84 protein-coding genes, 1 tRNA gene, 1 rRNA gene and 2 pseudogenes (1 of these 88 running past the window's edge) are annotated in these 115,343 nt (G+C 67.2%); 41 read left to right on the forward strand and 47 right to left on the reverse strand.

Annotated features, from left to right (window positions below; translation table 11 throughout):
- Window positions 1–77: transfer RNA gene (locus HWX62_RS00005), tRNA-Ile, on the reverse strand.
- Window positions 78–140: 63 nt separating this feature from the next.
- A 16S ribosomal RNA gene (locus HWX62_RS00010) occupies window positions 141–1,672 on the reverse strand.
- Window positions 1,673–2,814: 1,142 nt separating this feature from the next.
- On the opposite strand from HWX62_RS00010, the gene HWX62_RS00015 reads away from it, so the two are divergent.
- Window positions 2,815–3,252 (forward strand): ATPase, encoded by a 438-nt coding sequence (locus HWX62_RS00015; RefSeq protein WP_244135950.1) that lies wholly within the window; start codon window positions 2,815–2,817, stop codon window positions 3,250–3,252.
- 150 nt (window positions 3,253–3,402) lie between these two features.
- On the opposite strand, the gene HWX62_RS00020 is transcribed toward HWX62_RS00015, so the two are convergent.
- The 7 genes from HWX62_RS00020 to HWX62_RS00050 all read right to left on the reverse strand — a co-directional run bounded on the left by HWX62_RS00020 (window position 3,403) and on the right by HWX62_RS00050 (window position 14,221).
- On the reverse strand, window positions 3,403–4,083 hold the full coding sequence (locus HWX62_RS00020; protein WP_175931229.1) for a DUF429 domain-containing protein: 681 nt from the start codon (window positions 4,081–4,083) through the stop codon (window positions 3,403–3,405).
- A gap of 9 nt (window positions 4,084–4,092) precedes the next feature.
- Window positions 4,093–4,617 (reverse strand): HD domain-containing protein, encoded by a 525-nt coding sequence (locus HWX62_RS00025; protein ID WP_175931230.1) that lies wholly within the window; start codon window positions 4,615–4,617, stop codon window positions 4,093–4,095.
- 120 nt (window positions 4,618–4,737) lie between these two features.
- On the reverse strand, window positions 4,738–8,208 hold the full coding sequence (locus HWX62_RS00030; RefSeq protein WP_175931231.1) for a YhaN family protein: 3,471 nt from the start codon (window positions 8,206–8,208) through the stop codon (window positions 4,738–4,740).
- 3 nt (window positions 8,209–8,211) lie between these two features.
- Window positions 8,212–9,462, reverse strand: a complete 1,251-nt coding sequence (locus HWX62_RS00035; RefSeq protein WP_175931232.1) for a DNA repair exonuclease — start codon at window positions 9,460–9,462, stop codon at window positions 8,212–8,214.
- 603 nt (window positions 9,463–10,065) lie between these two features.
- Window positions 10,066–10,608 (reverse strand): hypothetical protein, encoded by a 543-nt coding sequence (locus HWX62_RS00040; RefSeq protein WP_175931233.1) that lies wholly within the window; start codon window positions 10,606–10,608, stop codon window positions 10,066–10,068.
- A 436-nt stretch (window positions 10,609–11,044) separates the two neighbouring features.
- Complete coding sequence (locus HWX62_RS00045; RefSeq protein WP_175931234.1) at window positions 11,045–13,030, reverse strand: gamma-glutamyltransferase family protein; 1,986 nt, start codon at window positions 13,028–13,030, stop codon at window positions 11,045–11,047.
- A gap of 234 nt (window positions 13,031–13,264) precedes the next feature.
- Window positions 13,265–14,221: a LysR family transcriptional regulator gene (locus tag HWX62_RS00050; protein WP_175931235.1), complete on the reverse strand. Its 957-nt coding sequence runs from the start codon at window positions 14,219–14,221 to the stop codon at window positions 13,265–13,267.
- A 102-nt stretch (window positions 14,222–14,323) separates the two neighbouring features.
- Here HWX62_RS00050 and HWX62_RS00055 point away from each other — a divergent pair, with 102 nt between their 5' ends.
- The 4 genes from HWX62_RS00055 to HWX62_RS00070 all read left to right on the forward strand — a co-directional run bounded on the left by HWX62_RS00055 (window position 14,324) and on the right by HWX62_RS00070 (window position 18,664).
- Window positions 14,324–15,448, forward strand: coding sequence for an aryl-sulfate sulfotransferase (locus tag HWX62_RS00055; protein WP_175931236.1), 1,125 nt, complete (start codon window positions 14,324–14,326; stop codon window positions 15,446–15,448).
- 59 nt (window positions 15,449–15,507) lie between these two features.
- A complete protein-coding gene (locus HWX62_RS00060) occupies window positions 15,508–16,863 on the forward strand; it encodes a uracil-xanthine permease family protein (RefSeq protein ID WP_175931237.1) in 1,356 nt (451 codons plus the stop codon).
- 277 nt (window positions 16,864–17,140) lie between these two features.
- Window positions 17,141–17,653, forward strand: coding sequence for a DUF2165 domain-containing protein (locus HWX62_RS00065; RefSeq protein ID WP_175931238.1), 513 nt, complete (start codon window positions 17,141–17,143; stop codon window positions 17,651–17,653).
- A gap of 75 nt (window positions 17,654–17,728) precedes the next feature.
- A complete protein-coding gene (locus tag HWX62_RS00070) occupies window positions 17,729–18,664 on the forward strand; it encodes a tyrosine-type recombinase/integrase (protein WP_175931239.1) in 936 nt (311 codons plus the stop codon).
- A 37-nt stretch (window positions 18,665–18,701) separates the two neighbouring features.
- Here HWX62_RS00070 and HWX62_RS00075 read toward each other — a convergent pair whose 3' ends face one another.
- Window positions 18,702–19,181 carry an RES family NAD+ phosphorylase gene (locus HWX62_RS00075; protein ID WP_175931240.1) on the reverse strand — a complete coding sequence of 160 codons (480 nt, stop codon included), beginning with the start codon at window positions 19,179–19,181 and terminating at the stop codon, window positions 18,702–18,704.
- The gene (locus tag HWX62_RS00080; protein ID WP_006480981.1) at window positions 19,178–19,633 is read right to left on the reverse strand and encodes an antitoxin Xre/MbcA/ParS toxin-binding domain-containing protein; all 456 of its coding nucleotides are present in this window, start codon (window positions 19,631–19,633) and stop codon (window positions 19,178–19,180) included. The genes HWX62_RS00075 and HWX62_RS00080 overlap by 4 nt, the downstream gene beginning before the upstream one ends.
- Before the next feature lie 792 nt (window positions 19,634–20,425).
- Here HWX62_RS00080 and HWX62_RS00085 point away from each other — a divergent pair.
- Window positions 20,426–34,102: an LWXIA domain-containing protein gene (locus HWX62_RS00085; RefSeq protein ID WP_175931241.1), complete on the forward strand. Its 13,677-nt coding sequence runs from the start codon at window positions 20,426–20,428 to the stop codon at window positions 34,100–34,102.
- Between the two features lie 21 nt (window positions 34,103–34,123).
- On the opposite strand, the gene HWX62_RS00090 is transcribed toward HWX62_RS00085, so the two are convergent.
- Window positions 34,124–34,765, reverse strand: coding sequence for an HD domain-containing protein (locus HWX62_RS00090; RefSeq protein ID WP_175931242.1), 642 nt, complete (start codon window positions 34,763–34,765; stop codon window positions 34,124–34,126).
- Between the two features lie 173 nt (window positions 34,766–34,938).
- On the opposite strand from HWX62_RS00090, the gene HWX62_RS00095 reads away from it, so the two are divergent.
- The 3 genes from HWX62_RS00095 (at window position 34,939) to HWX62_RS00105 (ending at window position 37,505) form a co-directional block, all read left to right on the forward strand.
- Window positions 34,939–35,904, forward strand: a complete 966-nt coding sequence (locus tag HWX62_RS00095) for a GlxA family transcriptional regulator (RefSeq protein WP_175931243.1) — start codon at window positions 34,939–34,941, stop codon at window positions 35,902–35,904.
- 289 nt (window positions 35,905–36,193) lie between these two features.
- Window positions 36,194–36,505 (forward strand): DUF4148 domain-containing protein, encoded by a 312-nt coding sequence (locus HWX62_RS00100; RefSeq protein ID WP_175931244.1) that lies wholly within the window; start codon window positions 36,194–36,196, stop codon window positions 36,503–36,505.
- 286 nt (window positions 36,506–36,791) lie between these two features.
- Window positions 36,792–37,505 (forward strand): dienelactone hydrolase family protein, encoded by a 714-nt coding sequence (locus HWX62_RS00105; RefSeq protein ID WP_175931245.1) that lies wholly within the window; start codon window positions 36,792–36,794, stop codon window positions 37,503–37,505.
- Between the two features lie 133 nt (window positions 37,506–37,638).
- Here HWX62_RS00105 and HWX62_RS00110 read toward each other — a convergent pair whose 3' ends face one another.
- From HWX62_RS00110 to HWX62_RS00125, 4 genes are all read right to left on the reverse strand, one after another.
- A complete protein-coding gene (locus HWX62_RS00110; protein ID WP_175931246.1) occupies window positions 37,639–39,141 on the reverse strand; it encodes an efflux transporter outer membrane subunit in 1,503 nt (500 codons plus the stop codon).
- 2 nt (window positions 39,142–39,143) lie between these two features.
- On the reverse strand, window positions 39,144–42,335 hold the full coding sequence (locus HWX62_RS00115; protein ID WP_175931247.1) for an efflux RND transporter permease subunit: 3,192 nt from the start codon (window positions 42,333–42,335) through the stop codon (window positions 39,144–39,146).
- 15 nt (window positions 42,336–42,350) lie between these two features.
- A complete protein-coding gene (locus tag HWX62_RS00120) occupies window positions 42,351–43,589 on the reverse strand; it encodes an efflux RND transporter periplasmic adaptor subunit (RefSeq protein ID WP_175931248.1) in 1,239 nt (412 codons plus the stop codon).
- 209 nt (window positions 43,590–43,798) lie between these two features.
- Window positions 43,799–44,680 carry a LysR family transcriptional regulator gene (locus tag HWX62_RS00125; protein ID WP_175931249.1) on the reverse strand — a complete coding sequence of 294 codons (882 nt, stop codon included), beginning with the start codon at window positions 44,678–44,680 and terminating at the stop codon, window positions 43,799–43,801.
- A 596-nt stretch (window positions 44,681–45,276) separates the two neighbouring features.
- Here HWX62_RS00125 and HWX62_RS00130 point away from each other — a divergent pair.
- Complete coding sequence (locus HWX62_RS00130; RefSeq protein ID WP_175931250.1) at window positions 45,277–46,245, forward strand: AraC family transcriptional regulator; 969 nt, start codon at window positions 45,277–45,279, stop codon at window positions 46,243–46,245.
- 297 nt (window positions 46,246–46,542) lie between these two features.
- On the opposite strand, the gene HWX62_RS00135 is transcribed toward HWX62_RS00130, so the two are convergent.
- Entirely contained in the window at window positions 46,543–47,493 is a 951-nt protein-coding gene (locus HWX62_RS00135) for a LysR family transcriptional regulator (protein WP_175931251.1), read from the reverse strand.
- Window positions 47,494–47,786: 293 nt separating this feature from the next.
- The gene (locus tag HWX62_RS00140) at window positions 47,787–49,085 is read right to left on the reverse strand and encodes an adenylosuccinate synthase (RefSeq protein ID WP_175931252.1); all 1,299 of its coding nucleotides are present in this window, start codon (window positions 49,083–49,085) and stop codon (window positions 47,787–47,789) included.
- Between the two features lie 140 nt (window positions 49,086–49,225).
- Between HWX62_RS00140 and gcvA the strand changes: the two genes are divergently transcribed.
- Complete coding sequence (gcvA, locus tag HWX62_RS00145; protein WP_175931253.1) at window positions 49,226–50,131, forward strand: transcriptional regulator GcvA; 906 nt, start codon at window positions 49,226–49,228, stop codon at window positions 50,129–50,131.
- Window positions 50,132–50,284: 153 nt separating this feature from the next.
- On the opposite strand, the gene HWX62_RS00150 is transcribed toward gcvA, so the two are convergent.
- On the reverse strand, window positions 50,285–50,599 hold the full coding sequence (locus HWX62_RS00150) for a DUF4148 domain-containing protein (RefSeq protein ID WP_175931402.1): 315 nt from the start codon (window positions 50,597–50,599) through the stop codon (window positions 50,285–50,287).
- Between the two features lie 2,380 nt (window positions 50,600–52,979).
- Here HWX62_RS00150 and HWX62_RS00155 point away from each other — a divergent pair.
- Window positions 52,980–54,296: a replication initiation protein gene (locus HWX62_RS00155; RefSeq protein WP_175931254.1), complete on the forward strand. Its 1,317-nt coding sequence runs from the start codon at window positions 52,980–52,982 to the stop codon at window positions 54,294–54,296.
- A 96-nt stretch (window positions 54,297–54,392) separates the two neighbouring features.
- Here the strand turns inward: HWX62_RS00155 and HWX62_RS00160 are convergent, their stop codons facing one another.
- The 4 genes from HWX62_RS00160 to HWX62_RS00175 form a co-directional block, all read right to left on the reverse strand.
- Window positions 54,393–55,424, reverse strand: a complete 1,032-nt coding sequence (locus HWX62_RS00160) for a ParB/RepB/Spo0J family partition protein (protein ID WP_175931255.1) — start codon at window positions 55,422–55,424, stop codon at window positions 54,393–54,395.
- Window positions 55,417–56,112 (reverse strand): ParA family protein, encoded by a 696-nt coding sequence (locus tag HWX62_RS00165; RefSeq protein ID WP_006497839.1) that lies wholly within the window; start codon window positions 56,110–56,112, stop codon window positions 55,417–55,419. The genes HWX62_RS00160 and HWX62_RS00165 overlap by 8 nt, the downstream gene beginning before the upstream one ends.
- A 1,793-nt stretch (window positions 56,113–57,905) precedes the next feature.
- Entirely contained in the window at window positions 57,906–58,919 is a 1,014-nt protein-coding gene (locus tag HWX62_RS00170) for an AraC family transcriptional regulator (RefSeq protein WP_175931256.1), read from the reverse strand.
- 128 nt (window positions 58,920–59,047) lie between these two features.
- Window positions 59,048–60,172, reverse strand: a complete 1,125-nt coding sequence (locus tag HWX62_RS00175; RefSeq protein ID WP_175931257.1) for an MBL fold metallo-hydrolase — start codon at window positions 60,170–60,172, stop codon at window positions 59,048–59,050.
- Between the two features lie 83 nt (window positions 60,173–60,255).
- On the opposite strand from HWX62_RS00175, the gene HWX62_RS00180 reads away from it, so the two are divergent.
- The gene (locus HWX62_RS00180) at window positions 60,256–60,909 is read left to right on the forward strand and encodes a TetR/AcrR family transcriptional regulator (protein ID WP_175931258.1); all 654 of its coding nucleotides are present in this window, start codon (window positions 60,256–60,258) and stop codon (window positions 60,907–60,909) included.
- 192 nt (window positions 60,910–61,101) lie between these two features.
- Complete coding sequence (locus HWX62_RS00185) at window positions 61,102–61,593, forward strand: NAD(P)H-dependent oxidoreductase (RefSeq protein ID WP_175931259.1); 492 nt, start codon at window positions 61,102–61,104, stop codon at window positions 61,591–61,593.
- Window positions 61,594–61,694: 101 nt separating this feature from the next.
- On the opposite strand, the gene HWX62_RS00190 is transcribed toward HWX62_RS00185, so the two are convergent.
- A complete protein-coding gene (locus tag HWX62_RS00190; protein WP_175931403.1) occupies window positions 61,695–62,279 on the reverse strand; it encodes a DUF2889 domain-containing protein in 585 nt (194 codons plus the stop codon).
- Between the two features lie 639 nt (window positions 62,280–62,918).
- On the opposite strand from HWX62_RS00190, the gene HWX62_RS00195 reads away from it, so the two are divergent.
- Complete coding sequence (locus HWX62_RS00195; RefSeq protein WP_175931404.1) at window positions 62,919–63,596, forward strand: ProQ/FinO family protein; 678 nt, start codon at window positions 62,919–62,921, stop codon at window positions 63,594–63,596.
- A 474-nt stretch (window positions 63,597–64,070) separates the two neighbouring features.
- Window positions 64,071–65,132, forward strand: coding sequence for a DMT family transporter (locus HWX62_RS00200; protein ID WP_175931260.1), 1,062 nt, complete (start codon window positions 64,071–64,073; stop codon window positions 65,130–65,132).
- 224 nt (window positions 65,133–65,356) lie between these two features.
- Here the strand turns inward: HWX62_RS00200 and HWX62_RS00205 are convergent, their stop codons facing one another.
- From HWX62_RS00205 to HWX62_RS00230, 6 genes are all read right to left on the reverse strand, one after another.
- Window positions 65,357–65,782: a TOBE domain-containing protein gene (locus HWX62_RS00205; RefSeq protein WP_175931261.1), complete on the reverse strand. Its 426-nt coding sequence runs from the start codon at window positions 65,780–65,782 to the stop codon at window positions 65,357–65,359.
- Window positions 65,783–65,965: 183 nt separating this feature from the next.
- Window positions 65,966–67,462, reverse strand: coding sequence for an efflux transporter outer membrane subunit (locus tag HWX62_RS00210; RefSeq protein ID WP_175931262.1), 1,497 nt, complete (start codon window positions 67,460–67,462; stop codon window positions 65,966–65,968).
- Window positions 67,459–68,427 (reverse strand): HlyD family secretion protein, encoded by a 969-nt coding sequence (locus HWX62_RS00215; protein ID WP_175931263.1) that lies wholly within the window; start codon window positions 68,425–68,427, stop codon window positions 67,459–67,461. Before HWX62_RS00215 ends, HWX62_RS00210 begins: the two co-directional genes overlap by 4 nt.
- Window position 68,428: 1 nt before the next feature.
- Complete coding sequence (locus HWX62_RS00220; protein ID WP_006481008.1) at window positions 68,429–68,641, reverse strand: DUF1656 domain-containing protein; 213 nt, start codon at window positions 68,639–68,641, stop codon at window positions 68,429–68,431.
- A gap of 34 nt (window positions 68,642–68,675) precedes the next feature.
- Window positions 68,676–70,787: an FUSC family protein gene (locus HWX62_RS00225; RefSeq protein ID WP_175931264.1), complete on the reverse strand. Its 2,112-nt coding sequence runs from the start codon at window positions 70,785–70,787 to the stop codon at window positions 68,676–68,678.
- Window positions 70,784–71,263: a MarR family transcriptional regulator gene (locus tag HWX62_RS00230; RefSeq protein ID WP_175931265.1), complete on the reverse strand. Its 480-nt coding sequence runs from the start codon at window positions 71,261–71,263 to the stop codon at window positions 70,784–70,786. The genes HWX62_RS00225 and HWX62_RS00230 overlap by 4 nt, the downstream gene beginning before the upstream one ends.
- A gap of 449 nt (window positions 71,264–71,712) precedes the next feature.
- Here HWX62_RS00230 and HWX62_RS00235 point away from each other — a divergent pair, with 449 nt between their 5' ends.
- The 8 genes from HWX62_RS00235 to HWX62_RS00270 all read left to right on the forward strand — a co-directional run bounded on the left by HWX62_RS00235 (window position 71,713) and on the right by HWX62_RS00270 (window position 80,958).
- Complete coding sequence (locus HWX62_RS00235; protein ID WP_175931266.1) at window positions 71,713–73,125, forward strand: PLP-dependent aminotransferase family protein; 1,413 nt, start codon at window positions 71,713–71,715, stop codon at window positions 73,123–73,125.
- Window positions 73,126–73,232: 107 nt separating this feature from the next.
- Window positions 73,233–74,204, forward strand: coding sequence for a hydroxyectoine utilization dehydratase EutB (gene eutB, locus HWX62_RS00240; protein ID WP_175931267.1), 972 nt, complete (start codon window positions 73,233–73,235; stop codon window positions 74,202–74,204).
- 1 nt (window position 74,205) lies between these two features.
- Window positions 74,206–75,210, forward strand: a complete 1,005-nt coding sequence (locus HWX62_RS00245) for a cyclodeaminase (RefSeq protein ID WP_175931268.1) — start codon at window positions 74,206–74,208, stop codon at window positions 75,208–75,210.
- A gap of 10 nt (window positions 75,211–75,220) precedes the next feature.
- Window positions 75,221–76,429 (forward strand): ectoine hydrolase DoeA, encoded by a 1,209-nt coding sequence (gene doeA, locus HWX62_RS00250; RefSeq protein WP_175931269.1) that lies wholly within the window; start codon window positions 75,221–75,223, stop codon window positions 76,427–76,429.
- Between the two features lie 4 nt (window positions 76,430–76,433).
- Window positions 76,434–77,459, forward strand: a complete 1,026-nt coding sequence (doeB, locus tag HWX62_RS00255) for a N(2)-acetyl-L-2,4-diaminobutanoate deacetylase DoeB (protein ID WP_175931270.1) — start codon at window positions 76,434–76,436, stop codon at window positions 77,457–77,459.
- A 13-nt stretch (window positions 77,460–77,472) separates the two neighbouring features.
- Window positions 77,473–77,943 carry an Lrp/AsnC family transcriptional regulator gene (locus tag HWX62_RS00260; RefSeq protein ID WP_175931271.1) on the forward strand — a complete coding sequence of 157 codons (471 nt, stop codon included), beginning with the start codon at window positions 77,473–77,475 and terminating at the stop codon, window positions 77,941–77,943.
- 121 nt (window positions 77,944–78,064) lie between these two features.
- Window positions 78,065–79,543 carry an NAD-dependent succinate-semialdehyde dehydrogenase gene (locus HWX62_RS00265; RefSeq protein WP_175931272.1) on the forward strand — a complete coding sequence of 493 codons (1,479 nt, stop codon included), beginning with the start codon at window positions 78,065–78,067 and terminating at the stop codon, window positions 79,541–79,543.
- Between the two features lie 20 nt (window positions 79,544–79,563).
- The gene (locus HWX62_RS00270) at window positions 79,564–80,958 is read left to right on the forward strand and encodes an aspartate aminotransferase family protein (protein WP_175931273.1); all 1,395 of its coding nucleotides are present in this window, start codon (window positions 79,564–79,566) and stop codon (window positions 80,956–80,958) included.
- A gap of 252 nt (window positions 80,959–81,210) precedes the next feature.
- Here HWX62_RS00270 and HWX62_RS00275 read toward each other — a convergent pair whose 3' ends face one another.
- Both HWX62_RS00275 and HWX62_RS00280 read right to left on the reverse strand, forming a co-directional pair.
- A complete protein-coding gene (locus tag HWX62_RS00275) occupies window positions 81,211–81,483 on the reverse strand; it encodes a hypothetical protein (protein ID WP_244135905.1) in 273 nt (90 codons plus the stop codon).
- Window positions 81,484–81,735: 252 nt separating this feature from the next.
- On the reverse strand, window positions 81,736–82,635 hold the full coding sequence (locus tag HWX62_RS00280) for a LysR substrate-binding domain-containing protein (protein ID WP_175931274.1): 900 nt from the start codon (window positions 82,633–82,635) through the stop codon (window positions 81,736–81,738).
- A 217-nt stretch (window positions 82,636–82,852) separates the two neighbouring features.
- Between HWX62_RS00280 and HWX62_RS00285 the strand changes: the two genes are divergently transcribed.
- The gene (locus HWX62_RS00285) at window positions 82,853–83,314 is read left to right on the forward strand and encodes a Rid family hydrolase (protein WP_034175317.1); all 462 of its coding nucleotides are present in this window, start codon (window positions 82,853–82,855) and stop codon (window positions 83,312–83,314) included.
- Between the two features lie 361 nt (window positions 83,315–83,675).
- Here HWX62_RS00285 and HWX62_RS00290 read toward each other — a convergent pair whose 3' ends face one another.
- Window positions 83,676–85,061, reverse strand: a complete 1,386-nt coding sequence (locus HWX62_RS00290; protein ID WP_175931275.1) for an MFS transporter — start codon at window positions 85,059–85,061, stop codon at window positions 83,676–83,678.
- 226 nt (window positions 85,062–85,287) lie between these two features.
- Between HWX62_RS00290 and HWX62_RS00295 the strand changes: the two genes are divergently transcribed.
- On the forward strand, window positions 85,288–85,575 hold the full coding sequence (locus HWX62_RS00295; RefSeq protein ID WP_175931276.1) for a DUF1330 domain-containing protein: 288 nt from the start codon (window positions 85,288–85,290) through the stop codon (window positions 85,573–85,575).
- A 19-nt stretch (window positions 85,576–85,594) separates the two neighbouring features.
- Here HWX62_RS00295 and dhaL read toward each other — a convergent pair whose 3' ends face one another.
- Both dhaL and HWX62_RS00305 read right to left on the reverse strand, forming a co-directional pair.
- Window positions 85,595–87,295, reverse strand: a complete 1,701-nt coding sequence (gene dhaL / locus HWX62_RS00300; protein WP_175931277.1) for a dihydroxyacetone kinase subunit DhaL — start codon at window positions 87,293–87,295, stop codon at window positions 85,595–85,597.
- A 260-nt stretch (window positions 87,296–87,555) separates the two neighbouring features.
- The gene (locus HWX62_RS00305; protein ID WP_175931278.1) at window positions 87,556–88,683 is read right to left on the reverse strand and encodes a sigma 54-interacting transcriptional regulator; all 1,128 of its coding nucleotides are present in this window, start codon (window positions 88,681–88,683) and stop codon (window positions 87,556–87,558) included.
- Between the two features lie 472 nt (window positions 88,684–89,155).
- Between HWX62_RS00305 and msuE the strand changes: the two genes are divergently transcribed.
- Both msuE and sfnG read left to right on the forward strand, forming a co-directional pair.
- A complete protein-coding gene (gene msuE / locus HWX62_RS00310) occupies window positions 89,156–89,716 on the forward strand; it encodes an FMN reductase (protein WP_175931279.1) in 561 nt (186 codons plus the stop codon).
- A gap of 37 nt (window positions 89,717–89,753) precedes the next feature.
- Window positions 89,754–90,857, forward strand: a complete 1,104-nt coding sequence (gene sfnG, locus HWX62_RS00315; protein ID WP_175931280.1) for a dimethylsulfone monooxygenase SfnG — start codon at window positions 89,754–89,756, stop codon at window positions 90,855–90,857.
- A gap of 49 nt (window positions 90,858–90,906) precedes the next feature.
- Here the strand turns inward: sfnG and HWX62_RS00320 are convergent, their stop codons facing one another.
- On the reverse strand, window positions 90,907–91,554 hold the full coding sequence (locus tag HWX62_RS00320; RefSeq protein ID WP_175931281.1) for a LysE family translocator: 648 nt from the start codon (window positions 91,552–91,554) through the stop codon (window positions 90,907–90,909).
- 111 nt (window positions 91,555–91,665) lie between these two features.
- On the opposite strand from HWX62_RS00320, the gene HWX62_RS00325 reads away from it, so the two are divergent.
- On the forward strand, window positions 91,666–92,514 hold the full coding sequence (locus HWX62_RS00325; RefSeq protein WP_175931282.1) for a LysR substrate-binding domain-containing protein: 849 nt from the start codon (window positions 91,666–91,668) through the stop codon (window positions 92,512–92,514).
- A gap of 20 nt (window positions 92,515–92,534) precedes the next feature.
- Here the strand turns inward: HWX62_RS00325 and HWX62_RS00330 are convergent, their stop codons facing one another.
- Window positions 92,535–93,425 (reverse strand): LysR substrate-binding domain-containing protein, encoded by an 891-nt coding sequence (locus tag HWX62_RS00330; protein WP_175931283.1) that lies wholly within the window; start codon window positions 93,423–93,425, stop codon window positions 92,535–92,537.
- A 152-nt stretch (window positions 93,426–93,577) separates the two neighbouring features.
- Here HWX62_RS00330 and HWX62_RS00335 point away from each other — a divergent pair, with 152 nt between their 5' ends.
- Window positions 93,578–96,625: an FAD-binding and (Fe-S)-binding domain-containing protein gene (locus HWX62_RS00335; protein WP_175931284.1), complete on the forward strand. Its 3,048-nt coding sequence runs from the start codon at window positions 93,578–93,580 to the stop codon at window positions 96,623–96,625.
- A 95-nt stretch (window positions 96,626–96,720) separates the two neighbouring features.
- Here the strand turns inward: HWX62_RS00335 and HWX62_RS00340 are convergent, their stop codons facing one another.
- The 3 genes from HWX62_RS00340 to HWX62_RS00350 form a co-directional block, all read right to left on the reverse strand.
- Entirely contained in the window at window positions 96,721–97,023 is a 303-nt protein-coding gene (locus HWX62_RS00340) for a hypothetical protein (RefSeq protein ID WP_011549323.1), read from the reverse strand.
- Between the two features lie 87 nt (window positions 97,024–97,110).
- Window positions 97,111–98,265 carry a branched-chain amino acid ABC transporter substrate-binding protein gene (locus HWX62_RS00345; RefSeq protein ID WP_175931285.1) on the reverse strand — a complete coding sequence of 385 codons (1,155 nt, stop codon included), beginning with the start codon at window positions 98,263–98,265 and terminating at the stop codon, window positions 97,111–97,113.
- Window positions 98,266–98,917: 652 nt separating this feature from the next.
- Entirely contained in the window at window positions 98,918–99,817 is a 900-nt protein-coding gene (locus HWX62_RS00350) for a DMT family transporter (RefSeq protein ID WP_175931286.1), read from the reverse strand.
- Window positions 99,818–99,874: 57 nt separating this feature from the next.
- Between HWX62_RS00350 and HWX62_RS00355 the strand changes: the two genes are divergently transcribed.
- The 4 genes from HWX62_RS00355 to HWX62_RS00370 all read left to right on the forward strand — a co-directional run bounded on the left by HWX62_RS00355 (window position 99,875) and on the right by HWX62_RS00370 (window position 102,956).
- On the forward strand, window positions 99,875–100,837 hold the full coding sequence (locus HWX62_RS00355; protein ID WP_175931287.1) for a LysR substrate-binding domain-containing protein: 963 nt from the start codon (window positions 99,875–99,877) through the stop codon (window positions 100,835–100,837).
- A 234-nt stretch (window positions 100,838–101,071) separates the two neighbouring features.
- Entirely contained in the window at window positions 101,072–101,740 is a 669-nt protein-coding gene (locus HWX62_RS00360; RefSeq protein ID WP_175931288.1) for a nitroreductase, read from the forward strand.
- Window positions 101,741–101,797: 57 nt separating this feature from the next.
- On the forward strand, window positions 101,798–102,265 hold the full coding sequence (locus HWX62_RS00365) for a sodium:proline symporter (protein WP_175931289.1): 468 nt from the start codon (window positions 101,798–101,800) through the stop codon (window positions 102,263–102,265).
- A 226-nt stretch (window positions 102,266–102,491) separates the two neighbouring features.
- The gene (locus HWX62_RS00370; RefSeq protein WP_175931290.1) at window positions 102,492–102,956 is read left to right on the forward strand and encodes a hypothetical protein; all 465 of its coding nucleotides are present in this window, start codon (window positions 102,492–102,494) and stop codon (window positions 102,954–102,956) included.
- A gap of 46 nt (window positions 102,957–103,002) precedes the next feature.
- On the opposite strand, the pseudogene HWX62_RS00375 reads toward HWX62_RS00370, so the two are convergent.
- The 4 genes and pseudogenes from HWX62_RS00375 to HWX62_RS00390 form a co-directional block, all read right to left on the reverse strand.
- Window positions 103,003–103,647, reverse strand: a pseudogene (locus tag HWX62_RS00375) (glutathione S-transferase).
- Between the two features lie 102 nt (window positions 103,648–103,749).
- Complete coding sequence (locus HWX62_RS00380) at window positions 103,750–104,922, reverse strand: porin (protein WP_175931291.1); 1,173 nt, start codon at window positions 104,920–104,922, stop codon at window positions 103,750–103,752.
- A gap of 172 nt (window positions 104,923–105,094) precedes the next feature.
- Window positions 105,095–105,994: pseudogene (locus tag HWX62_RS00385) on the reverse strand (ATP-binding cassette domain-containing protein); the annotation flags it as partial.
- A gap of 18 nt (window positions 105,995–106,012) precedes the next feature.
- Window positions 106,013–107,065 (reverse strand): RNA-guided endonuclease TnpB family protein, encoded by a 1,053-nt coding sequence (locus tag HWX62_RS00390; protein ID WP_175931292.1) that lies wholly within the window; start codon window positions 107,063–107,065, stop codon window positions 106,013–106,015.
- A gap of 268 nt (window positions 107,066–107,333) precedes the next feature.
- Here HWX62_RS00390 and HWX62_RS00395 point away from each other — a divergent pair, with 268 nt between their 5' ends.
- The 3 genes from HWX62_RS00395 (at window position 107,334) to HWX62_RS00405 (ending at window position 108,969) form a co-directional block, all read left to right on the forward strand.
- On the forward strand, window positions 107,334–107,705 hold the full coding sequence (locus HWX62_RS00395; protein ID WP_175931293.1) for a CidA/LrgA family protein: 372 nt from the start codon (window positions 107,334–107,336) through the stop codon (window positions 107,703–107,705).
- Complete coding sequence (locus HWX62_RS00400; RefSeq protein ID WP_175931294.1) at window positions 107,702–108,436, forward strand: LrgB family protein; 735 nt, start codon at window positions 107,702–107,704, stop codon at window positions 108,434–108,436. Before HWX62_RS00395 ends, HWX62_RS00400 begins: the two co-directional genes overlap by 4 nt.
- A gap of 230 nt (window positions 108,437–108,666) precedes the next feature.
- Window positions 108,667–108,969, forward strand: a complete 303-nt coding sequence (locus tag HWX62_RS00405; protein WP_175931295.1) for a hypothetical protein — start codon at window positions 108,667–108,669, stop codon at window positions 108,967–108,969.
- 112 nt (window positions 108,970–109,081) lie between these two features.
- Here HWX62_RS00405 and wrbA read toward each other — a convergent pair whose 3' ends face one another.
- Both wrbA and HWX62_RS00415 read right to left on the reverse strand, forming a co-directional pair.
- Entirely contained in the window at window positions 109,082–109,684 is a 603-nt protein-coding gene (gene wrbA / locus HWX62_RS00410; RefSeq protein WP_175931296.1) for an NAD(P)H:quinone oxidoreductase, read from the reverse strand.
- 61 nt (window positions 109,685–109,745) lie between these two features.
- A complete protein-coding gene (locus HWX62_RS00415; RefSeq protein WP_175931297.1) occupies window positions 109,746–110,471 on the reverse strand; it encodes a pirin family protein in 726 nt (241 codons plus the stop codon).
- Between the two features lie 126 nt (window positions 110,472–110,597).
- Between HWX62_RS00415 and HWX62_RS00420 the strand changes: the two genes are divergently transcribed.
- Together HWX62_RS00420 and HWX62_RS00425 are read left to right on the forward strand one after the other, a co-directional pair.
- Window positions 110,598–111,515: a LysR family transcriptional regulator gene (locus HWX62_RS00420; RefSeq protein ID WP_175931298.1), complete on the forward strand. Its 918-nt coding sequence runs from the start codon at window positions 110,598–110,600 to the stop codon at window positions 111,513–111,515.
- A gap of 90 nt (window positions 111,516–111,605) precedes the next feature.
- Window positions 111,606–112,736 carry a Fic family protein gene (locus HWX62_RS00425; RefSeq protein WP_175931299.1) on the forward strand — a complete coding sequence of 377 codons (1,131 nt, stop codon included), beginning with the start codon at window positions 111,606–111,608 and terminating at the stop codon, window positions 112,734–112,736.
- Between the two features lie 15 nt (window positions 112,737–112,751).
- On the opposite strand, the gene HWX62_RS00430 is transcribed toward HWX62_RS00425, so the two are convergent.
- Entirely contained in the window at window positions 112,752–113,822 is a 1,071-nt protein-coding gene (locus HWX62_RS00430) for a LacI family DNA-binding transcriptional regulator (RefSeq protein WP_175931300.1), read from the reverse strand.
- 250 nt (window positions 113,823–114,072) lie between these two features.
- On the opposite strand from HWX62_RS00430, the gene rbsK reads away from it, so the two are divergent.
- Both rbsK and HWX62_RS00440 read left to right on the forward strand, forming a co-directional pair.
- Window positions 114,073–114,999 (forward strand): ribokinase, encoded by a 927-nt coding sequence (rbsK, locus tag HWX62_RS00435; RefSeq protein ID WP_175931301.1) that lies wholly within the window; start codon window positions 114,073–114,075, stop codon window positions 114,997–114,999.
- A 60-nt stretch (window positions 115,000–115,059) separates the two neighbouring features.
- Window positions 115,060–115,343, forward strand: partial view of an MFS transporter gene (locus HWX62_RS00440; protein ID WP_175931302.1) — the 5' end (the start) only. The gene runs 1,036 nt beyond the window's last position; 284 of the gene's 1,320 nt are visible here — the first part of the coding sequence; the start codon lies at window positions 115,060–115,062; the stop codon falls past the right edge of the window.

Below are 115,343 nucleotides of genomic sequence, written 5' to 3' on the forward strand. Positions count from 1 at the left end.
TGGTGGGTCTGGTTGGATTCGAACCAACGACCCCCGCCTTATCAAGACGGTGCTCTAACCGACTGAGCTACAGACCCCTGAGTCTGTCTTTAATTTACAGCCGATAAGCGTGAGCGCTCAACTTCGCGAGATAGCTCTGGAAAGGAGGTGATCCAGCCGCACCTTCCGATACGGCTACCTTGTTACGACTTCACCCCAGTCATGAATCCTACCGTGGTGACCGTCCTCCTTGCGGTTAGACTAGCCACTTCTGGTAAAACCCACTCCCATGGTGTGACGGGCGGTGTGTACAAGACCCGGGAACGTATTCACCGCGGCATGCTGATCCGCGATTACTAGCGATTCCAGCTTCATGCACTCGAGTTGCAGAGTGCAATCCGGACTACGATCGGTTTTCTGGGATTAGCTCCCCCTCGCGGGTTGGCAACCCTCTGTTCCGACCATTGTATGACGTGTGAAGCCCTACCCATAAGGGCCATGAGGACTTGACGTCATCCCCACCTTCCTCCGGTTTGTCACCGGCAGTCTCCTTAGAGTGCTCTTGCGTAGCAACTAAGGACAAGGGTTGCGCTCGTTGCGGGACTTAACCCAACATCTCACGACACGAGCTGACGACAGCCATGCAGCACCTGTGCGCCGGTTCTCTTTCGAGCACTCCCACCTCTCAGCAGGATTCCGACCATGTCAAGGGTAGGTAAGGTTTTTCGCGTTGCATCGAATTAATCCACATCATCCACCGCTTGTGCGGGTCCCCGTCAATTCCTTTGAGTTTTAATCTTGCGACCGTACTCCCCAGGCGGTCAACTTCACGCGTTAGCTACGTTACTAAGGAAATGAATCCCCAACAACTAGTTGACATCGTTTAGGGCGTGGACTACCAGGGTATCTAATCCTGTTTGCTCCCCACGCTTTCGTGCATGAGCGTCAGTATTGGCCCAGGGGGCTGCCTTCGCCATCGGTATTCCTCCACATCTCTACGCATTTCACTGCTACACGTGGAATTCTACCCCCCTCTGCCATACTCTAGCCTGCCAGTCACCAATGCAGTTCCCAGGTTGAGCCCGGGGATTTCACATCGGTCTTAGCAAACCGCCTGCGCACGCTTTACGCCCAGTAATTCCGATTAACGCTTGCACCCTACGTATTACCGCGGCTGCTGGCACGTAGTTAGCCGGTGCTTATTCTTCCGGTACCGTCATCCCCCGACTGTATTAGAGCCAAGGATTTCTTTCCGGACAAAAGTGCTTTACAACCCGAAGGCCTTCTTCACACACGCGGCATTGCTGGATCAGGCTTTCGCCCATTGTCCAAAATTCCCCACTGCTGCCTCCCGTAGGAGTCTGGGCCGTGTCTCAGTCCCAGTGTGGCTGGTCGTCCTCTCAGACCAGCTACTGATCGTCGCCTTGGTAGGCCTTTACCCCACCAACTAGCTAATCAGCCATCGGCCAACCCTATAGCGCGAGGCCCGAAGGTCCCCCGCTTTCATCCTGGATCGTATGCGGTATTAATCCGGCTTTCGCCGGGCTATCCCCCACTACAGGACATGTTCCGATGTATTACTCACCCGTTCGCCACTCGCCACCAGGTGCAAGCACCCGTGCTGCCGTTCGACTTGCATGTGTAAGGCATGCCGCCAGCGTTCAATCTGAGCCAGGATCAAACTCTTCAGTTCAAACCTGTTACTGTTTTCGGTTCGGTTAAGAACCGGTCGCTCACTCAAAGCTGACAGGAATATGAATCACTTCATAAACCTGACTTACTTTAGTGTGAGACTCTTGATACTTTTGCTATCTGATCCGAGGATCAGCTCGCTGTCATCAAGCGCCCACACTTATCGGCTGTTAATTTTTAAAGAGCAATTCTGCGAGAAACTCCGTGTTTCTCAGCAGTGCTGCGTTTTCAGCAGCAGAGAAACGAGATTATGAACCGTGTTTCGCAGCGCGTCAACAACTTTCTGAACGACTTCGTTGCGACTGCGGGGCTCAACTTCCGNGATCGTATGCGGTATTAATCCGGCTTTCGCCGGGCTATCCCCCACTACAGGACATGTTCCGATGTATTACTCACCCGTTCGCCACTCGCCACCAGGTGCAAGCACCCGTGCTGCCGTTCGACTTGCATGTGTAAGGCATGCCGCCAGCGTTCAATCTGAGCCAGGATCAAACTCTTCAGTTCAAACCTGTTACTGTTTTCGGTTCGGTTAAGAACCGGTCGCTCACTCAAAGCTGACAGGAATATGAATCACTTCATAAACCTGACTTACTTTAGTGTGAGACTCTTGATACTTTTGCTATCTGATCCGAGGATCAGCTCGCTGTCATCAAGCGCCCACACTTATCGGCTGTTAATTTTTAAAGAGCATGTCTGCGAGGGATCTGAACCCCTCGGCAGCGCTGCGTTTTCAGCAGCAGAGAAGCGAGATTATGAACCGTGTTTCGCAGCTCGTCAACAACTTTCTGAACGACTTCGTTGCGACTGCGGGGCTCAACTTCCGCACCGCAGAGGCTCGCTACCCCCGAACCCGACAGCACCACTTCCCTTCCCCCCGCGCTGCGTTTCCGTTAGCGCGAAAGAGGCGTGATTCTAAGCACCTGCCCCCATCCGTGCAAGCGCTTTGTGAAGAAAGTTTGAAAAAGCCTCCGTGCGTGCGCACGGAGGCTTTGGGCGCGACGAGCCGTGAAGCGCAACGCGCGCCGCCGTCGAGGAATATGACGAACACGTCCCCTTCTTCCTGTATGGAGGGACGCGGAACGGGCAAGGACCCAGGCGCGGTCGAGTATCATGCCGCGACCGAACCTCGCACTCATATCGATGATGGACAGCACGACTCAACCCGGCGACACCGACCTTCGCGACGAATATGCCGCACTGCGCGAACGCGCGATCCTGCTGGAAGAACAGGTCCCGCCGCTTCTGCAACGCATCTCGGATATGCTGCCACGCATCAGCGGTGAATCCGAACTCGCGGACGCGCATCGCGAGCGGCTCGTCGGCGCACGCAATGCGGCGCTGGTCTCGATCGAAAACTATCAGCAGGCGATTCCATTCCTGCAGACGGCCGACTCGATCATCGAGCAACTGGACAAGACGCCCGAGCGCGACGAAGACATCGAGTGGCGGGAATCGCTGCTGCAACGGCTGGACGAACTGATCGACGTCGCAGTCGTAATGATCGACGATGCGGACAGCTACTTCGAGCAGGCACAAGCCTGCGACCTGTCCAGCGTGCCGAAATCCATCCTCGAGGATTGAACAGCCTCAACCCGGCATCGGGCGGTGCACCGGCCTCACGCCGAGCCCGCCAACCGCCATTAGCTGCCCTCTGCGTCGCCGAGCCGGCCACCGCCTCCTTGCACGCAGCGGTCACCCTGGGACCACCATCCCGCGCGGAACCGCACCTGGCTACGACGGCAAATCCAGCACGATCGTCTCGCTCATCATCGGCACGCGGATATATCCGCCCGCCGCATCGCCGTACGCATGCGCGCACCCGTCGATCACGTATTGCGCCGTCAATGCGCACAGGGTTGCGTCCCGCGCATCGACGGAGCGCAGCGTCGATACGTCGATTCCCAGCCGCTCCAGCAGTTGCCGGCGCTGGCGGCGCTTCTGCTTCGCCGACGCCACGGCCTTGCCCAGCATCGCGCAGGTAATCGCATAAGGATAGGTTTCGAAGCTCGCACGCCCGCCCGCATAGCGCGCGTCGGTCAGCAACGGATAAGCGTCCGCGAGCGCGCGGTAGACGCGCTCTCCCATGAACATCCAGTCGAAGAAGCCCGACGTGCTCGCGACGGCCTGCTCCCGCGACGGCGTGGGAAAGCACGAGATCCGTTCGCGCGCGAGCGCCTGCTCGGCCGCGCGGCGGCCGCTCCCCGTCCACCACAGGCTCGGCGCGTCGACGCCGACGGCGACGACATCATGGGCGAGACACAGTGAAGGCAGCGACTCGGGCGCGATTCGCGCTTCCCGGCAGACGACCGTCGAGCCGCGCAGGATCACGAGATCGCACAGCTTCCTGTCGCCGCCGACGTCGACACCCGCGACGGCTGCCGGTTGGCGTGCGGCGGATGGGGCGGAGCGCATGCGCGTGCCTCAGTCCGCCGGTCGCGCGGCGTACGCGGCATCGAAAATCGCCTCGAGACCGGGATGGACGCCGCGCATCGGGTCGACGACCGACTTCGCCCAGTCGAAGTACGCCTGCTTGCGTTCGAGCGGCCAGTCCGCGGGCGGATGACGGGCAATGTCGCGCAGATTGCAGATCTTGTCGGCCAGCTTCACGAGCTTCGCGCGCCGGCTGATGGTGGCCGCGTGCTCGACCTGCAGACGCTTGCGTTCGTCCTTCGGCAGCGACTTGTCGTCGGTGACTTCCATCACGATGTCCGCCACGTCCTTGCCGAACAGCCGGAGCAACTCCTGCTCGGTCGTCTCCGTATCCTCGACCGTGTCGTGCAGCACGGCCGCGACGATCACGCGTTCGTCCTCGACGCCGGCCTCGTTGGCCAGCACGTCGGCGAGCGCGATCGGATGATTGATGTAGGGCGACGCCTCTTCGTCCTTGCGCCGCTGATTGCGATGCTTGTCCGCCGCGAACGCAATCGCGGCTACCAGCTTCTTCATATTTACCCCTCGTGTGGCCAGACCCGCGGCCATTGAACCGGCCGCATGCGTTTCGGAACCGCTCATACTACCTGCATGCGATGACCCTTCCCGTGCGCCGGTATCCCGGCGTACCCCGCATCACGCGCCGGCCGGCGCGCGCTGCAACTCGACCACGTTGACCCGTGCGCCGAATACGTCCCGCACGAGCGGCAGCAGGTGGTCGTGGTGCGTCAGGAACAGCACCTGGGTACGCGTCGACAGATCGCGCAGCGCGTCGAGCCCCGCCTTCGCACGCGCATCGTCGAAATTGATGAACAGGTCGTCCGCGACGAACGGCAGCGCCGTGCGACTGCCGAGCTGCAACTCCAGCGCCGCGATCCGCAGCGCGAGGAACAGCTGATCGCGCGTCCCTTCGCTCAGCCCGGCGACCTCGACCGACGCGCCCCTCGTGCGCCGCGCATACAGCGCGGGCGGCGTCCGTTCGGTATCGACGGTCAGCTTCGCGAATTCGCCCAGCGTGAGCCCGGCGAAGATCTCGCCCGCGCGCCGGAGCATCGGCCCCTGCTTCTGGTCGCGATAGCGATCCGTCGCCCACTTCAGCAAGCGGCTCGCCGTGGCCGCCTCCAGATATTGTTCGGCCGCGTCGCCCATCGCCGCCAGCGCCTCCTGCCGCTTCGACTCGGCGACGGCCGCGTTCGCCTGGCCGTCGATCGCGCCGAATGCCTGGTCCGCCACGACCTGCTGCTGCGACAGCTCGTTCAGCCGCTTGCCGATATCGCCCAGCGACTGCTTCACCGCTTCCAGATGCGCCGGCACGTCGGCAATGTCCTGCTCCGCCACCTCGGCCTCGACGGCCGACCGGGACAGCCCGTCGCCGTCGCGCACCAGCGCTTCGTGCGCGGCGTCGACCGCCTGCCGAAGCTGGCGATGGCGATCCGAACGCTCGGCCAGCGGCAGCGCCGCGTCGATCGACGCGACGCCGGCCAGTTGCAACAGCGGCTGAATGCGCGCATCGGCGCCGGCCACCGCGGCAGCCGCGTCCGCCACCTTGGCGTCGGCCTGCCGCACGGCCTCGTCGGCACGCTCGATCGCACGCGCGATTTCCCTCGCGGCCGCGAGGCGCATCGTCAGCCGGCGCGCCACGTCCGGCCAGTCGCCGCTCGCCAGCCATTCCGGCGCGAGCGCTTCGGCGAGCCGCCGCGCGCCGGCCTCGAGCGCGGCCAGCTCGGCGCGGATCGCGGCGATCCGGTTGCGCGGCGCGTCGGCATCGGCCAGCTCGGCCGTCACCGTATTCGCAAGCCCGAGCGCACCTTCGGCCGCGGCCAGCGTCGTCGCGCACGCGGACAGTTTCGCGTCGGCCAGCGCGTCGCGCCATTGCGCTTGCCACGCGTCGTAAGCCGTCTGCGCGTGGTCGACCCGCGACTGTGCGCTCGCGCATCCGCGTTCGGCTTCCCGCGCACGATCGTCGAGGCTGTCCTTCCGCGCGGCCGCTTTCTCGGCCGACTGGACGAACGTCTCGGCAGCGGCGACGAGCGCGGCCAGCCCGTCCGACTCGCCGCCTCGCGATACGGTCAGCAGCGCCGCGCGCAGCGCGGCTTCGGCACCGGCCCGGGCAGCCCGGATCGCGTCGAATTCGCGGCGCTGACGATCGAGATCGGCCTGCGCGGCGAACACCATGTCGCGCTTCGCGAGCCAGTCGCCCATCGCCGCCAGCGGCATGCCGGGCACCCCGGCGGCCGTCGCGAGCGCGGCCCAGGCGTCGCGATGCGCGGCGAGCTCGCGCTCGCGTTCGTTCAGCACGGCCTGCCGGCGCGCCACGCCCGCACGCGCGATTTCGACCTGTTGACGCAGCGATTGCAGCGTCGCCGCGGCCTGGGTCGCGCCGAGTTGCGCATCGACGAGTTCGTCGGCGAGGCGAATCGCGTCGTCGAGCGCCGGTGCGCCCGTGGCGAGATCGACGGCGCCGCTGCGGATATCGCCCCACGCGCCGTCGCGACGCGCACGCGCCGCCAGCACGTCGGCGGTCGTGACGACCTTGTGGTTCTCCGCGAAATGCTTCTCCTGCAGTTCGAGCCGTTCGAACTCTTCGAGTGCGCCATCCCGCGCGTCGCGCGCGGCAGCCGCCGCGCTCGCGTGTTCGCCGTCTTCCTTGAGCAGCGCGCCGAGCCGCGCCGCCGACGGCACGTCGAGCGCGCGCAGCGCGTCGACCGGCATGCGCCACTGGCCGAGCGCATCGAGCGCGCCGGACAGCGTGCGTTCGGCAGCCGCGATTTCTTGCGCGAGCGCCTGCTCACGCGGGCCGCTGTTGCGAAAGCCCTGTGCATCGGCCAGCGCCGCGCGCAATGCTTCGGGCACGTCGACGGTCGACAGGCGCGCCTGTTGTTCGCGGACCTGCGCCCGTTCGCGCGTGCGTTCGTCGAGCGATTCGCGCGCGCCGGCGAGCGCCTGGTGCAGCGCGCCGTGCTCGCGCAACAGGTTCGCGACGGTCTTCAGCGACAGCGCCGTCGGCAACGCGGCGCGCAGCGACGCTTCGTCCGTCGGCCAGCCGAGCTGGGCTGCTGCCGCCGACGCGGCGGACAGGTGCCGCTCGACGTCCGCGCCGAGCAACAGCAGATCCTGCGCGTGATTCATGCATGCGCCGCGCAGCCGATCGAGCGCTTCGATATCGGCTTCGAGCGCCAGCGTGTCGGCGTCCGCGGCGATCGCATCGCGCGCCTGCCGCTTCGCGAGCAGGTCGGCGCGCCGCTCTTCGAGCACCTTCTGCTCGGCCGCGAGATCGCCCTGCGCCTTCAGCAGATCCGCATAGGCAGTCGGCGGCAATTCGACGACCGCGCCCAGCTCGGCCAGCGCCGCTTCCTTGACCGTCAGCTCCTTCAGGTACGGCGCGAGCCGCCGCACGCGTTCGAGCTTCGAGCGCAGCGCGTCGAGCCTGCGCTGTTCCGCGCGTGCCTGCTCGATCTGCTGCTCGATCGCTTCGCGCGCCTCCTTGCGATCGACCCAGTCGCGCGTGCGCACCTGGACCGCCTTCAGTTCGGCCACGGCTTCGTTGAACGCCGTTTCGGCCAGCGCAAACGCGCTGCCGCTGCGACGCGGCGCCCACAATTCGAGCGCGCGCGCGTCGAGCTCCTCGCGCACCGGCCCGAGGCTGCCGACGCCGGCGGCCGATTCGAACAGCACCTGGCCGAGTTTGTCCGACGCGTCGAGGATGCTGCGGCCGCCATCGACCAGCCGCCCGTGATCGAGCCCGAACATCTGCTCGAAGAACTCGCGCGTCGCGCCGTCGAGGATCGCCGCCAGATAGTCGTCGGGCAGCTTGTCGTCGGCGGGCGTGCGCAACGAGCTGCGCCCGCGCGCGCGGTGGAACACGAGCTCGCCCGTGCCGCTCTCCAGCACGCCGCCTATCCGCAACTCGGGCGTGCTGTGCAGGAAATCGAGCGGCGTCTGCAACTTCATCCCGAACAGCAACTCGGACACGGCCGTGCGGACGGTCGACTTGCCGGCCTCGTTCGGCCCGACGATCACATGGAAATCCTCGCCGGCCGACGGGAACCGCAGCGTCTCGTCGGTAAACTTGCCGTACTTGATCAGTTCGAGCTGGCGGATGCGCATCGCTTACTCCCCCCTCGCCAGCCGCGCGAGCAACGCGGGCCCGACCTGCTCGACCAGCGCCGTCAGCTCGCCGGCGCGCGCCATCGTCAGCAGCGGCACGTCCTCCTTCACGTCGCTGCGGACCTTGCCGACGAACGGCTTCAGGTCGCGCTCGAGCAGCGCGAGGAAATCCGGATCGTGCGCGGCATCGGCCAGGATCTGCTTCAGGTCCTCCAGCGCTTCAAGTTGCTCGCTCTCGCCCGGCTGATGATCGGCAGCGGACGTCGCGAGCCGGACCTTCTCGAGCCACAGCCGCTCGTTGCCGATGATGCCGATCTGGTTCAGCACCTCCGCACGCAACTGCGGCGCGCGGCCGAAAAAGAGGCCGTGCGCGGGTGTGCGCCCGGTGACCGTGACGCGCACCGCGCGCGGCACGTGACCGTCGACGGTCAACAGCGCCTCCAGCGACTGGCCGATCTTTCTCGACAGGTCGGCCACCGACACGCAATCGGACGCATCGACCGACACGGCTTCCCAGCGCAGCACGTCGAGATACAGGCGTTCGACCTGCGTCCTGCCTTGTTCGACCGTCACGAGCACCGCGCCGCGCCTGCCCGTCTCGCGGATATGGCGCCCCTGCAGGTTGCCCGGAAACACGACGGTGGACGGGCCGGTCCATTGCTGGAATTCGTGCACGTGGCCAAGCGCCCAGTAGTCGTAGCCTTTCGCGTGCAGTTCGGCCAGCGTGCACGGCGCATAGTTCGCATGCGCCGCATACCCTTCGAGCGCCGTGTGCAGCACGCCGATGTTGTAGTACCCGGGCACCGGGTCCGGATAGCCGATCGCGAGATTGTCGACGACGGCCTTGTCCTTGAAGCTCTGCCCGTGCAGCGCGACGGCGAATTCCGGCAGCGTGAAGGTTTCCGGCTTGCGGTGGCCGAACACGGTGACGTTGTCGGGCAGCGTCAGCTTTTTCGTCATCTCGCTTTCGGCATCGTGATTGCCGCCGAGGACGAACGCGCGGATGCCGGCCTTGCGCAGGCGGCCCATCTGCTGGCCGAAGAAGATGCCGGTGTTGTGATCCTTCCAGTCGCCGTCGTACAGGTCGCCCGCGATCACGAGGAACGCGACTTCCTCTTCGATCGCACGATCCACGAGTTGCCGCAGCGCCTCGCGCGACGCGTTGCGCAACTGCGCGGCCGGCGCGTCGGGATACGCGCTCAGGCCGTGCAACGGACTGTCAAGGTGAATGTCTGCCGCATGGATGAACTTCACGAAGGTTCCTCTGTTTCATGGCGAAGGACGACGCCGCTCGCACGGGCCCCGTGCGGTCAAGCATCGTCCCGGTAGCCACAGGGCTTGCCGCGGCACACGCGACATGCGCCGAGTCGGACGCGCTGCCCGTTGCGAGCGGGTCGGGATGGTACCTGAAAACGGGTAACGACATGCGTTCTCCGTCGGCCCGGATGGCGGGGGAGCCCGCGATACCGATGCGAACCGACATTGTGCCGCAGCACGCGCGTGTGACGGCGAAACCGCGCCCGAAGAACGGGGCGCCCACGAAACGATGGCTGGGCAATCGCGTGACAGGGCTGAATACGGCTGCTTTCCGATCCGGTTTGGAGTGAAACGGCGCCAGGAACGCGTTGACCGGGCAGCGCGGAAACAAACGGGATCGCCTCGCACGCGTCGCGACGCACGCGAGGCGCCGATCACGCCCACGTTCGCAACATCGCCGTACTTCGCGTTCGCGACATAGCTGTCGGGAACCCTGCCGTTCAAGCATGACGCGCCGGCAACGGGCAGGACCGCGCGCCAATAAAAAAGGCCCGGCCCGCATCGAAGCGGGCCGGGCCGTGGCGGAATGCGTGCTGCTTGTTACAGCGCGCCGCCTTGCGCCGACGCCGAACCCTTCACGCCGACCGATGCGCCGCCCTGCACCGCGTTCGTCGCGCCTTCGAGCGCTTCGCCGGCCTTCGCCTTCGCGCCGCCCGCGACGTCGCCCGCGGTCGACACCGCGCCCTGTGCATGGCTCTTCGTCGAGCTCGCGACGTGCTTCACGTGCGACTTCGTCGAGTGGACGGCCGATGCCGCCGCATCCTTCGCCGTGCCCGCTGCCGAACCGACTGCCTGCGTCGCGCCGCCGACCGCATTGCCGGCTGCCGAGCCGACGCCGCCGACCGTCTTGCCGACGCCGTTCAGCGCGCCGCCGACGACATTGCCTGCGCCCGCACCCGAGCCTGCCGCATTCGCTCCGGCGCCAGCCTGCAGGCCCACGCCGCCGCCGAGCAGCGGCGTCTGGACCTGGGCGCCGACACCTGCGGAACCCTGCGCACCGGTCTGGGCCGTCTGCGCAAATGCAGCCGACGTCGCCATCGCCGTCAGAGCGGCACCCAGCAGAATCGTACGAATCTTGTTCATGGTCATTCTCCCCAAAGACGTTGTTGCTGCGGGCCGCGTTCGTGCGGCTGGTCGCATGCCTCACCGCGACATGCGGCAGGTGGAGCTAATGTAGCGGCGCCGGCGCGCAAAACGGTCGAATTGCAGGGACTGTTACTTCCGTTGCAAATGCTGACGATTGACTCACACTGTTTGACAATCGGGGGCTTGCGACGGAAGAAGCGCTGTATTTGACAACGGACAGGCGTGAGCCGGGGTGGCCGGCTGCTTCGTGCCGGCGATGCGCTCGATCGTCATGCAGCGGGGAAAGCCGACAAACGAGACGGCCGGCTGACAGGCCGGCTGATTTTATCGGCATCCCGAAGGATGGGGTATTGCCCGGCCGTCGATGCAGCGTCGTCACGAAGCACGGCCCCGGTCGCCAACAAGCGAACCGGGGCCGTGTGCGCGCTGCCCGTTACGGCCGGAACGTATCGCCGAGCACGACGCCTTCGCGACGCGGATCGGTGCCGCCCTGCAACGCCGGCGACTGGCCGACCGTCACGCGCATCACCGTGTTGACGCCGCTCGCCTGCGCGGACGTCGACACCTTGTGCCCGAGCGCGAGGAGCCCCGTGATCAGCGGATCGTTCGCGCCGTTGTTCGCCGTGTTGACGTTCGGATGCTCGCCGCCGATCGTGGTGGTCGGGCTGTTGCTCGCGCCGAAATCGACGAGCCCGGCCGACTGCTGCGCGTCGAGCCCCCAGTCGAGCGCACCGACCAGCGTCTTGACCACGTATTGCGGAATCGTGCCGCCGCCCGGCGAACCGGTCGCCATCACGAAGTCGCCGCGCGAGCCGTCGGCGGCCCGCGCGAACACGATCGTCGGCGCCATCGAGCTGCGCGGCCGCTTGCCCGGCTGCAGGCGGTTGGCCACCGGATTGCCCGACGTATCGAGCGGGTTCGCGGAGAAGTCGGTCAGCTGGTTGTTCAGCAGGAAGCCGTTGGTCATGTGGAACGAGCCCATGCTCGACTCGACCGTCGTCGTCGCGCTCAGCACGTTGCCGTCGCCGTCCACGATCGTGAACTGGTTCGTGCCGTGCTCGATCAGCGTCGTGTCGACGCCGAGCGGCACCGCGCCGAGATTGCCGGGCTGCGCGGTGCCCATGCTTTTGGTCGTGTCGATCAGCGCCGCACGCGATTTGAGGTACGGCTTGTTCAGCAGCGTGTCCCACGTGCCGCCCGGCAGCGGCACGAAATCGGTATCGGCCACGTACTTGTCGCGGTCGGCATACGCGAGCCGTTCGGCCTCGGTAATGAGGTGGACGCCTGCGACGGTCGGCTTGCCGCCTTCGAGATCGATCGCCGTCGGCTTCAGCGACTTCAGGTCGAAGTTCTCGAGCATGCCGAGCGCCGAGGCGACCGCGATGCCGCCCGACGACGGCGGCGGCATCCCGCAGACCCAGTAGCTGCGATAGGTCGTGCACACCGGTTCGCGGCGCTTCGCCTGATACGCGGCGAGATCGGCGACGGTCGTCTTGCCCGGCGTGAGCGTCGAGCCGTCCGCGCCCTTCGTCGCCGCGATCTTCGCGACGATGTCCTGCGCGATCTGCCCCGTGTACAGCGCATTCGCACCCGACTGCGCCATCAGCGACAGCGTGCGCGCGTAGGCCGGATTCTTCAGGACGGTGCCGAGCGTCTTCGGCGAACCGTCGGCGTTCAGGAAATACGCGGCGGCTTCGGGGTCGCGCTTCAGGTTCGCGGCGTTCGCCGCGATCGCGTCGGCCAGCCGGCCGCCGATCGGGAAACCGTTGGTCGCGAGCGTGATCGCGTCGCCGAACAGGCTCTGCCACGGCAAGCGGCCATGATCCTGTTGCAGCGCCTCGATGAGCCGCGGCACGCCGATCGTGCCGATCGAGCGGCCGCTCGCGCGCGCGTTCGGCAGCGGCGCCGAATGATCGGTGGCGTCATCGACATAACGCAGATAGTTCTCGGTTGCGGCGGCCGGCGCGGTTTCGCGGCCGTCGTACGCCTGCAGCGTCTTGCCGCGCGCATCGTAGTAGAGCAGCACGCCGCCCGACCCGAGGCCGGTCGCCTCCGGCACCGTCAGGCCCAGCACGGCCTGCACGGCGACCGCCGCGTCGGCCGCCGTGCCGCCCTTCTTCAGCGCCGCGCAACCGGCCGCGCTCGCGTACGCGTTCGATGTGGCCACCAGGTACGTTTTCGCATAGACGGGCTTCATCCCGGTGCGATAGCCCGACGACGCCTCCGGCAGCGACGGGTCGCCCGGCTGGTTCGAGCCCACCACGACGGTCGCGCCGCTGTTGTCGACGGCGAGACAGCTCGTATCGGCGGAAGGTGCGGTCGTGCGGCCCGCTTCGTTCTCGACGTCGCCGCCGCAGGCGGTCAACAGGGCAGCCGCGAGCAACGCGGACGCATACGGAAAAATCGCTGTTCTGTTCATTGTCTGCCGATGTTCTTGTCGATCGTTGCGATCGTTGCGATGGACATCCGCCCGCAACCCCCTCGGTGTACGGACAACGCGCTCGATAGTCCCATGAACAAAATTTTTTCCGCAACAAGGAAATGACGTCATGCAGCCGGACGTCCACTGCGACGTCGCCGACCCGGCATGCGGGTTTGTCTGCTGCATTGCAGCGCATTCCGATGCGCCCATGCGGCGCGCGTCGCGACGTCGTTACCTGTGCGCCCGGCGACGCGTGCCGGTCGCCCGGCCGCCGCGAGCGAAACCGTGCTCCATCGCGTCGATCGCGTCGGAAAAGAACGCGAGAAACATCGTCATCGCGACCGTCGCGCTCATGTCCGAGCGCTGGTAGATGCAACTGAACGAGCGCGCCCCCGCATCGGCGAGCGGCGTCCAGGCGAGCCGGCCGGCGGCCACGTCGTCCGCGACGTTTTCCGCGATCAGGAAGCCGACGCCGGCGCCTTCGGCCACAAGACGCCGCACCATCGACACCGAACCGGTTTCGACCAGGGGCCGCACGCTGCGCGGCTGCCGCGCGTCGATCTGGTCGAACATCGCGCGCAGCTCCGTGTCGGGCGTCATCAGGATCAGCGGATGCGCGAAGCAGTCGCGCATCCGCACCTTGCCGCCCGTCGATGCCAGCGGATGGCCGGGCGCCGTGACGACACCGAGCGGCTGCGCGAACGCGCGTACCTCGACGACGCTCGCCGCGGTGCGCCGACGCAGCGCATAACCGATGTCGACCTCGCCCGTCTCGACCCAGCGCACGATGCTCTCGCCGTTGCCCGAACGCACGCTGTACGTGACGCCCGGATAGCGCTGCATCGCGGCGAGGATCGCGTCGGGCACGAGCTTTTCCGCCGTCGACGCGGGCACCGCGAGATTCACGTGCCCGCGCCGCAACGCGCGCAGGTCCTCGACCTGCGTCAGCGCATTGTCGAAATCGCGCTGGCCGCGCCGCACGGCCGCGATCACGATCTCGCCGGCGAGCGTCAGCTGCATGCCGCGCGGCAGCCGGTCGAACAGCGGCACGCCGACCTGCTCCTCCGGATTGCGGATCTGCTGGTGTACCGCCGCGGCGGTCAGGTGCAGCGCCTCGGCTGCCTTGCGAATCGAGCCGCGCCGCGCGACTTCGTCGAAACAGCGGAATGTCTGCGATATCGAACGCATGAAGAGTCCGTTAGATTTTTCCGAACAGGCCGTCAAGAATAATCCGATTTCGTTGACCGGACGAATCGTCTAGATTGCGCTGCATCCCCGCATCCGATCCGCATGGAGACCGCAGTGACGACCGTCGACCAGATTACCCAGCGCCGCCGCGGCGTCGGCCTCATCGCGCACGATCCCGCGTTGTCCGCGGGCGGCTATACGCTCATCGCGCCGCAGACGGCCGACGGCAACGTCTATCTCGTCGGCATCGACGGCAAGGTCGTCCACCAGTGGAAAATGCCCGTGCGCCCCGGCCGTCATGCGGTCATCCTCGCGAACGGCAACCTCGGCTACAACGGCAATCATCCGCACTCCGAATCGCGCTACGCACCGTGGTCGATGTGGCACGGCGGCGACTTCTACGAGGTCACCCCGCAAGGCGAAACGGTGTGGCGCTACGAGGACCCCGCGCATCACCACGACGCGCAGTGGCTGCCGAACGGCAACCTGCTGTACGCCGCGTGCGAGCCGGTCGACGCGGCGTTCGCGCGGCGCGTGCCGGGCGGCACCGCGCACGGCGACGACGAAGTGATGTTTGCGGACGTGATCCGCGAAGTCGATCGTGCCGGCCGGATCGTCTGGGAATGGCACGCACGCGACCATCTGCGGCCGGAGGACTTTCCGATCGCGGCAGGCTTCGGCCGCTATCACTGGCCGCTCGTCAACGGTCTCGCGGTCGATGCGAACGGCCGCGTGCTGATGAGCCTGCGCACGACATCGGGGATCATCGGCGTGAACCGCACATCCGGCCGTGTCGACCTGCACATCGGGCCCGACGTCGTATCGCACCAGCATGCGCCGGTGCCGCTGCCGAACGGCAACATCCTCGCATTCGACAACGGCAATTTCCGCCATGGCGCGCACGTCGCGTTCTCGCGCGTCGTGGAAATCGATCCGGCGACGCAGCGCATCGTGTGGTCGTATGCGGACGACGTCGTGAACCTGTTCTACACGCCGTTCATGGGCAACGCACAGCGCTTGCCGAACGGCAACACGCACATCACGGAATCGTCGACGGGCCGGCTGTTCGAAGTGACGCCGGCCGGCGAGGTCGTCTGGGAATACGTGATCCCGTGGTTCGCCGAATACCCGGACGAAGCGGCGCGCAAGACCGGCCCCGGTCAGTTGAACAGCGTGTTTCAGACGTTCCGCTACAGCGCCGCGCAATTGCCCTGGCTACGGACCTGAGCGTCCGTTCACCGCCGGTTTCCGGCCATCGTCGACGTTCGTTTCCGAGGGGCCCTGCCGTGTCGCACGATCCGATTTCCCCGCCCGTCGATGCCCGGCTGCCCGCGTGGCAGCTCGCGCTGTTCGGGCTGCAGCACGTGCTGTCGATGGCCGCGTCGCCGATCACGGCCGTCTTCCTGATCGCGAAGGTGCTCGCGCTGCCGGCCGACCTGACGGTCCAGCTCATCGGCGCGACGTTCTTCGCATGCGGCGTCGGCACGCTGTTGCAATCGCTCGGCGCCGGCCCGATCGGCGCGCGCATGCCGTTCGTGATGGTGCCCGGCGGCGCACCGACGATGCTGTTCGCGGGTATCGCCGCGCAATCGGGCCTGCCGACCGCGGCCGGCGCGGCGCTGCTCGCCAGCGCGTTCTACTGGGTGTTGCTGCCTGTTTTCACGCGCTGCCTGCGGCTCTTTCCGCGCATCGTCGTCGGCGCGATGCTGTTGCTCGTGTCGATCAACCTGATCCGGATCTACGCGACGATCGTCGTCGGCCAGCCCGGCTCGGCCGACTTCGCGCAGCCGCGCGCGCTCGGTCTCGCGCTCGCGACGATCGTCGCCACCGTCGTGGTCGCGGGTGCGTTCCGCGGCACGGCCGGGCGCCTCGCGGTACTGATCGGGCTGATGGCCGGCGCGGCGCTCGGCTGGGCGCTCGGCGCGATGCCCGCGCTCGCCGACGTGTGGCGTGGGCCGCTCTTCACGCACCCGGTGTGGCTGCCGTTCGGGATGCCGCGTTTCGACCTGCTGGCTGCGCTGCCGCTGCTGATTTTCACCGCGATCTCGATGGCCGAGGCCACCGCGCAGACGGTCGCCGTCGGCGAAACGTGCGGCAAGGCGATTTCGCTGCCGCGCGACGTGCCGAAGACGATACGCGGGGATGCGCTCGCGTCGCTGGCGGGTGCGCTGTTCGGCACGCCACTGATCGTGACGAGCGCCGAGAACATCGGCGTCGTGCAGACGACCGGCGTGCGCTCGCGCTACGTGACGGCCGCCGCCGGCGCGATCCTGATCGTCATCGCGCTGTTCGCGCCGCTCGCGCGGCTCGCCTATGCGATTCCGGCCGCCGTGGTCGGCGGCACCGCGCTGGTCGTATTCGCGATGATCGGCGTGATGGGCATCCGGCTGCTCGCGAGCGTCGACCTGCACGCGCGCGCGAACCAGTACACGCTCGCGGCCGCACTCGTGATCGGCCTCGCGCCGATCCTGGTGCCGAACCTGTATCGCCATTTCGGCGCGCCCGTGCAGATCGTGCTCGGCAACGGCATGGCGGCCGGCACGCTCGCGGCCATCGCGACGCAACTGGCGTTCGCCGCGCTCCCGCGGCTGCGCGGCCACGCGCATGCGGGCACGACCGCAGCACCTTCACGCGACGCATAAACGCGGCGGCACGCGCGCGCCGCGCCGCTTGACGACGCCTGCGCTTCGACCGACAATCGCCGCTCCCTCCTGGCGCGGGCACTCGATCCAGCCGGCGCGTGCGTCTCCTCGACGCCGCCCCGGCTTCAGGTTTTCCAGTCCCGATCTCCGCGCCGCCGTGCACGCGCACGCCATTCGACCGGCCTCGCCGGACACGTTTACGCAGGACCTGCCTCCGAACGCCGGCTCGTCGCCGCGCGCTCGCGCCCGTGCCTGCCCGCTCATTTCGGAGTCCATGATGATCATTCGTCTTTCCAAGGCAGCCATGGTGCTGGCCATGGCCTTTTTCGCGTCGCTCGTCGCATTCGGCAACATCACCGACTACGCGACGAATTTCGCGTTCGTGCACCACGTGTTCCTGATGGACACGACCTTCCCGGGCAACGGGATCATGTATCGCGCGATCGGCACGACGTGGGTGCATCACGCCGGCTATATCGGCATCATTTCGATGGAAACGCTGACGGCCGTGCTGTGCTGGAGCGGCGGAGCCCGGCTGCTGCGCGCGCGGCGCGCCGGCGATGCGGAATTCCGCGCGGCCAAGGGCCATGCGGTCGCCGGCCTGACGCTCGGCTTCCTCACGTGGCAGGTCGCATTCATGTCGGTTGGCGGCGAATGGTTCGGGATGTGGATGTCGAAGCAATGGAACGGCGTGCCCGACGCGTTCCGGTTCTTCATCACGCTGCTGCTCGTGCTCGTGTACCTGACGATGAACAACGACGGCGTCGACGACGCGCGGGCCGCGCACTGATGCGCCGGCTTGGTCACGTACGAACCGGGCATCCGGACGATTGCTTGCGTCACCGCGTCCGGCTATAAAGCGGGGATGGACACGAATCGCTGGATTCACGATCCCGTCGGCGCGTTTCGCGCGTGGCAGGAAACCGCTGCGACCGGTGCCGGCCGCCGGCCGTTCGCGCCGCGTTCGGTCGTGCAGCACGTCGCGATGTTCGAGCGGTTCCTGCGCCACCTGAGCGCGCAGCGCGTGTCGCTCGCCACGTTCGGGCCCGACCATGTCGCGGCCTTCCTCGCGAAGCTGGACCGTACCTGCGCGCCCGGCACGTCGACGCGCGTGCGTTATGCGAAGCTGATCGACCGGCTCGGCCGGCATCTGGTCGACGCCGGTGTGCGCACGGTCCATCCGGGCGGCCGGTCGACGCGCGATTTCGCGTGGCCGGACAGCGAGCCCGAGCCGTGCTACCTGCCGCCCGATGCCGACGCGGCGCTGCAGCGCCATGTGCAGCCTCGAGCGGACGACACGCCGGCCGACTGCCGGAATCGCGCGATCGTCGCGCTGCTGCTCGCGAGCGGCATCACGTCGGCCGAGATTCGCGCGGCGACAGGCGACGCGCCCGATCTCGACGCGCGGCCGCCGGTGTTGTCGGTGCCGCGCGATCGCGCGCGGCCGGCACGCCGGATCGCGCTCGCCACGTTCGCGGTGGCACCGCTCGCCGCATGGCGCGCGCGCTCGACCGACGCCCCGCCGTCGGCGCTGCTGTTTCCCGCGCCGCGCGGCGGCGCCATGAACGACATGTTCCTGCTGCTCGTCGTGCGCGACGCGCTGAACGCGATCGGCTTTCACGCTGCGGACATGAGCCCGCGCGTGCTGCGCAATACCTATGCGCGGCGCCAGTTGCTCGCCGGCCACGCGCATGCCGACGTCACGGCGATGCTCGGCCTCGCCAGCATGCGAACGGTCACGCGCATCCGGCAGACGCTGCCGCCCGATGCGGCCGCGGATCGCGCCGCCCACGAGCGCTGATCGCGCGCCGCCGGCGCGAACCGGGTTTCCCGGCTTGCTATTCGCCCGGCTTCGACTGGATCAGCCGCAAAATCCGCGTGTCGTACGGCGATTGCATCACTTCCGCGATGCGGATCTCGGACGCGGCCGGATGCAGCGGATTCAGCAGGAAATTGTGGGCGTGCGGTACGACGACGCTCGGCACGCGCAGCAGCGCGCTCGGCTGCGTGTGCAGCCACTCGGTGCCGGCGCTGCGGGTCCAGTCGACGTTCGTTCGCCAGTCGGCCGGCGCGTCGGCTTCGGCGATTTCGGCGACATCCACCGAATCGGGCACCTCGATACGCAGCAACTGGTATCCGCTCGGCAATTGCGCGACGGTGGCGATTTCGAAATGAACGAGCGTCTCGAGCAACGCGAGCGCCGGATGCTCGGCGAGATACACGACGGGCTGCCCGGCGAAATGCCAGCGCCCGCCGGCCCGCAATCCGCCGACGCCTCTCAGATCGGCGTAATTGCTGATCCGCCACAGCGTCGTCAAGCGAAGTACCCCTCGTCGATCTGCGTGAGGGCCTCTTCGACGAGCCGCGCGCCATGCTCGGTGCTCGCCATGTCGAGCGACGTGCGGCCGCCGAAGCGCTGAAGCCCGTTGCGCAGCCACGCCATCGCCTTGTCCTGGTCGCCGAACGTGGCCGTCGCCTGCGCGACGATGCGGGCGAGGCGGATCGCCTTGTCCGACTCCTCCGGCGACAGGCGTTCGTGCGCCTGGCGGCGATGACTCAGCGTGCGGCGCGGAATGATGAAGGCCAGCTCATCCGATTTCAGCCCGCGCTCCGACAGCCGGTCGATCACCGACACGTCGACGCGCGCGCTCGCCAGCTCGGCCAGATCGGCGCCCGAGCGGACGCGAATCGCCAGCAACTGCTCGAGAATCGTGAATTCGGCCTGACGCGGATGAGCGACGCCCGAAGGATGAAAAGCGATGGTGCTCATGACTGTCTCCGGCAATTTGCCCAACCATTATAGGCGTTTTGCCGGATGCTTGCGGATCGTCGAATGGCGGGTGGGCAGCCGGGCTGGCAGGCCGTTATTCGGGGTACGCGAATCGAAGATTCGCCCCGGTGAAGGGACACAACAATTCAGTATATAAAGTCAAGAAGACCGACTTGAAGTTGTCACGTAACAATTTTCCAACGGGAATAAACGGACCGAGGGAGTCGTGCCGTTTCCACACTCGATGACTCGCCCTCCGTCGGTAAGACCGCTTTTGCCGACGACACGTTGAAGCGCATGCTCGGGCGAGCCGGCCCAACCGACCGACATCGGTGCGACTCGGCCGGGTGCCTGCACGCCAACACAAGAGAACCACCCGCTGTATCGGTTCCTGTTCCGGTCGCATCGATATCGGCTGAATGCACTCGTCTAACTCGAATCTCTCCCTCGATCCGAGGCACACCCCACTACTCCACCATGCCCCATCATTTCGCACACCAATCGCAAAATCGAAAGTGAACAGTAAGGAAACATGCATCGCCGCAAGGCAGCTGTAACCCCCGAACCCGACCGAATCGATACGCACGCCGCCTCGTCGCACTGCCCTGCGCATCGCGCACGACCGGCGCATGGTCGCTTCTCGTAGCGATCGCCGGACCGCCCGCCTCCCCTCCGCCCCATGCTACGAATCGCCTCCGTGCCCGCTCCGGCCGCTTCCGTACACTCGAAATCGCGCCATGCGGCGCAGGCGGCGTGCAACGTGCGTACGGCCGCGCCTGACGGGAGCCTTGCATGTTGTCCATCGACGGAATGGGTTTGGGGTTGAACTGGCAGCGTTTCCTGTCGCAGACGCTGGATCCCGACCTCGCACCGAAACCGCCGCGCAATGCGGACGGCACGTCCAACGACGGCCCGAACAACGGCCCGGCCAACCCGGTCGGCCCGACCACCATGCCGCCGATCCCCGTGCAGGCCGATCTCGGCACCGATCCGTCGAAGCCGACCAATGCCGAAATCGCATCGGCCACCGCACTGCTCCAGAGCATGGCCGATCAGTATCGCGTGGCGCCGCCCGAGATCACGGTCGACAACGACACGACGCGCGCGGTCCAGCGCGTGATTCAGGACGCGCAAACCCGGTACGACAACGCGCAGCAGGCGCTGCAAGGCGCGCAGGGCGTGTTGCGGATGGCGAACCGCGACCCCGACGCGACGCCCGACGAGCGCAAGGCCGCACGCGACAACTACACGAAGGCGCAGGATGCCGCCGCCACCGCGCAACGCGAACTCGACGTCACGACCGACGCCGGCTACCGGATCCTGTACGGCGAACAGGCGAAGGCCGACCAGTACAGCACCGACCCGACGAACGACAAAATCGAAGGGCCCGCGCAACAGCAGGCCGATGCGAAGTTCACCGCGCTGCAGAAGCTGTTTCCCGACCAGACCAAGGCCAATCCGAACTTCGTCCCGCAGCAGGGCGACTGCAAGACGCCCGCCCAGGTCCAGGCCTACGACGACTGGCAATCGGCCACCTCGACTGCGGTAACGGCGCAGTCGAAGTACTGGGCGGACGTCAGCAACGCGAATCTCGCCTACACGCAATTCCAGTCGTACATGGCCGATCCGGCCTACAAGGACGCGATCGATACCGGTGTCGGCAAGCTGAACGATGCGCTCGCGCCGCTGCAGTTGCAGGTCGACCTGCCCGATCCGCCGCCCGCCGATGCGAACGGCCACGTCGACATGAATGCCGTGCAGGCCAAGATCGCGCAGGCCGCGAAGATCGCCAATTACTCGAACGCGGCCTATGCGGCGTCGCTCGACGCGCAGCAGGTCACGACGCTGCAGCAGAAATACGATGCCGACAGCGCGTGCCTGACCGGCTCGACGCCCGGCGCGACGAAAGACGACAAGGCCGCGCTCGATCGCGCGACGACGCAGGCGAACACGAGCGGCAGCTACCTGCAGATGCTCGGCGCGCGGTTGAGCGTCGACGACTTGCAGGCCAAGTACGACACCGCGAAAACGGCATCCGACGACTGGCATACCGCGAATCCGCGCTCGCTGGATCCGCATCCGAAAGTCGACACCGACCTCGCCGCCGCGTCCGATGCGCTCGCGCAGGCGAAGCAGAAGGCCAGCCTCGCGCACGATGGCTTCGTCGTCGCGTACGGCCAGACGCTCGCGCAGCAATATGACGACGCCGGCGCGCAGATCGATGCGCAGCTCAAGCTGAAGGTGCCGTTCGTGCTGCAGAACCCGACGCCGACGCTGTCGACGAATCCGCCGCCCGCCACGGCGACGCCGTCCCCGTCGGCGCAACCGTCGCCGTCGTTGAGCACGTCGCTGCCGAGTACGTCGAGTACGTCGAGTACGTCGAGCACATCGAGTACGCCGGCTCCGTCGACGACGCAAGCGCCGACGCCCACGTCGTCGTTGATCACGTCGGCACCGGCCAGCGCGCTGTCGACGTCGTTTCCGCCCACGACGCCGTTCACGAATCCGTCGTTCGTGCTGCAGCCGCCCGGCTCGAACGCGTCCGTGCCGACCACCGCGACCGGCCAGACCGCGCTCGACGCGAAAAAGCTCCATGTCGTCGCGGGCGCGCTGCGCGCGGCCGACGGCCGGCTGTCCAACACGTTCAACGACGCGGCCGCGAAATTCCAGCTCGCGAACGCGAAGACGCAGGAAGGCGTGCTGAAGGCCAAGCTCGCGGACATCCAGAAAACCTACGACGACTGGTACGCGAACAACCCGACGCCGGTGCGCATGCGCGAGGTGCACGGCGACGAAATTCCGATGTTCACGCCGCGGCGTCCGAACCCGTACCAGGGCCAGCTCGACCAGGCGCGCAACGACCTGCAGCAAGCCAGCGCGACCCTCAACAAGCTGCAGCTGCTGACCGAGATGTCGCATCAACAGGTGCTGCTCGACCAGTTCGATGCGAGCCTCGCCGAGAACCTGCGCAATCCGCAGAGCCAGGACGACAAGGAGGCCTATTCGAAGGCGCTCGACGGCTTCTTCCGCGCGCACCGGGGCGAGCTGTCGCAATCGCTGCTCGACCAGGCGGGCGCGAGCACGAACAAGGCCGCGACGATCGATTTCGGCAAGCTGACCGACAACGAGCAACGCAACCTGATCGGCACCGCGATCGGGCTCCCGCCCGACGTGCAGCCGTCGTCGGACACGGGCGCGGGCACGCCTACCGCGCCCGTCAACGACGACACGGTGCGCTACACCGACAAGGACAAGCTCGACACGATCGACAAGGTGCGCGGCGAAATCCTGAAGCTCGGCGGCGGCAGCGGCACGCAGGTCAACGTCCTGCCGCTGATCTACTCGGACAAGACGGCCGGGATGGTGACGAGCGCGCTCTTCAAGGTCACCGACGGCAAGGGCAACGTCCAGTACGTCGACGACACGTCGGCGAAGTACGACAACATCGGCGACTACCTCGACAACAACCAGCTCGCGTCGAGCGGCACGCTCGATCTCGTGACCGGCTACGACGACAACGGTCATGCGCAGTTCCAGCAGAAGGCCGCGCATCACGACGGCTGGTTCGACAGCGCGCTGAACACGCTGACCGGCGGCAAGGTGAACCTCGGGATGATGGGTCTCGGGCTGCTGATGGAAGGCGCCGGCGTGCTGCTCGACGCCACCGGCGTCGGCGCGTTCGCCGGCGGCGCGCTGAACTTCGCGGGCGCGGTGATGATGGACACGGCGATCGGTTCGAGCATGACGAAATCCGCGCTCGATATCGGCTCGCGCTGGGAACACAACCAGAGCATCAATCCGTTCACCGACGCCGGCGCGCGCGGCGACTGGCTCAACCTCGTGCCGATGGGCGCGGCCGGCGCGGCGAAATTCGCGGGCTCGGAAGTCTTCGGCAAGACGATCACCGCGCTCACCGGCTCGGCGAAAGCCGCGCGGGTGACCACGGCGATCGTGCGCGGCACGTCGCTCGCCACGGGCGTCGGCGCCGCCGGCGAAAGCTTCGTCGAAGCCGCCGTCGATTTCGCGCACGGCGACAGCGAGCACGGCTGGGACGCGCTCAAGTCCGGTTTCACGAACGTGGCGCTGATGGGCGCGGGCGGCGTGCGGGGCCGCGTGGTCAACGCCACGGTTCGCGTGACCGGCCGCCCGGTGGTCGCCCGCTCGGCGAACGGCGAACGCATCTCGATCGACGGCCAGCAGCTGCAGAAGATCCTGAGCAAGAACGAGCCGTCGCAACTCGCATTCGGCGCGACGCGCGCGTCGCTCGACGGCGTCGACATCAAGGTCGCGAAGGACGGCACGCTGATGGCGGGCGACAAGGTGCTCACCTACGACGACATGCCCGTGCGCGTGCTCGACTCGCTCAACAACAAGGACCTGAACAACCTGCCGCGCGGGACGTCGGTGATCCTCGGCGAGAACGGCGAACTGAGCATCGTCAAGCTGACCGGCAAGACCTGGACCGAAGGCACGAGGATCGAGTCGGTCACGGAGACGGGCGACCGGCTGTCGTTCGGCAGCGACGGCGAAATCGATGCGCCGTCGAAGCTCGTCGCGAAAACGCCCGTCCCGTCGAACAACGGCTCGCGGCAGCCGGCAAGCGACGAGGCGCCGCCGGCCGGCAGCGCACCGCGGACGACGCCGGCCAACGAAGCCGCGGCGCGCGCCACCGAAGCGAACGACACGGCCACCGCGACCACGGCCGCCAGCGCACGCAACGCGCAGCGCACGAGCGAAGCGCAGGCCGCGCGCGACGAGAACCAGCAGGAAACACGCACGTCCGATTCGCATGTCGCCGCGCAGAATCGCCGCAGCAGCGACCTGCGCGCGGAACACGATCCGGCCGCGCCCAGCGCACCCGGCGCGGGCGACCTCGACGAACCGGCCGGCATCGCGCCGCGCACGCCGGTCCGCGTGATCGACCTGACCGACGCCGAACCGGCGTCCCGGCCCGCGACGCTCGACCCGGCCGGCGTGTCGGTGCCGCGCGGCCCGTCGGTCGAAGCGCTCGAGTACGGCGAACATACGCTGTTCATCGTGCGCAACGGCGAGCGCCCGGCAGCCGCCCTGCCCGATGCGGCGCGGCCGCGCGCGGCGGGCGCGCTGCCCGCGGACGTCGCGGAACCGATCGTCGTCATCGCCGATGCCGCGGACGCGCACGTCGCGCCCGAACTCGCGAACCGCTGGCAGCGACCGGTCTTCGCGGCCGCGCCCGACGCGCTGCACGCGGACGGCACACTGCGCGCCGATGCGCCGCTGACGCGCTACCTGCCCGCCCCCGACGCCGTGGCGGCAGGCGGCCGCGTCGTCGGCGCGAACGCGCAGGCGGCGCACGCCGAGGCGGCGGGCGTCGTCGAAACCGATCCGCCCGCGGCGAATCCGGACGCGCCCGCCGCACGCCGCGCCGCGCCAGCCGTGAACGACGACACCGTCGTCGTGCTCGCGACCACCCGGCGCAACGCCGCCGATCCGGCAACCCGCGCCACCCTGCCGCAGCCGCCCGCGCGCGCGGCGCGTGCGCTGGACGGCGCATTCAGCGCGCCGAACCGCATCCTGGTGCTCGTCAAGCCGGCCGAGCGGCCCGCCGCGCACGCAGCGAACGATGCACGCGACGCGGCGCAGCCGACACCCGAGCCGGCCGGCGGCGCGCGGGCGGAGGATCGCGCGCTCCCGGCCGCCGCGCACCCGGAAACCACCGAAGCGCCGCCGGACCCGGCGCTTGCCGGCCCAAGCCTGTTGACGCGGCTGCAGATGCGCTTCGGCGGCGCGCCGCTGCCGGATGCGGTCCACGCGCTCGCGCAGCAATCGGACACGCTCACGCAGCAGTTGCGGATGCTGAGCGACGCCGGTTGGCGCGTGAGTCTCGGCAAGCGCGGCGGCGGCAGCCGGATCGATCCGAAGCGGCGCCGTGTGACGATCGACGGCGGCCTGCACGATTCGGGCAGCATCACGTACACGCTCGCGCACGAGGCGAAGCATGCGGTCGAGGCGATCGACGGCACACTGGATTCGCTGGACTACAGCGGCCGCAGCCGCTTCACGCGCAAGGCGCTCGAAGCCGAAGCGCGCGCCCAGATCAACGCGTTCGAAGCGCGCTACGAGATCGATCTCGCGGGCGGCGGCGACATCGCGGCGAACACGACGCTGCCCGACGCGCTCCAGCACGAGGCCGACCGCTGGTCGCCGTCGAGCGACTATGCGGGCACGGTCGCACGGCTCGCCGACGCGTTCGCCGATGCGCCGGTATCGGGCCGCCGCGGCGAAACCTATCAGGCCTTTTACGACGGCATCCGGGACAAGCAGAAGCGCCGCGGCGGCGCGCCGCACCGGATGCCGGCGCCGCACACGACCGAAGCGGCCGGCGGCGCGCACCTGCCGCGCACGCTCGAGGAACAGGTGCGGTGGAGCGTCGCGCATGCGGAGGCAATCTCGCCGTTCGCCGAACGCGCTCGCCCCGAGCCGCGGCAGATGACACTGCGGATGCTGGACGAACGCACGTCGTCGGGAACCGAAGAACCGGTGACGATCATCCGCGGCCGAACCGACGCCACGGGCCAACTGCTCGACGCTCGCGGCCGCCCCGCGCAGCACGTCCCGTTTTCGATCGCGCATTTCCTCGCCGGCACGTCGACCAGCGCCGGCACCGGCCGCGCGCTGGTGCTGGCCGCCGAGGACGGGCACGCGGCCGCGGCATGGCTCGCGAACACCTGGCAACGGCCGGTCTACGTGCCGGACGGCGGCACGATCCGCGCGTTCGACGCGGCCATGAGCAACCCCGGCAGCGCGCGGCCACGGGCGCGATTCGATGACGCACCCACGTGGACCCGCTATGCGCCGTCGCCACGCGAGCGAATCGACTACGGCGAACTCGCGGTCGACGAGCACGGCCTGCACGTCGCGGGCGATCCGTCACGGCGACTGGACCCGCAAGCGCTGATCGGCCCGTTCCTCGGGGCCGGCATCGAAAAGAGCGTGTTCGAGCTCGGCAAGCGCAACGCGATCGGCCTGTACGACGCCGATCCATCGCGGCCGCGCGACGACCAGCTCGCCAATCATTACGACGCGCTCGACACGGAACGCACCGGGCTCGACCTGCTGCGCCGCTACGGCATGCGCACGCTGACCATCGACGGGCCGTTCTCGGTCGGCAACCGGATCGGGATCCTTTACCATCCGCTCGCCGAACTCAGCAGCCGTGCCGTGTCGCTCGGCGCGTTGCCGTCATGCGTCACGCACGAATCGATGCAACAGCTCGCCGCGATGCGCGAGATCGTCGAGCGCGATGGCCTGGTGTTCGATTTCCAGGGGGTGCTCGACTCGCGCGGCGAGTTCTACTTCAGCGACCCGGCCACCGTATTCCGCACGGACGACCGCGAGGAGATCGACGCCACGCTCGAGGAAATCGACAACGTCATCGCGCCGCTCGAACGCGGCATCGGCAACGGCAGCATCGCGCTCGCGCATCCGGCGATCGCCGAATCGCTGCCGGACGGCGCATTCGTCCAGAAGCCGTCGCTCATCACACGCATCCGGATGTGGTTCGGCGGCGCACCGCTGCCCGATGCCGCGTATGCGCTCGCCGGCCGGTCGAGCCTGCTCGCCGCGCAGATGCGGCTGCTGAAGTCGGATGGCTGGCAGGTCGTGTGGGGCCGCGCGGGTCGCGGCAGCCGCACCGACGTCGACGCGCGCCGGATCGTGATCGACGGCGGCCTGCGCGGCACCGGCACGCTCGTCTATACGCTCGCGCACGAAGCCGGCCATGCGGCCGACGTGGCGAACGACCGGCTCGGCCTCGATACCAGCAGCCCCGACGCGTACGTGCGCAGCACGCTGCTCGCCGAAGCGCGCGCGCAGGCCAACGCGTTCGCGGTGCGCAAGCAGATTCTCGAATCGACCGGCATCGACATCGCCGAGCACGCGGTGCTGCCCGACGCGATCGCGCGCGAAGCCGATCATGTGATGCCCGGCGACACAGCGGGCCTCGCGCGCCTCGCCGACGCATTCGGCAACGCGCCCGTATCGGGCCGCGCCGGCGAGCACTACGGTGCGTTCTATGGCCGCACGTGGGATCGCGCGCAGCAGCCGGGCAGCGCGTCGCTGCGCATGCCCGCGCCGCACACGACCGAATCGTCCGGCGGCAGCGGCGGCGCACGGTTGCCGCGCACGCTCGACGAACAGGTGCAGTGGAGCCATGCCCATGCGGACCGTGCGTCGCCGTTCCCGCGCCGCTGGTTCGGCGGCGGCTCGCCGAAACTGACCTTCTCGCGCCATGGTCCGGTGTCCTATGCGAACGGCGAACCGCTGACGCTCGTCCACGCGCGCACGGATGCCGCCGGCGGCCTGCTCGACGCACACGGGCGCCCCGCCACGCCCGTCGACTATTCGATCGACCATCGCCACGCGTTCACGCCCGCACGGGCCGGCGCGCCGATCGTCCTTGCCGGTGAAGGCGGCGCGGCACACGCCGCGTGGCTCGCGAACCTCTGGCAACGCACGATCTACGTGCCCGACAGCGGCACGGTGCGCGCGCTCGGCGAGCCGCGCGCCGACGGCACGCAGCGCATGCAGTTCGGCGGCCCGGGCGCGTGGACGCGCTACACGCCGTCGCCGCGCGAACGGATCGATGCGGGCGCGCTTGCCGTCGACGAACACGGGCTGCACGTCGCCGGCGATCCGTCGCGGCGCGTCGATCCCGACGCACTGCTCGGCCCGTTCCTCGGCGCGGGCACCGCGAAGGCGGTGTTCGAACTCGGCAAGCGCCACGCGATCGGCGTATTCGACGCCAGCGGCGACAAGGCGCGCACGATGCTCGCCCATGAAAAGCGCGGGCTCGAACAGTTGACGCAGCTCGGCATGCGCACGGTCACGGTGGACGGGCCGTTCACGTATCGCGGGCGTGTCGCGGTGCTGTACAGCCCGCTGGCCGAGCTCGGCAGCCTCGACGTGATGCACGGGATCCTGCCGAAACGCGTGACGCGCGAATCGATGCGGCAGCTCGTCGCGATGCGCGAGCTTGCCGCACGGCACGGCCTGTCGTTCGATTTCGAAGGGCTGTTCGATGCGCACGGCGAGTTCTATTTCAGCGATCCGTCCGTGCTGATTCCGCATCCGGACCCGGCGACCAACCGCACGCCCGGGATGATCGATGCCGTCATCCAGCCGCTCGAACGCGGCATCGCGAGCGGCCGCGTCGAACTCGCGCACCCGGTGATCGGCGAATCGCTGCCGGACGGCGCATTCGTCCAGAAGCCGTCGCTCATCACGCGCATCCGGATGCGGTTCGGCGGCGCGCCGCTGCCCGATGCCGCCTATGCGCTCGCCGGCGAGTCGAGCCTGCTCGCCAGTCAGTTGCGGCTGCTGAATCCGGGCCGCTGGGAGATCGTGCAAGGCCGCGCGGGCGCCGGCAGCAAGGTCGATGCCGAACGGCGCCGGATCGTGATCGACGGTGCGCTGCGCGGCACCGGCACGATCGTCTACGTGCTCGCGCACGAGGTCGGGCACGCGGTGGAAGCGGCGACGAACCGGCTCGACCTCGACACCAGCAGCCCCGATGCGTATGCGGAAAGCGCGCTGCGCGCCGAGGCGCGCGCGCAGCTCAACGCGTTCGCGGTGCGCAAGCAGATTCTCGAATCGACCGGCATCGACATCGCCGAGCACGCGGTGCTGCCCGACGCGATCGCGCGCGAAGCCGACCACGCGATGCCGGGCGACGCAGCCGGCCTTGCGCGCCTCGCCGACGCGTTCGGCAATACGCCCACCTCGCTGCCCGGCAACCCCGTCTACCGGGCGCTGTACCGCGCGCAGGCCGAGCAGGCGCTGCGCGACGGCGCGGCCGGGCGGGCCGGCGCCGCGCGGACGATGCCGTCGATGATGGTGTGGCCCGTGCCGGACCCGTCGTCGTTCCTGCCGGCCGCCCCCGCGCTCACGCCCGAAGCGCGCGCGGCCGACTGGCTCGATGCGCACGGCAAGCGCGACCTGAAGCGGATCGACGGCACGCAGCTGGCCGACATCCGCGACCTCGCGCAATACGCAGGCCCCAACGCCCATGTGCTGATCGCGAAGCACGTCGACCGGCCGGCTGACGACGGCACGCATCCGCAACCCGAATTCGTCGCGAGCCTGACGACCGATGCGTACGGCCAGCCCGGTCAGGTCGAATCGGCCGACCCCGGCGGCACGCCGTCGCACGACTTGCGCGACGCGCTCTATCCGGGCACGCGTCCGCGCAAGCGCAGCGGCAGCGACACGCCGCATGAAGCGCGTGCGCAATTCGACTTCTACCTGTCGCCGGTGTCGCTCGACGAGCTGCGGCAATTCGGCGGCGCGGCGAAGGTCGAAGCCGTCGATTCGAAGCGCGTGTGGAATGCCGAGCCTTCCGGCGACGCGCCTGCGCAGGAGGTCGTCGAGCAGATCGGCGAACTCGCCCGTGCGCCGCAATTCAAGCGTCCCAAGGCGGCCGTGAAGGCGGCCGACGGCAACACGACGATCTTCGCGGTCGACCGGAAGACCGGCAAGGTGCTCGGCTACGCGGTGCCCGGGCAAGGCGGCAGCGGCTGGGCGTATCACGAGAAAACCTCGGTCGGCGACGCATCGATCGCCGAACAGGATCTCGGCACCGCATTCCGCCGCCGCGCACGCGGCCTGCCGGACGGGCGGCGCGGCGTCGTGTTCGTGCCGTCCGCGCTGCCGGAATCGGTGGTGTCGCGCTATGGCGGCTTCGAGCCGGCCGAGCGGGCGTTGCCGATCGCCGAGCAAACGCCGCCGCGGCTGAAAACGAGCGACCGCGTGCAGCGCCGCCTCGGCAGGATTCAGTCGAAAGGCAAGCCGCCTGCCGGCGCGACGTCGCTCGCCCACCGATGGGTCGCGCCGAACCTGCTGCCGAAGTCGCCCGACGACGTGCACGATTTCAGCGGCGCGAACACGCTGCATCTGCGGCGCGTGATCGATCTCGGCCAGGTCGGTCCGGCATACTTCATCTACGTCTACGGCACGGAAGGCGCGCTGATCGACACGCTGCACCGGCCGGACGGCATCCTCGCGACTCGCGACGGCACGCTGCAATGGTTCGACGATGCCGCGCATTTCGCCGATAAAGGCAAGCCCGGCGTCGATCTCGACAAGACGAAGATCGGCGGCGGCCCGGACGGCTCGGACCGGCATTTCCTCGTGACGCGGCTCGATCCGGCCGCGTTCGATGCGCGCACGAAGCCGACGCAGGTTGCCGCGTATGCGTTGAAACAGGCGGAACTCGACAAGCAGTTGCAGAAGGCCGCGGCGGAATCGTCCGCGCCGTTCGGCGAACTCGCGCGCCGCATCGCGGCCGAACTGGCCGCCGCCAGGCGCCAGCAGGCCAGACTCGCCGGCGATCCCGCGTCGTCCGGCGCGTCGTCCGGCCGCCCGCCTGCGAAGCCGAGGAAGCCCGCGCGCGGCAAGACCAGGAAAGGCAATCAGAACGCGCCGGCGGCGCCCGCACCGGCTGCATCGCCGGCGCCGCCGGCCGGCAAGCCGTTCAGCATCAAGACCTATCAGCCGGGCCTGACGAGCGCAACCGTCGCCGAATGGATCCTCCGCTTCGGCAAGGCGAAGGTCGACGACTGGTTCCCCGAGCACGAACGCGTGAAGGCGTTCGCGGGCCGCAGCGGCGAGCCGCTCGATCTCGGCACGACACGCCAGGTCATGATGGCCGACAGCGTGATGATGAAGGCGCTCGGCATCCCGTTGCGGCTCGCGCGCGATGCGTCGAGCATGCCGTGGCGCGGCCCGCTGTCGCGGCCCGACCACGCGGCGAACGTGGTGTCGCGCCATGCGAAGCGCGCGATCACGTATCTGTCGATCGCGCGGGCCGCGGACCGGCACGCGCTGCAGGCCTATGCCCGCGCGAAGGCCGAGATCCAGGATCGCCTCGCGCTGATGGCGCGCGGCTTCACGTTGCGCGACGACCCCGCCGGGATGCTCGCGCTCGTGAAACGCTACGGCGGTGCGATGCCGGTCGTATCGGTCGCGGTCGATCCGTATTCGCTGGCCGCCGCGCTCGGCCGGAAACACGACCCCGCGTTCATCCGCCGCGTGCGCGAACTGGGCAAGCTCGACCACGCGCAGTTCGACGAAGCGAACGCGCGGATCGACATCGACGGCACCGGCCGCCATCTCGAACTCGACGACCTCGACCACCTGTTCAAATGGCTCGACGCGGCGTCCGAAGGCGGCTTCGTGCTGCGCCTCGAAACCGCGCCGTCGCGCGCGCTCGTATCGGCCGAGGACCAGCGCACGCTGGCCGGCACCAACGACGCGTACCACGACTACGTGCGCACGTTCGACGCGCTCGAAACGTGGGCGCGGCAACACGCCGGCGCAACCGCGCCGCATGTGATGGTGACCTTTCACGGCTGGGACGCCGTGCTCGAACCGGCACCGGGCGACGGCCACCTGAAGCTCGTCGAGGCCGTGCTCGACCGCAAGGAACTCGACTGGGTCCATCTCGGGCTGTCGTATGCAACGCACGGCTCGGACTTCGTCGCGAACCAGGACCTGACCGCCGCGCTCGCGCGCAAGCTCGTCGACTACGCGCTGCACGCGCCCGACAAGCTCGCGCGCCTGCATGGCGCCGATGCGCTCACGCGCGTGTTCGAACGCGTCGGCGCACAGACGCTCGCGAACCAGCACCAGGTGCTGTTCGCCGAAGTCGAGCGCGTCGGCCTCGCGAACGGGATGACGCCCGACCGGCTCGCGCAATTGCGCGCCGACCTGTACGAAGGCCATACGACCGCGTTGATGGATCGCGCCCGGCAGGCAACGATCGCCTATGCGAAGGAGCACTACTGGAATACGGCCGCGCCCGCGAACCGGGCCGAGCTGCGCGCACGCGATGCCGGCAACCGCTGGCTGAACCAGCATGGCCAGCCCTATACCGAACGCAAGATCGACGCGCAGGCGAACCCGAATGCATCGAGCACCGCGTTCTGGCGCGCGGTGGCCGCCGATCCCAAGCTCGCGATCGACGAGACCAAGCCCGTCATCGTGAACCGCGACATCGCCGCGCAGCCGAGCCATCAGCGCAGCAGCCCGCAGGAGGCCGCGCTCGCGCAGCTCAATGCGCTGCGCGTCCACCGGCCGTCGTTCGGCAAGCGCGACTGGGCGTGGTCGCTCGGCTTCGGCGGCACGGTGGCCGGCGCCAGCTCGCTCGTGGCGCTGAACGTGTTCAACGGCATGACCGTGATGAGTTCGGATGCGCTCACTCACGCGAACACCGCGCTGTTCGTCGGTGCGCGCGCGGGCCGCGTGTTCGGTGCGATGCACCAGGGCGCGGTACAAAGCCTGCAGAGCGGCGACCCGCGCGCGGTGCACGACGTGCTCGACCGCCTGCAGCGCTCGCTCGCGCAGCAGCTGAGCGCGCCGGTGCACGGCTACAACCCGGCGCGACTCGAACAGCTCGACCTGCTGACGAACGAGACGCGCGTGAAGGCGAGCCACTTCGTCGAAATGCATCGCCAGGGGCTCATCGGCTTCGACGATGCGGCCGCGCAGATCAAGGAACTGGCGACCGACCTGCTCGCGAACATGCAGGGCATGGTCGGCGGCACGTCGCTCGCGCAACTGCATCACGGCAATTCCCGCCGGCTGCTCGGCCTCGTCGGGCGCGGCAGCGCGATCGTCGGCTATTCGGGGACGATCGCCGTCGGCGTGCACGGGCTCATGACCGCGCCGACCGTCGCGGGTGCGCTGACGACCGCGAGTGCGGCGCTCGCCGCGACGTATTCGGGCCTCGTCTATGCGGTCAGCGCGCACCGCGTGAACGCCGACAAGCGCAGCCGTGTCGTGCGCCTGATCGACTCGACGTCGGATTTCGTCGGCGTCGCGAGTTCGATCGCGCAATACGACAAGGGGCACTACGGGCTCGCGGCAACGGCCGCGACGTCGACGTTGATGCTGCTCGGCGCGCGCCTGAACACGCATTTCCCGAATGCGACGCGCTGGGTCAAGAAATACCCGACCGCGCTCATCCTCGTGCCGATCGGCATCTGGGGTTTCACGCAACTGCAGAACCTGTTCTTCGGCCCGCCCTCGGGCGGCTCGGGATCGTCGACGCACAAGCCGAAGTCGACACCCGCGTCGCCGTCGCCATCGCTCCCTCCGCCGCAGTCGCAGCCGACGGCCGGCACGCCGACGACCGGGCTCGCGCCGGGCGCCACGGCAACGCAACCGCCCGCGACCGGCACGACCGGCAACACGGCGCCCGCGCAACCGCCCGCGCAACCGTACATCGTCGTGGCCGGCGATTCGCTGTGGGTGATCGCCGACGCGCATCGCCAGTCGCTGCTCGACGCGGCGCACGTATCGCCGGACGACCGCAAGGCGATGACACGCGACCAGCAGGATGCGCGCGCGCTGAACGAAATCCTGCAGTTGAATCCGGGCCTGGCTTCGGCACCGAACAGGCTGCGCATCGGGCAGTCGATCAACGTCGGCTGATGCGCGGTCGGTCGTGCGTGGTCAACCAGCCCATGCGGACGACCGGATCACGCTGCAGAAGTTGCCCGCATGGAAATGCGGATCCTTGTCCGCGAGCACGTCGGCCTTCACGTTGCCGAACGTCGTGCCGGGCTTGTGCTTGATGCCGTCGTAGAACGCCTGGATGATGTCCTCCTTGAAATGCGGCGTGCGCGGATGCGCGCGCACGACCGCTTCCCGCTCGCTGTCGCTGTATTCCGGATAAGCGAGGCCCAGTACGTCCATCTCGACGCCCGCGGTGACCAGCGCGACGACCGGATGCATGTGCTGCGGAATGCCGGGCGTGGTGTGCAGTGCGATCGCGGTCCATACGACGTCGATGTCCTGTTGAGAAATCCCCTTTCCCTTCAGAAAATCGCGAGCGGCGTTCGCGCCGTCCACTTCGAAGCGTTCGCATGCACTGCTGTGCTTGTGCGTGAGCCCCATGTCATGGAACATGCAGCCGCAATAGAGCAGCTCGGGATCGTACTCGAGCCCGCGGCGCCGGCCCGCCAGCGCCGCGAAATAGAACACCCGGCTCGAGTGCTGGAACAGCAGATCGGATTCGGTATCACGCACGAGCTCGGTGATCTCGCGCGTCAATCGGGTATCGGGAAGGGTGATGCCGGCAACGTTCACAGTCATGATCGACCTCCGTGGAAGATACCCTCGATTCTCCGGAGTCCGACCGGTGTCTCCCATGGACGTATTACGACAAATCCTGCCATTTCGCGTGACGAACGGACACGGTGCCTGCGCCGCGACGCCAGCGCCCCTATACTGCTGCGCATCAGGTCCGATACGACACGCAATCGATCATGCCGAAGGTCGTGGGTATTTTCGCCGTTCCGGGCGTTCAGCTGCTCGATGTCTCCGCGCCGCTCGACGTGTTCGCGCAAGCGAACGCCGAATGCGGGAAACCGTTCTATGCGTTGCGGATCATCGCGAGCGGGGCCGGTGCGATCCGCAGTTCGTCCGGCGCACGGCTCCTGCCCGACTGGGTCGCGCCCGACATCCCCGAGCGCATCGACACGCTGCTGGTCGCCGGCGCGCCGCACGCCGGCCAGATCGTGCTGCGCACCGACGTCCTCGCATGGCTGCGCTCGGCAGCCGTGCAAAGCAGGCGCTACGGCTCGATCTGCACCGGTGCGTTCATCCTCGCGGCCACCGGCCTGCTGAAAGGGCGTCACCTGACCACGCACTGGGCCGCCGCCGATGCACTGGCGCAAGCGTATCCGTCCGTCGTCGTCGACGCCGACGCACTGTACGTGCGCGACGGCAAGCTGCGCACCGGCGCCGGCGTCACGGCCGGGCTCGATCTCGCGCTCGCGCTGGTCGAGGAGGATCTCGGCCGCGAGATCGCGCGGCGCGTCGCCGCGCAACTCGTGATGTATTTCAAGCGTCCGGGCGGACAGCTCCAGTTCAGCCGCAAGGGCGAAGCGCGCCCCGCCGGGCGTTCGGTGCTGCAGGAAGTCCAGCGCTGGATCGCCGCGCATCCGGAACTCGAGCATTCGGTGGCCGAAATGGCGAAGCATGCGGGCATGAGCCCGCGCCATTTCGCGCGGCTGTTCCGCGCGGAAGTCGGCATGACGCCGGCCGCATGGGTGGAGGCGACGCGCATCTCGGTTGCCCGCCGGCTACTCGAGGACGGCCACGACACGCCGAAGCAGGTCGCCGCGAAATGCGGGTTCGCGAACGTCGATACGCTCAGGCGAGCGTTCACCCGGCATGTCGGCATCACACCGGCCGAATACCGGAAACGGCAGGCGATCCACGCTGCGTGAGGCGAAACGAGCGACGCCGGCGGCCTCGCAAAAAGATACTTCGGGATACGATTCAACGATTCGTCCCGCTTTTTCCGCGCCGATCGACCCGATCGCTCTCCAAGACCCGCCTCCTGCTCCGGTACGCCAGCAAACTTCGGACGAAATGGCGTGCCGCGCGAATCGTTTACCCAGTTGCAATAATGATTCGCCGCAACGCGTATTTCCGACCGGTAACGCGATCGTTACGATGCGATCAACCGCTGAACGCAACGAGCGAAGCGCGAAATCAACAGAACCGGAGGTCACCATGAAGTCGTTCGTCACCGCTGTCGTCGCCGCGACTGCCCTGTCCGCGTCGTACGGCGCATTCGCCCAATCGAACCCGTCGGGCCAGTTGACGCGTGCCCAGGTGCGTGCGGAGCTCGTCCAGCTCGAGCAGGCCGGCTACAAGCCCGAAGTCTCCGATCCGTATTACCCGCGTGCGCTGCAGACCGCCCAGGCCCGCGTGACGAACGCCGACGAAACCGGCTACGGCGTGCAAGCCGCCGCCGGCGCCCGTGCCGGCCGCGCGATCGCGGTCAAGCAGGAAGGCCGAGACTCGATCTATTTCGGCCAGTAAGCCGGATACGCGCCGGCGTATCCCCGCATATTCGCGACATATTCCGATACGCAGGTCGTCCACGCGACACCCCGCTCCCGTTCATCGGGGCGGGGTGTTTGCTTTCCGGCCGTCCGCTGCGTGCGCCGGGCGCGTGCCGCGCGGCGCCGTTCACGCAAGCGTGCGGGGTTTGCGCATAGAATGGCCGCGTGGTCGGCGTCGGCCAGAACGAACGCGAGCGGTGTCACGGCGCCCGCTGGCCGGCCCGATGTCGCACTCGGCGCATTTTTCGAAAAGGAGCGGTTTCATGTCTCAAACATCCGGTTCCATGATCACGTTTCGCCGCCCGGACGGCCAGGAACTGCAGGGCTATCTCGCCACGCCGGCACGCACCGAAGGCGCGCCCGCGGTCGTCGTCATCCAGGAATGGTGGGGGCTGAACGACCAGATCCGCGGCGTCGCGGATCGACTCGCGCGCTGCGGCTACTTCGCGCTCGTACCCGACCTGTATCGCGGCAAGTCCACGGTCGAGGCGGAAGAAGCGCACCACCTGATGACCGGCCTCGATTTCGGCGACGCCGCGTCGCAGGACATTCCCGGCGCGGTCACGTACCTGAAGACGCTGGCGCCGCGGGTCGGGGTGACGGGCTATTGCATGGGCGGCGCCCTCACGCTGCTGTCGCTGCAGTACGCCGAAGCGGACGCCGGCGTCACGTGGTACGGCTTTCCGCCGCTCGACTACATCGATCCGGCCAAGCTCAAGGTGCCGCTGATGGGGCATTGGGGTACGCAGGATGCGTTCTTTGCGATCGATCAGGTCGACGCGCTGGAAAAGAAGCTGACCGATGCGAAGGTCGGGTTCGAATTCCATCGCTATCTCGCGCACCATGCGTTCGCGAACGAAACGGCCGTCGGCCCCGGCCGCATCGCCGGCACGCAGTTCGATCCGGTGTGGTCGCAAGTGGCGTGGGATCGCACGCTCACGTTCTTCGGCCGGACGCTCTGGACGACGCACGCGTGACGTAACGCCACGCGCAGCACGCGCGACGGCATGAAAGAAAACGCCACGGATTCGCGTCCGCGGCGTTGTCGTTTTCACATCGCGTCGGTGCGGCGGACCGGCGCGGCCTGGCCGCGCCAGCCGTGCGTCGTGCTCACCCGTTCGTCGCCGCCCGGTAGTCGACCGGTGCATCGGGCGCGCGCGGCGCTTCGCCGGCGCGCTGGATCCAGCCGCCGCCCAGCGCGCGGTACAGGTCGACCAGGTTCGTCCAGCGTGCCAGACGGGCATTGATCAACGACTGCTGCGCGGCGTACAGATCCGTCTGCGCGGTCAGCACCGACAGGTAGCTGTCGACGCCGTTCCTGTAGCGCAGGTCCGACAGGTCGAAGCGACGCTGCTGCGCGTGTTCGTTGCGCTCGAGCGCCGCGATCTGCTGGTCGTACGTGCCACGCGCGGCAAGACCGTCCGCCACTTCGCGGAATGCCGACTGGATCGCCTTCTCGTAGTTCGCGATCTCGATGCGTTTCTGCACGTTCGCGAGATCGAGGTTCGCGAGGTTCTGCCCGCCCTCGAAAATCGGCAGCGCGATGTTCGGCGCGAACGACCACGCCGCCGTGCCGGCCTTGAACAGGCCGCCGAGCGTCGGGCTCGCGGTGCCGAACGCGGCCGTCAGCGAGATTCTCGGGAAGAACGCTGCGCGCGCCGCGCCGATGTTCGCATTCGCGGCCAGCAGCGTCTGCTCGGCCTGCATCACATCCGGACGGCGCGTGAGCAGATCCGACGGCAGCCCGGCCGGCACGTCCGTCAGCAGGTTCTGCGCGTCGAGCGGCATGCCCGCCGGCAAGTCGTCCGGCAACGGTTCGCCGATCAGCAGCACCAGCGCGTTCAGCGCCTGCGCGCGGGCACGTGCCTGCGCCTGCTGGTTCGCGAGCGCCGTCTCGACCACCGTCTGCGCCTGCCGCAGCGCGAGCTCGGAGCCCGTGCCGTTGTCGAACTGCAGCTTGGTCAGGTCGTACGACGCCTGCGCGGACTTCAGCGTGTCCTCCGTGACCTTCAGCAAGTCGTCGGTCGACAGCAGCGTCAGATATTGATCGGCCACCTGCGACACCAGCGAGATTTCCGACGCCTGCCGAGCGTATGCGGTCGACAGGTATTGCGCGAGCGCCTGATCCTTCAGGCTCTGCACGCGGCCGAACAGGTCGAGCTCCCACGACGCCGACAGCCCGACGTTGTAGACGCGCGAAACGTAGGCCTGATTGGTCGGCGAAACACCTTGCGGATAGCGCTGGATGTTGCCCGTGCCCGTCCCGTCGAGCGTCGGGAACAGCCCGGCACGCGTGATCTGGTACTGCGCACGCGCCGCCTCGATGTTGAGCACCGACACGCGCAGGTCGCGGTTGTTCTTCAGCGCGATCTCGATGAGCCGCTGCAGGCGCGGATCGACGAAGAACTCGCGCCAGCCGATGGCAGTCGCCGCCTGGCCGTTCGCGCCGCGCGCGCCGGCCGCGCCCGGCTGCGTCGCATAGACGCCGCCGGCCGGGTACGCCTGCGCGACGGGTGCGTCGGGCCGCCGGTAATGCGGCGCCATCGTGCAGCCCGAGGCAAACAGCGCGGCAGCCAGTGCAGCCGCGGTTGCAGTCAAAGCGTGTTTTTGCATCGTTACTGCCCCTTCGAATCGTGTGCGTCGTCGTGACCGCGTTGCAGGTCGCCCTGCACGAGACGCCATGCGTCGTCGACGTTTTCCGTCTCGCCGCCGAAGATCGCACGGACCCGCACGAAGAACATCGGGATCATGAAAATGGCGAGGAACGTCGCCGTGATCATCCCGCCGATCACGCCGGTGCCGATCGCGTGCTGACTGGCCGAGCCCGCGCCGTTGCTGACCGCGAGCGGCAACACGCCGAGAATGAACGCGAGCGACGTCATCAGGATCGGACGCAGCCGCAGGCGCGACGCCTCGATCGCCGCACGCACCGGGCCCATGTTCCCGCCCGCCTGCAGCTCGCGCGCGAACTCGACGATCAGGATCGCGTTCTTCGCGGACAACCCCACGGTGGTCAACAGTCCGACCTGGAAGAACACGTCGTTCTCGAGGCCGCGCAGCATCGTCGCGAGCAGCGCGCCGACCACGCCGAGCGGCACGACCATGATCACCGAGAACGGAATCGACCAGCTTTCATACAGCGCCGCGAGACACAGGAACACGACGAGGATCGAGATCGCGTACAGGATCGGCGCTTGCGAGCCCGACTGGATTTCCTGGAACGACAGCCCCGTCCACGAGTAGCCGATGCCTTCCGGCAGCTTGCTCGCGAGCGCTTCCATCGCCGCCATCGCCTGGCCGGTCGACTTGCCTTGCGCGGCCTGCCCCTGGATCTCGATCGACGACACGCCGTTGTAACGCTCGAGCTTCGGCGACCCGTAGATCCAGTGGCCGCTGGAGAACGCACTGAATGGCACCATCCCGCCCGAGCTGTTGCGCACGTACCAGATGTTCATGTCTTCCGGCGTCATCCGGAACGGCGCGTCGGCCTGCACGTACACCTTCTTGATCCGGCCGTCGGTGTCGAGGAAGTTGTTCACGTACTGCGACGCCCACGCGATCGAGAACGTCTGGTCGATCGCCGCGGCCGTCACGCCGAGCGCGTTCGCCTTCTCGCGATCGATGTCGACCTTGTACTGCGGCGTATCGTTCAGCCCGTTCGGGCGCACGAGCGCCAGCGCCGGATCTTTCGCGGCCATCCCGAGCAACTGGCCGCGCGCGGCCATCAGCGCTTCGTGACCGAGGCCGGCGTTGTCCGTCAGCTCGAAGTCGAAGCCGGCGGCCGTACCGAGTTCGGGAATCGACGGCGGGTTGAACGGAATCACCATGCCGTCCTTGTACGTCGAATAGTGCGCGAAGGTCCGGCCGATCAGCGCCTGCACCTTCTGGTCCGAACGCTGGCGCTGCTCGTACGGTTTCAGCTTCACGAACACGAGGCCCGCATTCTGGCCGCGGCCCGCGAAGCTGAAGCCGTTGACCGTGAACACCGAATCGACCACGTCCTTCTCCGCGGTGGTCAGGTACGTGTTGATGTTGTCGAGCGTCCTGCCGGTCGTTTCCTGCGTGGAGCCCGACGGCGTCTGCACGATCATGAACATGTAGCCCTGGTCCTCATCGGGCAGGAACGACTTCGGCAGGCGCGCGAACATCACGCCGACCGCGAGGAACACGGCCAGATAGATCACGAGCCAGCGGCCCGAGCGCCGGATCACGTGGTTCACGCCGCTCGTGTAGCGATCGCGGCTGCGGTCGAAGGTCCGGTTGAACCAGCCGAAGAAGCCCTTCTTCTCTTCGTGATGTCCCTTCTCGATCGGCTTCAGGATCGTCGCGCACAACGCCGGCGTCAGGATCAACGCAACGAGCACCGACAGCACCATCGCCGACACGATCGTCAGCGAGAACTGGCGATAGATCGCGCCGACCGAGCCGCCGGAGAACGCCACCGGCACGAACACCGCCGACAGCACGAGCGCCACGCCGACGAGCGCGCCGGTGATCTGGCCCATCGCCTTGCGGGTCGCCTCCTTCGGCGACAGCCCCTCTTCCGCCATCACGCGCTCGACGTTCTCGACCACCACGATCGCATCGTCGACCAGCAGGCCGATGGCGAGCACGAGACCGAACATCGACAGCGTGTTGATCGAGAAGCCGACGATACCCATGATCGCGAACGTGCCGAGCAGCACGACCGGCACCGCGATCGTCGGGATGATCGTCGCCCGCAGGTTCTGCAGGAACAGGTACATCACGAGGAACACGAGCACGATGCCCTCGATCAGCGTCTTGACCACTTCCTCGATCGACAGGCGCACGAACGGCGTCGTGTCGTACGGATAGTGCACGACGAGACCATGCGGAAAGTACTTCGACAGCTCGTCGATCTTGGCCCGCAGCGCGGTCGCGGTCGCCAGCGCGTTCGCGCCGGTCGCGAGCTGGATGCCGAGCCCGGCCGTCGGCTGCCCCATGTACTTCGTGTCGAACGTGTAGTTCTCCGAACCCAGCGCCGCACGGCCGACGTCCTTCAGGCGTACCTGCGAGCCGTCCTGGTTGACCTTCAGCAGGATGTTGCCGAACTGCTCGGGCGTGCGCAGCAGCGTCGATTCGGTGATCGTCGCCTGCAGCACGGTGCCCGGCTTCGCCGGCGTGCCGCCGATCTGGCCGCCCGCGATCTGCACGTTCTGCTGCGAGATCGCGGCCGTCACGTCGGTCGGCGTGAGGCTGTAGTTGGTCAGCTTGACGGGGTCGAGCCAGATCCGCATCGAGAACTGCGACCCGAGCAGCAGCGTCTGGCCGACGCCGTTCACGCGGCTCAGCGGGTCGAGCACGTGCGAGGCCACGTAGTTCGTCAGGTCCTCCTTCGACATCCGGCCGTCCTCGGAGTTGAACGCGAACCACATCAGCCAGTTGCTGCTCGACTTCGTGACCTGCATGCCGAGCTGCTGCACGACCTGCGGCAGGTTCGGCGTCGCGAGCGACAGCTTGTTCTGCACCTGCACCTGCGCGACGTCCGGATTCGTGCCCGGCGAGAAGGTCAGCGTGATCGTCGCGTTGCCCGAGTCGTCGCTCGTCGACGACATGTACATGAAGTTGTCGAGCCCGCTCATCTGCTGCTCGATCACCTGCGTCACCGTGTCTTCCACCGTCTTCGCGGAAGCGCCCGGGTAGTTCGCCTGGATCTGGATCGTCGGCGGGGCGATCGTCGGATACTGCGCGATCGGCATCTTGAAGATCGATGCGACGCCGGCCAGCATCAGCACGATCGCGATCACCCACGCGAAGATCGGGCGATCGATAAAGAACTTGGCCATGAAACGGACTCCCTGTTATTGCGCGCTCGACGCGGCGGCCGAACTCGCTGCGGCATGGGCTGCGGTACTCGCCGGCGCGGCGCTTGCCGGGGCGGCGGAACCGGCGTCAGGCGCCGGCGCGAGCTGCGCGGCGACGGTCTTCACGGTCGCGCCCGGACGCACCTTGTCGACGCCCTGCACGATCACGTGATCGCCCGCCTGCAGACCGCCTTCGACGATCCAGTTCGGGCCGTACGTGCCGGTCGTCGTCAACGGACGCATCTCGACCTTGTTGGCCGCGGTCACGACCAGCGCGACCGCCTGCCCCTTCTGGTCGTGCGTGACGCCGATCTGCGGCACCAGGAACGCGTTCTCGTTCACGCCTTCCTCGATCCGTGCGCGCACGAACATGCCCGGCAGCAGCACGCGGGTCGGGTTCGGGAACACCGCGCGGATCGTCACCGAGCCGGTGGTCTGGTCGACCGTCACGTCCGAGAACTGCAGCTTGCCGGCTTCCGAATAGGTCTTGCCGTCTTCCAGGATCAGCGACACCTTCGCCGCGCCCGGGCCGCTCGTCTTCAGGCGCCCGCTCTGCACGTCCTGGCGCAGCTTCAGCCCTTCGAGGCTCGACTGAGTGAGGTCCACGTACACCGGATCGAGCTGCTGCACCGTCGACATCAGCGTCGCCTGGCTCGCCTGCACGTACGCGCCCGGCGTCACCTGCGAGATGCCGACGCGCCCGGTGATCGGCGACACGACATCCGTGTAACCGAGGTTGATCTGCGCGGTGTCGACCGCCGCCTTGCCGGCCGCGACGTCCGCGGCAGCCTGCCCTTGCGTGGCGACCGCGTTGTCGTAGTCCTGCTTGCTGACCGCGTTCGCGGCGACCAGCACCTTGTAGCGCGCGACCAGCGCGTTCTGCGTGACGAGGTTCGCCTGCGCCTTCGCGAGCGTCGCCTTCGCGCTGTTCAGCTGCGCGATGTACGGCGCCGGATCGATCTTGTAGAGGCGCTGGCCGGCCTTCACGTCGGTGCCTTCGGTGAATTCGCGGCGCAGCACGATGCCGTCGACCCGCGCGCGGACCTGCGCGACGAGGAACGCACTGGTGCGGCCCGGCAGTTCGGTCACTGCCGGCACGGCTTGCGGCTGGACGGTGACGACGCCGACCTCCGGCGTTGGCGGCGGCGGTGCCGCTTCTTTTTTCCCGCACGCGGCCAGGAAAACGGCAGCCGTTGCGGCAGTGATTAAGCGGTATGGAACCCGTTCGACACGCATGGAGCGACCTCTCACAATTAGACGACCTTCAATGGGAATCACCGGATCTCCTCATGGCTCTGACGCGCGGCGGATCTGCGGCGCCTTGTCCGCCGCGGATGCGGACGCGTGTTGCGGGTGTGCGTTGCACCCGGCGAAGCGTTCGTGGGTCGAACTGCTTCCGAAGAAAGAACGGCGGGCCCGCGTTGTCGCGGGGTTCGGCCAGACCGCTAGCGCGCGGGCCGGAATGCGGCGCCCGCAAATTCGATGAACGCGCGCGCGGCGGCCGGCAGACGTGCGGCACGCGCATACGCAAGCTTCAGCGTGACGGGCGCGAGCGGGTGGACCGGAGCCACGCGCACCAGCGTGCCGGCCGCCAGATCGGCGTCGACGAGATACGCGGGCAGCACCGCCGCACCCATGCCGGCCACGGCCAGCCGCCGCGCCATCTCGAGATGGCCGACGCCCGCGTTGCCGGGCGCTACGCCGGATCGAATCCCGGCAGCGAGGGCGTCATCGGCCGCCGGCAGCTCCAGCCGTACGGCGGCGATGTCCGGCCAGTCGCCCGACGCGGCCGCGCCGCCGTGCGCCGCGACGTAAGCCGGCGCCGCGACCCGCACGGTTTCGTACGCAGCCAGCGTATGCAGCGCGTGCGCGCCGGACACCGGCATGCCGTCGGTCAGGAACGCGACGTCGATCTCCTCGGCGCTCAGGTCGACGTGGGCATCGGTCAGTGTCACGGTCGGGCGCACGTCCGGAAACCGGTGCACGAAGCGATCGAGCAGCGCGCTCAACTGGCTGAGCCCGAACGCGACCGGCGCGGCCACGCGCAATACGCCTTCCGGCTTGCTGCCCATCGCGACGAAACGGCCGTCGATCTCGTCGATCGCACCGAGAATCCGCTCGACGCGTGCGAGATACAGCTCGCCGATTTCCGTGAGCGACTGATGGCTCGTGCTGCGTTGGAGCAGGCGCGCACCGAGGCGCGTTTCAAGCGCGTCGACCAGCCGGCTCGCCATCGCCGTCGACACGCGTAGCCGCGTCGCCGCCCGGCGAAACCCGCCTTCCCTTGCCACAGTCACGAATGCCCGAATCGATTGAAGTTGGTCCATTTGTCCGGATTCCCCTGCGCGGACGACTGCCCGTATGCCTGCGCCCGACACCGCGCCGCGACCGGCCCGCATCGGCCCGGCCAATGCGGCGGCGCCGACGCCGGCTCGGCCGGGTCGGTCGGCACGCTCGCGACTGGCACGCACCGGCTTGCAACGGACGCAAACCGGCCTCGGCAAGCCCGATGCACGATCGTTCGATAGCAGTCCTGAGTCTTTCCCGGCGATCCGTGGCAACGACGCACGCGGCAAAGCCGCGCGGCGGCCGCGCATCGCGCGGACGGTGTGGCCCGCAACCTCCGGGCACGCTGAATCGCATCGCCTTCAGCAGGTGCAATGGTAGGGAAACCGCCGGGAAATGGCTTGCCCGATCCTGCGATTGTTTTGCCTTAATTTCCGAACTTGTGCGCTGCACACCGTGCGCGGGCGGCCACACGGTCGCCGACCCTGCAGGTCCGGATGATCGGGCTAATTTCGGACAGGTTTAGGCAATCGTGCGCACGCAACTGGTCGTACGATGTGACCGCCGTGCCTGCGCTTCGACAGGGGAGCGCGGCTGCGCGCATTGCATCGCCCACTCCGCCAACCGCTCACGCAACATGGAAATCGACGCTCGAACGCCACCGCAACCGCGCACCCCGCCGGATCACGACGCCCGGTCGCCCGCGGGCCGGCTCGCGGCGCTGATCGCCGCGTACGCGCCGCACGACGGCATGTTCGACCTGCCGCTGCGCGGCATGCGCGTCGCACGCGCTTCCGCGCCGCCGCCGCAGTGGAACCACGGCGTGCACCGCGCGTGCCTGAGTATCGTCGGGCAAGGCGCGAAGTCGATGCGGGTCGGCGACGACACCTACTCGATCGACGAATCGCGGATGCTGGTCGCCATCGCCGACTTGCCCGTGGCCGGGCGCGTGACGCGCGCGAGCCCGGCCGAGCCGTTCCTTTACGTGCAACTCGCACTCGATCCGCACCGCATCGCGACGCTCACGCCGGTCGTCTTTCCGCACGGACTGCCGAAAGCCGTCGACTACGGCGCGCTCGACACGCTCGACACGACGCCCGAAATCGTCGACGCCGTCGCGCGGCTGCTGCAACTGATCGCACAACCCGACGACCTCGACCTGCTCGCCCCGCTGATCGTCGACGAAATCCTCATCCGGCTGCTGCGCGGCCCGTCGGGCGTGCGCGTCGCGCAGATCGGCGACGCCGGTTCGACGACCCAGCGCATCTCGCGCGCCGTCGCATGGATTCGCGACCATTACCTCGACCCGATGGCGGTCGATTCGCTCGCGCGACAGGTGGAGATGAGCCCGTCGACCTTTCACCATCACTTCCGTGCGGTCACGTCGATGAGCCCGTTGCAATGCCAGAAGGTATTGCGACTGCAGGAAGCGCGCCGCCTGATGTGCCTGTCGGCGATGGATGCGCGGCAGGCGTGCCGAAGCGTCGGCTATGTAAGCGCGTCGCAGTTCAGCCGCGAGTACGCACGGCTGTTCGGCGACGCGCCGGGCCGCGACGTCGCGCGGCTGCGCGGCGAGGCGGTGCCGCTGTCGCGTGTCGCGCCATGAGCGGATTCCGCGTGCGACGAGGCTGCCCGCCGCGAACCCGGGCGTCGGGCTACACCCTCATGCGAGCGGACGGCGCAGCCACGCTGACGTCGACGCAGCGCGCACGGCGAAACGCGAGCGCCACGGCCGGCTCCGGATTCCCCCGGCGCTTCGCGAATTCGACCGCGCCCTGCGCGCATCGTTGTCCGGACCGGTCCGCGCACATGCATTCGTCGATCGTCATTAACCAAGGACTACAAATTATTCATATCGCACCGAAAGCCAGTGCGCGGTACTCACGTACCGACCTTGCGTGAATCAGGCATGACGGGACGCACAGCAAGCGTTCAACGCAGCCTCGTCAGCGGCCAGCATCTCGGGCACGCATTCCCGCAGGAAATCGACGAACGTCCGGATCTTCGCATCGAGATACTGACGCGACGCATACAACGTATAGACCGTCAGCTTCTGCAAGCGGTAATCGGGCAACACGCGCACCAGCGCACCGCTCGCGAGCGCGGGCAGCGCAGCCGACATCGGCAGCGGGCCGATCCCGAGCCCCGCGCGCAGCGCGGCGCCGAGCGCATCGGCGATATTCACCTGGAAATCGGACTCCGGCAGCTCGACCGTTTCGCGGCCGTTCGGGCCGTCGAGATGCCAGCGGTCGCGCGGAAAGAGCGACGTGACGAGCCGCAGGCACGCATGCCCGGCGAGATCGCTCACGGTGCGCGGCGTGCCGCGTGCCTTCAGGTAGGCAGGCGACGCGCACAGCACGCTGCCCACGTCGCCGAGCCGCTGCGACACCAGCCCGGAATCGGGCAGCTCCGTCGTGCTCAACTGCAGCGACACGTCGTAGCCTTCGTCGATGATGTCGGGCACGTGCTGCGACAGCGTCAGCTCGACCGCGACCGACGGATAGCGTTCGCGGTAGCGCACGACCGCGGGCATCACGTAGGACTGGCCGAAACTCGTCGTCGCGTGAACGTGCAGCCGCCCGGACGGCTTCGCCTGTGCATCGGCCGCCTCGGCCTCCGCTTCGTCGATATAGCCGAGGATGCGCTGGCAGCGGTCGAGATAGCGCTGCCCGGCGTCGGTCAGCGCGATGCGGCGCGTGCTGCGGTTGAGCAGGCGCGTGCGCAGATGCGTTTCGAGTTGCGCGACCGAGCGCGACGCGTAGGCCGTCGTGATGTCCAGGCGCTGGGCCGCGCTCGTGAAGCTGCCCTCCTCCGCGACCCGGACGAAAATGCGCATCATCTGTAACGTATCCATCGACCTGCCCCTGGGGATTGTCACGCGCGCCGCCGTGCGGCCACGGCGCCGGCACACGCCGGTCTGGCGCGAATTGTGCGGAACAGTACAGCAGCGTTGCAGGTGTGTCCAGTTCGCCGTACGCGACACGATCCGCATGCCGAATCGTGTCGCCGAGCCGCTCGCCGCGCGGCATCCGAAGCGGGCGGACATGCGTATCGAACGTACCGACGAGGCCAATATCGGCAGGTGGCAAACCCTGCCCGCCGACCGTCGCGCCGCACCTCGATCGAGGTCCCTTCCCGTCTCGCGCGTTACGCGGCGCCCACCGCATCGAACGGATTGCGCAACACGATCGTGTCGTCGCGCTCCGCGCCGGTCGTGATCATCGAAACCGGCGCGCCCGCCACGGCTTCGATGCGCGCGATGAACTCCCGTGCCGCCCGCGGCAGCGCCGCGCGCTCGCGCACGCCCTTCACGGAGCCCTGCCAGCCTTCGAACCGTTCGTAGACGGGCTTCGCGCGCGACTGCGCGTCGAGGCTCGCGGGCAGATGATCGACGCGCGCGCCATCCAACACGTAACCGACGCACAGCGCGATCGACTCGAAGCCGTCGAGCACGTCGAGCTTGGTGAGCGCCAGCGAATCGATGCCCGAGATCCTGACGGCCTGGCGCAGTTGCGCGGCGTCGAGCCATCCGCAGCGTCGCGGCCGGCCGGTGTTGACGCCGAATTCCTGTCCGCGCGCACGCAGCGTTTCGCCGGTGGCGTCGCTCAGCTCCGTGAGGAACGGGCCGCCGCCGACCCGCGTCGCATACGCCTTCGTGACGCCCAGCACGTGGCCGAGCTTCGCGGCACCGAGCCCGGTGCCGGCCGCCGCGGCCGATGCCACGGTGCCCGACGACGTCACGAACGGGTACGTGCCCCAGTCGATGTCCAGCATCACGGCCTGCGAGCCCTCGAACAGGATGCGTTCGCCGCGATCGGCCGCGTCGTTCAGGTCGGCCCAGACGGGACGCACGAACGGCAGGATCTTCGGTGCGAGCGCGAGCAGCGTCGCCCGCATCGCGTCGCGATCGTATTCGTCGAGCCCCAGGCCGCGGAACCACGCGTTGTGATGGTCGACGAGCACGTCGAGCTTGGCGGCGAGCCCGGCCGGTTCCGCGAGATCGCCGACGCGCAGCCCGCGACGCCCGACCTTGTCCTCGTACGCCGGCCCGATCCCGCGCAGCGTGGTGCCGATGGGTTCGCGGCGCAAACGCTCCTGCGCCTCATCGATCGCACGATGAATCGGCAACACCAGCGTCGCGTTCTCGGCGATCGACAGGTTGTCGGGCGTCACCGACAGCCCGAGCTCGGCCATCCGGCCGATTTCGGCGAGCAGCGCCTCCGGGTCGAGCGCCACGCCGTTGCCGATCACGCCGCGCTTGCCGCGCACGATGCCGCTCGGCAGCAGCGCAAGCTTGTACGTGTTGCCGCCGACGACCAGCGTATGGCCCGCGTTGTGGCCGCCGTTGTAGCGTGCGACGAGATCGGCCTGCGCCGCCAGCCAGTCCACGACGCGCCCCTTGCCTTCGTCGCCCCATTGGGCGCCCACTACCACCACGTTCGGCATGCTCCGTACTCCATGTGAGAATTTCAGACACTCGTTCGGCCCAACAGGGCGTTTGTATGCCATATTGGCGGAGCAGGATCACCCGATCAAACGATTAAACCTGAACCATTGTGTGAGTAAATTTCACGCGAGGCGATGCAATGGCCCGACGACTCCCCCCGTTGAATTCGCTGCGCGCATTCGAAGCCGCCGCACGGCTCGGCAGCTTCACGCTGGCCGCCGACGAGCTGTGCGTGACGCACGGCGCGATCAGCCGGCACGTGCAGCAACTGGAAGCGTGGCTCGGGCGGCCGCTGTTCGAACGCCACAACCGGCGCGTCGAACTGACCGCCGCCGGGCGCGCGTACCTCGCCGAGGTCGGCGCATCGTTCGACCGGATCGCACTCGCCACCGCGCAGCATTTCGGCCACGCGCAGCAGCGCGTGCTGCGCGTCAGCGCGCCCGCGACGTTCTCGCTGCGCTGGCTCGTCCCGAAGCTGTCGTCGTTCCAGGTCGCGCACCCGGCCATCGAGGTACGGCTGTCGACGTCGAACGAGCCGATCGACAAGCTGCGCGACAAGGTCGACCTGATCGTTCGCGGCGGCCCGCAGGCCGTCGACGGGTATGTCGCGGAGGAATTCCTGTCCGAAGTCAGGCTGCCGGTGTGCGCGCCGAAGTTGCTGGAGGGCCGGTCGCTGGATACGCCTGCCGATCTCGCCGGCTTCACGCTGTTGCACGCGGCAACCTATCCGGGCATGTGGCCGGAATGGCTCGCGGCGGCCGGGCACCCGAATCTCGTCCCGCGGCACTCGCTCACGCTCGAGCATTTCTATCTGACGCTGCAAGGCGCGCTCGACGGGCTCGGCGTCGCGATGGGGCCGATCGCGCTCGTCGCCGACGACATCGCGGAAGGCCGGCTCGTGCAGCCGTTCAGCGAACCGGCGCTGCCGCCGTGGCGCTACTTCACGTATGTGGCGTCCGCGCGGGCGAATGACGACGCCGTACGCGCGTTCAAGGACTGGCTGAAGGCAACGGGAAGCGCGACTGCATCGGGTGGGCGGGATTGATCGCACCCGCATGCGGGGCGCGCACCGTCACGATAGGCAGGATTCCGAATCGAACTGGATAAGCGTGCGGAACGTGTTTGTCTTCGTGCGTCTCGGAATCGCGACGCACGCGGCAGGCCGCGCATCGAACCGTGGCCTGCCGCCGGACGACGCTTACTGACTTGCTGCTGCGCCGGCCTTCTTCTCTGCGTTCTGCAGGTTCTGCGGATAGTTCGGATCATTGGCCGCCGGCTTGTAACCGGCATCTTCGAGTTTCTTCAGCTCGGCAGTGTTCTTCGCACGCGCGGCCTTGCGCTCGGCTTTGCGTTTGGCCTTGGCTGCCTTGCGCGCTTCGCTCTTCGCCGCCTTCGCGTCCTGTGCAGCCGGTGCGCTGGCGGCGTCGGTCTGCGCGAACGCCGGAACGGCCGAGCCGAACAGGAAAGCGGCTGCAGTAGCAGCCAGCGTGAATTGTCTGATCTGGATTCGCATCGCTGAACTCTCTTTTTTGATGACCATCACGGTTTGAAAGACCATCGAGATACCGCCCCTGCCCCGATCGGTCGTCATGTCGCGATCGGGACCACTGCATCATAACCGTGTCGCGAAAAATGTGGCGCGAACGTGCTGGCGGAATCGGGATACACGTATGGGAGACGGCGCGATTCGTGCGTCGATGACTGTTTCACGGGTGGCGATGTCGGTAGGCTCGTGCGCGACGTGAGGATCGTCGTGCTCGCGAGATCACCGCAGCAGCAAGCGACCCGTGCGTCACATCATCGTTCGACGCGGCTCGAGCGACGGTTTCTCCCATAAACGACCACGATTCGGTTCTTCGGCGATCGAGATGATTACGTTGCATCGTCACGGTGTGTGGTCATCCATTCGGCACCGCTTGCCGCGCCGGGATGCGGAAGGATTCCTGTGCAGGCTCGTTGTCGATGGGCAGGTCCGACGAAAAAGACGAGAGCCGTGCGAGCAATGAAGACGTTGGCCACGACCGAGTGCGCGAATGCGCTGAAACCCCGCGTGAACGAGCAGCGCGCGTTGGATGGACATGCACAAGGCTGTGCAATTTGTCCGTCCATGCGACCGTGCTTGCCGGCGCGTCAGGCACCACACATGGATACCCATCGTTTCATGTTTGCTCCCATCGACGGTTCCTGATGTGGACGGCGCCGTGGCGCGCACAGCTTGCCCGATCCTTTGCTCCGCCTGACCGGTGAGCTTTTACGGGATTTCGCGCACCTGGAAAGGTGAGCACGTTCGGGAACACTGGGGAATTCGACTGCGGTGAGCTTCGGCATCGACGGCATCTTCACGTTGGCGCGCGACGATCCTCGGCGAGTCTCGTCAAGATCGTCCCCGGGGCCCGGTGCTCCGTGCGGCGATATTTCGGCACAGGGTTCGTATTCGGGCCGTGGTCGGAGTCGCTGGCTGTCCCTGATCGGTACAGCATGTCTTACCGAGTGTGGCTCCAAAGGTAGAAAAACGGCCGGAAGGTGGCGATGAAACAGCAGCCTGCGCGGATTCGTCGGGCACAGTCCACAGGCTAGATTTCGCGAGCGGCATCACAGGCGATCGACAGAAACTTGTCCGCAGATGAAGTCTCACGAGTACAAAAAACCACTCGCCTGGCGGCCGGGGATGGTTTCGAACTGCTGTGGAGGAAAGCAACGGGATCCGTTCCGCTGGTCGATCGCGGGATGGCGGGGTCATGCGCAGGTTTTTTGGGTCCCATAAACGGGAACCTCTGCGCCGAATCCGACGATTTCCTCCCATAAGTTTCTACGTTTCGGTGTTTGTGAGTGGGTACTTACCTCTTCGGGAGGCCTTGCAGGGACGGCGTGTTGGACAGGGGCGATTGGATCTGAACCGGCAGATTGGGGCCCTTGGCATCCCACAGACGACTCCCATTGGTAGCGGTTTATGGGGTTCGTTTTTCTACGCAAGCACACGTGTGTTTACATCTTTGGTAAACCACGTTTACTTCTTTAACTACTTTTAGAAGGCTCACAGCCTTGTCTGGTAAGGGTTTGAGGGGTGTTCGGTACCCATTTATGGGAGCACAGGTAGAAGGGTTTGGGGTTTCAGGTCTGTGGATTTGGGGATGGGGGTACCGTGTTGTGGGAAATCAGGGGTGTGGATATGGGGCGAACGTCCCCGGCTATGGGAAATCGGCCGTAAATCGCATTCGGTAGCCGTCTATGGGAACGCATGAAGGTAGCCTTTTATGGGGTTCTTTTCTCGGCGGGCTGCCGGAGGTGTGCGCAGAAATCTTCTTTGGGTAGCCATTTATGGGTGCTCTTGAAGGTATCCATTTATGGGAGGCGGTCTCAATCAATTCGCTGCCCTTCGCTCCAAGCCTCTGTGCAGCTTTCCCATAGGCAGGACCGAGGCCGTGGACAGGTTACCTCTTATGGGGAAACCGGATGGTTGCCGTTTATGGGAGCGATTCCTGCCTGTGCTACGGAAAGCAAGACCATCGACCCTGCCGACAGGTACCCACCTATGGGAATCGACGAAGGTAGCAAGTTATGGGAGGAAACCTCGGTCGTGTTGCAGGGCACCACGCGTCCTCCCGACGATCTCGATTCCGCTCGTTTGTCCCCATGGACGGGTACCTTCGTCGTGGCAAATCTTGTGCCGGGTTTCCCTGTCCGGACAGTAAAGGTAGCGGCTTTTGGGAGGTATTTTTGTCAAAAGGTAGACGGATATGGGATGCCGTACAAATCATGTAACCCAAATTTTTCGTTTTATATCCGATAGTTAGCTCAGACAGTGAAAGTAATGCTGGAGCATAGACGTTGCCCCGTGGCGCGAAAAGGTATAAAGTCCGATCTCAATAAGGCAACCTTAACCGGACACGACGATGCCGCGCAAGCCCGCAAGCAAAGGCTCAGACAAACAGGTTTCGCTGTTTCAGACACCCGAGCCTCCCGACTTGCTGCGCAAGGCGGTCCAGGCGATTCATATCGCGCCGAAGTCCGGCAAGATCGGCCTGCAGCAGCGCAAGATGTTCAGCTCGCTGATCAAGAACGCGCTGCGGCAGGAAGCGTTCGAACCGGGCCGGACGAGCTTCTCGATCTCGATCGCGTCGCTGTCGCACGAGAGCGGGTTGAACAGCAACAACACGAAGTACGTGAAAGACACGGTCAATTCGTTGATCAGTACCGTCGTCAACTGGGACTACCTGGCCGCGGACCGTTCGACGGTCTGGAAAGCGTCGGGCCTGCTCGCCGGGGCGGAGCTCGAGCAATCGGTGCTGAAGTACAGCTTCTCCGACCAGATTCGCAGCGAACTGCTCAATCCCGAAATCTACGCGCTGATCGATATGCGGATCGCGCGCGAGTTCAGGCGGTCGCACTCGCTCGCGCTATGGGAAAACACGGTGCGCTACGAAGGGATCGGCATCACCGCGAAGATCCCGCTGCCGAAATTCCGTGACCTCATTCTCGGCCAGGACAAGGCATCGCAGTCGTACAAGGAATACAAGCTGTTCAAGAGCAAGGTCCTGGTGCCGTGCATCCAGGAGGTGAACGAAGTATCGGACCACACCCTCGAGCTGATCGAACACAAATCCGGCCGCAGCGTGGAAGCCGTGCAGTTCAAGGTGACGCGCAAGCAGAGCACCGATACGGTCGAGGACGGCGACGTCAAGAACGAGGCGCTGGTCGAGGAGGTCGCGAAGTTCGGCATTCCGCGCTCGGAAGCGCGCCGGCTGATCACGCAATACGGCGTGCAGCGCATCAAGGCGGCGATCGCCTATACGCTCAATCGGACGACGAAGAAGAATGCGGCGCCGGTCGACAACGTCGCCGCGTACTTCCGCAAGGCGCTGACGCACGGCTACACGCTGGCCGACGGGCAGGGAACCGAAGCGGTCGCACCGGCGAAGGAATCCGCGCAGAGCAAGCAGGAACAGATTCGCGACAAGTATCTGGCGGCGAAGGTCGAGGAAGCCGGCGCGTATTTCCGCGAGCTGGAGATCGACGACCAGACCAAGCTGATCGAGCGTTACAACGAGACGGTGGCGGGTTCGAAGGATCTGACGCTGTCGCCGAAGAAGAAGGCGAGCAAGCTGGCGCAGACGAGCTTCTTCCGGTGGCTGGCGCTCGATACGTGGGGCGAGCCGACCTCGGACGACCTGCTGGAATTCCTGCTCAAAAGCAGCCTCGCAGGCAACTGAACGAGGTCTCGTCGTCGTGCGCGCCGTGCGCCGGACCGTGTTTGCGGTCCGGCTTCGCGACGCTGCGCGGCGGTGCGGCTTTTTGCCGAGGGCGCGTTACTCCGACGGGGGCGTTGCGAGATCCGCGACGTACGCGTCGATGACGGTCTTGAGCTTGTCGGCAAGCGCTTCCTGGTGGGATGCGTCGACGCCCTTGAGCTGCAGGTCGAGACGCCCGTCCGGGTAAGTCTTCAACTGGCCGATCGCGCGCGATTCGAGCGCGAAGTCATGGCGAACGCTGTAGCGCGTGCGCCCGGTCTTCTTGGTGCCGTCGCTCTGCGCACGCAGGAAATTCTCGAGATCGCGGACGGATTTTTTCCGGTCGATCACGGCGGTCAGCAGCCGGTCGGCCGTCGCCTCGCCCAGGCGTTCGAAGATCAGCTTCAGAAAGTACGCAGCCTGCAGACCGACCACATCGCTCGCGCTGGCCATCCGCTCCAGCAGCGTGTTCGGCAGCGCGTTGAGCGACAGCGTCTTGCTGATCGAGGCCTTGTCCTTGCCGATTTTCTCCGCCAGCGTGTTCTGGTCGGCAAAGACCTTCTCGTCCAGTAGACGTTTCCACGCGACCGCATCGTCGAAGATCGTCTGGCGTTCGTGGTCGTGGTTTGCCCGATACGCGATCGTATAGAGCTGCTCGGGCGTGTGATCCGTGCGGAACGTCGCATTGATCGTCTCGTCGCCGTTGATGCTCGTCGCGCGCAGCCGGCGTTGCCCGTCGATCACGACGAGCTTGCCGGGAAACTCGGGGAGCCGCGTGACCTTGATCGGCTCGATCTGCCCTTCCCGTTTCAACGTCAGTGCGAGCTCGTGCAGGCTCGATTCCGAGTAGAACACGCGCGGGTTGAACGGGTTCGGGATGCAATCCTTGACCAGCACCTTCTGCGGCGCGCCAAGATCGGGCGTACCGGCGGGCGCAGTTGCGGCAAGGCCACTGGCGGGCGACGCGTCGACGACGGCAGCCGGTGCGGCCGCCGGCTCGGACAGCCGCGTTTCGAGCGCCGCATTTTCCTGCGCGAGTCCGCGCAACAGGCCGGCCGCGAGATGCAGGTTGCCGGTCGGTTTCTTGTCTTTCGAGGTGTCCTTAGCCATGGGCGGCTCCGGTAGCGCGCGTCGACGCGATGTATTGGGCCATCTCCGTGACCAGCTTTTCGATTTCCGCGCGGGCTTCCTTCAGGCCCTTCAGGTATCGATTGTGGTGATGGATCGTGGTGCCGAGCGCGAACGTCTGACGATAGACCTCGCGTTGCGCGATCTGGCTGTCGAGCAGATGCTCCCCTATTTCTTCAGCTCTTAGAATTTTTAAAATTTCTTCACGCATTTTAGTTTTTCCATTGACACTATTCAGCATCAATGCGGAAGAAAGTTGAGGATTTCGAACGGCACGCATCGACTCGATCATGCGGATCATCGCGACGGTGCTGTACAGATCGGCCGGCGATGGCGAGAGCGGCACCAGGCAGAAGTCCGCCACTTCGAGGACGGATGCAATACGCGGATCTTCGAGGTTGCCGGGGCAATCGACGACGATCACGTCGAAGTTCGCGTCCTGCTTTTTGATCTCGCCGCCGATGCCGCGGCCGGCAGGAGCCAGCGACAGGACCGTCATCGGCAGCGTGTTCTCGCCGCTCGTGACCCAACGGACGGACGTGCCCTGAGGATCGGCATCGATCAGCGCGACTTTGTTGCCGCCCGCTTCGAACGCAGCCGCGATGTTGACGGAGATGGTCGTCTTCCCAGTCCCACCTTTTTGATTACTGACGGCGATCTTGAAAGCCATTAAATCCCTCCACGGAGTTTTGTGAAATATATGCAATTATCCGAAAAATGTCCAGAAAAGCTTTCGCTGAGGAGGACGTTTTATTGATTGCTGTGGTTGTTACGTGACAAATCGGCCGAATGGCCAGGATGTTCTCGTAGACGTCGATGCAATAAAACGCCTGTTACGCTGAAAAAGAGCCATCGTTTAAGGCGGGAAAATCCGAAAGACCTTGACGTCGATAACGAGACTGTTGAGCGGGGACTTGGCGCTTTATCGTGCGCTGACCATATTTGAAGCTCGCTACGAATCCGTGTCGTTGATGTCGTCGGGAGCGTGGGAACAGACGGTTGTCACGTGACAAGCCGCCAGACCGTGATTACTTCTGGGATGGACGTCATGAGAAAGCCTCGATGTGATTGCAACTGGGCTCCGAGGAAATCGCTTCCCATCAACTTCGGCTGTATGGCCCAAGCGATGTACGCCTGTCCGACAACGGGGTGTGTTGTCACGTGACAAACAGCGCCAAGCACGCCTTTCAGTGGCGACTTTGCGATCATCAAAAAATTGTCTTGGATGACCGATGCCAGCGGCATAGCTGGCATATGTCCGAGGAGAAGGGCGTCGCCGCCTATAGTGTTTGGTCCATCTGGCTCGCCAATGAATCGCCGCATGGGTTGTCACGTGACAACAGGAACCGGTGTCTGGAAGCTTGCGCGATGGGAGGCTTTATGAAGCGATGCGTTCTGTGCGGCGTTGAAAAGAGTGCCTTGGAGGTAGCACGACCCATGCATACTCGGACGATCCTTGGTTCCGCCGCCGTCGTGCCTATTCACTGACGCTGGCGCGATGCTGCGGAACGACTGGTGAGACATGCCCCCGACGGGTATCGTGGCGATTTGATGCGTCCCTATTTAATGAGGATGCAAGATCCGGCGGTTCCCCTCGTGTCGGCCAATAGGGCAGGGGGCGCTGGTATCGTGACAAGTATCTGGGCTTACTCTGGGGCGCGGTATATAGATCATCGTGTATGTGGGCCATTATCGGCGCGAAATCCATGTGCTGAGGGCCAGTAACAACCCAAACGGAGCGTGTCGTGAAACATTTTCTAAAAATGGACGCTTGCTGGAAATCCTTGTGCAGCAACGGCTTGCCGCACATTCTTCATGTTGTTTCACGCAAAATGAGCACGACGGCGCTCGGAAATGGGGGCGTATGAGTTTTCTGCGCGCGAGCGTTGGAAATCGGTCCGATGTTAGCGGGTTTCGTGATAATTAATACGTGTTTCGTGGTTTTTGATACGCCCTCGCTCGATCGCACGCGCGCGGTGTCAATGTGTTGCAGGGTCGGTCCGCCACATAGTCTCGCCGGGACTTCCATTCAGTACAGCGCCTGCCGATATTTCGCGCCAGTTGTCACGTGACAACGCCCCGCTGACCTGCCGACTCACGGAGTCGCGGAACATCGCGAGATAAAGCCGGTGTCTGGAGTTTGGGGGCGAGAATCCCGGCGTGCGGCCAGTACAACATAGCCATCGGGGGGTAGCGTAGTTGCGATCCGCCGGCTTTGCCAGTCCGGGGCGGTTTATCCGTAGCCGCATGAGAGATGAGGCGTTCGACCCGGCCTTACGATACGCATCGGCCGATGTCCGACATTCGACAGAGGGGAGCCCCCAGCAATTCATCCGAGTTGCAAACATATCGGCGTCCGGCGCTTCATCTCGGTCCGAGCCCACCCAGTCTTGCATGCGAGAGATCGATCCCGGTCCTTCCGGATCCCGTCAACGCCGGCGTATCTCTACCACCGTGCCGCCATCAATAACTCGCCACGATCGACACGGCGACGTCCGCGCCACTTCGCAGGCTATCGATGTCCCTTCGCGGAGAGTTACCGAACAACCGACTGTATTCCCGGTTGAACTGTGTCGGGCTCGCATACCCGACCCTGAACGCCGCCGACGCGGCGTCGAGCCGCTCCGCCAGCATCAGCCGACGTGCTTCGTTGAGCCGTATCCGTTTCTGATACTGCAGCGGACTCATGCCGGTGAGCTGACGGAAGTGGTGATGGAAGGTCGAGCTGCTCATCTGAACCTGCGCCGCGAGATCGTCGACGCGCAACGACTCGTCATAGTGCGCGCGCAACCACCGGATCGCGCGCGACACGCGGTTGCACTGACTGCCGGCGGACGCAATCTGGCGCAGGCGGGCGCCCTGATCGCTCGTCAGCAGCCGGTAGTAGATTTCCCGCTCGACGTACGGCCCGAGAACGGCAATCGCGTTCGGGTCGTCCAGCAGCGCGAGTAGCCGGTTCAGCGCGTCGTACAGCGGTTCCGTCATGTCGCCGACGACAAGCCCGCGGCCTGCTGGCGCATCGTCGTGATCCGGCGCGACTTGCATCATCAATTCGGCCATGACACGAAAATCGAGCTTGAGGCCGAGCCCGAGAAACGGTTTGTCGGGGCTGGCCTCGATGATCTGCGTCGAACCGGGCAGGTCGAGAGACGTGATCAGAAAGCGGTCGGCGTCATAAATGTACGCATCCCCGCTCTGCATGACCCGCTTCACGCCCTGAACGACGAGGCCGAAGCTCGGCTCGACCATGCACTCCATCGGCTGCGTCGGCGCTTCCCGTCGATGAAGGCTCAGATTGGGTATAGCCGTGCTGACGTGATCGACGCCTTCGGTCCATCTCGCGACACGCGCCGCGAGCGTCTGGCGCAGTTCGTTTTCGCGACCGCGGCCGGTCGAACGGTGGTTTGCCTGGTCGAATGCCGCGTAGGCGTCGTCGTCTCGTTGGCCGGGCAGGTATCGAACGGTTGCCGGATGCATGACTTCTCTACTCAGGTAATCGGGGCGACAGACACGCCGTCGACGTGCGGGGGAGGCCGGCAACGCGCGCATGACCAGGAATCGCGACACGGCCCTCCTCGCGGAAGGCACGTGCGGCGACTGGCGGACTACTTCGTTGCCTGCGATGCGCAAAGCTGCCAGCGTCGCGATTTCGCCGTCGGCGCCGCAGCGCGCTCGTCGACCGTACGCCACCAGCGCTCGCCGCGATGCGGTGCGTCGAGATCGAGGCGTTCACCCATCTTCGGTGTCGACAGCTCGATGCCGCGCACGAGCGCCAGCGCCGTGACACGCTCGAACGGCTCCTGCCAGCGATGCATCGCGAGGTCGAACGTCCCGTTGTGGATCGGAATCAACCAGCGACCACGCAAATCGATGTGCGCCTGCACGGTTTCTTCCGGCTGCATGTGCACGTACGGCCATTGCGCATCATAGGCGCCTGTTTCGATCAGCGTGACGTCGAACGGCCCGAGGCGTTCGCCGATTTCCCGGAAACCGTCGAAATAACCCGTATCGCCGCTGAAGAACAGGCGCAGGTCGTCGTCGACGATCACCCACGACGCCCACAGCGTACTGTTGCCATCGAACAGGCTGCGCCCGGAGAAGTGCTGGGCAGGCGTCGCCGTCAGCGTCAGCCCGGCCACGTTGATGCTTTGCCACCAGTCGAGCTGGCGGACCTGGTTCGCGTCGATACCCCATTCGATCAGCCGATCGCCGACGCCGAGCGTCGTCACGAACACGCCGGTGGTCGCGGCCAGCGCGAGCACCGTGTCGCGGTCGAGGTGATCGTAGTGATCGTGCGACAGGATCACGCCGCGCAGCGGCGGAAGATCTTCCAGCGCGATCGGCGGCGCATGGAAGCGCTTGGGGCCGACGCGCCGAAACGGCGACGCGCGCTCGGCAAACACCGGATCGGTGAGCCAGAATTCACCGCGCAGCTTCAGCAACAGCGTCGAATGGCCCAGTCGGTACAGGCTCCGGTCGGGCGCCGCGTCGAGTTCCGCGCGGTTCAGCGAATCGACGGGCAAGGCGCCGGCGGGCACGGTATGACGCGGCTTGTTGACCAGCATGTTCCACGCGATTCGCAGCGTCTTGCCCAGGCCTTCGGCGGGACGCGGCGCGACATTGGCAAAGCGCTCGCCATTGTGCTGCGGCGAACGGCCGGACAGCGCCCGGCCACGTCGGGCGGCCGCGAAACCGAGAATGCGGTGAAGCAAAACGAGAGGCGATGCCATATCGGTTCGTCCGAAGAATAAAGTACACTAAACAGTGTAGTTTATTTTTGAGATAAGTAAACTGCCCGGTGTAAAATTTTCGTATGGATACCAGCACTCCCCCTCAGCGCCTGACCGACCGAAAGCGCGCGGCCATTCTCGACGCGGCCATCGAGGAATTTCTCGCGGCCGGCTACGATGCAACCAGCATGGATCGTATCGCTGCGCGCGCGGACGTGTCGAAGCGCACCGTCTATAACCACTTTCCGGGCAAGGAGACGTTGTTCGCCGCGATCCTGAACAAGCTCTGGGAAGCGACCCGGACAGGCAATTCGCCGACCTATCGCGCCGACGTGCCGCTGCGCGAGCAATTGCTCGCGTTGCTCGATCGCAAATTGCGGTTGATGAACGACGAGGCCTTTCTCGCGCTCGCGCGTGTCGCGATCGGCGCGGCCATCCATTCGCCGGAACGGGCACGCGACATGGTCGAACGTCTCGGCGAGCGTGAGGAGGATGTCACGGTCTGGCTGCGCGCGGCGGCGGCGGCCGGCCGCCTGTCGGTCACCGACCCGGTGTTCGCCGCGCATCAGTTGCATGGCGCCGTGAAGGCGTTCGCGTTCTGGCCGCAGATCACGATGGGCCAGCCGCCGCTCACGGCGCAGGAGCAGCAGAAAGTCGCGGAATCGGCTGCCGACATGTTCCTCGCGTACTACGCACGTCCGGACGACGGCGCCGCATCGCATCGCCGGCAAGACTGAACGCGCATCCGCAAGCAACCGAATCCGCGGGCGGGTCGAAACCGTCGAGAAACGCGCGGCGCCGACGAGCGGGCAAGCCGGGCGATCCGGGGAAAACGCAAAATGACGCCCACCCGCGCCGACCGGACCATTCGACTTGAATTCAACGATACGGCCGCCGCATCATCCGCAGCCGAACGCGAGCAACGACCCATGAAGACCCTGTTGATCGTCTATCACACGATGACCGGAGGCACCCGGCAGATGGCCGAAGCGGCTGCCGGTGCGGCTCGCGAGCAGCCTGGCGTCGACGTCAGGTTGCAGCGCGCGGACGCGACGAGTGCAGACGACGTGCTGGCCGCCGACGCGTACCTGTTCGCGACGCCGGAGAATCTGGCGGCGATGTCCGGGCTGATGAAGGACTTTTTCGATCGCTGCTACTACGCGGCGCTCGATCGCGTGAACGGCCGTCCGTATGCGGCGATGATCTGCGCGGGAAGCGACGGACAGAATGCTTTGCGCCAGATCGACCGGATCGCGACCGGATGGCGGTTGAAGAACGTCGCGCCCGGCCTGATCGTCTGCACGCATGCGCAAACACCGGAGCGCATTCTCGCGACGAAGACGATCGACAGCGACGCGCTCGCTCGCTGTGCCGAACTGGGTGCGGGCCTTGCCGCGGGGCTCGCGCTGGGTATTTTCTGATGACGGATGCGCACCGGCCTGTCGACGCGGCTCTGACAGGATCTGCGGCTGGTCGCGCCATGCCGGTTCCGCAAACGGCGTCGACCGCCCGGTGCCTGGCTTCAGTTGCCCTTTGCCGTGGCCGAAGGCCGGTGATATTCAGGCCAAAGACGTTTCACGAGATCGCGCGACGCGCCGTATGCGTAGCAACTGTCGATCTTGAGCGGCTTTCCTTCGCTGTCGCGGTAATCGAGCGACGATCGCCGCATGCCGACCATCGTCTGATAGGCCGTCGTCGCGATCGGGCCGAGCAATTCCTTCAGGTGCGTGCATGTATCGCAGGACGGCAGACGCTTGCGGACCTCGCTGTTCCAGCCGGCGCCGATGTTCAATCCGACGAGCGCCTGCAGCGAGTCGCCGCCACCCGGACACTGCGCGTACGGATGCGCGCGGATGAACGTGGACACGGCGCGAACGACCATGTCGACGTCGAAGACCAGCGTCACGCCGAGATCGTGGAGCGGCGTGAGCGCCGCGACCGTCCGCGCGCCGCCGGGCGGCGTGAAATCGCCGGTCTTGCGGTCCGCGAGGCAGGCCGTCACTTCGAACAGGCCGTCGCTGCGCCGGTAGCCGCGCATGTCGATCTGTCGGTGGTGAATCTCCTCGCGCGTGATGCCGTCATGCGGGGTGTCGTCTTGGGGAACCATGCATCCGCTCCATCTCTTGTAACCGGGGCCGTTCGCAGGCAACGAGGTCGCGCGCTGCCGATCGGGCGCGCGGTGAAAGGCACGCGAGACATGCTGCCAACGAAGTCGATACGGCCATACTACGCACTTTCCGATATCCTCGTGCGCGGCGCGATCGATGCGGACGCAACGAGTCGTGTGTATCGAGGCCGGTGCATACGAAAGACGGGCGGGCTTATCGCACGACGTCGGGCCGCGCAACGTGTTGCGGCGTGCGACGCGACGCTGTTCGATGTCCTTCGCGCGGACGTTCATGTCTCGCGCGTCGCCGGCGCCGATTTCGGCAGGGGCGGTGAATGGCGTGACATCCGGATACGTATCCCTATAATGCGCAACACGACCGCGCGGACGCATTTCCGGCACCCCGGATCGCGCGAATGCAGACCGGCGAGTCAACCGGCCGTCCCGCGTACCGGTATACTTCCACTCCTGCCTTGTCCGGCATCGAGGCCGGGTGCCTGAAAACAGAGTGGCGTGCGCGATGCGGCCCCGTAGTGTCCCGCACCGGCGGCAGGCCGGCCGCACGCATGGCGGCGAAGCTTGTGTGCCGCGCGGCATGGCCGCACGAACCACACCTTATATTCCTGGTGGATTGAATTTATGGGTTTTGAACAACTTGCCGAATTGCGGGCGCAGCTCGCAGCGAAGGCCAAGCAGGAGCGCAACGCGAAGCGGCCGGCAGCGCCCGCGGACGCCGGTGCGAAGCCGAAGTCCGGCGACCAGCCGTCCCGCGGCGCCAAGCCGGGTGCCGGCGCCAAGACGCAGCAGCGCGCGAAGCCTGCTTCGGCGAAGCCGTCGGCGCCGGTCGATCCGGTCATCGTCGCAATCGGCAAACTGCAGCGGAAGTTTCCGCGCGCGTTCCCGAAGAATCCGGCCCCCAAAGTGCCGCTCAAGGTCGGCATCTGGGACGATCTCGCACGCGAAGCGCAGGCCGTCGGCCTCAACGAAGCCGAACTGCGCGAAGCGATGTCGACGTGGTGCCGCGGCAACCGCTACTGGTCCTGCCTCGTCGAAGACGCGGTGCGGGTCGACCTGCAGGGCAACGAAGCCGGGCGCGTGACGCACGACGACGCGGCGCGCGCACGCCGCCTGAAGGCTCGCCGCCCCGGCAAGGGCGCGGCACAATCGGCCAAGGGCGCGCCGCAGCAGCCGAAGGCCGAGCAACCGGCCGGGACCGCTGCCGCGCCGCAACCGGCGCAAGCCGAAGCGGAAGCGGAAGCGAAGGTGCAGCCCGACGCCGCGCCGCAGGTCGAACAGCAAGCGGCCGGCAACGAGTAATCCTCACCGCGCTGCCGTCGACCGCACGGCACGCACCCGCACGCAAGTCGCATGCGATGCATGCACGATAGACCGACCTGCCTCGACAGAGGCAGGTCGGGACTGCCTCCACCGGCGCCGAATCCGCCGGGCACATTCCCCTTCGTCGAACAGGCCGCGCAACCGGACGGACGACGTTCGTCGAGCGCTCCCACGCATGATATTTTGAACGTGCATAAATAATATGCATGGCTGAATAATGAACCGTATCAGCCAGACCATTCGCTTTCCAAAATGATTGGACGGAAATCGTCGATCGACGAGCAAACCGCCCCGCCTGCCACCTCGACAATATAGCGCGCGATAATCACGGTCGGAGCGTCAGGCCAAGGGCAAGCCGGGCGCCACGATGCAACGCGCCTTTCGACAAGCCAGGCAAGCCTGCCTCGATCCAAGGCCACACCCGGCTTCATCGACATCCGTTCAGCCGAGACCATGAATTCCAGACATTCCGCGATTTTCGTCGCGCTCGCCGCCGCCGCGCTGTTCGGCGCCGCGACACCGCTTGCCAAGGCGCTGATCGGCGCGATGTCGCCGTTCATGGTGGCCGGCCTCTTTTATCTCGGCAGCGGCGTCGGGCTCGGCATCGGGATCCTGCTGCGCGGCTGGCGCGGCCGTCGCACGCCAGCCGCGGACGCCGCGCCGTTGCAGCGTGCCGATCTGCCGTGGCTGGCCGGTGCGATCGCGGCGGGCGGTGTGGCCGGCCCGGCTTTGCTGATGCTCGGGCTGTCGAGCACGCCGGCGGCGACGAGCGCGTTGCTGCTCAATCTCGAAGGCGTGCTGACGGCCGTGATCGCCTGGGTCGTGTTTCGCGAGAACGTGGATACGCAGGTGTTCCTCGGCATGGTGGCGATCGTCGCCGGCGGCGCGCTGTTGTCGTGGACACCGGGCCGGGCCGGCGTGCCGGTCGGCGCGCTGCTGATCGTCGGTGCATGCCTGTGCTGGGCGATCGACAACAACCTGACCCGCAAGGTGGCCGCGAACGACGCGATGGTGATCGCATGCCTGAAAGGGTCGATCGCGGGGCCGGTGAACATCGGCATCGCGCTGGCGACCGGCGCGACGCTGCCCGCGATACCGGCCACGGCCGCGGCGATGCTGACGGGGCTCGGCGGCTACGGGATCAGCCTCGTGCTGTTCGTGGTCGCGCTGCGTCATCTCGGCAGCGCGCGCACCGGCGCTTACTTTTCGATCGCCCCGCTGTTCGGGGTCGTGCTGTCGCTGCTGATCTGGCCCGCGCTGCCGCCCGCGACGTTCTGGATCGCGGCCGCGCTGATGGCGCTCGGCATCTGGCTGCACGTGCGAGAGCGGCACGAACATACGCATGCGCACGAGCGGCTCGAGCATACGCATCGACATCGGCACGACGACCATCACCAGCACGCGCACGATTTCCCGTACGACGGCGACGAACCGCACACGCATCCGCACGTGCATCTGCCGATCACGCACAGCCACGCGCATTTTCCGGATATTCATCACCGGCATCGGCATTGATCGGGTCGTGAGCGACACGCCGCCGAGCATCGCAAGGTGGCCGTTTATGGGAAGCGTGGAAAACCGGTCCCCATGGTTGGCGACCATTCAGCCGTTGTTGCGTCGGATATCGGTGATCCGCGGTTGATCTTGGAAGCGCGATGCGACGCAACAGGCGGCGTCACGCGAACCGGGCCGCATCCGTGCGCGGCACCCCATGAATCGCCATCGCGATCGTCACGCGATCACTCGACGCCGACGATCACGCTCGATGCCTTGAAGATCGCGGATGCGGGGGTGCCGCTCGCGAGGCCGAGACGTTCGACGCTGTCGTTGGTGACGATCGCGACGATCTCCGCGCCGCCCGCGGCCTGGATCACGACTTCCGAATTGACCGCGCCCTTCGCGACCGACGCGACGGTGCCCGCGACGCAGTTGCGGGCCGACACCTTGCTGCTGTCGACGTCGACCATCACGATGACCGACGACGCCTTGACGAGCGCGAACGCCTTCGCGCCGGCCGCGAGGCCCAGCGAGGCCGCGCTGCCGTGAGTGATCACGGCGACGATATCGAGCCCTTCCTGCGTGCGCAGTGTGATTTCATCGTTGACGGCACCGGGTTTGACGGCGCCGATCTGGCCGGCGAACTGGTTGCGGGCGCTGGTTCGCATGACGACTCTCCGGATGGATGCCGCGGCCGGGCCGGCAGCGGCGGCAGATGAATGGAAATGCGTCGGCCAGTGTACCGTCAACGCCGGTGCGCGTCGCCTGGCGGATGCGATCGCGCATATCAGGAAAACCTGACCCCGCCACGTGTTGCGTCACGCCCGTGCGACAGGTCGACGGCGCCGACGCTACGGCGCCGACGGCCCGCTCGCGGGGGCCGCGGCGGTGGCGTGCGTGTCCGCCGCGGCCGTCGTGCCGTCGCGCTCCCAACCGCCGCCGAGCGCGAGGAAGAGCCGCACCTGGTCGGCCGCGACCTGGCCTTCGGCCGCCGCGACCTGCGCCTGCACGCTCGTCAACGTGCGCGTCGCATCGAGATCGGAGAGGAACGATTCGCGGCCGGCCGCATAGAGGCGATGCGTTTCGGCCGCGGAATTGCGGGCCGATTCATAGGCGGTGCGCAGCGCATCCGTGCGCTGCACGTCGGCCGCATAGGTCGCGAGGCTCGACTGCGTTTCGCGCAGCGCATTCAGCACGACGCCGTCGAAGTGCGCGAGTGCGCCGCCCGTCGCGGCTTCGGCCTCGCGCACACGCGCACGCTGGCCGTTGACGGGGAACGACCAGCTGATCAGCGGGCCGAACGACCAGCGATTCGTGGTGGACGAGAACAGATCGGCGGCGACGCCGACCGAGCCGGCCGACGCACCGATGCTGACCGACGGGTACAGCGCGGCGGTGGCCACGCCGATTCGCGCGGTCGCGGCGGCGAGCTGCCGCTCGGCTTCGCGCACGTCCGGCCGGCGGCGCAGCAGCGCGGCGCCGTCGCCGATCGGAATCGGCTGACGCAGCCTCGGCAGGCGTTCGCATTCGGCGGCGGCTTTCGGCAGGTCGGCCGGGGCGCGCGCGAGCAGCGCGGCGAGCTGATACTGCGCAACCTTGCGGCGGCCTTCGAAGCGCGGAATGTCGGCGGCGAGCGTGCGCACCTGCGTCACGCCGCGCGTCACGTCGGTCTGGTTGCCGCGCCCGGCGTCGCGCAGCCGCTGCGACAGCGCGACGCGCTGCTGCTGCAGCGCGAGCGAGCGCTTCGCGATCGCCAGTTCGTCGCCGGCCGAGCACGCTTCGACGTACGCGCGCACGACGTCGGCCACGACGGTGATGCGCGCGAGGTCGGCGGCCGCCGCGACGGCCTCGCTGTCCGCGCGCGCGGCTTCGACGCCGCGCCGCAGCTTGCCGAACAGGTCGAGCTCGTACGACACGTTGATGCCCACCGTGCCTTCGTTGACGACCGGCAGCTTGTTTTCGAGCAGGTATTGCTCGGCCGATTCCTGCGCGCGTTGCACGGCCGCTTCCGCCCCGCCCGAGAAGCCGCCCTGTTCGTTCGCGACCGCCAGCGCCGCGCGCGAGCGGGCGAGGTTCGCCGCGGCGACGCGCAGGTCGGTGTTCGACTTCAGCGCATCGCGCACGAGCCCGTCGAGTACCGGGTCGTCGTACAGTTGCCACCAGTTGCCGGGCACCGCGTCGCGCGACACCAGCGCACCGTTCGCGTCGTCGAGCGCATGGTTCGCGAGCGGCGCATTGACGTACGCCTGCTGCGGCAGCGTGTAGTCGGGGCCGACCGACTTGCACGCACCGAGTGCGAGCGCAAGCGGGGCGAGCGTCGCCGCGACGCGCAGGGCGTGCCGCTTCATTGCGATGCTCCCGCGGCGCCGGCCGCCGGACCGGACGCAGCCGGGACCGCCGACGCGGTGCTGGCGCCAGCCGGTCTTGCGCTGTCGGTGCGGCGCGCGTCGGCGCCGCGCATCGATACGGTCGCCGTGCGGCCGGCGATCATCCGGAAATCGTCGGGCACCTCGTCGAGCACGACGCGCACCGGCACGCGCTGCGCGAGCCGCACCCAGCTGAACGCCGGGTTCACGTTCGGCAGCAGGTTCGCGCCCTGCGTGCGGTCGCGATCCTCGATCGCGGCCACGATGCTCTGCACGTGGCCGCGCAGCGCATGCGGCTCGCCCATCACGACGATGTCGACCGGCTGGCCGATGTGGATGCCGCGCAGCTTGGTTTCCTCGAAGTAGCCGTCGACGCGGAACGAGTTGCGGTCGACCACCGACAGCACCGCGCGGCCGGCCGGCACGTATTCGCCGACGCGCGGGGCGCGGTCGTTCAGGTAGCCGTCCACGGGGCTGACGATCGTCGTGCGCTGCAGGTTCAGCTTCGCGGTGTCGAGCGACACCTGCGCATCGGCGACGCTGGCTTCGCCCTGCTCGACGCGCGTGCGGCTTTCCTCGACCTGTTCGCTCGCGACCAGGTTGCCGAGCTGCAGGTTGCGTGCGTATTCCCGCTTCGCCTGCGCCAGCGTCGCGCGGCGCTGCGCGAGCGTCGCTTCGGCGAGCCGCTCCGCGAGCGCGTAGCGCGCCTGGTCGATCACGAACAGCACCTGGCCGCGCTTGACCGCCTGGTTGTCGGCGACCTGTACCGACGTGATGAGGCCCGACACGTCCGGCGCGATCTGGATCACGTCGGCGCGCACGTGCCCGTCGCGCGTCCACGGCGAGAACATGTAGTAGTTGATGATGCGCCACAGCACGAGGCCGGCCACGACGACGACGATCAGGGTGAGCAGGACTTGCCCTGCCGAGAGCCAGGTTTTTTTCACGTTAGGTAGCCACGAGTTGGTGGGACACGATCACGACGGCGGCCAGCACGAACACGTAGATGCCGAGGTCGAAGATCGAACGGTGCCAGACGAGGCGGTAGAAGCCGACGCGCTCGAGCACCGCGCGCACGACGATGTTGATCAGGTACGCGATCAGCATCAGCACGAGCGGAGCCGGCACGAACACGCCGAAGATATCGATTTCGCCGATCATGGTCGCGCTCGGGAGGACAAGGTGGAAAGCCGGCTCATGCGCGCGCTCCGTCCGGCGCCTGCGGCGCTTGGGCGGCGGCGGCCGGATACAGCGACAGGCGCAGGCCGACGAGCGCGTGCAGCGTGTCGCGCAGCCGGCGGTGCGTGGCTGGCACCGCGGGGGCGGCCGCACCGTCGGCCGGCGCGGTGCGGCCGGCCACGCGCTGCAGCGCGTCGTCGATCGTCGCGAGCAGCGCGGGCGGTACGGGCTGGCGCGCGTTCGCGGCCGCGCAGCGCGTGTAGTGATCGGTGACGCCGGCCAGCACGCGATCGATCGCGTCGGGCACGTCGCCCGACAGCCGGCGTCGCGAGCGGCGCAGGTCGAGCGCGTTCAGCGCGATGCGCAGGTCGCGGAAGCTTTCGATCGACGGGTGGCGGTGGTCGTCGGATGCGCCCAGGCGCGGCAGCAGTTGCGTGACGCGATCGAGCATCCGCGACGCGTGGTTGCGCTGATCGTCGAGCGGCTGCGTCGACGCGGAGCGTGCGACGTCTTCCCAGCCCGAACGCAGCAGGCGCCGCACCGCGAGTTCCGCGCCGAACGGGCGCGTCGCGCGCGTCCACACGTACGCGAACAGCAGCCCGGCGACGCCCGCGAGGTTGCTGTTCAGGAACACGAAGAAATCGGCTTCGTACGCGCTCTGGATGCTGATGAAGGTGGCCGTGTTCACCGCGACGAGCATCGTCACCATGTTGAACTGCGGGCGCGGCAGCAGCGTGCCGATCAGGATGAACGGGCCCGCGAACATCAGCACGAGCATCGCGAAATCGTGCACGTGCGGCAGCACGACGAACAGGTACAGGCCCGCGAACACGACGCTCGCGGCGGTCGACAGGAAGAACTTGAATACCAGCGGCGCCGGTTCGTCGAGCGCGGCGAAGAAGCTGCACGACACGGCCACGAGCGTGACGGCGGCCGCGCCGTCGTGCCAGCCGGACGAGATCCACAGCCAGCACGCGAACACGATCGCGAACACGACGGTCAGCGTCGAGAACAGCATCATCCCGCGATCGAAGAAGCGCTCGGTGCCGCCGAGCCGCCAGTGCCGGTAGCGCGGCTGCCACACGCCCGACTCGTTCGCGATCAGCGCGCGCAGCGAGCGGCAGTCCTGCCAGATGTCGATGACCTGGCGCAGCCGCCACAGTGCATTCGACATCAGCGCGCCGTCCCAGCTCGCCAGTGCGCCGTCGGGCGGCTGCAGCGCGGCGATGCGCGCGCGCAGGTCGTCCGCGACCGGATCGTGCGCCATGTCGCCGTCGGAGCCGGACTTCACGGCCGGCAGCGGCGCGTCGAACCACTTCGCGGCGTCGGCCAGCAGCGCGTCGAGCGCGGGCGGGCGCACGCGCAGGTCGCGCATCAGCGCGATCAGCGGATCGGCGAGCGACGACATCAGCGGCAGGAACAGCTGCATCCGGCCCGCGAGCGCCTGCGCGCGCGCGAGGACACGCGGATGCGCATGGTCGTAGCCCAACTGGCTCAGCAGGAACTCGAGGCCGGTGATCGTCGCGGCGAGCCGCTGCCGGCATGCGGACAGCGCCTTGCCGGCCAGATGCCCGGACAGCGTTTCGCGGCCGTAGAACGCGGCGTCCTTGAACCACGCGTCGGTGCGCTCGATCAGCGTCGGCGCGAGCCGGTTCGGGAACACGGTGCTGCCGACCACGCTCGCGCACACGATGCCGAGCACGATCTCCTCGGTGCGCGCGATCGCGACGTCGAACACGGTGGACGGATCGGTGACGGTCGGCAGCGCGACCAGCGGCATCGTATAGCCGGCGAGCATGAAGACGTAGCTGCGCGCGGTGCGGTCGGAGATCGCGAGGTACAGCAGCGTGCCGCACCAGGTCGCGACGATGATGCTGAACAGGAGCGGCGTCTCGACGAACGGCGGCACGAAGAAGATCGCGGCGGCCGCGCCGAGCGCGGTGCCGAGCGCGCGGTACAGCGCCTTCGAGCGCGTCGCGCCGACGAACGGGTTCGACACGATGTACACGCTCGCCATCGCCCAGTACGGGCGCGGCAGCTGGAAATACAGGCCGAGGTACAGCGCCAGCATCGACGCGGCGAACGTCTTGCCCGAGAACAGCCAGTCGCGAAGGCTCGGATAGGTCATGACGCGGGATCGGCGGGGTGGGACGGGTGCGCGGCCGGAGGGTGCGGATCGGCTGCGTTGAACGCGTTCAGCACGCGCAGCGTCGCTTCGAGATCGGCGCGCGACACGCCCTTGAGCACCTGTGCGCGCAGCGCGCGCAGATCCTCCTCCATCTGCGCGGTGACCGCGCGGCCGGCGGCCGTCAGCGAGATCGTCTTCGCGCGGCGATCGTGCGGATCCTCGTCGCGGCGGGCGAGGCCGGCCGCGCACAGCTGGTCGAGCAGGCGCACGAGCGACGGCCCCTCGATGCCGACGTGCTCGGCGAGCGTGCCTTGCCGCACGCCTTCGCCGAGGCGCCCGGCGATCAGGAGCGGCGTCGCGCAGGCTTCGGACACGTTGTACGCGGTCAGCACGCCGTCGCTGGTGCGGCGCCACTTGCGCGCGGCGAGCACGAGCCGGCTGCTGACGGCGAGGCGGAGGTCGTGCAGATTGGTCATGGGCGAGATGATAGGGGCAAAAACATTCGATAGCAAACTATCGTTTTTGTCACCCGGATGACACGCTGCATGCGGCCCGGCCGGCCCGTCTGAAGCAATTTAGGCGGCGTATCGGCCGGGGTCAAGCTGCAAGGCCGGCGGCCACGACCCGCACCCGTCCGGTGCGGCGACCATGTTGAATCGTCAGACGAGAATCGTCCGGCAACACGAAGCGCGATCGGATGCGTCAGGCAAATCCGAAGCCCGCACGGCGCGCCGTGCACGGACAGGCGCCCAACGGCATCCATCCGAACCATCAAGGTGCCGCGGCGCGTATCCGGACCGGGCACGCCGATTGCATCGCCCGATTCGACCCGCAACGTCCTGCTTTCGCGCGCGATTGCACTAGGACAATATTTTCGGGGTGTCTTTCTGAGCGACCATGCGGAAGGCATGACGGAGAGATCGAGATGGGACGGACCGAGGTATCGGCAGGCTGGCGCGACGCGATCGGCGCCGTGCACGGCATCGAGTCGAAATACAAGCGGCTCGTGAAGGCGATCGCCAGCGACATCGAAAACGGCGCGCTCGCGCCGGGCGCACGGCTCGCGCCGCAGCGCGACGTCGCGTCGAGCCTCGGCGTCAGCGTGCAGACCGTCACCAATGCGTACAAGGAGCTGGAGCGCCAGGGGCTGATCCGCTGCGAGGTCGGGCGCGGCAGCTTCGTGGCCGCGCGCGTGACCGAATCGATGTCGAACTACATCCTCGATACGACCGAGCGCGAACTGGTCGACTTCTCGATCGCCCGCATCGTGCACACGCCGGAGCACGACGCCGCGTGGCGCGGCGTGTGCGCGGCGCTGGCGGGCACCGACGATCAGCCGTGGATCCGCTCGTTCCGGCCGATCGCCGGCCTCGATGCACACCGCGACGCGGGCGCCGCATGGCTCGCGTCGCTGAACATGCCGGTGCACCGCGAATCGCTGCTGGTCACGAACGGCGCGGCGCACGGGATCTTTCTCGCGCTCGCGTCGATCGTCGGGCCGGGCGATACCGTGTTGTGCGAGAGCCTGACCGATCACGGCGTGATCGGCTCCGCGAACGTGCTCGGGTTTACGCTGAAGGGGCTCGAAATGGACGAGCACGGCATTCGCCCCGAACATTTCGAGGAGATGTGCGACGGCGAGCGGATCAGCGCGCTCGTCTGCACGCCGACCCTCAATAACCCGACCGTGTCGCTGATGACCGAGTCGCGGCGGCGCTCGATCGCGCGCATCGCGACGCGCTACGGCGTGTACGTGATCGAGGACGACGTGTACGGCCCGCTGCCCGAGAAGACGGGCACGCCGATCGCCAGCCTGATCCCGGAGCTCGGCTTCTACTGCACGAGCATGACGAAATCCGTGCTGACGGGGTTGCGCACCGGCTATCTCGCGATGCCGCGGCGGCTCGCGTTGCGCGTCGAGAGCGTGCTGCGCGTGAGCAGCTGGATGGCGACGTCGCCGATCGCGGAGATCGCGACGCGCTGGATCGCCGACGGCACCGCGCGGCGGCTCGTCGAACTGCAGCGCGAGCGGCTCGCCGTGCGCCAGGAAATGGTGAGGGCCGCGCTGGGGCCGTACGTGCTCGGTGCACATCCGAACGCGCTCTCCGCATGGCTGCGCGTGCCCGACTACTGGCAGGCCGACCGGATCGTGCGCGAATTGCGCACGCGCAAGATCGCGGTGACGTCGCCCGATCCGTTTCTCGTCGGCGGCACGGAGCGGCCGAACGCGGTGCGCGTATGCATCGGCGCGGAGACTTCCGACGCCGCGTGCCACGCGGCGCTCGAGACGATCGCGGGCGTGTTCGAACAGTATCCGCACCTGAACGATTTCCACTGAGCTGGCGGCGCGGCCGCGACCTCGCGCGCAATGTATCAGGACATTCGAAAGCGCGATTTGGGACATTAGACTGGATCGCATCACATTCGTCGCGAGGCGCGCGTTCCATGTCCTTCCTGTCGTTGTCCGACGTCTACCGCGCGCGCCGCCGTCTCGCCGGGCGCGCCGACGGTACGCCGCTCGTCGCATCGGCCGCGCTGTCCGCGCGCGTTGGCGCGCCCGTCTACCTGAAACTCGAGACGCTGCAGCCGACCGGCAGCTTCAAGCTGCGCGGCGCGACCAATGCACTCGCTGAACTTGCCGCGCAGCGCGTGACGCGCGTGGTCACCGCGTCGACCGGCAATCACGGCCGCGCGGTCGCGCACGCGGCACGCGCGGTCGGCATCGACGCGGCCGTCTGCATGTCGTCGCTCGTGCCGGCCAACAAGGTCGACGCGGTCGCGGCGCTCGGCGCGCGCGTGGTGATCGTGGGCGACAGCCAAGACGACGCACAGGCCGAAGCGCGGCGCCTGGTGCGCGACGAAGGTTACGCATACGTGCCGCCGTTCGACGATCCGCGCATCATCGCGGGCCAGGCGACGATCGGCGTCGAGATTCTCGAAGCGCTGCCCGATACGGCGACGCTCGTCGTGCCGCTGTCGGGCGGCGGCCTGTTCAGCGGCGTCGCGTTTGCCGCGAAGGCGATCCGGCCGTCGATCGAGGCGATCGGCGTATCGATGGCGCGCGGCGCCGCGATGCATGCGAGCCTCGCGGCCGGCCGCCCGGTCGACGTCGCCGAGCAGCCGACGCTGGCCGATTCGCTCGGCGGCGGCATCGGCCTCGGCAACCGCTACACGTTCGAGATGACGCGCGCGCTGGCCGACGACGTCGTGCTGCTCGACGAACCGTCGATCGCGCGCGGCATCGCGCATGCGTATCGGGAAGAGCGGCTCGTCGTCGAAGGCGCCGGCGCGGTCGGCCTTGCCGCGTTGCTGGACGAGCGGATCGTGCGTCGCGATCGCAGCGGCCCGATCGTGGTCGTCGTGAGCGGCGCGAACATCGACATGGCCGCGCATCGCCGGCTCGTTTCGGAGAACTGACATGGCGCATGCCGTCACATTGCTCGGCCACGCGCAACTGCGTGCGCTGGTGCCGCTCGATCACGCCGCGATCGACCAGGTCGAGGCCGCGTTCGCGTCGCTCGCGACCGACGCCGTCGTGATGCCGCCGATCCTGAATCTCGCGCTGCCGCAACGCCACGCCGAAGTGGACGTGAAGACAGCGTACCTGCCGCGCTTCGACAGCTTCGCGATCAAGGTGAGCCCCGGCTTCTTCGACAACCCGTCGCTCGGGCTGCCGAGCCTGAACGGGCTGATGCTCGTGCTGTCCACGCATACCGGCCTGACCGAGGCCGTGCTGCTCGACAACGGCTACCTGACGGCCGTGCGCACCGCGGCGGCCGGCGCCGTGGCCGCACGCCGGCTCGCGCGCGCCGATGCGCACCGCGCGGCGATCGTCGGCGCGGGCGAGCAGGCACGGCTGCAGCTCGCCGCGCTGACGCTCGTGCGCGACATCACCCATGTGACGGTGTGGGCGCGCGATACCGCAAAGGCCGCGCGATTCGCGGCCGACGTGCGCGCCGCGCACGGCATCGATGCGACGGTCGCGCGCTCGGTGCACGCGGCGCTCGCCGACGCGGATATCGCGGTGACGACGACGCCGAGCCGCGAGCCGCTCGTACACGCGGAAGACTTGCACCCGGGGCTGCACGTGACCGCGATGGGTTCGGACGCCGATTACAAGACCGAACTCGCGCCGTCGGTGTTCGGCGCGGCACGCTATTTCTGCGACCGGCTTCAGCAGACCCGCGTGGCCGGCGAACTCGCGCATGCAATTGCGGCCGGCGCCGTGACAGCCGATGCGGTGTTTCCCGAACTCGGCGAAGTGATCGCCGGCCGGCGCGAGGGCCGCACGCACCGCGACGACATCACGATCTGCGACCTGACCGGTACCGGCGCGCAGGACACCGCGATCGCCGTGCTCGCGCTGCAACGCGCCCGCGCGGCCGAAGTCGGCACGATTTTTCACAACGACCTCACGACTTGAGAGGAGACAGATGGCCGCAGTCATCGAAACCAACGAAGCCGCGCCGCGTCTCGCGTTCGACCGCAGCGAATACGCCGCGCGGATCGCGAAGACGCGCGCGGCGATGGAGCGGGCCGGCATCGACCTGCTGATCGTCACCGACCCGACCAACATGGGCTGGCTGACCGGCTATGACGGCTGGTCGTTCTACGTGCACCAGTGCGTGCTGCTCGCGCTGGACGGCGAACCCGTGTGGTTCGGCCGCGGTCAGGATGCGAACGGCGCGAAGCGCACCGCGTTCATCGCGCACGAGAACATCGTCGGCTATCCCGATCATTACGTGCAATCGACCGAATGCCACCCGATGGACTACCTGTCGACCGAGGTGATCGCGGCGCGCGGCTGGAGCACGCTGCGCATCGGCGTCGAGCTCGACAACTACTACTTCAGCGCGGCGGCGTACGCGTCGCTGCGCAAGCATCTGCCGGCCGCGCGCTGGGTCGATGCGACCGCGCTCGTCAACTGGCAGCGCGCGGTGAAGTCGCCGCGCGAGATCGAGTACATGCGCGTGGCCGCACGCATCGTCGAGCGCATGCATGCGCATATCGTCGAGACGATCGAGCCGGGCATGAAGAAAAGCGACCTGGTCGCGCAGATCTATGCGACCGGCATCGGCGGCGCGCACGGCATCGGCGGCGACTATCCGGCGATCGTGCCGCTGCTGCCGACCGGCGCGGATGCCGCGGCGCCGCACCTGACCTGGGACGACTCGACGTTCTCGCGCGGCGCCGGCACCTTCTTCGAGATCGCCGGCTGCTACCGCCGCTATCACTGCCCGCTGTCGCGCACCGTCTATCTCGGCAAGCCGCCCGCGCACTTCATCGAAGGCGAACGCGCGGTGGTCGAGGGGATCGAGGCCGGGCTCGCGGCCGCGAAGCCGGGCAACGTGTGCGAGGACATCGCGAACGCGTTCTTCGCGGTGCTGCGCCGCGCGGGCATCGAGAAGGACAGCCGCTGCGGCTACCCGATCGGCGCGAGCTATCCGCCCGACTGGGGCGAGCGCACGATGAGCCTGCGCCCGGGCGACCGCACGGTGCTCGAACCCGGCATGACGTTCCATTTCATGCCCGGGCTGTGGCTCGACGACTGGGGGCTGGAGATCACGGAAAGCATCCTGATCACCGAGACCGGCGTCGAGACGTTCTGCAACGTGCCGCGCAAGCTGTTCGTGAAGGAGTAGGGCGATGCGTGCTTCCCCGATTACGCCGACCGTCGATTTCGACGCGGACGGCGAACAGCACGGCTTCCTGAAGCTGCCTTACTCGCGCGACGATTCCGCGTGGGGCGCGATCATGATTCCGGTGACCGTCGTGAAGCGCGGCGACGGGCCGACGGTGTTGCTGACCGGCGGCAATCACGGCGACGAATACGAAGGGCCGGTCGCGCTGTCGAAGCTCGCCGGTTCGCTGAAGGCGGCCGACGTGACCGGCCGCGTGATCGTCGTGCCGTTCATGAACTACCCGGCGTTTCGCGCCGGGTGCCGCACGTCGCCGATCGACGCAGGCAACCTGAATCGCAGCTTCCCGGGCCGGCCGGACGGCACGGTGACCGAGAAGATCGCCGATTACTTCCAGCGCCACCTGCTGCCGCTCGCGACGCACGTGCTCGACATCCATGCGGGCGGCCGCACGCTCGACTTCGTGCCGTTCGCGGCGATTCACGTGCTGGCGGATCGCGACCAGGAAGCGCGCTGCGCGCGCGCGATGCGCGCGTTCGGCGCGCCGTACTCGATGCGCATGCTGGAACTCGACAGCGTCGGCCTCTACGACAGCGCGGCCGAGGAAGCCGGCAAGGTGTTCGTGTCGACCGAGCTGGGCGGCGGCGGCACGTCCACGGCGGCGAGCGTCGCGATCGCCGAGCGCGGCGTGTACGGGTTTCTGGCGCATGCGGGCGTGATCGCCAGGGACGTCATCGACGGCAACGCGCCGCGCACGACGACGCTGCTCGACATGCCGGACGGCTCGTGCTTCACGACGAGCGAGTATCGTGGGCTCCTCGAGATGTGCCGCGATCTGGGCACCGAGGTCGAGGCCGGCGACGTGCTCGCACGCGTGCACGACATCGACCGCACGGGCGTCACGCCGGTCGAGTACGTCGCGCGGCGGCGCGGGCTGCTCGCGGCGCGGCATTTTCCGGGCATCGTGCAGAGCGGCGACACGATCGCGGTGGTGGCCGACATCGTCGAGCGCAACATTCCGGTGGCCGTATGAGGGCGCGCGCGACGTGATCAAGCTCGACCGATACGACCTCGCGATCCTGCGCCTGCTCGAGCGCGACGGGCGCATCACGAAGTCGAAGCTCGCGGAAGCCGTGAACCTGTCGATTTCGCCGGCGTGGGAGCGTGTGCGCAAGCTCGAGGAAAGCGGCGTGATCCGCGGCTATCGCGCGGACGTCGACTGGATCGGCGCGTTCTCCGCGAGCCGCATCGTCGTCGAGGTGACGCTGTCGCGGCACACCGCGCCCGACATGCGGCGCTTCGAGGATCGCGTGGCTGCCGCGCCCGAGGTCGCGCAGTGCTACGCGACGGGCGGCGGCGTCGACTACGTGCTGCACGTGGTCGCGCGCGACATCGACCATTACCAGCGCTTCATCGACGCGTTGCTGATGGAAGACCTCGGTATCGAGCGCTACTTCACGTACATCGTGACGAAGGTCGTGAAGTGCGCGTCCGGCGGCGCGCCGGACTGGCTGTAGAAGTTCGCGCCGGCGCGCGGCAATACGGAAAAAGCCCGCATTTTCGGCCGTGCAAACCGAAATTTCCGCATGCGCCGGCGCGACACAATGAAGTCCGTGCCCACCCACGAGGAGACGCAGCATGCTGCCCGGACATCCCGTTCTGTTCAAGTCGACCTGCTACGTCGACGGTCGCTGGATCCACAGCGACAGTGCCGCGACGGTCGCCGTCGTGAATCCCGCCGACCAGGCCGTGATCGGCCACGTGCCGATGCTCGAACGCGCGCAGATCGTCGCGGCCGTCGACGCCGCGCAGCGCGCGTACGCAACCTGGCGCTGGACGCCGCAGGCCGTGCGCAGTGCCGCGCTGCTGCGCTGGCATGCGCTGATCCTGCGTCATCTCGACGATCTCGCCGCGCTGCTGTCGCTCGAGCAGGGCAAGCCGCTCGCCGAAGCGCGCGGCGAAATCCGCTATGCGGCGAGCTTCGTCGAATGGTTCGCGAACGAGGCGAAGCGCGTCGCGGGCCGCACGATTCCGACCCACATCGACGGCGCGCATCTCGGCACCGTGATGGAACCGGTCGGCGTCGCAGCGCTGATCACGCCGTGGAATTTCCCGGCCGCGATGATCACGCGCAAGGCTGCGGCCGCGATCGCGGTCGGCTGCGCCGTGGTCGTGAAGCCCGCGCACGAGACGCCGTTCTCGGCGCTCGCGCTCGCGCAGCTCGCCGACGAGGCCGGCTTTCCGGCCGGCGTGTTCAACGTGGTGCTCGGCGAGCCGCAGATGGCGATGGAAACGCTGGTCGGCGATGCGCGCGTGCGTGCGGTGAGCTTTACCGGGTCGACGCGCGTCGGCCGGCTCGTGACCGAAACCGCCGCGAAGGCCGGCATCCGCAAGATTGCGCTCGAACTGGGCGGCAATGCGCCGTTCATCGTGACCGAGGATGCGGATCTCGACCAGGCGGTGCGGATTGCCGTCGGCGCGAAGTTCCAGACCTCGGGCCAGGACTGCTGCGCGGCGAACCGGATCCTCGTCGCGCGCCCGCTGTACGACGCGTTCGTCGAACGGTATGCGAACGCGGTGCGTGCGCTGAAGACGGGGCCCGCGTTCGAGCAGGGCGTCGACGTCGGCCCGCTGATGCACCAGGCCGCGTTCGACGCGACCGTGGCGCGCGTCGAGGATGCGCGGGCACGCGGCGCGCGCATCGTCGCGGGCGGCCGGCCGCATGCGCTCGGCGGCTGGTTCTACGAACCGACCGTGATCGCGGATGCCGCACCCGGCATGCGCGTGGTCGACGAGGAGAACTTTGCGCCGATCTCGGCCGTCGGCGCGTTCGACACGCTCGACGAAGCGGTCGAACAGGCGAACGACACCGAGCACGGCCTTGCCGCCTACGTGTGCGCGACGCGCATCGACACGATCTTCCAGCTCGTGCGGCGGCTCGACTTCGCGATGGTGTCGGTCAATGGCGTGAAATTCACCGGCGCGCCGATCCCGTTCGGCGGGATGAAGGCGTCGGGCCTCGGGCGCGAAGGCGGCGCCGAAGGCTTCGAGCCGTTCACCGAAACCAAGTACTTCTGCCTCGGCAACCTCGGCCTGCCTGTTGCGGCGACGGCCTGACCCATTCAAAGGAGCACATCATGCAAAAATCGATCGACGCACTGCTGCGCGAGGACCGCGCCCACTTCATGCATCCGTCGACGCACGCGTACGACCACGAGACCGGCGCGCTGCCGGGCAAGATCGTGCGCGGCGGCGAAGGCATCCGCATCGAGGATCACCAGGGCAAGCGCTATATCGACGCGTTTGCCGGCCTCTACTGCGTGAACATCGGCTACGGCCGCACCGAAGTGGCCGACGCGATGTACGAGCAGGCGAAGCAGCTCGCGTACTACCACACGTATGTCGGCCACGCATCGGACGCGATCATCGAGCTGTCGTCGCGCATCATCGACTGGGCGCCGGCCGGGATGAAGAAGGTCTACTACGGAATGTCGGGTTCCGACGCGAACGAGACGCAGGTGAAGATCGTCTGGTACTACAACAACGTGCTCGGCCGCCCGAACAAGAAGAAGATCGTCTCGCGCGAGCGCGGCTATCACGGCTCGGGCATCGTGACGGGCAGCCTCACGGGCCTGCCGAGCTTCCACCAGCATTTCGATCTGCCGATCGACCGCGTGAAGCATACGGTGTGTCCGCACTGGTATCGCAAGGCGCCGGCCGGCATGAACGAAGCGCAGTTCGTCGCGTACTGCGTCGACGAACTCGAGAAGCTGATCGCGCGCGAGGGCGCGGACACGATCGCCGCGTTCATCGCGGAGCCGGTGATGGGCACGGGCGGCATCATCGAGCCGCCGGCCGGCTACTGGCCTGCGATCCAGGCCGTGCTGCGCAAGCACGACATCCTGCTGATCTCCGATGAAGTCGTGTGCGGGTTCGGGCGTCTCGGCTCGAAGATGGGCGCGCAGCACTTCGGGATCGAGCCCGACCTGATTACCGTCGCGAAGGGGCTGACGAGCGCGTATGCGCCGCTGTCGGGCGTGATCGTCGGCGAGAAGGTGTGGGACGTGATCGCGCGCGGCTCGCAGGAGCACGGGCCGATGGGGCACGGCTGGACGTATTCGGGCCATCCGGTGTGCGCGGCCGCGGCGCTCGCGAATCTCGCGATCGTCGAGCGCGAGGATCTGGTCGGCAACGCGGCGGAAGTGGGCGCGTATTTCGGCGCGAAGCTGCGCGACGCGTTCGGCGCGCATCCGCTCGTCGGCGAGGTGCGCAGCGTGGGCATGCTGGCCGCGCTCGAGTTCATGGCCGACAAGGACGCGCGCACGCCGTTCGATCCGGCGCTGAAGATCGGCGCGCAGGTGTCGGCGGCCGCGTTGCAGCGCGGCGTGATCGCGCGGGCGATGCCGCATGGCGACATTCTCGGTTTCGCGCCGCCGCTCGTGATGACGCGTGCGGAAGCCGACGAGATCGTCGGGATCGTGAAGGACGCGGTGGACGAGGTCGCGGAGCGGAATATTTCGGTTGTCGCGTGAGTTTTAAGCGGTCCTGAGGCGCGCTTCGGTGCGTGAGGTGACGCCGTCGCATGCAAGTGCGGCGGCGCATTTTTTTGAGTTGTTCGCGAGTTTGGGTGACCGCCTGGCTATCAACGAGCAAAAGAAGCGAGTCGGTGGATGTGTTTCTTCACTACTGGCTTCCGCAGGTCATCCAGATCGCATCTCTCTGCATCGTCATCCGTGAATGCCATTGCCGGATATCTTCTCTTTGTGCGAACGCTTCGATGTTCCTTAGTGCTGAAGCGAGTCGAACAACTTGTTGAACGGATCAACCTGTGCCATCAGACCGTCGTTGAGGCCGTCGATGGCATGTTGAAGATCGCTTTCCAGCGATTCGATCGACGGATAGCTGTACGGGTCGTCGGACTGCTTCCAACTGACATGCTGTCGGAGAATGGCATCGTATGTGTCGCTCTTGAACATGACGATGTCGCCGATCACTCTGCGCGTGTACGCGTGGTGCGCGCCAGGCGTGACATAGCCTGTCCCGACGCGAATGTACAAAACCGCATCGCTCCCTTGATAAGGCGAGCCGCTTGCCTGCCAGAGGCGGTGCTCGTCCGGTTTGAGCGTGGGGACTGCTTCTGGGCGCGGGTAGCGCCGTTGGCCGCTACCGACCCGAACCGGCCACTTGGTTTTCCCGATAGCGGCCAGTCAACACGGCGCAGGCGCTCTGAGAATCAGAGTAAGTGCCCCCGTGTGGCTACATGTCCACGGTGTGAGAATTCCACCAAGCAGGATTGAGTTGACCACGGATCACGTTTTCTGACCATGTTGCACATTCGTGGACACATCCTTGAGCATATCTGCGAAAGTCATCGCGACGCGAGTCCGTCCTGTCCCCTTCGGCCATAGCAAGCCAAGCTTTCGGGACAATTCCGGATGCGTGATAGGTATCAGGTTGATGCATTCGAAGTTTGCTCCGGCACGCTCAGGAACGATGGTTGCAAGCTTGCCTTCCGCAGCAATCGCAAGAAGCGACACCGTGGTATCCATTTCTACGACTACCCGCGGTTGTACTTTGGCAGCCTTGAACGCATCTTCAATTAGGATGCGCGTCGAAAACTTTGGCGCGAGGAGCGCAAGGGGAATCGAATCGAGCGTTTTCCATTGAATCCGGTGCTTTTGTGCGAATGGGTGGTCCCGACCGACGGCCAAGACGAGCCGCTCCGTGAAAAGATACTCGGATTCAACGTCGTTCCGTGAAGCCGGATGGAATGCAATACCGAGATCGAGTGTACCTAGTGCCAGCTTTTCCTCAAGCTCCGCCGCAAGAAGATCCTGGACCACGATCCGAACCTTCGGATACCGTTGATTGAAGGACGAGACTGCCCCAGGCAGAAATGAAAGCGGAAATACCGGGATAGCGCCCAAAGTAAAGGTACCTGCGTCGAGCTCGTTGAGTTCCTGCATGGCGCGCTTGGCTCGCATCGTTTCGTTGCACGTGCGCGCCGCATAGTCGTGAAAAACCCGGCCTGCTTGCGTAAGCCGAATAGTTCGCCCAACTCTGTCGAACAACACGATGTCCAGTTCCTCTTCGAGCTGACGAAGGGCGTGCGACAGCGTGGATTGCGCAACGCACATCTTTTCAGCTGCCCGTGAAAGGTTGTTGAACTCAACAATAGCCAGGAAATAACGAAGGTGGCGAAGTTCCATATGTCTCTCGCTGGACCATTGATCTGCGTAACACTATCGATCGATAGTATCGAACGATTTTATCGAATTAATTCATTTTCCCGATCACCACGACCTAAGTACCATCACGAGTCGACACTCATCGATATCCCGATTGATCGATGAGCGAGCTCGTCACGCGTGGTTGGTGCACGCGACTGACGGCATCATGTCAATCGGCATCACATTGGAGTACCTAATGAGCAACGCCATTGTGCGACACCGTACCCCCGCGCACCTCGAAGCATCGTGGGCACGAGAATTTTCGGAAGCAATTGAGGTCCCCGCGAACGCTAAAACTATCACGTTGAGTGGGGTAGGCGCGCTGCCGACGAATCTCGACGCCGATCCGCACACGGTAAGCTATTTCGGCGATTTGAAAACGCAAACCAAAAGCGTGTTGGATCAGATTCAGCGAATCCTCGAAGGTAAAGGGTATACGTTAGGTGACGTGATTACCGTGCAGGCTCTCTTCGTTGCCGAGCCCGAAAAAAATGGTGTGCCAGACTACGGCAGTTTTTCAAACGTCTACGCCGAGTATTTCGGCTCGGCAGCACAACCTCATCTGCCCACCCGAACTCGTGCACAGGTAGTGGGGCTTGTCGAACCAGGGTGGTTGGTCGAAGTGACCGTGACAGCGTCGAAGGTCGTGAAGGTCTGATCGCACCACTATCGAACTGACTTTTTTCATCGATTCTGATTCATTGCCGACAATCCAGGCGCAGCAGTCAGTCGAAGGGCGGTTCATGGCCGGACACCGCCATTCGGTCCATGTTTCCGACTCTAGGTTGCGAAGGATCCACTTCCGCGCCCCATGCTCATTCTTCGACACGCGCCGCCAACTGGCGTATAGGCCCGCGCTTCATCGCAGGATAGGGGCTTGTCCGGCGGCGATGCCAGTGCGCGTGCGACGATCGCGCACACCCATTGCCCGCAATGCACATCGCCCGCCGTCCGTTGCCGGACGGCGGGCGATGCAATGGATGCCGTTTATGGGAAGCCGGGCGTTGCCGGCGTGCGGGTCAACCCGGCTGACCGGGAAGCGTCTCCCCGCGCAACGAACACCCCCGCGTCTCGATCACCGCCAGCAGCGCGATCAGCCCGACCGCGCACGCAGCCATCATGTAATACGCGGGAATCAGCGCGTTGCCGGTCTTGCCGATCAGCCAGTCGTTGACGATCGGCGCGGTACCGCCGAACAGCGACGTCGACACGTTGTACGCGATCGCCATGCCCGCATAGCGGACGTGAGTCGGGAACATCGCCGGAAACATCGCGGAAATGGTGGCGAGCTGCGGCACGTAGAGCACGCCGAGCACCGCGAAGCCGATGAACGCGCCGAGCGGGCCGTGCGTCATCAGCGTGAACATCGGCACGGCCGCGACGAACAGCCCGACGAGCGAGATCCACCACATCGTCTTGCGGCCCACGCGATCCGACAGCCAGCCGGCGAACGGCAGCAGCACCATCATCGCGAGCATGCCGATCAGCGGAATCAGCAACGACATGTTCTCGCTGACGCCGAGCTCCTTGTGCATGTAGGTCGGCATGTATGCAAGCAGCACGTAGTTGACGACGTTCAGCGCGACGACGAGCCCGCCGAGCAGCAGCAGCGGCTTCGCATAGCGAACCAGCAACTGACCGATCGGCAGCGCGGTGGGCGCGGCTTGTTCGCGACGGTGCGCCTGTTCCTCCAGCTCGCGGAACACCGGTGTTTCCTCGAGGCGCGAGCGCAGGTAGAAGCCGATCAGGCCGAGCGGTGCCGCGACCAGGAACGGCAGACGCCAGCCCCACGCATGCATCGCCGAATCGCCGAGCAGCAGCGCGAAGCCGAGCATCAGGAACGCGCCGAGCGAGAAGCCGGCGAGCGTCGCGAATTCGAGGAAGCTGCCGCACAGGCCGCGCCGCGCATCGGGCGCGTATTCGGCGATGAAGGTGGCGGCGCCGCCGTATTCGCCGCCGGTCGAGAAGCCCTGCACCATGCGCAGCACGATCAGCGCGGCCGGCGCGAGCCAGCCGGCCGTCGCATAGCTCGGCAGCACGCCGACGAGCAGCGTCGCGCCCGACATCGTCAGGACCGTCAGCGCGAGCACGCGCTTGCGGCCGAGCCGGTCGCCGAGCGGCCCCCAGAACAGGCCGCCGAGCGGGCGGATCAGGAATGAAATCGCGAACGTGCCGAGGGCGAACAGCGTCGCGCTGGCGGTGTTGCCGGGAAACAGCGCGGCGGAAATATACGCGAGGCCGTACGCGTAAATGCCGTAATCGAACCATTCGGTCGCATTGCCGAGGGCGGCGGCCGCGATCGCGACCCGCGGCAGGCTGTGCGGCTCGTCGCCGCGTAGGGTGGTCGCGTCGTCGGGAATCGACGACGCGGCGGAAACGGAAGTCCACGATGGCACGTATCGCATGAGGGATCCTCGCTATCAGCATGCGCCCGGGCGGGCGCCGACGAGGATCAAAGTAATCCCGCCAATTAGCGCTGCCCGATGTCATAGGACGATGTGGAGATCGGGGTTTTCCCGCGCCGCGGCGCCGGCCGGCAAACGGCGGTAAGCTGCGCGCTGCCATGCGCGATTCATCGGACCGTGCAGCGCGTGGCGTCCCTTTTTTCACCCTTCACCAGGAGCGCATATCGTGGCGACTTACATCGTCTTTACACGAGAAAGCACGCAGGACCAGCATGAGCTCGACCTCTACGCGAGCCAGGTCGGTGCGACCCTCGCCGGCCATCCGGTGAAGGTGCTCGCCGCCTACGGGCCGCAGGAAATCCTCGAGGGCGAAGGCCCGGAAGGCGTCGTGATCGTCGAGTTCCCGTCGAAGGAGGCCGCGCACGCGTGGTATCGCGGCCCCGAATACCAGGCGGTCGTCCAGCACCGGTTCAAGGGCGCGCGCTATCGCGCGGTGCTGGTCGAGGGCGTCTGAGCGCGGCCGCGCCCGGCCGTTACCGCACGTGCGGCAGCAACGCCCGCAACCAGTACGACACGGCCACCGCGCCGCCGTCCGGCGTGCCGATCGCGCGCTCGCCGAGATAGCTGGCGCGTCCCGCGCGCGGCGTCATGCGCGCCGTTTCCTGCGCGCCTCGCTCGGCCGCTTCGACGGCCGCCGCCCAGGCACTCGCGGGATCGCGATCGCCGTCGAGCGCGCGGCTGAATGCGTCGACGGCCGGCACCAGCGCATCGAGCATCGTCCGGTCGCCGGCGTGCGCGCCGCCGAGTTCGCTGATCGCATCCACCGCCGCGCGGAACGCCGCGGCCCAGTCGCGCGGCGACGGCTCGGTGCTATCGGCGAGCCGGCGCGACGCGCGCAGCAGCGCGGTCGCGTAGAACGGCCCGGAGCTGCCGGCGATCGCGCGGCGCAACGCGGCGCCGAGCGCCGCGAGCGCACCGGACGGCGTGCCGTACGCGGTGTCGGGTAGTTCGAGAATCGCCTGCGCGGCGCGCCGCATGCTCGCGCCGAGATCGCCGTCGCCGGCTGCCGCGTCGAGATCCGTCAGCGTCTGTTCGTGGTCGATCAGCGTGTGCGCCACCGCGTGCAGCGCCGGTTGCAGGCGCGCGGCCCATGCGCGGCCGGCCGCATCGAGCGGCGGCAGCGGCGCATCTTGCGACGCGGCCGAGGCCACGCGAATCCGCGTGTTCACGACGCCGCCGCCCGGCCACGCACGCGCCTGCGTCGGCGCGTCGAGCAGCGCCGCGCGCTCGTCGTTCAGCCGCAGCACCGAGATCGAGCAGCCCGGCATGTTCAGCGCGGACAGGAACGTGCCGGCCCACGCGCGCGCGACGACGATGCCGCGCCGGCTCAGGTTGTCGAACGCGGCGCGCAGCACGATCGCGAGTTCCATGTCAGGCGTCGCGCCGAGGCCGTTGACGAACAGCGCGACGCGTTCGTCGCGGTCGAGCACGAGATCGGCGACGATGCTCGACAGCAGCGTGTCGGCCAGCGCGTCGGCCGGCAGCGGCGCGCGCCGCTCGACGCCTTTCTCGCCGTGGATGCCGAGGCCCAGCTCGATCTCGTGATCGGCGAGGCTGAAGCCCGATTGGTCGGCGCCCGGGATCGTGCAGCCGTCGAGCGCAACGCCCATCGTGCCGAGTTCGGCCGCCGCGTCGCGCGCGATCGCCGCGACGCGGGCCAGCGGCAGCCCGCGCGCGGCGGCCGCGCCCGCGAGCTTGTGGATCAGCACGGTGCCGGCGATCCCGCGCCGCTGGGCGCGCTCGACGCGGCCGCGCAGCGACACGTCGTCGGCGACGATGACGGTCTCGACCGGAATGCCTTCGGCGCGCGCCAGCTCGGCGGCGAGCCCGAAATTGAGCCGGTCGCCGGTGTAGTTCTTCACGATCAGCAGCGCGCCGTTCGGGCCGGCGCTCGCGCGGATCGCGGCGAGCACGGCGTCGGTCGACGGCGACGTGAACACTTCGCCGCACACGGCCGCGCTCAGCATCCCTTCGCCGACATAGCCGCCGTGCGCGGGCTCGTGGCCGCTGCCGCCGCCGGACAGGACCGCGACCGGCCGTTGCGACGGCTCGGGTAGCGGCTGGCGGACGAGCACGTGCTCGTCGCCGAGGATCGCGAGATGCGGCGATTGCCGCGCGATGCCTTCGAGCATTTCTCGCACGACGTCGGACGGGCGGTTCACAAGCTTTTTCATGGCGACGGGTTCCGGACGGGTGAACAGGGCTCGGCCAGGCGCGCACGGGCGCCGGACGGCTTTCGTGTTGCGGAGGATCGTGCGTGAGCCGTTGCCTGTCGCAGCCGATCGCATGACCGACGACCGGGTGCGGGGCGGGCAACGAAGCGGACGCTTCGCGCCACGATACATCAGGTTCGGACGTTGCGGCACGGATCGCGGCGCGATGGCATCATCGCGCCATCGCGCCGGGGCGGAGCGGCCGCGCGCGCCGGATGCCGCTATTTCAGCGCGGCGATCGCCTTCGCGCGAATCAGCCTGGCACGCAGCACGTTGCGGCTGATGCCGAGCAACTGCGCGGCCCGGATCTGGTTGCGATGGCTGAATTCGAACGCGACGCGCATCACGGTGTCCTCGATGTGTTCGAACAGGTTGCCGTGCCCGTCGTCGAACAGGTCGCGCAGCGCGTGCTCGAGCGCCGCCTGTGCGTCGGCGGGCGAATCGGCTGCGGGCGCAGCCACGGTCGGCAGACACGGCGGCGCGATGTGCAGGTCGGTATCCAGCAGCGTGTCGTGACGGCTCACGAGCAGCGCGTGATGAATCACGTTCTCCAGTTCGCGGATATTGCCGGGCCAGTCGTGTGCCTGCAGCCGTCGCTCGGCGCGCGGATCGATGCGCTGCGCCCCGCCGCCGAGCCGGTCGCGATAGATGTCGAAGAAGTGCCGCGCGAGCGGCAGGATGTCGCCCGGGCGCTCGCGCAACGGCGGCACTGCGAGCTGCACGACGTTGAGCCGGTAGAACAGGTCGCCGCGAAACCGCCCGGCCGCGACCGCCTGCTGCAAGTCGACGTTGGTCGCCGCGACCACCCGCACGTCGACCGGAATCCCCGTGCGCGAGCCGAGCCGCACGACCTCGCGCTCCTGCAGCACGCGCAGCAGCTTGACCTGCATCGCGAACGGCAGGTCGCCGATTTCGTCGAGAAACAGCGTGCCGCCGTGCGCGGCTTCGAACCAGCCGGGTTTCGCGTTGAACGCGCCGGTAAACGCACCTTTCTCGTGGCCGAACAGTTCGCTGTCGACGAGCGTTTCGGAGAATGCGCCGCAGTTCACCGCGACGAACGGCCCGTCGCGACGGGCGCCGAGCGCGTGCACGTGGCGCGCGATCAGTTCCTTGCCGGTGCCCGTCTCGCCGACGATCAGCACGTTCGCGTCGCTCGGCGCGACGCGGCGAACCTGTTCGAGCAGCGCGAGCGAGCGCGGATCGGCGAACACCTGCGCCTGCGCGCGGGCCTGCCCGTAACGGTCGGGCAGCGTGAGCACGGGCGCCGCGGCCCGAACCCCGGCCGGGTCGCCGGACGCGGTAACGACACGAAGATTGAGCGGGCGCGGCGAGGCGGAAATGGAAGTCATGGCGATGAACCGTTGGATGGCCGGGCGAAGCGGGCCGGGGCGGGCGGCGCGGTCCGGCTGCTGCGTAGTCAGCAGAGTGTTGAACGTTTCGCCGCGCGCGAAAAGCATCGATTTCTGATAACTAATGCGCGATTGCTGCGGAACCCGCAACGGTGCGGAAGCGCGGCGGTGGCGTGATGTTTTACCGCCGTATTCGGCGTTATTGCGCGTGATGCGCTGCTGCCTGATCAGCAGCGCATCAGCAGACCCGCTGCACCGGATTCATCGCGTGACGGAATATCGATGTGACGCGCGCGCCGGAACGCTTGCCACGGCCGCGCATTTGGCCGAACGCTTTTTCTGGCGGGCGACGTCGAAACATTTCGGAATACGGATGACATTTGCGTCACGCATCCGCACCGATGGCACGCTCCTTGCTGATCCGAACCGGTATCGCCGCATTGCACGCGGCTTCATCACGGGAACGCATTGCATGAGCCACACCCTCAACGTCGTCGCGATATCGGGCAGCCTGCAGCGGCCGTCGCGCACGCTGGCGCTGACCGACGCGATCGTCACGGCGCTCGGCGCCGCGCTGCCGATCGAGACGCGACTGATCGAACTCGGCGAGATCGGCAGCCGGCTGGCCGGCGCACTGACGCGCGCGCAGGTGCCGCCCGATCTCGATGCGCTGATCCACGCGATCGAGACGGCCGATGCGCTCGTCGTCGCGAGCCCGGTGTATCGCGCGTCGTACACGGGCCTCTTCAAGCACCTGTTCGACCTCGTGCGCCACGACGCACTGGTCGACGTGCCCGTGCTGCTCGCGGCCACCGGCGGCAGCGAGCGGCATGCGCTCGTGATCGACCATCAGCTGCGCCCGCTGTTCAGCTTCTTCCAGGCGCGCACGCTGCCGATCGGCGTGTACGCGTCCGAGGGCGATTTCGACCAGTACCAGATCGCCAGCCCGGCGTTGCGCGAGCGCATCGCGCTCGCCGTGGCGCGCGCGGTGCCGCAACTGCGCGCGCATGCGCTTTCCGCCGCGGCCGCGTAAGCCGCTTTTCGTTTCTCCCTTCGACCAGGACACCTTCATGAGCCTTCCCGACCCTTCCGCCGATGGCGTCAAATTCGCGTACTGGGTGCCGAACGTCAGCGGCGGCCTCGTCGTCAGCACGATCGAGCAGCGCACCGACTGGAGCCTCGAATACAACCAGAAACTTGCGCGCACGGCCGAGGCGGCCGGCTTCGACTACGCGCTGAGCCAGATCCGCTTCACGGCCGGCTACGGCGCCGAATACCAGCACGAGTCGGTGTCGTTCAGCCAGGCGCTGCTGCATGCGACGACGAAGCTCAAGGTACTCGCCGCGATCCTGCCGGGGCCGTGGCATCCGGCCGTGGTCGCGAAGCAGCTCGCGACGATCGATCACATCTCGAACGGGCGCATCGCGATCAACGTCGTGAGCGGCTGGTTCAAGGGCGAATTCACCGCGATCGGCGAGCCGTGGCTCGAGCACGACGAACGCTATCGGCGTTCGAAGGAATTCATCCAGGCGCTCAAGGGCATCTGGACGCAGGACAACTTCACGTTCAAGGGCGACTTCTACCGCTTCAACGACTACACGCTGAGCCCGAAGCCGGTACAGAAGCCGCATCCGGAAATCTTCCAGGGCGGCAGCTCGCGCGCGGCACGCGACAACGCGGCGAGCGTGTCGGACTGGTACTTCACGAACGGCAACACGCCGGAGAACCTGAAGGCGCAGATCGACGACATCCGCGCGAAGGCGGCCGCGAACGACCATCGCGTGCGCATCGGCGTCAATGCGTTCGTGATCGCGCGCGACACCGAGGAGGAAGCGAAGGCCGTGCTCGACGACATCATCCGGCATGCGCACGTCGAGGCCGTGCACGCGTTCGGCGATGCGGTGAAGCAGGCCGGCAAGGCGTCGCCCGAAGGCGAGGGTAACTGGGCGAAATCGACGTTCGAGGATCTCGTGCAGTACAACGACGGCTTTCGCACGAACCTGATCGGCACGCCGCAGCAGATCGCCGAGCGCATCGTCGCGCTGAAGGCGATCGGCGTCGATCTCGTGCTGGCCGGATTCCTGCACTTCATCGAGGAAGTCGAGTACTTCGGCAAGCGCGTGCTGCCGCTCGTGCGTGAACTCGAGGCCCAGCGGCAGGCCGTTGCCGCGTGATGCCGGCTCGCGGCCCGCGAACGGGCGGGCCCGCGCGGCGGCGCGACGCTTACGCGATGCCCGCCGTCTTCGATGCGTCGATCATCATCTGCACGCCAAGGCCGCCGAGAATGACGCCCATCGCCCAGCGCTGCGCGAGCAAAAGCGCCGGGCGGCCTTGCAGGAATTTCGCGAGGTTGCTCGAACAGATCGCCACCAGCCCGTTGGCCGACACGAACGCCGCGATCAGCAGCGAGCCGAGAAACAGCGACTGGCCGAACACGCTGCCTTGCCCGTAGTCGATGAATTGCGGCAGCAACGACACGAACAGCATCGCAAGCTTCGGGTTCAGCACGCTGGTCGTCGCGCCCATCGCGAGCAGCCGCAGCGGCTGCTCGTTCGGCAGCGTCTTCACCTCGAACGGCGAGCGGCCGCCGGGCCGCACCGCCTGCCATGCGAGATAGAGCAGATACGCGGCGCCCACCACGCCGAGCACGCTGCCTGCATACGGCACGCTCATGAACAGCGTCGTGATGCCGAACGCCGCGGCGAACATGTAGAACAGATAGCCGATCATCACGCCGGCGAGCGAAACGAGCCCGGCCGCCCGCCCTTGCGCGATCGAGCGCGACATCACGTAGACCATGTTCGGCCCCGGCGTGACCGCGAGCATGCCGCCGACGACGAGAAACCCGTAGAGCGATCCGGACGTATGCATGTTTTCCGCTTCCTGCATCGAGTGAGTGCTGACGGAATTCATTGTCCGGCGATGGAGGTGAACAGTAAAACGGGATAAACTGAATCGATTGATCAGTTTTTCTGAATCGCCATGAAGAAGCTCGACCTCGACGTGCTCGCGATGGTGGTGGCCGTCGCCGAAACCGGCTCGTTCGCGCAGGGCGCGCAGGCCGTGCACCGGTCGCCGTCGGCGGTGAGCATGCAGATCAGGACGCTGGAAGACGCGCTCGGCAAGCCGCTGTTCATCCGCGATACGCGCAACGTGACGCCGACCGACGACGGCAGGGTGCTGGCCGACTACGGCCGCCGGATGCTCGCGATGCGCGACGAGGCGTGGGCGTCGGTCGTGCGCCCGGAGATCCGCGGCCGCGTGACGATCGGCGTGCCCGACGATTACATCTCGTCGCTGCTGCCTCAGGTGCTCGGCAAGTTCGCCGCGATGCATCCGCGCGTCGAAGTGCGCGTGATCGGCCAGCCGAGCAGCGCGCTCGTGCCGATGCTGAAGGACAACACGGTCGACCTCGCGTGCCTGACCCGCGTCAAGGGCGTGTCAGGCGAACTGATCCGGCTCGAGCCGGTCGTCTGGACCGGATCGCCGAAACGCAACGTGTGGGAAGAGCGGCCGCTGCCGGTCGCGCTGTTCGCGCACGGCAGCATGGCGCGCGATCATGCGATCAAGGCGCTGAACCGGCAAAAGATTCCGTTCCGGATGTCGTATGAAAGCCCGAGTTTCCTCGGGCTGCTCAGCATGGTCGAGGCCGGCCTCGCGATCGCGCCGCTCGCGCGCTGCTGCGTGCCGGAACACCTGCTGCAGCTGTCGGAGAGCCACGGGCTGCCGTCGCTCGGCGAACTCGAGGTCGTGCTCGCGCGCAGCGCGCAGTCCGCGCGCCCGCCGTGCGACTACCTCGCCGAGCAGATTCTCGGCGAATGGTGTGCCTGACGCACGCTACGGGCGGCGCGTCAGCACGATTTCAGCAGCCATTCGCGGAACGCCGCCAGCGACGGCAACGTGTCGTTTTCCGGCGGATACACGAGGTAGTAGCTGCGCTGGCTGGTGATCGCGTCGCCGATCGTCACGAGCTCGCGACGGCTCAGCTCGTCTTCCACCAGCACCTTCGGCACGAGGCCGATCCCCATCCCGGCCCGCACGGCCTGGATCAGGTGCGACGTCAGCTCGAAGCTCGGGCCGATGCGCATCTGGCGATGATCGAGCCCGAAATGCGCAAACCATTCGGCCCAGGCCTGCTGATTGCTCGTCACGCCCAGCAGCGTCTGCCCGGCAGCCCATGCCGGCGCGCGCGATTCGGTCTTGCGCCGGCCGGCCGCATCGGGGCTCGCGATCGCGATCAGGAACTCGTTGTACAGCCGGTGCGCGTGCAGGCCGGGCCAGTCGCCCGTGCCGACGGTGATCGCCGCGTCGAGATCGTCGGTGTGGAAATCGATGCCGCCGATCCGCGAATGCAGATGCACGGTCACGCCCGGGTGCGCGGCGTAGAAGCCGTGCAGGTGCGGCAGCAGCCATTTCGACCCGAAGGTCGGCAACGTCGCGAGCCGCAGCGTGCCGGCGCCGGCCTGGTGCGACATCGCCTGCAGCGTCGCGCCGCGAATCCGCCCGAGCGCGCCGCTCAGCTCGACGAAGTAGCGCCGCCCGACGTCGGTCAGCTTCACCGAGCGGCCTTCGCGCCGGAACAGCGGCACGCCGAGCTGATCCTCGAGCGTCTGCACCTGCCGGCTGATCGCGCTCTGGCTCAGCGACAGCTCCTCCGCCGCGCGCGTATAGCTTTCATGCCGGGCGGCGGCCTCGAATACGAGCAGCAGCGACATCGACGGCGTCAGGTGACGGTAATTCATGAGTTTTATGCAAGTTTTGCCGGAACAGAATTCGTTTGTTTATCGCGCAGATTAGCAAGATACTGGATTTCCGGGCTGCGTGGAATCTTGCTCAAAACTCATGATTTTGACCGAGAGGCACACCGGCTTCCCCCACCTTGCGCTTCCAACCCATGTCGATCGCTCCGTTGCCCCGTCCCGCCAGCCCGTCCGCGAACGTCTACCGCGATTTTCTCGCCGCGCTGCGGGCGGCCGGTTTCGCCGGCGAAATTCACGCGGACCATGCGAACCGGACCGTGCAGGCCACCGACAACTCGATCTACCAGCGCCTGCCGCAGGCGGTGATCTGCCCCGCGCATGCGGACGACGTCCAGCTGCTCGCCCGCCTGCTGGCCGAACCTGCGCACCGCGACGTCGCGGTCGCCGCGCGCGGCGGCGGCACCGGCACCAACGGGCAGTCGCTGACCGACGGCGTGGTGGTGGACCTGTCGCGCAACATGAACCGGATCCTCGAAATCGACGCGCAAGCGCGCTGGGTGCGCGTGCAGGCCGGCGTCGTCAAGGATCAACTCAATGCCGCGCTGAAAGCGCATGGGCTCTTTTTCGCGCCGGAGCTGTCGACGTCGAACCGAGCGACCGTCGGCGGGATGATCAACACCGACGCGAGCGGGCAGGGTAGCTGCACGTACGGCAAGACGCGCGACCACGTGCTCGAACTCGATTTCGTGCTGATGGGCGGCGAACGGCTGCGCAGCGACGCGCTCGACGATGAGGAACTGGAGCGCCGCTGTGCGCGGCAGGACCGCGTCGGCAAGGTGTATCGCACCGCGCGGCGCATCAGCGACGAGCAGGCCGCGCTGATCGACGCGAAGTTTCCGAAGCTCAACCGCTGCCTGACCGGCTACGACCTCGCGCACCTGCGCGAACCGGACGGCCGCTTCAACCTGAACAGCGTGCTGTGCGGCGCGGAAGGCTCGCTCGGTTTCGTCGTCGAGGCGAAGCTGAACGTGCTGCCGATCCCGAAGTTCTCGGTGCTGGTCAACGTGCGTTACGCGGGCTTCATGGATGCGCTGCGCGACGCGCGCGCGCTGCTCGAACACCGGCCGCTGTCGATCGAGACGGTCGACTCGAAGGTGCTGATGCTCGCGATGAAGGATTTCGTGTGGAGCAGCGTGGCCGAGTATTTTCCGCAGGACGACGCGCGGCCCACGCTCGGCATCAACCTGATCGAATTCAGCGGCGACGACGAACGCGACGTCGATGCACGCGTGCGCGCGTTCGTCGAGCATTTGCGCACCGATACGAGCGTGGAGCGCCTCGGCCATACGCTGGCGGCCGGCGACGATGCGGTCAAGCGCGTGTATGCGATGCGCAAGCGCGCGGTCGGCCTGCTCGGCAACGTGCAGGGCGAGGCGCGTCCGCAGCCGTTCGTCGAGGATACCGCGGTGCCGCCCGAGAACCTCGCCGCGTACATCGCCGAGTTCCGCGCGCTGCTCGACGGCCACGGGCTGCAGTACGGGATGTTCGGCCACGTCGATGCCGGCGTGCTGCACGTGCGCCCGGCGCTCGACATGAAGGACCCGAGGCAGGCGGCGCTGGTGCGGCCCGTGTCGGACGCGGTGGCCGAACTCACGCAGCGTCATGGTGGCCTGTTATGGGGCGAGCACGGCAAGGGCGTGCGCTCCGAATATGCGCCGGCGTTCTTCGGCGAGCTGTATCCGTCGCTGCAGCAGTTGAAGGCCGCGTTCGATCCGCACAACCAGTTCAACCCGGGCAAGATCGCGACGCCGCCGGACACCACGCTGCGGCTGCTGAAGATCGACGAGGTGCCGACGCGCGGCGACCACGACCGCCAGATCGACGAACGCGTGTGGCAGCACTACGGCACCGCGATGCACTGCAACGGCAACGGCGCGTGCTACAACTTCGATCCGGACGACGCGATGTGCCCGTCGTGGAAGGCGACGCGAGAACGCGTGCAGTCGCCGAAGGGGCGCGCGTCGCTGATGCGCGAATGGTTGCGCCTGCAAGGGCAGGCCGGCGTCGATGTCGTCGCGGCGGCAAGCACGCGGCGGCCGTTCCTGCGCGGTCTCGCCGCGCGCTGGCGCAACAGCCGCAACGCGCGTCAGCGCGATGCGGATTTCTCGCACGAGGTGTACGACGCGATGGCCGGGTGCCTCGCATGCAAGTCGTGCGCGGGCCAGTGCCCGGTCAAAGTGAACGTGCCCGAGTTCCGCTCGCGCTTTCTCGAGCTGTATCACCAGCGTTACCTGCGGCCGCTGCGCGACTACCTGATCGGCTCGCTCGAATTCACGATGCCGTGGATGGCGCGCGTGCCCGCGCTGTACAACGGGCTGATAGGGGCCGGCTGGGTGCGCATGCAGCTCGAGCGCCGGGTCGGCATGGTCGACAGCCCGCTGCTGAGCCGCTTCGATCTCGCGGCCGTGATCCGCGCATGGCGCGTGAAGCCGGCCGACCCGCATGCGCTCGCCGCGCTGAGCGATGCGCAGCGCGCGCGCAGCGTCGTCATCGTTCAGGACACGTTCACGCGCTATTTCGATACCGAGCAGCTGGCGACGCTGATCGAGCTGGCGGCGCGGCTGGGCTTTCAGGTGTGGCTTGCGCCGCTCGCGCCGAACGGCAAGGCACTGCACGTGCAAGGGTTCCTGCGCGCGTTCGGGCAGACGGCGATCCGCAACGCGACGCAACTGGCCGCGCTGGCGCGCTCGGGCGTCGCGCTGGTCGGCCTCGATCCGGCGATGACGCTCACGTATCGGCAGGAATACCTGAAGGTGACCGGGCTTGCCGACGTGCCGAAGGTCGCGCTGCCGCAGGAGTGGTTGCTGGATGTGTTGCCCGAAGCCGGCACGGGCGGGGCGGCGGCCTCATATCGGTTGCTGCCGCACTGCACCGAGAAGACCAATGCGCCGGACAGCGGCAAGCAGTGGGTGCAGGTGTTCGCGCGTCGCGGGCTGCGCCTGCAGGTGCAGGCGACCGGGTGCTGCGGGATGTCGGGCACGTACGGGCACGAGGCGCGCAATCTCGCGACGTCGAAGACGATCTATGCGCAATCGTGGGCCGCGCACGTCGAAGGGCCGGAGCAGGAAGGCGAGGCGCTCGCGACCGGGTATTCGTGTCGCAGCCAGGTGAAGCGCCTGTCGTCGAAGCAGGTGCGCCATCCGTTGCAGGCGCTGCTCGATCATGTGCGGGCGGCGGGGTGATGCGGGGGCGGTGCGGGTCGCGCGGCCCGTAGCGAGGCGTCGATCGCGTGTCGAGCGGCCATCCCCGTGCCGCCGTCGACCTCCGCCGGCGCGGGTCAGGCGTCGGCTTTCGCCGCTTTCCGCGACCGCGGTTTTTCGGCTGCGGGAAACACGCCGACGCCGCGCGGCCGTTTCGGCTCGATCCGCATTTGCCGGATCACGCGCCGGAAGTCGATCTCGTGCGCGGCCAGCGTGCCGATTAGTTTCGCGATGACCGCGAGGTGGGAAGGGACGGTGCCCTTGCTCGAATAGTTGGTGATCGAACTTTCGTTCATCCGGATCAGGCGGGCGAACTCGCGCGCCGTCAACTGGGCCTTCTTCAACTCCTGCTGGAATTCCGCATACGCCATTGCACACATGATGCTTCGTCTCCGTGATTCTGAATTCGGCCCGCGCGGCGCCGGCGCCGACGAGTGGCGTTCCCGTCGTGCCGGCGTCGCGTCGGGTTACATCTTCACCTGGTCGAGGAAGGTCTTCTTGCCGCTCTTGTAGCCGTAGATCGAGATGATCCCGTGCGTCAGGTCGCCCTTCGAGTCGAACGTCGTCGTGCCGATCACGCCGTCGTACTTCGTTGCCGGCATCGCCGCGAGGATCTTCGCCGGATCGGTCGAGTTCGCGCGCTTCATCGCATCGACCACGATATAGACCGCGTCATACGCAAACGGCGCGTCGAACTTGATGCCCTGGTTGAAGCGCTTCTGGTATTTCGCGAGGAAGCCCGCGCCACCCGGCATCTTCTCGAGCGCCGCGCCGGCCTGCGAGCACAGCACGTTGTCGGCGGCCGGGCCCGCGAGTTCGGCCAGCGAGTCGGTGCACACGCCGTCGCCGGACAGGATCTTCGCGCGCAGGCCGAGCTGCTTCGCCTGCTTCGCGAGCGGGCCGCCGGTGGCGTCCATGCCGCCGTACATGATCGCGTCGGGGTTCTCGCCCTTGATCTTCGTCAGGATCGCGCGGAAGTCGACCGCCTTGTCGTTGGTCGCGTCGTGCGACAGCACCTTCAGGCCGAGCGCCTTCGCCTTCTTCTCGAACTCGTTCGCGAGGCCCTGGCCGTACGCGGTCGAATCGTCGACCACCGCGACGCTCTTCACGCCCTTCGACTGCGCATAGCTCGCGAGCGCCGGGCCCTGCTGCGCGTCGGTCGCAACCACGCGGTAGGTCGTCTTGAAGCCTTGTTGCGTGTAGGTCGGGTTCGTGGCCGACGGCGAGATCTGCACGATGCCCGCGTCGCTGTAGATCTTCGACGCCGGGATCGACGTGCCCGAATTCAGGTGGCCGATCACGGCGACGACCTTGTCGTCGACGAGCTTTTGCGCGACCTGCGTGGCCTGGCGCGGGTCGGCCGCATCATCCTGCGCGTCGAGTTGCAGCGTGATCTTCTTGCCGCCGATCGTCAGGCCCTTCGCGTTGATTTCCTCGACGGCGAGGCGTGCGCCGTTCTCATTGTCCTTGCCGAGGTGCGAGATGCCACCCGTCGTCGGTTCGACGCTGCCGATCTTCACGACCTGGTCGGCCATCGCGGACGACGCGGCCGCGAACGCGGCGGCGGCCAGTGCAACGGTGATCAGGGGTTTGCAGCGCATGCCGACAGTGCTTCGTTCCATCTGCCATCTCCGAATTGAATGTCTTTCTATTGACGTCTCGACCGGCCGGCCGCGGGGCCGGGGCGATCGGACGCGTCTCCATAGCCATCATGGGCTTCATTTGCATGGCGCCCGGCCGTGCGGCCTGCCGCCCGGGCGAGCGGGCGAGCGGGCGACGCGTCGCCGGGCGTCATGCAATCGTATGAATATATCTGAAGCCGGTTTTGCGCGCTGCGGCGAATCCCGTAGCGCGCCGGCGCGGCGCGGGCCGGCGCCCGGATGTCGAAGGTTCCGGATGCCGGAAATCGTGCGCTGCGGTGGGCTGCAGGTTGCGATTCGCTGTCGCCGGCCTTACGGCCGCATCCATTATTCGGCCGGTCGCCGTAGCGAAGCCATGGACACTGACACGCGGTCAATCCAGAACTGTTCGGTCGAATTGTCTGCACAGTTTGGTCATGCGAGAAGCGCGTCTTCCGGTTCGCGGTCATCCTTCGCCGAGGGTGATCCCGGTTGTTATGCAACTAACGGTCAAATCCAGCAGCGCCAATGAATGGGTGCCGGCTGCACTGGCCGAACCGTCCATCGGGATCGGCAGGGGCCGGGGCGGTTTGGATCTGGCTCGCTGCTGCTTTCGATCGTCGCGTCGGCCACGCAATTCGCCGCATGGTCGACGCTACGACCGTCCGCGCAATGCGACGACGATCACCCCCGCAATCGCCAGCAGGCCGCCGCACACCGTCGCGATGCCGGGTCGCTCGCCCGTCAGCGCCACCGACAGCAACGTCGCCACCGCCGGCGTCAGGTACAGAAAGTTGGCCGCGCGCGCCGCGCCGAAGTAGCCGAGTGCGAAGGTCCAGGTCGCGTAACCGAGCGCGGCGGGAAAGACGCCGAGCACCACGACGGCCAGCGCCGTGTCGCGCGACCCGCCGCCGAGCGACACGAGCGCGCCGGGCAGCCACGGCGCGAGCAATAGCGCGCCGGCCAGCAGCGTGTACGCGGTGCAGGGCAGTGCGCCGTACACGGGAATCAGCCGCCGCTGCAACACGAAATAGCTGGCCGAACAGAGCGCCGCGCCGAGAATCAGCGTGCTTCCCGAACCGAGGACGAGACCGCCCGGCTGCCCTTGCGCGATCACCGCGATGCCGGCCAGGCTGACCAGCGAACCGAGCCAGCCCCAGCGATTGAAGCGCTCGCGCAGAAACACGGCGGCCAGCAACGCGGTGAAGATCGGCAGCGTGTTCACGATGAAGCTCGCCGCGCCGGCCGACACGGTCTGTTCGCCGGTATTGAGCAGCGCGTTGTAGAGCGCGATGCCGAGCAGGCCGCACGCGAGAAAGCGCCACGCATCGCCTTTCGCCGGCAGCGGCGGCCGTCGCCACGCGAGCCACGCGACCACGAGCAGCGCGGCGGTCGCGAAGCGGGCGGCCGCGAGCTGCAGCGGCGCGAGGCCGTGCAGGCCGATGCGGATGAACGGGAACGCGGACGCCCACGAGACGATCGTGAACGCGACCGCGGCTGCCGCGACGAGCGGTTGTCGCGCGCCGCGCGACGTCGGTGAAGAGAGCGTGTTCATGCGGCAATGGTGCGGCGTGCCGAGATGCTAAGCTAGCGCACGGATCAACACCCAGGTATGAACATGACTCACAGCTCGGGCGCGCGTCGGGCCGACGGGCCGGCGCGTGCGCGCCAGGCGGCGGCCGCGCCGATGCCGGGCCCGCGGCCGCCGCTCGCGAGCCTGGAGACGGTCTGCACGGTGGCGCGAGAGGGTTCCTTTCTCGCGGCCGCCGACGTCTCCGGCGTCACGCACGGCGCCATCAGCCGACGGGTGGCCGCCGTGGAAAACTGGCTCGGGATGGCGCTGTTCGAACGGCATGCGCGCGGCGTGCGCCTGACGCCGGACGGGCAGCGTTTCGTCGGCCGGATCGAGCAGGCGTTCGCGATCATCGACAGCGCCGCCGATCAGTGGCGCTCGCCGCGCACGCCGCGGCTGGTCCGGATGAGCGTGGTGCCCGCATTCGCGCAGCTCTGGCTGTTCGAGCGGCAGCAGGCGCTCGAGAGCGAAGCGCCCGCGCTACGCATCGAGCTCGGCATCGAACTGCGCAACGTGGATATCGCCGGCGGCGAAGCGGATCTGTCGATCCGGTACGGGCGTGGCAACTGGCGTCGGCTCGAGACGCGTCCGTTCATGCCGGAACGGCTGTATCCGGTCGCGCATCCGCGGCTCGCCGCGCAACTGGCCAGGATGCGTCGCCGCCGCGGCGACGCCGCGCTGCTCGACATGCCGTTGCTGCACGATTCCGACGTGACCGGCTGGCGCACGTGGTTCGACGCACTCGGCATTCCGTTCAAGCCGCGTGCGCAGGATCGCCGGTTCGAGGATTACAACCTCGTGCTCGCGGCGGCCGAAGCGGGGCTCGGCGTGGCGCTCGCGCGCACGCCGCTTGCTGATGCGTATCTGCAGCGTAGCGCACTCGTGCGCGTGAGCCGTCACGAGGTCGATTCGCTGCTCAGCTATCACTTCGTGCATGCGAAAGGCGAGAATCGGCCCGAGGTCCTCGCGTTGATGGAACGCATGGTGAAGGCGCTGCGGTAGCGCATATCCGGCGGTTCGCGCAGGTACCTGCTTCGGCACGTGCGTCAGGCATGCGACGGGCTGCCCGTCGCGTTCGTTCGACCGCGGTCGCCGAGTCGTTACAATGCAGCCGCGGAAAACGGCGAGATCGCCGCGGTAAAACGGAACAGTGAAACGAATGCGCGCCTTTGCCCGACGGCAGGGCCACCCTCAACCATTGCAGTACGGGTTCAAATTTGCACAAAAAGGGAACCGATGAATAGACCAGACAAATCGTCGAAAGCGCGTGCGGCGCTGGATCAACTTTTTTCCGGCCTGGCGCCTGCGGACGCGAAGCGCGAATCGCCGCGTCCGGGCAATCCGTTCGAAGCGGACGACGAGGTGTCGAGTGCATCCGGCGGTCGCCGCGGGGTGGAAGTCACGCTGTCGACGCGCATCCAGCTGCGCGGTTATCCGAGCGCCGACGCGTTCATGAAACGCATGGCCGAAGCATGGGGCCTCGAATGGGGCACGTACGACAGCGTCCGCGCGGTGGCGACGCTGCCTGCCGGATGGCGTTCGCGCCGGCTGCCGGACGTCACGCAGATCGTCGACGAACGCGACGTGCTGCGCGCCGAGAGCAGCCTGCAGGGCGGCGAGATGTCGTATCTGAAGGTGCATCCGCGCTACTACATCGATGCGCGCAAGCGCTTCGGCTGGAGCAAGTCGTCGAAGGCATCCGACGATCCGGATCTCGACGGCCCCGACTGGAACTGCTTCGTGGTCGATCGGGAAAAGTCCGTCGAAGTGCACGAACTGACGACGTCGTCGCAGAAGGCCGACATGGACAATGCCCGCGCGACGCTGCTGAAATGGCTGGACGAGCACTATCCGAAACATCGCGACCCGTTTGCGTACTGGTCGGACTGCGAAGGTGCGTCGTAAAGCGCTTTGCACGGCGGTTCGTGCGATGCATCGAACCGCCGGTCATGAGGACGACCATTGAAACGAGCGAGTGTGGTGCCGATTCTCTGGGCGGCGTTTGGCGCGGCGGTCGGATCGACCGTCATCGAGTGGCTGCTCTGGGCAATCGTCGGCGATGACGCCGTCCGGAATCTGTTGCGCGACGCGCGCCTCACGGCCGCGATCGTGATGGGGCGAAGCGTGCTCGGCGCGTCCGGCGGCTTCGATCCGCTGGTCATGGGCGTGGCGACGCTCGTGCATGCGGCGCTTTCGCTGGTCTATGCAGTCGTGCTGGCGCGGCTGGTCCACGGCCTGTCGCTCGTGGCCGCGCTGTTCGCGGGCGGCGCGTTCGGGCTCCTCCTGTACGGCGTGAACCTGTACGGGTTCACGACGATCTTTCCGTGGTTCATCCCGGTGCGCGGCGCGATCACGCTGATCGCTCATCTGATATTCGGGATCACCGCAGCGGCTGCCTACTGCGCCGCCCGACATCGCGCTACGCGCTGATCCCGGCACCGATTGCCGTGGGTGCCTGCTCCGGACATCCGTATCCCGACCCCTGGAATAACCTGCCGCGCTGTGTCGTTTAGCCGTCAGGAGACCCCTGTACGAAGCGCAGCAGCGGCGAGCGGTGATCGCCGCGCCACGATCGTGCGCAAGCAAGACGGTGTGTCGGGCGTCGTTGGCGACGCTCGGGATCAGGTGGTCGGGGGCCACCACGCAGGAGCCGATCATGTGCAATGTGTTTCGATCCGTGACAGGCGTCGTCTGTCTCGGCGTTTCCATCTCCGCCTTCGCGCAAATGGCCGACGATCCGGCGGAGAACGGCGCGCACTGCCGTGCGGTCGTCGCGCAGGCGGACATCGACGGCGCGGAGCAGCAGGTCGTCGGACGCGCGTGCCTGCAAGACGACGGTACGTGGCAGATCGTGCAAAGCCCCGACGGCAGCGTGCTGTGGTATCCGGCGGCGGCCTATCCGTATGCCGATCCGTGGTATTGGGGGCCGCCGCTCTTCATCGGTGCGGGCGCAAGTTTTATCTTCGTCGATCGCTTCCGGCGTTTCCACCACTTCGATCATGTCGACCATTTCAATCCGATCGGGCATCGCCGCTTCGGCGTGCCGATGGGCGCGGGTTTCCGCCACGGCGCGTTTCCGGTTGGTGCGGGTCACGGGTTCGGCGGCATGCGGCGACATTAGACCGGTGATCGGACCGGTGTGGCGATGCTGCCGGCCTCGCGCGCGCTCAGCCGAGCTGTCCGCGCAGATCGTCGAACGGAATCATCACGTGCGTGCGATAGGCGGGCCGCGCCTTCAGCCGTTCGTACCACGCCGTGACATGCGGCACATCGGGCCGCGCGATATCGAGTTCGAAATACCGGTAAAGATGCGTGCCGGCCGCGATGTCGGCGAGGGTAATCGCGTCGCCTGCGAGAAACGGCTGCCCGGCCAGCACGGTGTCGAGCAGCCGGAAATGCCGCGCGCATTGCGCGATGCTTTGCTCGACGCGCGCGGTGTCGCGTTGCTCGGGCGGCGTGCGGTAGTAGTCGCGGAACACGCCGTTGAGGAAGGCCGGCTGCAGGGTCGTCTGCGCCCAGTCCATCCAGCGGTCGGCGCGCGACTGTTCGGCGGGATCGTCGCGCCAGAAGCCGGGGCGTCCGTAGCGTGCGGCAAGGTAGCGCAGGATGCTGTGCGACTCCCATACGACGGTACCTTCATCGTCGATCACCGGAATACGTCCGTGCGGGTTCATCGCGAGAAATTCACGCGTGTCGAGCAGGCCGAACCGGCCGCCGGCCGGCACGTGCCGATGGGCGAGCGCGAGCTCGTCGACGAGTCACATCACCTTCTGGACATTGAATGCGTTGCGTCGTCCCCATACCGTCAGCATGCCGGGCTCCCTGTGTCGTGACGAACGTGAAGACGGACAGTGTAAACGCGGCAGGCGCGCACCGCGGTGTGCGCCTGCCGCGTTCGTCGTACGACCGGACGATCAGAACTTGTGGCGAATGCCGACGACCGCGAGCGCCTGCGCATCGGTGCCGGCGTTCACGCCGTACGAACCGACCGACGCGGCGGCCTTCACGGTCGCCCCGCTCGCGTCGAGCGTGTTGCCGCTCGCCTTCTGGTAGCCGAACAGCGCATACAGGTCGGTGCGCTTCGACAGCGCGTAGTCCGCGCCGAGGTTGACCTGGTTGTAGTGCGCGGAAGCCGGGCCCGTCAGCGACGTGTAGTTGTAGCCGACACCCGCGCGCAGCGCCGTCGTGAACTGCCAGTTGAAGAACGCCGAGCCGTTGTTGAACTTCGCGTTCCGGTTGAACGCCGACAGCGTGTCCGCGCCGTACTGCGTGTTCGAATACGCGAGGCCGAAGGTCGCCGCTCCGAGCACGTACTGGCCGGCCGCGCGCACGATCTGGATCGACTTCGCGCTCGAGAAGCCCTGGTTGATCACGGTGTTGAACAGCGTGTCCGAACTGCTCGACCACGTCCGCACGCCATTGGCGAGCGTCGTGCCGCCGTTCGCGTAGAAGTAGCCGGCGCCGAGCGACAGCGGGCCGTTCGCGTAGCTTGCGCCGAAGCTGTACGTGCGGCCGCTGCCGGTCGCGCCCGCGACGCCGCCGAAGCCGTACAGCGCCTCGAACTGGAAGCCGGAGATCAGCGGGCTCGTGTATTTCACCGAGTTGCTCACGCGCAGGCTGTTGTCGTAGTTGTCGAGGTCGCCCGGCGTCGCGAACACGCCGCCGAAGTAGTTGTCCTGCGTGAGGCCCTGCACGAGATCGACGATCGGGTCGTACTGGCGGCCGAGCGTCACGGTGCCGTACGTGCTGCTCGCGAGGCCGACGACGGCCTTGCGGCCGAATTCGCGCTGGCCCTGGCCGAGCGCGCCGGTGCCGATGTTGAAGCCGTTCTCGAGCTGGAACAGCGCGGACAGGCCGCCGCCGAGATCCTCGATGCCGCGCAGCCCCCAGCGGCTGCCCGACAGGTTGCCGCTGCTGAACTTGACGAGGCTCGACGCGTTGCTGCCGTTCGCGTTCTGCGCGTTGTGGACGTACGCGATGCCCGCGTCGGCGATGCCGTACAGCGTGACGCTGCTTTGTGCGTGCGCGCCGGCGGCGACGAGCGCGGCCGGCAGGGCGAGCAACGCGAATGAGCGGATCGGTTTCATGGCTGGATTCCCCCGTTGGTCGATTGGTCTGACGAATCGGTGAACGATACGGACCGCGCCTCGTCGAGGGAACCAATAAATTGTCGGATCGTTATGAGGCGGCGCGGCGATGGGTGTGCGCGCAACGGATCGAGGATCCGCGCGCGGATAGTGCGTCCACCGTGACAGGCGCTTACTGCTCTACGCTTTCCTCGTCCGCCGTCTCCCCGAGGAACCCGCCGCTCTGGTGCGCCCACAGCGCCGCGTAAATACCGCCTGCCTGCAGCAACTGCTGGTGCGTGCCTTCCTCGACGATGCGCCCTTCGTCGAGCACGATCAGCCGGTCCATCGCGGCGATCGTCGACAGCCGGTGCGCGATCGCGATCACCGTCTTGTCGCGCATCAGGCTGTCGAGGCTGCGCTGGATCGCGACCTCGACCTCGGAGTCGAGCGCGCTGGTCGCTTCGTCGAGCACGAGAATCGGCGCATCCTTGAGCATCACGCGCGCGATCGCGACGCGCTGCCGCTGGCCGCCCGACAGCTTCACGCCGCGCTCGCCGACTTCGACGTCGTAGCCGGTGCGGCCGTGGCGGTCGCGCAGCCGGTCGATGAACTCGGCCGCTTCCGCGCGCACGGCCGCGTCGCGCATCTCGCGCTCGGTTGCATCGGGGCGACCGTACAGCAGGTTCTCGCGCATCGTCCGGTGCAGCAGCGACGTATCCTGCGTGACCATCCCGATCGCACCGCGCAGGCTGTCCTGCGTCACGTGCGCGATGTCCTGCCCGTCGATCCGGATCGTGCCGCCGCTCACGTCGTAGAAGCGCAGCAGCAGGTTCACGAGCGTCGACTTGCCGGCGCCCGAGCGGCCGATCAGGCCGATCCGTTCGCCCGGCCGGATCGTCAGGTTCAGCCCGTCGAATACCGGGCGATCGTTGTCCTCGTGCGCGAACTGCACGTTCTCGAACACGATCTCGCCGCGCTGCACCGCGAGCGGCTTCGCGTCGGGTGCATCGACCACACTGCGCACCTTCGTCAGCGTGTTGATGCCGTCCTGGATCGTGCCGACGTTCTCGAACAGCTCCGTCATTTCCCACTTGACGTCCTTCTCCGCCTAAAGGCTGAGGATTCCCACATCTGGCGATGCACGTCCGCATCGGAGAATGTTCAGCGCAGCGTTGATATCACGATCATGCACGACACCACATCCACTGCAGGCCCACTCTCTTATTCGCAGTCCCGCGATACCTTTCGGCCGCGTCGTGCTGTCTTTCGACCCGCACGACGAACAGGACTGGGTCGAACCGCTTTCGTCCACTTCCTCGAACGTGGCCCCGTGCGCGATCGCTTTGTAGCGGAGCTTGTTTCGGAAGGACGACCAGGACGCGTCGTAGACGCTCTTCGCCATCCTGGTTCTGGCGAGTTTTGCGGCCGACACGTTGCCGACCGCGATGTAATCGAAACGCCGCACCAGATCGAGCGCGAGCTTGTGTTGGAAGTCGGCACGGGCATTCGCGATCTTTGCGTGCAGCTTCGCGACATGCCTTTTGTGCTTTCGCGCCCGCTGCGCTTTCGCCAGCTTTTCCGCCGCGCGTCGGCCGAACTGGTCATTGGGCAGCTTCTCGCCGGTCGAAAGTGTGGCGAAGTCTTTCAGGCCGAGATCGATGCCAACACCGGAACGGATAGGTCGGGCCTGCACATCCGGCATCTCGATCACGATGTTGAGAAACCAGTTGCCGCGTGCATCCTGCGCAAAGTTGGTCCCGTCCTTGATCTTGCCTTCGGGAAGCGGTCGGCTGTTGAACACGCGGAAGGTGTTGCCGGCGAAACGGAACGCGTCACCCTCGCGCTTCAGGTCACGGCCCTTCAGCGGCACCCAGCCCAGCGATTTCCGGCCGCGATAGCGCAGGTAGGGCCGACGGTGCTGGCTGCGCGACTTCGCGTATTGCTCGCACGTCGCGTTGATCGTGCCGGAGTGGATGCCGAGCGCCTTGCTGCTGCCGGTCGTCAGCACGTTCAGATCGAATCCCGTCGGCCACTTCTTGCTCCACTTGAGCGCGTGCTTCTGCGTGTCGTTGCAGAAGTTCCAGACGTAGTTCACCGCACGGCTCTGCTTGTTGAGCAGTCCGTTGAGCGACTTCACCCGGTAGCGGTAGACAAGGATCATGCCGGTGATCCTAACCCGTGGAAGAAGCTGCCTGTCAACAGCACGCCTTTCCTTTCCGTCATCATTGGCAGGGGTTACCGGAGCAATTCGCGATGAAATGCGACACCGGTGACCGGGCTGAAACGGCTGAATCTCAATCGCGCAATCGCGCCCGGCCGCCGTCATTGTTGGTACGATCGCGCGTATCGTTCACGCCGGCGTCGCCAGCCGCCGGTTCATCGGTCTCGCGGCGGCACGGCCGCGCGGCCACGTTCGGGAGAAGCGGTTCATGTTGCAGGCGTTCGCGGTTTTGCTGATCTTCCAGTGTCTCGGGGAGGGCGTGTCCTATCTGTTCGGCCTGCCGGTGCCGGGCCCCGTGATCGGCATGCTGCTGCTGTTCGGCTTCGTGATGCTGCGCCCGCAGGTGGCCGATGCGATCGAGCCGACCGCGCTGGAGCTGCTGCGGCACCTGTCGCTGCTGTTCGTGCCGGCGGGCGTCGGCATCATGGTGTCGGCCGACCGCGTGCGCGGCGACGCGGTCGCGGTCGTCGTCGCGCTGGCCGTCAGCACGACGCTCGCGATCGCGGTGACGGCGCTCGTCACGCGCGCGTTGCTGCGGCGCCAGCGCCGCACGGGCGGCACCGCGGAGGGCGCGCAATGACGGCCTTCCCGAAGCTCGGCGCGATCTGGGTCTATCTCGCCGCGAGCCCGCTGCTCGGTCTGACCATCACGCTGGTCGCGTATCTGTTCGCGCAGGCCGTCTATGCGCGGGCGCGCTTCAATCCGCTGGCGAATCCGGTGCTGATCGCGGTCGCGGTGATCGTCGTGCTGCTGACGCTCACGCATACGCCATATCCCACGTATTTCGAAGGCGCGCAGTTCGTCCACTTCCTGCTCGGCCCCGCGACCGTCGCGCTCGCGCTACCGCTGTACCGCCAGTGGTCGAAGCTGCGGCGTACCGCATTGCCGCTGCTGGTCGGCCTGTTGGCGGGGTCGCTGACGGCGATCGTGTCGGCGGTCGGCATCGCCGCGCTGTTCGGGGCGTCGCACCAGACGATCGCGTCGCTCGCGCCGAAATCGGCGACGACACCGATCGCGATGGCCGTTGCCGCCGAGATCGGCGGCATTCCGTCGCTCACGGCCGTGCTCGTGATCTCGACCGGGATCTTCGGCGCGGTGTGCGCGCGCGGGATTCTCAATGGGTTGCGGATCGACGAGCCGGCCGTGCGCGGCTTCGCGCTCGGCGTCGCGTCGCACGGCATCGGCACCGCGCGCGCGTTCCAGGTCGGCGAGGAAGCCGGCGCGTTCGCCGGGCTCGGAATGGGGCTGAACGGCGTGCTGACGGCGTTCGTCGTACCGATCCTGCTGCCGGTGCTGTCGCGCTGGCTCTGAGCGGACACCGGCCGGCCGCGGGGTAGCGGTTTCCCTGATGGCGCGGACGGCGGGCCGAACCGACGGCGCACGCGGCGCGCATGTATCGGCGGCGTTATCAGAAGAATTCAGGAACGCACACGGACATTTGCGCGGCGATCGGCTAACGTTGCATCGGTGCCGTTGTCGCAAGCCGTCGCGTGCGCGCCGGTGTCCGACCCACAATCAACAATCGACAAGGAGTTCCGGCCATGAAGCAGGCTCGCGTGGTTTCGGTGGCAGTAGCGGTAGCGGTAGCGGTGTCGTTCGGTCTGGCGTTGACCGCGACGCCGGCGGCCTATGCGCAGGACGCGGCGTCCGCACCGACGCAGAAGCAGCTCGACAAGGCGCAGAAGAAGGCCGCGCGCAAGGCGGCCCGCGCGCGGCACGCGTCGGACCTGAAGGCGATCGGCACCGGCAGCGGTTACCGATTGACCAACGACCAGAGCAACTATCCGCAGAACGCCGTGCAAAAGGCGCCCGCGGCGCCGGCCGCGCCGGCGTCCGGCCAGTAACGGCCGACAGCCTCGCACGGAACGAACGGCGCCGGTCGAACCGGCGCCGTTCGTGCATGTGCGCAACGGCACGACGCGGGCTGCGGGGCCAAGAGGCCAAGAGGCCGCCGCGTTACGACGCGAGCTTGCTCGCGAGTTCCGCGACGTGCTTGCCCTGGTAGTGCGCGATGTCGAGCTCGTTCGCGCTCGGCTGGCGGCTGCCGTCCGCGCCGGCGAGCGTGGTCGCGCCGTACGGCGTGCCGCCGGTGATTTCGTTCATGTTGACGAGCCCGCTGCACGCGTACGGCACGCCCACGATCACCATCCCGTGATGCAGCAGCGTCGTGTGGAACGACGTGATCGTCGTTTCCTGGCCGCCGTGCTGCGTGCCGGTCGACGCGAACACGCTGCCGATCTTGCCGACGAGCGCGCCTTTCATCCACAGGCCGCCGGTCTGGTCGAGGAACGTGCGCATCTGGCCGGCCATGTTGCCGAAGCGGGTCGGCGTGCCGAAGATGATCGCATCGTAGTCGGCGAGTTCGTCCACCGTGGCGACCGGCGCGGCCTGGTCGACCTTCACGCCGATCGCGCGAGCCTGGTCGACGGGAATCGTTTCCGGCACGCGCTTGAGCGTGACCTCGACGCCGGGCACCGATTTCGCGCCCTCCGCGACGTGCTGCGCCATCGTTTCGACGTGCCCGTAGGACGAGTAGTAAAGAACGAGAACCTTGGCCATGTTGCGAATCTCCGATTAAAAGGGCCCCGCGGTCAGCGGGGCCCGGTTTCCCGAACGGGCGTCACGCCCATTCGGCCGTCACTTCGACCGGTCGCAGGTCGAATACCAGCACTTCGGCGTCCTGGCCGTCGGCGATCGTCAGCGCCTGTTCGCCGCGGATGCGCGCGCCGTCGCCTTCGCCGAGCGTCACGCCGTTGACCGTCACGCTGCCGCGTGCCACGTGCACGTAAGCAAAGCGGTTCGGGTCAAGTTCCAGCGTAGTGCTTTCGTCGCCGTCGAACAGGCCCGCGTAAATCCGCGTGTCCTGCCGGATCTTCAGCGACCCGGCGTCGCCGTTCGGCGACACGACGAGGGCGAGCTTGCCGCGCTTGTCGTCGGCCGCGACGTGGGTCTGCTGATAGCGCGGCTCGGCACCCTTTTCGGCCGGCCCGACCCAGATCTGCAGGAAGTGGACCGGCGTGTCCTTCGAGTGGTTGAACTCGCTGTGACGCACGCCCGTGCCTGCGCTCATCAACTGCACGTCGCCCGGCACGATCACCGAACCGGTGCCCATCGAGTCCTTGTGTTCGAGCGCGCCGTCGAGCACGTACGACAGGATTTCCATGTCGCGGTGCGGGTGCGTGCCGAAGCCGCGGCCGGGGGCGACGCGGTCGTCGTTGATCACGAGCAGGTCGGAGAAGCCGACTTGCTTCGGATCGTAGTAATTCGCGAACGAAAACGTATGACGGGAGCTGAGCCAGCCATGCTCCGCACGGCCACGTTGGTTTGCTGCACGGATGTCGATCATGATTTGTCCTTGAAGTCGCCGGACCTCGGAAGTGAGCCCGGCCGTTCGTTGAGATGCATCTTAGGTCAATCTATTTGACAAATAAATCGCCGTAGCGATAATGACTGTCGCTATGGAGTGGACAATATGGAACTCAACGACCTGCGGATCTTCGTCGCGACCGTCGACGCGGGCAGCTTCACGGCGGCGGCCGATCAGCTGATGCTGTCCAAGCAGTTCGTCAGCCGGCGCACGATGGCGCTGGAGGCGTCGCTCGGCGTGCGGCTTCTCCATCGCAATACGCGCAATCTCGCGGTCACCGAATCGGGGCAGGAGTTCTATGCGCGCGCGCAGCGGATCCTCGCCGAGGTGGCCGACGCCGAGCAGGCGATGTCGGTACGCAGCACCGAGCTGCATGGTTCGCTGAAGATCAGCGCGCCGCTGTCGTTCGGGATCACGCACGTGTCGCCGTTGATCGCCGAATTCCTGTCCGCGCACCCGGCCGTGCGGCTGAACCTCGACCTGACCGACCGGCGCGTCGACCTGATCGGCGAGGGCTTCGACCTCGTGCTGCGGATCGGCTCGCTCGAGGATTCGACGCTGATCGCGCGTCCGCTCGGCGCATGGCGGATGATCGCGTGCGCGAGCCCCGCCTACCTGAAGCGGCAGGGCACACCGCAGACGCCGGCCGATCTCGCCGGCCATACGTGCTTGCTGTACGGGCGCGAGCGGCGGGTCGGCTGGGAATTCCGCGTCGACGGCGCGGCGCGGACGTTCGACGTGCAGGGGCCGCTCGTCGCGAACAACGGCGAAGTGGTGCGCGACGCCGCGATCGCCGGGCTCGGCATCGCGCTGCTGCCGCACTTCATCGTCGGCGCGGCGCTCGACCGTGGCGCGCTCGTGCCGGTGCTGGACGCGTACGTGCCGCCGCCGATCACGCTCAATGCGGTGTTTCCGCAGCACCGGGAAGGGTTCGTCACGCTGCGCACGTTCATCGGGTTTCTCGCGGAACGGCTCGGGGAGCCGACGCCGACGGGCGCGAGCGGGGCGGGCCGGGTACGGTAGCCGGCCGCCGTGCGGTGAATGACGCGATTAATCTCCGCATGATTTGCGGAGATTGTTGAGTCGTGCGGCGAATGGGTAGATAATCTCCGCATGATGAGCGGAGATTACACCTTTATCTGGGAATCGGCCGACTGGCCGGCATGGCGCTTCGACCTGCCGGCCCTCGCCGCGCCGCTTGCCGACGTCAGCCGTGCGCAAGGCATGCTGGTCGGCCGACTGGCGGATGTCGGCCTGACGTTGCGCGACGAGGCGAGCCTGGGCGCGCTGACGGAGGACGTCGTCAAGACCAGCGCGATCGAGGGCGAGAACCTGAACGTCGCATCGGTCCGGTCGTCGATTGCGCGCCGGCTCGGTGTCGACATCGGCGCGCTGGCGCCGGTCGATCGCCACGTCGAAGGCGTCGTCGACATGGTGCTCGACGCGACGACCCATTCGGCGGCGCCCGTCACCGAGGCGCGGCTGTTCGGGTGGCACGCGGCGCTGTTTCCGACCGGCTATTCGGGGCTGTCGCGAATCACCGTCGGCGGCTGGCGCTCGGATGCGAGCGGGCCGATGCAGGTGGTCTCCGGGCCGATCGGCCGGCAGCGCGTGCATTTCGAGGCGCCGCCGGCTGCCCGCCTGGCTCGCGAGATCGAGCGCTTTCTCGCGTGGCTCAACGCGCCGCCGGCCGAGCCCTTGCTGATTCGCGCCGGGCTCGCCCATCTGTGGTTCGTCACGCTGCACCCGTTCGACGACGGCAACGGTCGTATCGCGCGCGCGCTCGGGGATCTGGTTCTGGCGCGCGCGGACCGGAGCCCGCAGCGTTTCTACAGCCTGTCGGCGCAGATCCAGCGCGAGCGCAACGCGTATTACGACGTGCTGGAGCGCACCCAGCGCGGTTCGCTCGACGTCACCGAGTGGCTCGCGTGGTTTCTGAACACGCTGGGCCGGGCCATCGATCATGCGCACACGACGCTCGATGCGGTGCTGATCAAGGCGCGCTTCTGGCAGCGATGCGCGGGCGCCGCGATGAACGAACGCCAGGTCAAGATCATGAATCGCCTGCTCGACGGCTTCGAAGGGAAGCTGACGACGACCAAGTGGGCCGCCCTCGCGAAGTGCTCGCAAGACACCGCGCTGCGCGACATCACGGAGCTCGTCGCGCAAGGCATGCTGCGGCGTTCGTCGTCCGGCGGCCGGAGCACGAGCTACGAACTGGTGCCGTTCGATGTGATGCAATAAGCCGGCGCGGCTCCGCTATTTCCTGCGCGCCGCACGCGCCTGCGTCCGCGCCGGCGGCGCGGCGGATGCGCGTATGCGCAACTCGGGCTGGACAGCATGGCCGGGCCCCGTGGCGCCGTTCTCGAGCGCGTCGAGCAAGGCATGCGCGGCCTGGCGCCCGATCGCGTCGGTGTCGACCCACATCGTCGTCAGCGGCGGCTGGATCTCGCGCGCGAGCGCGATGTCGTCGAACCCGGTGATCGACAACTGCGCAGGGACGTCGATGCCGAGCGTCTGTGCTTCGAGCAACGCGCCGAGCGCGAGCGCGTCGTTGCCGCAGATCACGGCGGTCGGACGCGTCGCCGCGTCGCTGTCGGCGATCGCGCGCAAGCTCGCGCGCCCGAACGCGATCGTGGCCGCGCCTTCGTGCTGATGCACGGGGCGCACCGCGAGCCCGTGCGCGGCAAGCGTGTCGTGGATGCCGCGCAGGCGGGCCTGGACGCGGTCGTTGTCCGTCGACGGCTGCATGATGATCGCGAAATCGCGATGGCCGAGGTCGAGCAGGTGCGCGGTGAGCCGTGCGAACGCCGCGCGGTTGTCGAAGCCGATGCAGCAGTGCGGGCTGTCGTCGCGATACGCATACGTGACGACGTACGGCACGCGATGCATCGCAAGGAGTTCGAACAGTTCGGGCGGGTACGCCTCGCCGACCAGCGATACGGCTTCCACGCCGCGCGACAGCATCGCGCGCACCTGCGCGAGCGCCTGCGCGGGATCGTAGTTCGAGCAGCCGAGGAACAGCGTGATGCCGTGCTCGGCCATGACCGTCTGCATGCCGGCGACCTGCGACGCGAACACCTGGTCGTCGAGGGTCGGGATGATCGCGCCCGTGATGTGGGTGCGCGTGGACGCGAGCGCGCGGCCGGCCGCATTCGGGATCCAGTTCAGCGCGAGCGCCGCGTCGCGTACGCGCTGCTGCACGTCGGCCGACACCTTGCCGGGATCGTTGTACACGCGCGAAACGGTCGCGGTCGACACGCCGGCCAGTTTCGCGACGTCGCCGAGTACGGAGCGGCCGCTGCCGCGGCGGGCCCGGGGCGTGCTCATCGGCCGTCTCCCGGCAGGGTAGACCTGCCGGCGCCGTACGTTGCCACTCGCGTCATTGGCGTCATTGTTTACCCTCGATTCATGGTCGTCCCGCTTGCATCCGCATTCGGTCCTGTGAGAATGTAAGCGCTATCTTGCTGCGACTTCGTATTATGTCAGACATGGATTCCATCTGTATCGTGAAATTTTCAGAGGCAGCGGCCGTCCCGGCCATTTCGTCGGCCTCAAATGTAAGCGTTTACATTCGAGCATGAGCGACACCACGTCACCGCGTATCGCCGTCGTCGGCAGCGTCAACATCGATCTCGTCACGCGCGCGCCGCGCCTGCCGGTACCGGGCGAGACGCTGCTCGGCACGACGTTCGAGACCGTTCACGGCGGCAAGGGCGCGAACCAGGCGGTGGCGGCCGCGCGCCTCGGCGCGTCGGTCGCGATGATCGGCTGTGTCGGCGACGACGCGTTCGGCGCGCGCCTGCACGGCGCGCTCGCGGCGGAGCGCATCGACGTGACGCACCTGCACCGGATCGCCGGCATCGCGACCGGCGTGGCGACGATCACGGTCGACGACGGCGGCGCGAACAGCATCGTCGTCGTGCCCGGCGCGAATGCCTGCGTCGATGCCGACCGGATCGACGCCGCGCGCGACGCGATCGCCGGGGCCGCGCTGCTCGTGTGCCAGCTCGAAGTGCCGGTCGCCAGCGTGGCGCGCGCGATTGCCTGCGCAAGCGCGCACCACACGCCGGTGCTGCTCAATCCGGCGCCCGCGCAGCCGCTCTTCGATGCGTTGCTCGCGCGGGTCGACTATCTCGTCGTCAACGAAACCGAGGCCGAGTCGCTGACCGGCATCGCCGTCGGCGACGACGCGTCCGCCGAGCGCGCCGCCGATGCGCTGTGCGCGAAGGGCGTCGGCAACGCGCTGATCACGCTCGGCGCGCGCGGCGTCTGCTGGCGCGGCGGCGCCGGGAGCGGCCGCCATCGCGCGATGGCGGTCGCGGCCGTCGATACGACCGCGGCCGGCGACACGTTCGTCGGCGGGTTCGCGGCCGCGCGGGCCGGCGGCGCGTCGATGGACGACGCGATCGGCTTCGGCCAGCGTGCGGCCGCGATCAGCGTCACGCGCCACGGCGCGCAGACGTCGATCCCGACGCGCGACGAAGTCAACCGTATGGATACCTGAATTCCGCATGCGACGGAACGGCCGAACCCGGCCCCTACCAGTGACATGGAGACAATCGACATGAACGACCACCCACCTGTTCCGCACGCGCCGCCCCGGATTCGGCGCGGTCAACGCATCGCGCTCGCGCTGTTGATGGCGAGCGGGATCGTCAACTATCTCGATCGCGGCACGCTGGCCGTCGCGAGTTCGGCGATCCGCGGCGATCTCGGCCTGTCGCTCTCGCAGATGGGGCTGCTGCTGTCGGCCTTCTCATGGAGCTATGCGCTGTGCCAGTTCCCGGTCGGCGGGCTGGTCGACCGCATCGGCCCGCGCCGGCTGCTCGGCATCGGCTTGATCGTCTG

This window comes from Burkholderia sp. BCC0506, assembly GCF_902833145.1.
GTDB lineage: Bacteria > Pseudomonadota > Gammaproteobacteria > Burkholderiales > Burkholderiaceae > Burkholderia.

Excerpts from the sequence above, each read along its gene's own strand:
- HWX62_RS00015 (WP_244135950.1), top strand. The coding sequence starts at position 2,815 with ATGGACAGCACGACTCAACCCGGCGACACCGACCTTCGCGACGAATAT.
- HWX62_RS00020 (WP_175931229.1), bottom strand. The coding sequence starts at position 4,083 with ATGCGCTCCGCCCCATCCGCCGCACGCCAACCGGCAGCCGTCGCGGGT.
- HWX62_RS00025 (WP_175931230.1), bottom strand. The coding sequence starts at position 4,617 with ATGAAGAAGCTGGTAGCCGCGATTGCGTTCGCGGCGGACAAGCATCGC.
- HWX62_RS00030 (WP_175931231.1), bottom strand. The coding sequence starts at position 8,208 with ATGCGCATCCGCCAGCTCGAACTGATCAAGTACGGCAAGTTTACCGAC.
- HWX62_RS00040 (WP_175931233.1), bottom strand. The coding sequence starts at position 10,608 with ATGAACAAGATTCGTACGATTCTGCTGGGTGCCGCTCTGACGGCGATG.
- HWX62_RS00045 (WP_175931234.1), bottom strand. The coding sequence starts at position 13,030 with ATGAACAGAACAGCGATTTTTCCGTATGCGTCCGCGTTGCTCGCGGCT.
- HWX62_RS00050 (WP_175931235.1), bottom strand. The coding sequence starts at position 14,221 with ATGCGTTCGATATCGCAGACATTCCGCTGTTTCGACGAAGTCGCGCGG.
- HWX62_RS00055 (WP_175931236.1), top strand. The coding sequence starts at position 14,324 with ATGGAGACCGCAGTGACGACCGTCGACCAGATTACCCAGCGCCGCCGC.
- HWX62_RS00065 (WP_175931238.1), top strand. The coding sequence starts at position 17,141 with ATGATCATTCGTCTTTCCAAGGCAGCCATGGTGCTGGCCATGGCCTTT.
- HWX62_RS00070 (WP_175931239.1), top strand. The coding sequence starts at position 17,729 with ATGGACACGAATCGCTGGATTCACGATCCCGTCGGCGCGTTTCGCGCG.
- HWX62_RS00080 (WP_006480981.1), bottom strand. The coding sequence starts at position 19,633 with ATGAGCACCATCGCTTTTCATCCTTCGGGCGTCGCTCATCCGCGTCAG.
- HWX62_RS00085 (WP_175931241.1), top strand. The coding sequence starts at position 20,426 with ATGTTGTCCATCGACGGAATGGGTTTGGGGTTGAACTGGCAGCGTTTC.
- HWX62_RS00090 (WP_175931242.1), bottom strand. The coding sequence starts at position 34,765 with ATGACTGTGAACGTTGCCGGCATCACCCTTCCCGATACCCGATTGACG.
- HWX62_RS00095 (WP_175931243.1), top strand. The coding sequence starts at position 34,939 with ATGCCGAAGGTCGTGGGTATTTTCGCCGTTCCGGGCGTTCAGCTGCTC.
- HWX62_RS00100 (WP_175931244.1), top strand. The coding sequence starts at position 36,194 with ATGAAGTCGTTCGTCACCGCTGTCGTCGCCGCGACTGCCCTGTCCGCG.
- HWX62_RS00105 (WP_175931245.1), top strand. The coding sequence starts at position 36,792 with ATGTCTCAAACATCCGGTTCCATGATCACGTTTCGCCGCCCGGACGGC.
- HWX62_RS00110 (WP_175931246.1), bottom strand. The coding sequence starts at position 39,141 with ATGCAAAAACACGCTTTGACTGCAACCGCGGCTGCACTGGCTGCCGCG.
- HWX62_RS00115 (WP_175931247.1), bottom strand. The coding sequence starts at position 42,335 with ATGGCCAAGTTCTTTATCGATCGCCCGATCTTCGCGTGGGTGATCGCG.
- HWX62_RS00120 (WP_175931248.1), bottom strand. The coding sequence starts at position 43,589 with ATGCGTGTCGAACGGGTTCCATACCGCTTAATCACTGCCGCAACGGCT.
- HWX62_RS00125 (WP_175931249.1), bottom strand. The coding sequence starts at position 44,680 with ATGGACCAACTTCAATCGATTCGGGCATTCGTGACTGTGGCAAGGGAA.
- HWX62_RS00130 (WP_175931250.1), top strand. The coding sequence starts at position 45,277 with ATGGAAATCGACGCTCGAACGCCACCGCAACCGCGCACCCCGCCGGAT.
- HWX62_RS00135 (WP_175931251.1), bottom strand. The coding sequence starts at position 47,493 with ATGGATACGTTACAGATGATGCGCATTTTCGTCCGGGTCGCGGAGGAG.
- HWX62_RS00140 (WP_175931252.1), bottom strand. The coding sequence starts at position 49,085 with ATGCCGAACGTGGTGGTAGTGGGCGCCCAATGGGGCGACGAAGGCAAG.
- gcvA (WP_175931253.1), top strand. The coding sequence starts at position 49,226 with ATGGCCCGACGACTCCCCCCGTTGAATTCGCTGCGCGCATTCGAAGCC.
- HWX62_RS00150 (WP_175931402.1), bottom strand. The coding sequence starts at position 50,599 with ATGCGAATCCAGATCAGACAATTCACGCTGGCTGCTACTGCAGCCGCT.
- HWX62_RS00155 (WP_175931254.1), top strand. The coding sequence starts at position 52,980 with ATGCCGCGCAAGCCCGCAAGCAAAGGCTCAGACAAACAGGTTTCGCTG.
- HWX62_RS00160 (WP_175931255.1), bottom strand. The coding sequence starts at position 55,424 with ATGGCTAAGGACACCTCGAAAGACAAGAAACCGACCGGCAACCTGCAT.
- HWX62_RS00165 (WP_006497839.1), bottom strand. The coding sequence starts at position 56,112 with ATGGCTTTCAAGATCGCCGTCAGTAATCAAAAAGGTGGGACTGGGAAG.
- HWX62_RS00170 (WP_175931256.1), bottom strand. The coding sequence starts at position 58,919 with ATGCATCCGGCAACCGTTCGATACCTGCCCGGCCAACGAGACGACGAC.
- HWX62_RS00175 (WP_175931257.1), bottom strand. The coding sequence starts at position 60,172 with ATGGCATCGCCTCTCGTTTTGCTTCACCGCATTCTCGGTTTCGCGGCC.
- HWX62_RS00180 (WP_175931258.1), top strand. The coding sequence starts at position 60,256 with ATGGATACCAGCACTCCCCCTCAGCGCCTGACCGACCGAAAGCGCGCG.
- HWX62_RS00185 (WP_175931259.1), top strand. The coding sequence starts at position 61,102 with ATGAAGACCCTGTTGATCGTCTATCACACGATGACCGGAGGCACCCGG.
- HWX62_RS00190 (WP_175931403.1), bottom strand. The coding sequence starts at position 62,279 with ATGGTTCCCCAAGACGACACCCCGCATGACGGCATCACGCGCGAGGAG.
- HWX62_RS00195 (WP_175931404.1), top strand. The coding sequence starts at position 62,919 with ATGGGTTTTGAACAACTTGCCGAATTGCGGGCGCAGCTCGCAGCGAAG.
- HWX62_RS00200 (WP_175931260.1), top strand. The coding sequence starts at position 64,071 with ATGAATTCCAGACATTCCGCGATTTTCGTCGCGCTCGCCGCCGCCGCG.
- HWX62_RS00205 (WP_175931261.1), bottom strand. The coding sequence starts at position 65,782 with ATGCGAACCAGCGCCCGCAACCAGTTCGCCGGCCAGATCGGCGCCGTC.
- HWX62_RS00210 (WP_175931262.1), bottom strand. The coding sequence starts at position 67,462 with ATGAAGCGGCACGCCCTGCGCGTCGCGGCGACGCTCGCCCCGCTTGCG.
- HWX62_RS00220 (WP_006481008.1), bottom strand. The coding sequence starts at position 68,641 with ATGATCGGCGAAATCGATATCTTCGGCGTGTTCGTGCCGGCTCCGCTC.
- HWX62_RS00225 (WP_175931264.1), bottom strand. The coding sequence starts at position 70,787 with ATGACCTATCCGAGCCTTCGCGACTGGCTGTTCTCGGGCAAGACGTTC.
- HWX62_RS00230 (WP_175931265.1), bottom strand. The coding sequence starts at position 71,263 with ATGACCAATCTGCACGACCTCCGCCTCGCCGTCAGCAGCCGGCTCGTG.
- HWX62_RS00235 (WP_175931266.1), top strand. The coding sequence starts at position 71,713 with ATGGGACGGACCGAGGTATCGGCAGGCTGGCGCGACGCGATCGGCGCC.
- eutB (WP_175931267.1), top strand. The coding sequence starts at position 73,233 with ATGTCCTTCCTGTCGTTGTCCGACGTCTACCGCGCGCGCCGCCGTCTC.
- HWX62_RS00245 (WP_175931268.1), top strand. The coding sequence starts at position 74,206 with ATGGCGCATGCCGTCACATTGCTCGGCCACGCGCAACTGCGTGCGCTG.
- doeA (WP_175931269.1), top strand. The coding sequence starts at position 75,221 with ATGGCCGCAGTCATCGAAACCAACGAAGCCGCGCCGCGTCTCGCGTTC.
- doeB (WP_175931270.1), top strand. The coding sequence starts at position 76,434 with ATGCGTGCTTCCCCGATTACGCCGACCGTCGATTTCGACGCGGACGGC.
- HWX62_RS00265 (WP_175931272.1), top strand. The coding sequence starts at position 78,065 with ATGCTGCCCGGACATCCCGTTCTGTTCAAGTCGACCTGCTACGTCGAC.
- HWX62_RS00270 (WP_175931273.1), top strand. The coding sequence starts at position 79,564 with ATGCAAAAATCGATCGACGCACTGCTGCGCGAGGACCGCGCCCACTTC.
- HWX62_RS00280 (WP_175931274.1), bottom strand. The coding sequence starts at position 82,635 with ATGGAACTTCGCCACCTTCGTTATTTCCTGGCTATTGTTGAGTTCAAC.
- HWX62_RS00285 (WP_034175317.1), top strand. The coding sequence starts at position 82,853 with ATGAGCAACGCCATTGTGCGACACCGTACCCCCGCGCACCTCGAAGCA.
- HWX62_RS00290 (WP_175931275.1), bottom strand. The coding sequence starts at position 85,061 with ATGCGATACGTGCCATCGTGGACTTCCGTTTCCGCCGCGTCGTCGATT.
- dhaL (WP_175931277.1), bottom strand. The coding sequence starts at position 87,295 with ATGAAAAAGCTTGTGAACCGCCCGTCCGACGTCGTGCGAGAAATGCTC.
- HWX62_RS00305 (WP_175931278.1), bottom strand. The coding sequence starts at position 88,683 with ATGACTTCCATTTCCGCCTCGCCGCGCCCGCTCAATCTTCGTGTCGTT.
- msuE (WP_175931279.1), top strand. The coding sequence starts at position 89,156 with ATGAGCCACACCCTCAACGTCGTCGCGATATCGGGCAGCCTGCAGCGG.
- sfnG (WP_175931280.1), top strand. The coding sequence starts at position 89,754 with ATGAGCCTTCCCGACCCTTCCGCCGATGGCGTCAAATTCGCGTACTGG.
- HWX62_RS00320 (WP_175931281.1), bottom strand. The coding sequence starts at position 91,554 with ATGCATACGTCCGGATCGCTCTACGGGTTTCTCGTCGTCGGCGGCATG.
- HWX62_RS00325 (WP_175931282.1), top strand. The coding sequence starts at position 91,666 with ATGAAGAAGCTCGACCTCGACGTGCTCGCGATGGTGGTGGCCGTCGCC.
- HWX62_RS00330 (WP_175931283.1), bottom strand. The coding sequence starts at position 93,425 with ATGAATTACCGTCACCTGACGCCGTCGATGTCGCTGCTGCTCGTATTC.
- HWX62_RS00335 (WP_175931284.1), top strand. The coding sequence starts at position 93,578 with ATGTCGATCGCTCCGTTGCCCCGTCCCGCCAGCCCGTCCGCGAACGTC.
- HWX62_RS00340 (WP_011549323.1), bottom strand. The coding sequence starts at position 97,023 with ATGTGTGCAATGGCGTATGCGGAATTCCAGCAGGAGTTGAAGAAGGCC.
- HWX62_RS00345 (WP_175931285.1), bottom strand. The coding sequence starts at position 98,265 with ATGGAACGAAGCACTGTCGGCATGCGCTGCAAACCCCTGATCACCGTT.
- HWX62_RS00350 (WP_175931286.1), bottom strand. The coding sequence starts at position 99,817 with ATGAACACGCTCTCTTCACCGACGTCGCGCGGCGCGCGACAACCGCTC.
- HWX62_RS00355 (WP_175931287.1), top strand. The coding sequence starts at position 99,875 with ATGAACATGACTCACAGCTCGGGCGCGCGTCGGGCCGACGGGCCGGCG.
- HWX62_RS00360 (WP_175931288.1), top strand. The coding sequence starts at position 101,072 with ATGAATAGACCAGACAAATCGTCGAAAGCGCGTGCGGCGCTGGATCAA.
- HWX62_RS00370 (WP_175931290.1), top strand. The coding sequence starts at position 102,492 with ATGTGCAATGTGTTTCGATCCGTGACAGGCGTCGTCTGTCTCGGCGTT.
- HWX62_RS00380 (WP_175931291.1), bottom strand. The coding sequence starts at position 104,922 with ATGAAACCGATCCGCTCATTCGCGTTGCTCGCCCTGCCGGCCGCGCTC.
- HWX62_RS00390 (WP_175931292.1), bottom strand. The coding sequence starts at position 107,065 with ATGATCCTTGTCTACCGCTACCGGGTGAAGTCGCTCAACGGACTGCTC.
- HWX62_RS00395 (WP_175931293.1), top strand. The coding sequence starts at position 107,334 with ATGTTGCAGGCGTTCGCGGTTTTGCTGATCTTCCAGTGTCTCGGGGAG.
- HWX62_RS00400 (WP_175931294.1), top strand. The coding sequence starts at position 107,702 with ATGACGGCCTTCCCGAAGCTCGGCGCGATCTGGGTCTATCTCGCCGCG.
- HWX62_RS00405 (WP_175931295.1), top strand. The coding sequence starts at position 108,667 with ATGAAGCAGGCTCGCGTGGTTTCGGTGGCAGTAGCGGTAGCGGTAGCG.
- wrbA (WP_175931296.1), bottom strand. The coding sequence starts at position 109,684 with ATGGCCAAGGTTCTCGTTCTTTACTACTCGTCCTACGGGCACGTCGAA.
- HWX62_RS00415 (WP_175931297.1), bottom strand. The coding sequence starts at position 110,471 with ATGATCGACATCCGTGCAGCAAACCAACGTGGCCGTGCGGAGCATGGC.
- HWX62_RS00420 (WP_175931298.1), top strand. The coding sequence starts at position 110,598 with ATGGAACTCAACGACCTGCGGATCTTCGTCGCGACCGTCGACGCGGGC.
- HWX62_RS00425 (WP_175931299.1), top strand. The coding sequence starts at position 111,606 with ATGATGAGCGGAGATTACACCTTTATCTGGGAATCGGCCGACTGGCCG.
- HWX62_RS00430 (WP_175931300.1), bottom strand. The coding sequence starts at position 113,822 with ATGAGCACGCCCCGGGCCCGCCGCGGCAGCGGCCGCTCCGTACTCGGC.
- rbsK (WP_175931301.1), top strand. The coding sequence starts at position 114,073 with ATGAGCGACACCACGTCACCGCGTATCGCCGTCGTCGGCAGCGTCAAC.